The organism is Clostridioides sp. ES-S-0001-03 (assembly GCF_020676075.1).
GTDB lineage: Bacteria > Bacillota > Clostridia > Peptostreptococcales > Peptostreptococcaceae > Clostridioides.
Window position 1 is genome coordinate 57,672 of record NZ_JACVWJ010000002.1, and the last position, 115,343, is coordinate 173,014.

The following is a 115,343-nucleotide window of genomic DNA, read 5'->3' on the forward strand; positions in this document are numbered from 1 at the left end:
TTTAGACGTATTGATAAAGGAGGATTTAAAACTTATGATAAAACAATTTGTCAAATATTATAAACCATATAAGAAAATCTTTACATTAGACCTTATAGCTGCGTTCTTATTTTCTTTATGCGATTTAGTTTATCCTATGATAACTAGAAATATAATGGATGACATTGTTCCAAATAAAAATTTAAGAATGCTAGTAGTTTTTGCAGTTGTACTTATACTTATATTTATAGCAAAAGCAGGGCTTAATTATTTTATGCAATATTGGGGACATGTCATTGGTGTAGATATGCAAGCTGATATGAGAAATGAGGTATTTACACACTTACAGAGGCTTCCAAATACTTATTTTGATAATAATAAATCTGGTGTAACTATGTCTAGAATAGTAAATGATTTAATGGATATAACAGAACTTGCACATCATGGTCCTGAAGATTTATTCATTTCTATAGTAATGTTAGTTGGTTCATTCTTTATACTTATAGATATAAATATTCCTCTTACTCTTATAATTTTTGCTATATTGCCATTTATAATTTGGTTTGCTATAACAAAAAAAGATAAGATGAATATAGCCTTTATGAAAAGTAGAGTTACTATAGGTGATGTAAATGCAACTTTAGAAAATAGCATAGCTGGAATGAAAGTAACTAAGTCTTTTTGTACTGAAAAAGAAGAATTAAATAAGTTTGTAAGAAGTAATAAATTATTTAGGAGAGCACGACAAGATTCTTATAAAGTAATGGCAGAATATTATTCTGGTATGAATTTATATATGGATATTTTGGAATGGGTAGTTGTTATAGCTGGTGGATACTTTACTTATCTTGGGAAAATTACTTTAGGTGATTTTGCTGCATATATATTATATGTAAAGATGTTTATACAACCTATGAAGAAATTGATAAACTTTACAGAACAATATCAAAATGGTATGACAGGTTTTAAAAGATTCATAGAGATAATGGAACAGGACCATCAAAAAGAAGCTAAAAATCCTGTTGAACTTGAACATGTAAAAGGTAACATCGAGATAGAAAATATATCTTTTACATATGAAGATGATACCCAAGTATTAGATAATCTAAGTTTATCTATAGAAGCTGGTAAAACTATAGCTTTAGTAGGTCCTTCTGGTGGAGGAAAGACTACATTGTGTAATTTATTGCCAAGATTTTATGAGTTTGATAAAGGTGATATAAAAATTGATGGAAAAAGTATCAGGGATGTAAGTTTAAAATCTTTGCGAAAAAATATAGGTATAGTTCAACAAGATGTATTTTTATTTACAGGAACTATAAGAGATAATATTCTTTGTGGAAATCCTAGTGCTACAGATGAAGAGATGATTGAGGCTGCAAAAAAAGCTAGAATACACGATTTCGTAGAAACTTTGCCAGATGGATATGATACTTATATAGGAGAAAGAGGAGTAAAATTATCTGGGGGACAAAAACAAAGAATTTCAATCTCAAGAATCTTTTTAAAGAATCCTCCAATAATAATATTGGATGAAGCTACTTCCGCTTTAGATAATGTAACAGAAAGAGAAATTCAAGAGTCCTTAGAAGAGTTAAGTAAAGATAGAACAAATTTAGTTGTTGCACATAGGTTGACTACTATAAAAAATGCTGATGAAATCATAGTACTGACAGATAAAGGAATTGAAGAAAGAGGTACTCATGAAGAGTTAGTAAATAAAAATGGAGTATATAGTAGATTACACAATAACTAACATATACATTAAATTTATAAACATAGAATATATTAAGATTCATAAAGCAAATTCATTTTATATTAATGAGATGTTTTATGAAAAATGTATTCTATGTTTTATTTTTTGCAAATTATATTTAATTCTATTTATAAAAGTAGTGTTAAATAGCCAATTTACAGGATAACGTTTTTACAAAAAGAATAATTTAGAAAACTAACTTTAATTTATAGAATTTATAGAATTTTATGAAAAAAATCGAATTTTGACTTGAAATGTTTTTCAAAAGTAGTAAAATAATGGATAACTATACATACATTGTATACAAATATATTTATTTATGAGGGGGGATTTTGTATGGAGGCAATAACAGCTTTTTGTCTAGTTTTAGTATCACTGACGATAGGAGATGTAGTTTCAGCAAAAACTAAAGCTTTTGTTCCATCAGTTTTTGTATCAGCAATTATATTTATAGTAGGATTTTGGACTTTTTTCCCAGAAAATATCGTGGATTTAGCAGCTTTAGGGACACCATTAGCACAATTAGGCATGCTTTTATTAATAACTCATATGGGAACTATGATGAGTATTAAAGAGCTAGCAGGTCAATGGAAAACAATTGTAATAGCGTTAGCAGGAATAGTAGGAATATGTGTAGGAGCTTTGGCATTAGGAACTCTAGTGTTTGGATGGGATACAGCTGTAATCGCTACACCTCCTCTTACAGGAGGATTAGTTGCATCTATAATGATGGCAGATGCGGCTACAGCAAAAGGTCTTGCGAGTTTGGCAGTTTTAGCGATTTTAATGTATGTGGCACAAGGATTTGCAGGTTATCCTATCACAGCATTGATGCTTAAAAAAGAAGGAAAAAGACTTTTATCAGATTTTAGAAGTGGAAAAGTAACTGTAACTAAAGCTGAAGAAGAAACTGAAAAAGTACCTGAACAAAAGAGTAAGTTTAAGATAATTCCAGATTTACCTGAAAAGTACGACACAACATATATGATAATACTTAGATTAGGACTTGTAGCATGGTTAGCAGTACAATTTACAAATCTTACAAATGAAGTTGTATCAAGATATGTTATCTGTTTAATATTTGGTGTAATAGCATCAGAACTTGGAATAGTTGACAGAAAGCCACTTAATAAATCTGGTTCATTTGGATGGTTAATGACATCATTGATGGCTTTTATATTTGCAGGATTAGCAAAAGCTACACCAGCAATGCTTGCTGAAATGGCTGTTCCTCTTGTAGGAATTATAATATTTGGTGTAATAGGTATGGGAATATTCTCTATTATAGTAGGTAAATTTTTGGGTGAAAGTAAGGAAATGGCGTTTTCAGTTTCACTTACAGCACTTTATGGTTTCCCACCAAATTATATATTAACTGAAGAAGCAGTAAAGGCTCTAGCTGAAACTCCAGAAGAAAAAGAATTTCTGATGGATAAAATGCTTCCAAAGATGCTTGTTGGTGGATTTACTACAGTAACAATAGCTTCTGTAGTAATAGCAGGTATTTTTGTAAATCTTATATAAACTTTAATTAATAAATAAGGCATTTAAAAAATAAGAAGAATATGTTACACTTGGAGGTCTGGAATGAATATTAAAGAAATAACAAATGGATATAAAGATTATGTAATCAAACTTAGAAGGGAATTTCATGAAAATCCTGAAAAAAGTATGGAAGAATTTAGAACATCAAAGAGAATTAAAGAAGAACTTGATAAAATAGGAGTACCATATGTATCATCTGGAGGGACAGGTGTAGTCGCAACTATAAAAGGAAATAATCCAGGAAAAACTGTAGCACTTAGAGGAGATATGGATGCACTTCAAGTTGTTGAGTGTACAGAAGTAGAATACAAATCAAAAAATGAGGGGCTTATGCATGCTTGTGCACATGATGGTCACACATCAATGCTTTTAGGAGCAGCTAAGGTTTTGAATGATATTAAAGATGATATTAATGGAACTGTGAAATTATTTTTTCAACCAGGAGAAGAAGTAGGTAAAGGTGCAAGAGCTATGATTAAAGATGGCGCTATGGAAGGTGTAGATGGTGTATTTGGAATTCATCTTTGGAGTGATGTAGAGTGTGGGACTGTGTCAGTTGAAGAAGGTCCAAGAATGGCTTCTGCTGATTTCTTCAAAATTACTGTAAAAGGTAAGGGTGGTCATGGTTCACTTCCTCATCAAGGTGTTGATGCGGTACTTGCAAGTTCTGCATTAGTTATGAACTTACAATCCATGGTTAGTAGAGAAGTCAGTCCTTTAGAGCCGCTAGTTGTAAGTGTTGGAATTTTAAATTCTGGAACAAGATTTAATGTAATAGCAAGTGAAGCTGTTCTAGAAGGTACAATAAGATTATTTAATCCAGAACTTAGAAAACAAATTCCTACGATTTTAGAACGTATAGCAAAATCTACAGCAGAAGCATATAGAGCAGAGGCTGAGTTAGAGTATGGATATTTAACACCAGCTGTTATAAATGACAGGGAATGTTCAAAGATAGCTACAGAAGCAGTAATTAAGCTATTTGGAAAAGAAAGTATAGCACTATTTGAAAAAGTAACAGGAGCAGAGGATTTTGCTGAGTTTATGAATATTGCACCTGGTGCATTGGCATTTGTAGGGGCTAGAAATGAAGCTAAAGGAGCTTGTTATCCTCATCATCATGGGTGTTTTAATATAGATGAGGATGCTTTAGAGATTGGAACTGCCTTATATGTTCAATATGCAGTAGACTTTTTAAATAAATAAATTTAATATACTATAAAGAAAAAGCAGAGATTAAGTTTATACTCTGCTTTTTTATTGTCTATAATTACTATAAATATTGACTATAAAAAAAAGATATGATATTATAAAAGAAAATGATAATCAATATCAATTAATAAGAAGGTGATTTAATTGAGTAATATAATGTTTGCGTTTTTAATAACTTTGTTTGCAGGTTTGTCTACTGGAATAGGAAGTTGTATAGCGTTTTTTGCTAAAAAGACTAATACTAAATTTCTTTCTGTAAGTTTAGGATTTTCTGCTGGTGTTATGATTTATGTATCTATGATAGAAATATTTCCTAAGGCACAAGAAGCTCTAACAAAGTCTATGGGAGAAAAATTAGGAAGCTGGTCAACTGTAATAGCTTTTTTTGCAGGAATGGCTATCATTGCAATTATTGATAAGTTAATTCCTCAAGAAGAAAATCCTCATGAGATAAAGAAAATGGAAAATTTGGATGAAAAAAATATACAAAAAAATAAATCTCTCTTAAGAACTGGGATATTTACAGCAATGGCTATAGCAATTCATAATTTTCCAGAAGGGTTAGCTACATTTATATCGGCGCTTGATGATGCTACAATAGCGATACCAATAGCTATAGCAATAGCTATACACAATATACCAGAAGGAATATCTGTATCTGTACCAGTGTATTACGCTACAGGAGATAAAAAGAAAGCTTTCTATTATTCTTTTTTATCTGGAATGTCAGAACCTTTAGGGGCTATTATTGGGTATGCACTTCTTAGAAATTTTCTAAATGACACTACACTTGGAATTGTGTTTGCTCTTGTGGGAGGTATTATGGTATTTATATCACTTGATGAACTATTACCATCAGCTAGAGAATATGGTGAGCATCATCTATCAATTTACGGATTAATTGCAGGAATGGTTGTTATGGCTATTAGTTTATTGCTATTTAAATAGATTTTTAGATATCCAATTGTAACCTAAAATTAATATCAAAATGATATAATTATTAAGACAGATTATCATATGTCAAAAATATCATTTTGGAGGTGAATTTTATGGAAAAGAAAATGAAGTTTAAATTTGATTGGTATAGTTCACCTGATAGGATAGAAGAATGGTTAGAAGATATGGAAGAACAAGGATATAACTTATATAAGATAAGTAAATTTGGAGGAATATTTTATTTTTATAAAGGAACTCCAAGAAAAATAAAATATGCCATTGATTATTATTATGATGCTGAGGAAGATTATTTTAATAAACATAAGTATAGAGGGTGGAATCTTATATTTAGAAGCATTGGTAGTTTTATAGGTACATCTTCATGGTATGTATGGAGTAAAATATATGAAGATGTACCTCCTAAATTATATAGTGATTTGGATAAAAAAGATAAAGTAAAATCAATTTTATTCATGAATGTATTTTTATTTACTATTTTAGTAGTTATTTTTATATATTTATTGTTCACTGAAATAAGAAATTTATTTAATGGTTATGGAGTAGATATTTGTACTATCGCATTGCAAATTATGTTATTAATTTTGTATTTGGTACAATTATATAGAAGAATAATGTATTACTTAAGGATTAAAAAATTAACTAAATAAAGATGGAGAGTGTCTCAAAATGACTTTGAGACACTTTTTTTATCAATAAATGTTATTCTTTATATATATTTGTATCAGTTATAACCTTTTAGATTTTATTTAAATCTTGAGTATTGATAAGAATAATTTAAAAATGTTATTCTAAGGTATCGGATATTTAAAATCACATTTAAATATATCAATTAAAAAATTTCAATAGTGTGTAATAAGAAAGTGTATAAGGCGTTGTAATTAGAAAATAAAAATATATTTAAATATAATCAAATATAGTATAATACAATCACAGAAAAGTGTGATTGTATGAGTAAACACTATAAACATTTATACAAGGGTTTCAACTTCTAATCAAAAAGATGATTTAAAAACCAGGTTGAATTTCTCAGACAGTAATGCTAGTGCTAAAGGAATGATAATAGATGATTAGTTGTCGAATATATGGATTAAGAAAATACAAGAAAAAGATTAGAGAGGATGAGGAAGTTGAAAAGAAGTTAAAAAGAGAACTGATAAAACTTTCAAGGAAATATGAAAGTTTAAAAATAAGAAATAAAATAGAAGAAGGGAGAGCTACTAGTCAAAATATTCAAAAACAAGTAGTCAAAGTACAAAAACTTCATCAAAGATTAGCTAATATAAGAACTGATTATATAAATAAAACTATAAGCGAGATAGCGAAAAACAAGCCATCTTATATAGTAATTGAAGATTTAGCTGTTTCTAACTTGATGAAAAATAAGCATTTATCAAAAGCTATTGTGAGTCAAAAACTCTATGGATTTAGAACCAAACTAACATCTAAATGTAAGGATAATTGCATAGAACTTAGAGTTGCAGATAGATTTTATCCATCATCAAAGACTTGTAGTAAGTGTGGAGAGATTAAAAGAAACTTAAAACTCAAAGATAGAGTTTACAAATGTGAATGTGGATTATCTATAGATAGGGATTTAAATGCAAGTATTAATCTTAAAAATACTAAAAAATATAAGCTAGCTTAAAATCAAATTGATTCGCACACACGTGGTTCAAGAGTGCTTATATATGTACGGAGAGCTAACTTCGGAATTTAAGCCTTTGGAGAACTATACAAAATCGTAGTCGCTTAGGTAAGGAGAGGTTCAGTGAAGAAGGAAAAATCTCTATATGGATATATTTGACCATATTTTGAGTAGCAGGAACTTATGATTAGGATAGCAATTTGTGAAGATGAAAAAGAAACACAATGTTTAATAGAAGAATATCTTTATAATATATTAAAAATTATTAATGTAGAATATGAAATACAAAAATATAGTTCTGGAGAAGATTTACTCAAAGTGAGTTTAAAAGATATAGATATACTTCTTCTTGATATACTAATGGAGCAAATGAATGGAATGGATACTGCAAGAAAGATTAGAGAAGTAGATAATAAAATGGAGATAATATTTATAACCTCCTTAATAGATTATGTGCAAGAAGGATATGAAGTAAGAGCTTATAGATATTTGTTAAAACCCATAGAATTAGAAGAATTAAAAAAACATATATTAACTTGTATTAAAGATATTGAAACAAATAAAAGTAATTACATTGTAATAAAGAACAAGTCTAATACATACAAGATTTATTTAAATGAAATAAAATATATAGAAATTCAAAAAAAAGATATGTTAATACACACAATAAATAAGGGTTTTGGAGTAAAGTATAGTCTAGGAAAAATAGAAAAAGATTTAAAACTAGATAAATTTGTAAGATGTCATAAAAGCTTTATAGTTAATCTAAGTTATGTAGAAAATATAAAGCCCAATATTGCTATTTTAGAAAGTGGAGAAGAAGTACCTATTAGTAGATATAGATATAAAGAGGTTAAGGAAAAATTTTTGAAATTTCTTGGTGATACAATATGTTAAATTTTATGTCTGATTTATTATTAATTGTATCTATATGTGTACGATTTATTATTCTGAAAAGGATATTAATTTATAAAGAAGATAATAAAAAAGACAAACAAATAGTATTTTATACTTTATTGGGATTAATTTATATTATAGTTAAAATAACTAGATTATTTAATATAGAAGAAAATTATATTAATAATATGTACTATTTGATTGATGTTGTAGTATTTATTGTATGGGCGATATATTATAATTATTTTTACAACATAGGATATCTTAAATTTATAATTTTCTTTTTCCTATTTAATATTTATTATGATTGTTTTAAAGATGTTGTAGATAGAATTTTATTTTTTGTAGTTACAGGTAATTTTGTTTCATCTAAAGAGTGGCTTTTGGCATCTGATTCTGATAATATAAAGGTTTACATATACAGTAACCTACTTATTATATTTGTATATATGATACTTAGTTTTCTGTATAATCGATTTAAATTGCTTAGCCAAGATAAAAGGAATTATGTATATTTGTTATTTGCTCTAATGGCTAACACCATGAATATAATTGGAGTCTATATATCAAGAATATTAGAACGGTTTAGATGGTTACATTCAGAACCATATTATTTTGAGAATTTTGTAAATCCAAAGATAATAGGAGCTAGCACCATTGTTCTTATATTATTGTTTAGGCAAATAATAAAAGATAATAAATTAAAATCTCAGAATGAATTAATAAAAAATAAGTTAGATATGCAATATGCTCATTATTTAAGTATTCAAGAATCTCATATGAGGGTTAAGAAGCTTTATCATGACATAAACAATCATATTTGCTGTATAGATAATCTTAAAAATGATGGCAAAGAAATTAATGAATATATAAATAATTTAAAAGATGAAATTAGAGAGTTCAAATCTATTTATAATACAGGAAACATGATATTAGACATTATAATCAATGAGAAGAGTGAAATATCTGCAAAAAAGGGAATTAAATTTATTTGTGACATAAACTTTTCAAAAGTTGATTTTATAAAACCCATAGATGTGTCAAGCATATTTGCCAATATTTTAGATAATGCAATAGAAGCATGTGAGAAAATATCAGATGAAAATATTGATAGATATATTAGAATTAAAGGAACTATAACAAAATCATTTTTTGTACTTAAATGTGAGAATAGTAAAGCAAATAATATTATTTCTAATAAAAATATACTGTTAACAGATAAGATGGATAAATTTGTACATGGAATAGGAATTCAAAGTATTAAATCATCTTTACAAGAGTATAATGGAGAATTATTATTTGAAAATCAGAAAGACAAATTTATACTAAATATATGCATACCATTGAATCAAGATGCTGACAGTTGGGTCGATTAAGTTACTAGTTGGGTCATCTATATTGATACTTAAAAATAAGGATGTTATCTTTTTAATAATAAAAGATAACATCCTTATTTTTAAGCATAAAGAAATTTATAATTTTACTAATCTTAATTATAAGAATTAGTTACAAAGAAAGGTGATATATATTGAAAAACTAACCATAAAAATAATAAAAATACAAGATATTGTAATACAGGATGTAATTAATAAAAACTTGAAAAGTAGAAATACAATGGAGGAAAATATATATGAAGGCGAAAAAATATATTTTAGCTATGATAGTAATTTTAAGTATAAGTTCAAGCTTAATGGTAGGATGCACAACAACTGTATCCAATGAAGATTTAAATAACTCAGAGCAAGCTAGTGAAAATTCATCAAACAACTCAATTGAAGCTAAAAAAAATGACTCTATTAAATTATTTGAGGATTACTCAAAAAAAGCTAGTACTGTAGAAGGATTGGAAGAAGTTAAAAAAGATTTATCTCAAAAATTTTCAAAGGCTATAATGGATAGTGGTTATAAGGTAGTTAATTCAAATTCAGATGGAAGTTTTGTAGTTTCTATAAATGGATTTGAAAAGCCACCTGAAAAAGATATTAGAAGTTTATTTTACTCTATGTCTGAAGATAACAAAAAAGGAAAATCAGTAGTAGATATTCTCTGTGCTAAAGAATATCCTGAGAATAAAAAGTTAGCTGAAAGTGATAAATATATTAAATTTATGTACAACATATTTAAGTCATTAACTAATACTGATTTAACTGAGAAAGATTTTTCAAATAAAGTTATAAAAATATTTAATGAAGGTGTAGGCTCTGTAGAACTTCCCTATATGAATGATATACATGTTGAAGTTAACAAAGTTAAAAAATCTACTAAAGTACTAAAATTGAGTTTAGAATATGAATTTGATATTTCAAGTCATTAATGTAATAAATAAATTATGACAGGTTAGAAATAAATTATAAAATAAAATTCATATTTATCTTTAGTAATGTTTTTTATTAAAAAATATATTATTTGTGGTTGCCATTTTATGTTAAAGGACAGTATAATATAATTAAAGTATGTTATAACATACAAAAGTTAATATATATTATCCAAAGGGGGATTTTAAATGAGTCAAACTGATAGAATAGAAGCATTTAGACAAGAATACGTTAATTCTAAACCTATGATATGTTGTGAAAGGGCTAGAATTTTTACAGAATCACATAAAAAGACTGAGGGAGAAGCCATATGTATAAGAAGAGCGAAAGCCTTTTTAGATGCATGCAAAGAACTTCCTATAAAAATATTTGAGAATGAATTAATTGTAGGTACAGCTGGTAAATTTAGAAGAACAGGTATATTAACACCAGAATTTTCTTGGCAATGGGTAGATAAGGAAATGGATACTTTTGATGAAAGAACTCAAGACCCATATGTCATATCAAAAGAGCAAATAGAATTTATAAGAAAAGAGATATTTCCATATTGGAAGGGTAAATCTTTGGAAGAAGTTTTTTTAGCAAGAATTCCAGAAGATACAGCTAAGATATTGGTAGATACAGGAATAATAGATAATGATTCTAAGTGGAGACAGGCAGTAGGGGAAGTAACTCCAGATTATCAAGATATACTATTTGTAAAAGGATATAAGGGGATAAAGAAAGAAGCAGATAAGAAGATAAAAGAATTAGATATATCAATTTCAGAAAATATTGAAAAAATAGATTTCTATAAGTCTATTTCTATTGTTGCAGATGGTATCATGACATTGGCAAATAGATATTCAAAACTTGCAAAAGAAATGAGTGAATCAGAGAAAGATTCAAAAAGAAAGTTAGAACTTATAAAAATATCAGAAGTATGTGAGAATGTACCAGCAAATCCTCCAACTAGTTTTTATGAAGCGATACAATTTGTATGGTTTGTGCAATTAGGTGGTGTTTTATCTGAAAATCCATTAGCATTGAACTTAGGTAGATTTGACCAATATATGTATCCATATTATGAAAAAGATACTAAAAAAGGAAATATAACTAAATCAGAGGCTCAAGAGTTGATAGAGGCTCTATGGATTAAGCTATCAGAGTGGGTATGGACAATATCAGCAAATACAGCAAATTATTTTGCAGGATACAACCAATTTCAAAACCTTACTGTTGGTGGCAAAAAGAGAAATGGAACTGATGGAACGAATGATATTTCATATATGTGTTTAAAGGCAACAGAAAGTGTAAAAACTCATCAACCAGGTTTAAGTGTTAGAATAAGTCAGGGAGCACCAGATGATTTTGTTATGGCAGTTGCGAAATTAGTAAAACAAGGTACTGGTTTTCCTGCTATACACAGTGATAGTGCAGGGGCACAAATGTTACTTCAAGATGGATATGATGCAGAAGATGCAAGAGATTGGAGCAATTGTGGTTGTGTAGTTCCTCACTTTAGAAAGACAGGTCAATGGACTTCAGCAGTAAATATTAATTTTGCAGCAGCACTAGAATATGCTATGAATGAAGGGAAGAGTAGATTAACTGGAGAAAAAATGGGGTTAGATGTAAAAAATATCAATGAATTTGCATCTTTTGAAGAAGTTAAAGAAGAGTTTTTAAAGCAACTAGCATATCTTATCAAGAATTCTGTTATAGGAACTACTGTTGCTCAACAAATTCATAAAGAAATAGTACCAAGACCATTTTTATCTACCTGTGTAGATGGTTGTTTGGATAAAGGTATTGATTTAAGTAAAGGTGGGGCAAAATACAATATAGGACCTGTTTTAACAGGCATAGGTCTAGGTGTAGTTTCAAACTCATTGGCAGCTATAAAAAAATTAGTATTTGAAGATAAGGTGACTACATTAGAAGAGTTAACAAAAGCATTAAATAATGACTGGGAAGGCTATGAAGAATTAAGAAAACTTGCCTTAGATGTTCCTAAATATGGAAATGACAATGATTATGTAGATTCATTGGCTATTGAAGTTTCTGATTTTTATTACAGTGAAACTAGAAAATATAAGGATATTTTTGGTTCTAAATTTAATAGTGCATTTATGGGTATATCAAACTATGTTCCAACTGGAAAAATAGTAGGTGCAACTCCATGTGGAAGAAAAGCTACAAAACCTTTGACAGAAGGAGTTTCTCCATTTGTTGGAACTGATACAACAAGTCCATTGGCAGCTATGAAATCTGCATCAAAAATAAATCATGATGTTCACACTGGAGGAACACTTCTAAATTTGAGATTTAATCAAGATTTGGTTGAAACAGAAAGAGGGCTTAGAAATCTAACTTCTATGGTAAAATCATATTTTGCACTAGGTGGATTCCACGTACAATTTAATACAATATCAAATGATGTCTTATTAAAAGCTCAAGAAAATCCAGAAGAATATAAAGATTTATTAGTTAGAGTTGCTGGATATAGTACTCAATTTGTTAATTTATCAAGAGAGATGCAAGATGCTATAATAGCCAGAAACTCACACAGTAAATTTTAATTATGAGGTAGATTATGAGTAAAAAAGGTAAAGTTGTAAAGGTACAACATTTTTCAGTAAATGATGGTGATGGAATAAGGACTACTATATTTTTAGAAGGATGCAAATTAAAATGTAAGTGGTGTTCTAATCCAGATTCATGGAGCAATATAGTAAAGCTAGGAGTCATGAAGGATAAGTGTATATCTTGTAATAGGTGTACAGATGTTTGTCCTCAAAATATAAGTTCATTATTTGACAGAAGTCAAATAAATGATAAGTGTGATTTGTGTGGAAAATGTGTTAAAACATGTCTTAATGATGCTATCTGTATAATGACTGAAGAAATGACTGTTGAAGAGATTGTAAAGGAAGTTGAAAAAGATTTTATATTTTTCTTTGAGTCTAACGGAGGAGTAACTTTTTCTGGAGGAGAACCCACACTTCAAATTGAATTTTTAAGAGAATTAGTTGATGCTTTTTATAATAAAGGTATAAACATAGCAATTGAGACTTGTGGATATTTTGAGTGGGATAAAGTGAAGGATGTCTTTGAAAAAATAGACCATATATTTGTAGATATAAAATCTATGGATGATAATGTTCACAGAGCATATACAGGAGTAAGTAACGAGATAATATTAGAAAATATATGTAGACTTTCAAAATTAAACAAATCTATGGTTATAAGAGTACCAATTATTTCTGGAGTGAATGATAGTGAAGAAAATATAAGAAACACTGCATTATTTGTAAAGCAAAATGTTTTAGGTGGAAAGATGGAATTACTTCCATATCATAAATTTGGACTTGATAAATATAAAGCATTAGGGCTTGAAGATTATATGTATGAATTTGATGAAATTTGCAATAGCCATATGTTAAAATTAAAAGAGATAGTAGAGCTTACAGGAGTAAAAATCATAGAATACAAATAGGCTATCAGGAGGATTTTAACATGGATAATAAATTTCCTAATGTAGGAGAAAACTTAAGGTTATTAAGACAAGATATGGGTATAAGTTTAGATAAAGCTTCAAAGATGACAGGAGTTAGTAAAGCAATGCTGGGGCAGATTGAAAGAGGTGAATCTAGCCCCACTGTATCTACCTTATGGAAAATTTCATCTGGATTCAAAATAAACTTTACGACACTGTTAAATGAAAATACAAACACTTATGAGGTTATAAAAAAAGAGGATGTAGAACCTATTATTGAACAACAAGGCAATATGAAGTTGTATCCTATATATCCTTTTAGCCCTCAAAGGAGGTTTGAACTTTTTATAATTGAGCTTGAAGCAAATTGTACTCATGTTTCATCTACACATAGTCATGTTCTGGAAGAGTATGTACTTGTAATAGAAGGTAAACTTGAACTTAATGTAGATGGAAAAACTTATATTTTAGAGTCTGGACATTCAATTAGATTTGATGGAACACTAGAACATTTATATAAAAATTTAAATAACGGAAGAACTGTATTTCATAATATAGAAGTTTATAGATAATTTTATAGTTATCTATTTTGGGAATAAATATTTATTACCAAAATGGATAACTTATTTTTATAATGTCGAAAAGATTTGTATGCATGTACTAACATTATTGTTTTAAAATAAACATAAAAGCATTATAATAATATTAATAAAATATAATAAAAAGGAAGAATATATGATTATGAAAGTTATATTGACAGTATTAGTATTAGCAATCTTATATATTCTGTATAAGTATGAGACTCAACATATAGAAACAACAGAATATACCATATTTAATGAAAAAATTTCAAAAGAATTTAATGATTTTAAAATAGTTCAAGTAAGTGATTTACATAATAAGGTATTTGATAAAAATAATAATAAAACATTGATAGATAAAATTGAATCCTTAAATCCAGATGTTATATTTATAACAGGAGACTTAGTTGATGGAGAAAATAAAAATTTTCAAATTGCATTAGATTTAATTGATAATTTAGTAAAAAAATATGAAGTGTACCATATAATTGGAAATCATGAACAAAAATCTTTAATAAAAAAATACAAACATCTATATAGGGATTATTTTAAGGAATTGTATTCAAAAAAAATAATAAATATGGAAAATGAATCTGTAAGAATATATAAAGGAGATAGTTATATTAATCTATATGGTTTAATCATACCATTGGAATGCTATCCATATTTTTTTGCTAATAATAAAAAGTTAGAATTGCGTGACAGTTTTGTACAAGATAAGTTAGGTAAAATAAACGAAAATGAGTATAATATACTTTTAGCTCATACACCATTTTTCTTTGAAAAATATGTAAAATGGGGAGCTGATTTAGTTCTGGCTGGTCATGTTCATGGTGGTATAATAAGAATACCTTTTATTGGAGGTGTACTATCTCCAAATAGAGAGTTTTTTCCTAAGTATGATTGGGGAAAATATGAAAAAGGTAGTAGCACTATGGTTTTAAATAAAGGCTTAGGAGGTTCAAAAGTTCTCATTAGACTTAATTGTAAACCAGAAGTAGTAAGAATTACATTAAAGTCTAATTAATAAGGTTTTTTGTGTATATAAACATCAATGACATATATATAAAATTGGTGTAAAACCCTATTAAATAGATACAATTATTAATTTTTAATAATTATTTAATTAATGTAAATAAATTGTTATTTTTAGCATGTAATATTTAAAATATAGGGGGTAGTTAAAAATCATGGGTGATATAATTAGATTTTATGAATCTGTAAAAAACAAATATCCGAAATTAAAAGATGGAACTAGAGTTCATATGTGGCCAAAAGAAAATATCATAATTGGACCTATTTATGATGAGGCAAATGGATATGAAAAAAGTATAGGAAGTGTGGATAGTTTAAGTTGGAAGCAAGTTGTTGTACTAGCAGAATGTGATGGGAAAAATACTACTAAAGATATATTAGATATATTATCCAACAGATATAGAAATATCCCTGACATGAGAGATAAGGTTATGGAATTTTTTATGTTTTATGATAATGAATATTTAACCTTTGAAGATGAGGAACAAACATTATCAAGTGTTTTTGAGATAACAGGAAATAAAGTATATCTTACACCTTTATACTTTACAATAGAGATAGATGGTAATGACAATAGGGTTCAATATTTTTCTGAAGTTATAAGTTTATTAAAGTGTATGTATGAAAAAGGGTGTAGGTTTATAGAAGTTATTGGTGAAGGTATTCTAAAAAACAAAGATATGAAAGAAGTATTTCAATATATGTTAGACCATTTTGATTTAATTATAGTAACTAAAGATAGTTTTACTATTGAAAGAAGTTTGATAAGAGAATTAGATGATTATCGTCATAAAGTAATATGGAATGTATATTCAGAGAATGATAACATACATGTTAAATTAAAAGAAGATATAAAAATAACTAGTTTGATAAAAAGAGGGCATACAGTAGTAAGGGGAGCTAGAGGAAGAGCAATAAAAATAGAAGATATGAGGTTTAAAGATATAAGAGAAAGATTTTCAAAATATGGTGCAGAATGGAGCCATGTATATATTTCTTCTGATGGCAGTGTAAAATCTTATTCCATTCAAAAAGAAAAAAGAGTCTATTTAGGCAATATATTTGACAATTCAGTTGAAGAAATTTTATTAGAAATGCAAAATAAGATTGATAATCAAGAGATTGTATATCAATAATTATCAAAATTAAGTTTTAGGAATAATTTATGATTGATTGTTTAGTTTTGTGTTAATAATCGTTAATGAGGTGATGTAACTTGTTAAGATTATTGAACAAATTTTTTTATGATGTTTTACTTAAATGTTGGATTTTTATGATGTTATGGATTTTTAGAGAACTTTTTACAGATACAAAATTAGTCAAAAAATTTAAACTTCATAAAATATTTATGTAAAAATCATATAAAATTCATATAACAGATGTATTATATAGAGTATAGAAAGACTAGCTTAAAAACCATAATATAATACCCTATTGTAATGATAACCCTCCCTCACATCCTCAAATAGAGTTATCATTACAAGAATTAATCCATAAATTTAAAATTTATGGTTTTTTTTTATTTAATTTGTTTTATTATCTAGGAATATGATTTATTATAGAATATATAATAAGTAATATAAAATACATTTGATTAAGTTTTTGACATGTTTTTAACTATACTAATAAGGAGGAGTATTTATGAATGTAAATAATCGCAAGTGCCCAGAGTGTGGTGAACATAGTAAAAAATTTGAAGTAATAGAAGAGTGTGAGGAGTGTGTGACATTTGAATGTTACACTTGTGGAACTATATCTATATTAAAGTATTGCGACAACTGTAAAGAATTTGTATTTGTAAATATTCCAAATAATGTAGAGACCTATGAGTATTGTTGCAGTAGATGTAATAATAAGATTTAATATAATTAAAATATATAATTTCATATGTTGTTTATACAAATATCATATAAAATTCATATATGTAATGTATTATAGAAATATAGAAAGAACTAGCTTAAAACATAATATAATTACCCTAAATTTATAATGGCAACTCTCCCTCACATCCTCAAATATAGTTGTCATTATAAAATACTTTGGCTGTTTCAAAAATGTAAAATCATTTTAGAAGCAGTCTATTTTTTTATAAAAAATAAAGAAGGCAACGGGAAGCCTTCTTTCGTGTAAAAAAAGTTTAATTTTTTGTTAAGATTTGTTTGTTTATTTTATATTATCTTTATAATATGTTTTTATTTGAAGGTTGGCAATGGATTTTGCACAACTGGTCATTATGAATGTAAAAGTGGAATATTATTAATAAATAATAATTACAAAATTGTAATTATTATTTATTAAGCAAATGCGTAAAATATCACATTAATGGGTATATAATTAATAATATACTAGTTTGGGGAGGATAAAATTATGAATTATAAAACAATCATATTAAATAGAAAGTCTGTTAGAGAATATAAAAAGACAGATATTAAAAAAGAGTATCTTAGTGAGATTAAGAAATACTCAGAATCTTGTAAGAAACTAGTTCCAGAGATAGACGTTGATATAAGAGTAATGAATAGAAGTGAAGTTTTTGACAATTTAGATAAAATAGCAGGATATAAAGGAAACATGATAGATGCTCCAAGTTATATTATAATATTATCTGAAGTAAAAGATAATTACATCGAAAATTCAGGATACATAGGAGAAAATATAATTTTTAAGGTAACAGACCTTGGAATAGGTTCTTGTTGGGTTACTTTTGAGGATAGTAAAAAGGTATTAGATAAACTTGGAATTGACTCAGACAAAGAGGTAACAGGAATTATTGCCATTGGATATGGAGAAAATGCAAGCAATACTAAAGTACTAAATGCTACAAAGACTGGTGATAATTATTCAAAATCTGATATGCAAGTTGTTTCAGACAATAGTTCTTCTCGTTTAGGTGTAGAAGAAGTAGTTTATATGGATGAGTGGGGAAATAATGCAAATACAAATATATTAGAAGAGAGAGCGCTTCTTGATGCATTCCATTATGCAAGATTAGCTCCATCTACATTAAATAGACAACCATGGAGATTTATAGTTGATGGAGGAGTTGTAGTTTTAGCAGTTAGAAAAGATGGTCATACTAATTTGTATGAAGAAAAAATAGATGTTGGTATAGTTATGCTTTATTTTGCAACAATAATAAGTGCAACTATGTTTGAGTTAAAATGGAATTTAGGCACTCCAGACAAAGATTATAAAATACCAGAAGACTATAAAATAGTTGGATATTGTAATATATAAAACAGTTTAATATTTAATTTAGTTTTACTTAAATTAATTTCTATAAAGAGTTCAATGCATTATATGGAATAATGTCATTGAACTCTTTTGTTGTATAGTTGTATAATCTAATTTCAGCATTATTAGTTGATAAATTTTATGTAAAAGAGGATTATTAATGTAAATTATTGGACTTGATATAAAGCCAATATAAAATTGATAGCTAAATGAGTAAATGTTATACTTTAAACTGAATCTGTATCTATTGTTGAAATAGTATTTTAAATCTTACAATTTTGTGCATAGATTGAGAGGTATATTATTTTATTAAACTGTATAATTTGCTTGGAGGGAATGTTAAATGGAATGGATAAATAAATTAAATCAAGCTATTACTTATATTGAAGACAATCTTGAAAGTGGAGTGGATTATGCAGAAGCAGCAAAAATTGCATGTTGTTCAACCTTCCATTTTCAAAGAATGTTCTCATATATTGCAGAAGTACCTTTGTCTGAATATATTAGACGTAGACGTATGACTAAGGCAGCATTTGAACTACAAAATAGTAATATTAAAATTTTAGAGCTGTCTGAGAAATATGGTTATGATTCACCTACATCTTTTAATAGGGCTTTTCAAAACATACATAGTATTTCTCCGTCTGCTGCTAGAGCAAAAGGTGTTGTTTTAAAAGCATATCCTAGGATAACCTTAACTATTTATGTAAAGGGAAATGTAGAAATGCAATATCGTATTGTGGAAAAAAAGGGATTTCGTATTGTTGGAGTAAAAGAGCATATGAATATGATTGTAGAGGAATGTTTTGATAAGGTTCCAAAGTTATGGGCTAAATCTATACAAAGTGGAATGATTGAAAAACTTTTGGAATTAATAAATCATGAACCTCATGGATTACTTGGAGTAAGCACATGTATGAATGGAAAGGACTTAGACTATTATATTGCTGCACCAACAGATAGACATACTTTAGAAAATACTTATGAATATTTTATACCATCGGGTACATGGGCAGTATTTGAATGTGTTTCTCCCATGCCAAATGCTACTGCTATACAGGAATTGCAAAAAAGAATTATTACTGAATGGTTACCAAGTTCTGGGTATGAGTATGCTAGTTTACCAGATATGGAACTTTATCCTAAAGGTGATATTAATGCTCCTGATTATACAGTAGAAGTTTGGATTCCAATTAAGAAACAAATTCAAAACTAGAGAAATAAGATGAAATTTTGAAATAGCAGACTAAAAATAGTCTGTTATTTTTAGTGAAATATGGAAAGTAAGCTTTACATAAAACATATCTGGGTGTATAATTATGGAAAGCAAGCTTTACATAAAATGAAATGATTTAAGGAGAAAAATGTGAAAAATAGATTAGAAGAAATAAGAAAAAAGAAAGGGATAAAGCAGGAAGAGCTTGCCATTGCCTTACAAGTCTCAAGACAAACGATTGGTTCATTAGAAAATGGCAGATATAATCCATCAATTATTTTAGCATTTAAAATAGCAAGATATTTTGATATGAGTATTGAAGAAATATTTATTTATGAGGAGGAGTAAAAATGAAAAAGAATAGATTATATATGGGTATTGTTTATCTTGTTTTTGGAGTTTTATTTATTTTATTGGCTACATTAACAGAATTTTCATTTGAAGCTTTTATATGGGGGCTTGCTGGAGCATCTTTAGGACCTGGAATATGTATGATATGTCAATATATCTATTGGAGTAAGCCTGAAAAGGCTAAAGAGTATGAAAAAAAGCTAGAAAATCAAAAAATAGAGATGAATGATGAGAGAAGAATTATGTTACGTGATAAATCTGGACGTATTACTAACCAAATTATGTCTTATGTTTTAGTGATTATTATATTTATTGTATCTGCATTGAGTGTATTTTCAATAATGATACTAAGTAAATGGGTTTTAATTGGGCTTGGATTACTTCTTTTATTTCAATTTATTTGTATGGTAGTTGTATATAATAAGTTGGATAAAAAGTTGTAGTGAAAAAATTAAAATCACAATAAAAATATTAAGGTTTTAAGTTTTATATTCTTAAGAGAATTTTAGATGTTATCTTTAATATACAATTATATAAATTTATAAAAAGCCACAGTTGAAAGTAAAAGAAAAAGTGTTAGTGAATATTTAGGGAATGTGACAATAAAAAACTCTTTAGTTTAAACTAAAGAGTTTTAATTTATTGGTGCCGCTGATGGGACTCGAACCCATATGGTTTCCCGTACGATTTTGAGTCGTATGCGTCTGCCAGTTCCGCCACAGCGGCTTATATTTTAAATCCGAACTACTTGTATATCCTACCAGATTTTCCAAGAATATGCAAGAGGAATATTGAATACAAAGCACTCATCAAACTGTCAAAATATCATAAATACTAGCTTTTCCTCATGAAAATTTATGAATCAACACAGTTGATTTTGAGTTAATTGCATCTACCAATTCCACCACTCGGTCATGTCATGTTTATTATTATAGCAAAAAAATATATTGTTTGCAACATATTTAATTTTAATATACTATTATTATTATGGGAATATTAAATAATAGCATATTGGTATATAATATATATGTTACAAAAATAGAGAATCTTTAGGAGTGATATAATTTGGAAAAAAAATTAATTATAATAGATGGAAATTCAATAATAAATAGAGCATTTTACGCTTTGCCAGAAATGAATAATAAAGAAGGCTTAAAAACTAATGCTATATATGGATTTACGACAATGTTGTTTAAAATAATAGATATATATAAACCAACACATATAAGTGTAGCTTTTGATAGAAAAGCACCTACATTTAGACACTTAGAGTATAAAGATTATAAAGCAGGAAGAAAGGGAATGCCAGATGAATTAGCAGAGCAATTACAGCCACTAAAAGACCTTTTAGATAAATTTAAAATAAATAGATTAGAAATAGATGGTTATGAAGCAGATGATATTATAGGAACTGTTTCTAAAAAAGCAGAGGATAATGGATATAAAGTATACATAGTAACTGGAGACAAAGATGCCATTCAACTTGCTTCAGATAAGACGACTACTCTTATAACAAAAAAAGGTGTAGGAGAAGTTGAAGAATATGACTTTAACTCTGTAATTGAAAAATATGAAATGACTCCAACTCAGTTTATTGACTTAAAAGGACTTATGGGAGATAAATCAGACAACATACCAGGAGTACCTGGAATAGGGGAAAAAACAGGAATAAAACTTATAAAAGAGTTTTCTAGTATAGAGAATTTAATAGAAAATACAGATAAACTTAAAGGAAGCGTAAAAAAGAAGATAGAAGAAAATAAAGAAATAGCTATTCAAAGCAAAAGACTTGCAACAATTATAAGGGATGTACCAATTGAAGTAAATTTGGATAGTATGATTTTTGGCGATTATGATAAAGATGAACTTTTAGATAAGTTTAGATATTTTGGATTTACAAGCCTTTTATCAAGATTAGTTGACTTGGTTGACTCAGATGATACTGAACAAGTAGAAGAAAAAATAGAAATATTAAAATTAAAAGATATAGATAAATTTATAGATGAAGTAAATAAAAAAGGACAAGTTATTTTAAAAACTGTTAGAGGACAAGGTAATATACTTGAAAAAAATATAATATATATCTTTATAAGTGTAGATGGAGAAAAAATATATTATATAGATTCAGATGAAGTAACAAAATTAGATGGTATACTTTCAAATAAAGAAATCAAGAAGTTTGGATATAATTTAAAGGATGATTATATATCTTTAAAGCCATATAATATAAACTTAGAAAATATAAATTTTGATATAACAATAGCGGAGTATTTAATAGATTCTACCTCATCTACATCATATGACTGTAGTGCTATAGCTATGAAATACTTATCAAAAAAAGTTAAATCAAAAGAAGAATTACTAGGTAAAGGTGTTAAATCTAAGAACTACGAAGATTTAGAATTTGAAGATTTGGCAGAGTATATGGGGCAAATAATCTGCACAGTTAAAGAAACAATTCCTATGATGGAAAGAAGTTTAATCGATATGAGTATGGATGGTCTTTTTTACCATGTAGAGATGCCCTTGGTGGAAGTTTTAGGGCATATGGAATATGAAGGTATAAAAGTAGATAAGAGTATACTAGATGACCTAAGTATTGAGTTTAAAGAAATAATTTCTACACTAGAAAAGGAAATTTATGAATTATCAGGAGAGCCATTTAATATAAATTCACCAAAACAGTTAGGTGTTATATTGTTTGAAAAATTAGAACTTCCAATAATCAAAAAAACCAAGACTGGATACTCAACTAATGCAGATGTTTTAGAAAAATTAAGGGATAAACATCCAATAATAGACAAAATAACTGAGTATAGACAAATAGTAAAGCTGAATTCTACTTATGTTGAAGGTCTTCTAAACATAATAAATCCAGAAAGTAATAGAATTCATTCATCATTTAATCAAACTATAACAACTACTGGAAGGATTTCATCTACAGAACCAAATCTTCAAAATATACCTATAAAAATGGAAATGGGTAGAAAAATAAGAAAGGTGTTTATTGCAGATGAAAATTGTAAGCTAGTTGATGCCGATTACTCACAAGTAGAACTTAGAGTTCTTGCACATATGAGTCAAGATGAAAATATGATAGAAGCATTTAAACATAATGAAGATATTCATACTAAAACAGCTTCACAAGTTTTCAATGTTTCTATGGAAGATGTAACTAGTGAATTAAGAGGTGCAGCTAAGGCAGTAAACTTTGGTATTATATATGGTAAAAGTGATTTTGGATTGGCTGATGATTTAAATATACCTGTGCCAAAAGCAAAAGAGTATATAGAAAGTTATTTTGCTAAGTATCATAAGATAAAAGAGTTTATGGACACTACAGTAGAAAAGGCCAGTGAAGATGGTTATGCTGTGACTATCTTAAACAGAAGAAGATATATACCAGAAATAAAATCTAGCAATTTTATGGAGAGAAATAGAGGAAAGAGATTTGCAATGAATGCACCAATACAAGGAAGTGCAGCAGATATAATAAAGATTGCTATGATAAATGTTCACAAAAAGTTAGAAGAAAATGATTTGAAATCAAAGCTTATACTACAAGTTCATGATGAATTGATAGTTGAAGCAATTGACGATGAAATAGATATAGTTAAAAAGATTGTAAAAGATGAAATGGAAAATGCTGTAAATATGGATGTTCACTTAGATGTAGATTTAAATGTTGGTAGTTCTTGGTATGAGACAAAGTAGGTGATTTTATGTTGATATTAGGACTTACAGGAGGAATAGGCTGTGGAAAAAGCAGCCTATCGAATATATTTAGAAAATTTAACATTACTATAGTGGATGCAGATATTATATCTAGACAAATCTTTGAGGATGAGTTGTTATTAGAAAAAGTATTTAAACATTTTGGTCGAAATATAAAAAAGGATGATGGAACTTTAGATAGAAAAGCTCTTGGGAAAATAGTTTTTAATGATGAAGAAAAACTTAATGAGTTAAATAATCTGACACATCCAATAATAAGAGAAAAAATAATAAGTGATATAGAAGAAGCTAGAAAAAAAGACGAAAAGATAGTAATATTAGATGCAGCAATATTAGTAGAAAGTGGATTTTTGGAAATAGTAGATAAGCTATTAGTGGTTACTTGTAAACAAGAAGTACAAATTAGCCGAATACAAAAGAGAGATAATTGTAGTAAACAAGAAGCACTTAGCAGAATAAATTCACAAATGAGTCAGGAAGAAAAATCCAAATATGGTGATTATATAATAGATAATTCGGGAACAATAACTGAATTAGAGAATAAAGTATACAAATTTATTGAATACATGAAGGAGAATTGGCGTGAATAATAAGAAAGTATTGGTTCTATCTATTTTTATAATCTTATTTGGGGCACTATTAATGGAAAGCAAAATAATACATAAGTTTTTGTATCCTAAAAAATACTCAGAGTATGTAGAAAAATATTCTAAAGAATTTAATTTAGATGAAAATATAGTTTACAGTGTCATAAAAGCAGAAAGTAAGTTTAATAGCTCTGCTGTTTCAAAAAAAGAGGCCAAAGGGTTAATGCAAATATTAGACATAACTAGAGATTGGGGAGCGGAAGAACTGAATCTAGAAAATATTGATATTTTTGACCCAGAAACCAACATAAGAATTGGTTGTTGGTATTTAAATAAATTATATAAAGAATTTGGTTCATTGGATTTAGTAATAGCTGCATATAATGGTGGCTCAGGTAATGTAAAGAAATGGTTAGAAAATAATGAATATAGTAAAGATGGAAAGAATCTACATGATATACCCTTTGAACAAACTTCAAAGTATGTAGAAAAAGTAAAAAATAATTATAAAAATTATAATAAGATATATGGCGAGAAGGGGAAAAACTAATGAAGAAAATAAAAGTCTTAACAGTAATTTTAGCTATAACTCTTATGATAGTTGGTTGTAGTAATACTAAAACAAAAGAAAGTAGCAGTGAATCAGGTATTAAAAGTCAGAGCTCTATAGATGCCAAGTATATAAACTTAACGATGGTGACTCCTAAGACTATAAACCCTATAACAAATACTGATAAGTCTGTTGGCTACATAATGAACTTAATCTATGATGGCTTGTTTACAATAGATGAAAACTATAATGTAACTCCTCAATTAGTGAAGGAGTACAATATAGCTCAAGATGGAATGAGTATAGATATAAAATTAAACGATGCAAAATGGCATGATGGAAAAGAAGTTACTTCAAATGATGTAAATTATACAATTGGTTTAATTCAAAAAAGTGCAGAAAGTCCATATAATGAATTTACAAAAAATATAGCTTCTGTAAATATTAAATCAGATAAAGATTTTACAATAAAATTTAAAGCTAAGTATGCTTTTTCTATTGATAGTTTAATATTTCCAATAGTATCTCAAAATCATTTAGATTCAAAAGATGTAAATGACAAAAATAATAATATGATAGGAAATGGGAAATATAAAATAGAATCATATACAGAAAGAGAAGGAATGATTTTATCTGTGAATAAGGATTACTATGAAGAAGTTCCTAAAGCTATGAAAAATGTAAAAGTAGGAATGGTTCCTAACGAAGATGCTAGAACATCTATGGTTATGGCTCTTGATAGTGATATAACAAATGTTACGCTGAATGATTTGAGCAAATTTCAAGAAAAAGAGTTTAATATAACAAAATATCAAGGTAGAGATTATGAATGTGTATTATTTAATTACAATAATTCTTTTTTTAAGGATGTCAATTTTAGAAAAGCAATTGCACATTCTATAAATAAAAGTAGAATTATTAGTGAAGGTTATATGGATGATGCAACTCCTGTTAATTTTCCACTTAACTCAAAATCAAAATATTATAGCAGTGATGTGAAAGATTTAGAGTACAATAAAGATAAAGCGATTGAGTATCTTAATAAAGTAGAATATGCAAATATAAATGCAGTGAATCCAAAAAATGATAAGGTAGATAAAAAACAAAAAAAATCAACTAAAAAAAATACAAAGAAACTTACTGCAGAAGAACAAAAAAAGGCTGAACAAGAAGAAGCTGAGAGAGTAAAAAAAGAAGCTGAAGATAAAAAAAATAAAGAAAAAGAGGAAGTAAAGAAAAGACTTTCTGAAATGAATTTAAAAATAATAGTAAATAAAGATAATAGTGAGAGGTTAAAAACATCACATATAATAAGTGAAAACCTAAAAGCTATAGGAATAAACAATACGATAAATCAGTTATCCGACAAAGAAATGGAAAGTGCCCTTAATTCTAAAAATTACGATTTGGCATTGGTAGGATGGAAATTATCTATTGTACCAGATGTAAGTAGTATAATAGCAAGCAGCGGATATACTGATGATAAGTTAAATGGATACATGTCTGCACTGACAAGTTCTGCATCTGAAATTGAAACAAAGAAAGCTTATAAAGATGTACAAAAATATGTTGAGGATAATGCAACATTTATAAGTTTAGCTATTAGAAACAACTATATTGTAAGCAATAGTAGACTAAAAGGAAAGATTACTCCAAATGAATTTGATGTATATGAGGGAATCTCTAACTTAGATATAAGCTCAAATGAATCGAAATAAATTAAATGACTAATTTATATTTAAAAAATTTAAACTGTGTGATAAAATACCCCTATAGGGTATAAGGAGGTAATTGATATGAAAAAGAAACTATTAGTAGAAGGTATGAGTTGTGGACACTGTGTAAATCACCTTAAAACTGCATTAACAGAAGATATAGATGGTGTTGAAGTTTTAGATGTAGATTTGGAAAATAAATGTGCATCTGTAGATATGAAAGATGATGTATCAGTTGATAAGTTAAAAGAAGTAATAGCAGAGTTAGGTTTTGAATTAAAAGGAATTGAATAAAAAATAATAAAATAAAAAAAGACCTCTATTGGGGGAGTAATAGAGGTCTAAAAATGGGGGAGATTGAGTATGTTTGATTTTACATTACTATTATCTCCCCTTTTAAATTAATATATACATAAAAAGTAAAAAATTTCGAGAAAGATTCACATTTCGTAAACTTTTTGAATATACTATAAATAGCTAAGGGAGGGAGTATCATGGAGTCTAGAGGATATAAAGAAGATTTAAAAAAAATGATACTTGATATGGCCCACAAAGAACTTGAGAGTTATGTATCACAAAAAGGAGCAAAAAAATACTTTGAAGGTAATTTGGATAAAGTTATTAATAATAATATAAAAAAATTCAATCAAAGTATTGGTCTTAATAGAGTATATTTAAAAATGTTAAAAAAGTGTGCATATCAAGAAAGTGTAACTTCGATATCAAGAACTATCAAAAAAGAAACATTATTTAAATCAAAAAAAGAGCTATTTGCTTTTTCAGAGTACTTAAAGCTTAATGTTAATAAGCGACTTTCATATAATCAGATTTTAAGAAAAATATCAAGGTATATATACTATAATAGAAATTCATATGCTCAAAAATATGTTACTTTCAAAAGAGGAGATGAAGAATATCTTTTAGAACCTGAGAAAATAAAAGATGAACTGATATCAAGCTATAGGTCAAAAACTAGGGAAGATATGAAATCAATAGCAAAACTTTTAGATATAGAAATAGAGGATGATTATAGTGCTGAAGATATTAGAAAAAAAGTAATAAACTATATTATAAAAGAAAAAATTAAAAATTAAATATAAAAATTAAAAAAATAAGTTCTATTATTTTACACAATCAAGATAACTTGAGTACAATTTTTTCATGTGTTTAATAGAACTTATTCTTTTTTTGACATATTCTTTTAAATAATTTAATGCTACTTAAGTATTACGTAGTATTATTCAAATTTTTAACTTAATTTGATTTAAATAAAGTTATAATAATGATATAATATAAAAAAAGTAAAAATTGGAGAGTGATTTCAAAATGAAGTTTAGTTTTTGCCATAACAATTTTAATGTTACTAACTTAGAAAAAAGTTTGAATTTTTATGATAAAGCTTTAGGTCTAAAAGAAGTAAAGCGTAAAGAAGCAGAAGATGGAAGTTTTATACTAGTTTATTTAGGAGATGGGATTACTAGCCATACATTAGAGTTAACTTGGCTTAGAGATTGGGATAGACCATATAATTTAGGGGATAATGAGTTCCATTTGGCTTTAGAAGTTGAAGAGTTTGATGAGGCAAAAAAACTTCATAAAGACTTAGATTGTATATGTTTTGAAAATGAAAGTATGGGAATTTATTTTATAGCGGACCCAGATAATTATTGGATTGAAATACTTCCTAAGAATCATTAATTTTAATAATATAATTATAATTTCTTTACAATTAATAATAGAATAAGTTATCATTAAAATATAGTTGTTAAAAATGGATAATAGTGGTACAAATTTATGATTATAAAAATATGTTGGGGGGAGTGATAGTAGTGAAGAAAGCTATAACGGCTTTAGGGATTGGAGCAGTAGCAGTATCTGTTAGTTCCATACATGCAAGTGCTCTTGAAAAGGGAGTTGTGACAGCTAGTGCTTTAAATATAAGAAGCGGGCCAAGTGCTGATTGTGACAAAGTAGCAAAGTTATATAAGGGAAAAACTGTAGAAATTTTAGAAAAATCTAATGGTTGGTATAAAGTAAGAGTGTCAAGTTCTGTTGTTGGCTGGGGAAGTTCAAAATACATATCAACGAGTGGTTCATCTGGAAGTACTTCGAATCAAAATAATTCAACATCAAGTGGAACATCTATTAGTGGGAATGGAAAAGTAAATGTCAGTTCTAGATTAAATATAAGAAGTGGTGCAGGTACAAACTACTCATTAGTTGGTAAAGCAAATAATGGAGATGTAGTAAAGTTATTAGAACAAAGTAATGGATGGTATAAAATAAAGCTATCAAATGGAGTTACTGGATGGGCTAGTAGTCAGTATATCTCAAAAACATCAGAAGATGTTGGAACAAATGATTCTAATTCAAGTAATACTACTAATAATAACAACACTGATAAAAATCAATCTAGTGAAGTATCACTTGAAGGCAAGAAGGGAAAAGTAACATCTACTGTAAGTTTAAATGTAAGAAGTGGTCCTGGGACAAGCTATTCTGTAATCGGAAAATTAAATGGTGGAGATGTTGTTGAGTTAAAAGCTAAAAGTAATGGATGGTATAAAGTAAAATTATCAAATGGGACAACTGGATGGGTAAGTTCTAGTTATATTTCTGAGACTACTGAAGGATTAAAAGAAAACTCTAATTCATCATCTAATAATAATTCCCAATCTAATAGTAATTCAAATTCTTCATCTATTGGAAATTCAGATAAATCGACTGTAAATGGTTCAAAAGTAGTAGATTTTGCATATACACTTATTGGAATACCATATCAATGGGGAGCATCTGGTCCAGATAAGTTTGATTGTTCTGGATTTACACAGTATGTTTTTAAACACTCAGTTGGACTTTCTATACCAAGAGTTTCTAGAGAGCAAGCTCAATTTGGAAGTGCAGTTTCTATGGGTAACTATGCACCAGGAGATTTAGTTTACTTTGATACTGACGGAGATGGAGCAACGAACCATGTAGGTATATATGTAGGCAATAGTAAGTTTATACATTGTAGTGGAACTCAAACTAATCCTAATAAGGTTAAAGTAGACAATTTGACTACTTCATATTGGTCTAAAGCATTGCTTGGAGCAAGACGATTTGCTTAGTAGATATAATTTTTATTAAAAAATTAAAATAAATAAGTTTTCTATTCATAAATTGAGACTCTTAAAAATATACTTTATTAATAATATAATTTTGGGAGGGGACAAACTAATGAATAGAAGAAAGACGATATACAGAGGATTTAATAATAATAGACATAAGATAGATGTGCGTAAGTATATAATAACTATTGCTTGTTTATGTTTGATTGGCTATTATTCTTATACAAAAATAAAAGATAGCAAGATGTTAGAGTATATATCAGCTAAAATACCATTTCTAAATAGTTCATCAGATATAACTTATAAAGATATATCTGATGAACTAAATGCCATAAAAAATGGAAAAAAATCTAAATCACAAACCAATTCAAATAATAATCAAAATAGTAATTCAGAAAAAGCAGTAAATAATACCAAGGAACCAGAAGAAGTAAAATTAGCTACTATTGAAGGATGGGATATATATACTATCCAAGTTGCTGCAATAGATAATGATGACGATTTGAAAAAAATACAAACATCATTAGTTAGTAGTGATATACCTTTTTCAGTTATGGAGAAGGATGGAGTAAAAAAAATACAAACATACTCTTCTTTTGATGAAAATGAAGTTAGAAAACATATGAGTTCTATAAGAAAAGTATTTCCAGATGCGTTTTTATCTCATTTAGATGCACCTATGCTATCTTTAGAATATACAAGTAATTATGCTTATATAGATAGTATATCCAAAGAATTAAATAAATTAATAACAAACTTTAAAGAAGAATCAAGTTTTTGGTCGAATGATGAAAATAATGTAGATATGGAAAAATATAATACTATTTTGACAAATAGAAAGGCAATATCACAAAATATATCAAAAGAAGCTGAAAAGATTGATTATTCTGAAATGAGTTTATTTAAAGATAATTTGATTGACTATGTAAAGAACATAAACGAAAAAATTGATACTGCCTCAAAAGCAGCAAATGAAGAAAAATATAGTGTAAGTAAAAGTCTACTTTTATCATCTATGCAAGAGTATTCTTTGTTCATAAATTCCATAAAATAAAATACAGAAAATTTAGACTTTAGAAAGCTATAGGAAAAGGATTGTTTAATAAGACAATCCTTTTCCTCGTTTTAACTTAATAAAGAGGCGTTGATTTATAAAATAAATTATAAAAATAGGGATATTTTTTTAACAATTGTTAAGGTTTTTTAATATATATAGTATACTTATAGAAGGCAGAAAAAATGTTTTTTTATAGATAAGGGGGTAAAACAATGAAACTCTTAACTTTTAAGGGAGGGATACATCCTCCATATAGAAAAGAGTACTCTAACACAAAGGCACTTGAAAAAGCTCAAGCTCCAAAGATAGTTTACATTCCTCTTCAACAACATATAGGGGCACCAGCTAAACCTATTGTTGAAGTTGGTGATGAAGTAAAGTTTGGGCAAAAAATAGGTGAACAGCAAGGTTTCGTTTCATGTAACGTTCATTCTTCAGTATCAGGTAAAGTTATTGCTATTGAACAACATGAAGTACCAGGTGGTTCAGCTCAATGTGTAGTTATCGAAAATGACTTTAAGGAAGAATTACATGAAAGTGTTCAACCAAAAGGTCAGTTAGAGGATTTGAGCAAAGAAGATATAGTAGGTATCATAAAAGAGGCAGGAATAGTAGGTATGGGTGGAGCTACATTCCCTAACCATGTAAAAGTATCTCCTCCACCAGACAGTAAAGCAGAAGTAGTTATATTAAATGGGGCAGAATGTGAACCATATTTAACTGCAGACCACAGATTAATGGTGGAAAATCCAGAAGATGTTGTATTTGGTTTAAGAGCATTAATGAAAGTATTAGATGTTAAAAAAGGATTTATAGGAATTGAAACAAATAAACCAGATGCTATAGAAGCCATTCAAAATGTAGCTAAAGATTATAGTGAAATCGAAGTTGTTGGCCTTCAAGTGAAATATCCACAAGGAGCAGAAAAACAACTTATTTATGCGTGTACAGGTAAGGAAGTTCCATCAGGCGGATTGCCAATAGCAGCAGGTGCAGTTGTTGACAACGTTGCCACAGCAGCTCAAATAGCTAAATCTATTAAAACAGGTATGCCTTTGGTAGAAAGAATTACTACAATAACAGGTAGCTGTATCAAAGAACCTAAAAACCTAATAACAAAAGTTGGGACATTAGTCTCAGAAATAATAGACCAATGTGGTGGTTTTAAAGAAGATAAAAAAGTTGGTAAAGTGATAATGGGTGGACCTATGATGGGGATAGCTCAATATACTACTGAAATAGCAACTAATAAAGGTTCTTCAGGGATTTTATGTTTAGATGAAGAAGAATCACGTACACCAGATGTTCAAAATTGTTTAAGATGTGGAAGATGTACAGATGTATGTCCATCATTCTTACAACCACTTTTCATAAGTGCATATTCTTTGAAGGAAGATTATGACACAGCTGAATATCATAGAGCTATGGATTGTATAGAATGTGGGTCTTGTTCATTTATTTGTCCAGCAAGAAGACCATTACTTCAATCTATAAGATCAGCAAAAAGAGAAATAGGAGCAAAGAGAAGAAAGCAAGCTGCTCAGAAATAAAGAAAGTTAAGGGGGAAAAACGATGGAAAATAAGTTGATAGTATCATCTTCTCCTCATGTGAGAAGTAATGAAGATACTTCATATATAATGAAACAAGTTATTATAGCACTCCTTCCAGCAGCAGTAGCAGGAGTATACTTCTTTAGACTTAATGCATTGAGTGCTATGTTTTTTTGTATACTTGGTACAGTAGGTACTGAATTTTTATATCAAAAACTTATGAAGCATAAAAGTACTATAGGAGATTTTTCAGCTGTTGTAACAGGATTATTATTAGCATTTAACGTACCAGCATCACTTCCTTGGTGGATGTGTCTAGTAGGAGGAATATTTGCAATATTAGTAGTTAAAATGGTATTTGGTGGAATTGGATGTAACTTTGTCAATCCAGCACTTGCTGCAAGAGCATTTTTATTAGCATCATTTCCAGTAGCAATGACTGCTTGGACTCAACCAGGTGTTAACTGGATAGGTAAAAATTTAGATGCAGTTACTACTGCAACACCATTAAGCTTTTTGAAAAATGGAGCAGCAGGATTAGCAGACCTTTCTAGCAATGGAATTAGTCTCGCTGATATGATGATTGGTAATATTGGTGGATGTATAGGTGAGACATCAGCAATATTATTATTATTAGGTGGAGTATACCTAATGTATAAAGGCATAATAAATTATGTTATCCCAGTATTTTACATAGCAACTGTATTTATATTAACATTCCTTTTAGGTGGATTTAATATAAATTTTGCAATATATCAACTGTTTGCTGGAGGACTTATGTTAGGTGGATTCTTCATGCTTACGGATTATACAACTTCGCCTATGACTAAGAAAGGTCAAATAATATACGCTGTATTAGCTGGTCTTATAACAACTGTTATAAGAATGTATGGTGGATATCCAGAAGGTGTATCTTACTCAATACTACTAGTAAACTGTCTTGCACCACTTATAGATAAGTTTGTTAGAAACAGAGTGTTTGGGGAGGTGGCTAAATAATGAATAGTATGGTAAGACTAGGTGGAACTTTACTTGCTATAAGTGCAATAGCCTCATTAGCACTTGGAGCTACAAATCAAGTTACAGCTCCAGTAATAGAACAAAGAAATATACAAGCAAACAATGAACTTAGAAAAGCAGTACTTCCAGAAGCAAAAGAATTTAAAGAAATGAAGGAAAGTACTTATAAAGACCTTGGAGATGGTCTTATAGCTGAAGTATATGAAGGGCTAGATGGTTCTGAGGTAGTAGGATATACTTTAAAAGCTAAACCAAGTGGCTATGGTGGAGAAATTGAAGTTATGGTAGGTATATCAGCTGATGGCCAAGTTACAGGTGTTGATATTGGTAATATGTCAGAGACAGCAGGACTTGGAGCAAAAGCTAAAGATGATGCATTTAAAGGTCAATACAAAGGAAAAACTGCTGAACCTCTTGAAGTAGCAAAAGGAAGCACAACAGCAGAAAATCAAATATTAGCAATATCAGGTGCAACTATTACATCTACAGCAGTTACTACAGGAGTAAATGCTGCAATAGATGTCTTCAATAGTGCTCTTAATAAATAAGGAGGGTTAATTATGAATTTAGCTAAAGTATTTAAAAATGGGCTAATAGATGAGAACCCAACATTTGTGCAAGTTATAGGTATGTGTCCAACACTAGCCGTTACAACTTCAGCAATAAATGGAATCGGTATGGGTCTTTCAACAGCAGCAGTTTTAATATGTGCAAATTTAGTTATATCATTACTAAGAAAAATCACACCAGATAAGATAAGAATACCTATATTTGTAGTCATTATAGCTACATTTGTTACAATAGTAGGAATGGTTTTAAAAGCATATGTTCCTGCTCTTGATAAGGCTCTTGGTATATATATACCATTAATAGTTGTTAACTGTTTAATACTAGCTCGTGCAGAAAGTTTTGCTTTTAAAACTGGTCCACTAGCTTCAATTGTTGATGGTGTAGGTCAAGGTCTTGGATTTACTGTTGCTCTTACAGTAATAGGTGCAGTAAGAGAATTACTTGGAAATGGTAGTTTATTTGGAATGACACTATTTGGAGCATCTTTCCAACCAGTATTAATATTTATATTACCACCAGGTGCATTCTTAACATTAGGATTCTTATTTGCAGGATTTAATAAATTAAGAAGTAAAAAAGCGTAGTGGAGGTGTAATAAATGAATTTAATACTTTTATTTTTAAGTATCGTTCTTGTTAATAACGTTATAACATCTCAGTTCTTGGGTATATGTCCTTTCTTAGGAGTTTCTAAGAAAGTTGATACAGCAGTAGGGATGGGAGTTGCAGTTACATTCGTTCTAACTCTAGCTTCAATTATAACTTATTTTATACAAATTTTATTAGTAAAGACTGGAACTGAATTTTTACAAACAATAGCTTTTATATTGGTTATAGCTTCTATAGTTCAGTTCGTTGAAATGGTAATTCAAAAGATGAGTCCATCTTTATATCAAGCATTAGGAGTTTATCTACCTCTTATAACTACAAACTGTGCAGTTCTTGGTATAGCTCTAGTTAATGTTCAAAAAAGTTATAATTTAGTAGAAACAATAATAAACGGATTTGGAGCAGGAGCTGGATTTACTTTAGCAATAGTAATATTCGCAGGTATAAGAGAAAGACTAGAATTAGCTGATATACCAGAAGCGTTTAAAGGTTTCCCTATAACACTTATATCAGCAAGTTTAATGTCAATAGCTTTCTTAGGATTTACAGGACTTATAAAGCTATAAAAAAGAGGGGTGAAAATAGTGATACTTACAGCTGTATTAGTTTTAGGAGTTATGGGCTTAATCTTCGGGATAGTATTAGATTTTGCATCTAAAAAGTTTGCTGTAGAAGTAGACGAAAGAGTGGAAGCTATACTAGGAGTACTTCCAGGTGCTAACTGTGGTGGTTGTGGATTCCCAGGATGTGGAGGTCTTGCAAGTGCGATAGTTGAAGGAAAAGCACCAGTTAATGGTTGCCCTGTAGGTGGAGCAGATGTTGGTGCAAAAGTTGGAGAAATAATGGGCGTAAGTGCTGAAGCAGGTGAAAAACAAGTAGCAAAAGTTATTTGCAAAGGAACTTGCTCAAGTGCAAAAGATAAATATGAGTATGAAGGAATATCTGATTGTAGAGCAGCAAATGTTTTAAATTCAGGAGCTAAAATGTGTAAGTTTGGATGTTTAGGTCTTGGAACATGTAAGACTGTTTGTAAATTTGATGCTATTTCTATAGTTGATGGAGTAGCAGTAATAGATGAAGAAAAATGTGTTAACTGTGGAAAATGTAAAGAAGCATGCCCTAAGGGTATAATAATTACAAAACCAGAAAGCCAATCAATAGTTGTAGAATGTAATAGCAAAGAATTTGGTAAAGCTGTTAAAGAAAAATGTACTGCTGGATGTATTGGTTGTGGAATGTGTGTAAAAGCTTGTAAATTTGATGCAATAATATTTGAAAACAAAATAGCTAAAATAGACCCTAGTAAGTGTGTAGGTTGTATGCAATGTGTAGAAAAATGCCCTACAAAAGTAATATCAGGTGATATAGCTAAAAGAAAGAAAGTTACTATTGACCAAGAACTTTGTGTGGGATGTACAGTGTGCAAAAAACAATGTAAGTTTGATGCAATAGAAGGTGAATTAAAAGAAAAACATAAGGTAGATGCAGACAAATGTGTAGGATGCCATTTATGTATGGAAAAATGTCCAAAGAAAGCTATTAAAATTTTGTAATATGGACAAAATAAAGATATGGAATAATTTCCATATCTCTAATGAGTACATAAAACAGAGGTATGGAATAATTTCCATACCTCTATTTTATGTATATTTATTTTATTGGTAATAAATATAACAATAGTGTAACAAAAAAGGTTCGACATTTCTGTTGAATTTTTTACAATATAGTGATAGACTAAATAGGTACAAATTACGTACAAATGAGGTGAATAAATGAATATAATCTTGGCATCAGCCTCTCCAAGAAGGAAAGAAATTCTAGAGAATACAAATGTAAGATTTGATATAATTAAAAGTGAAATTGATGAGATTATATTGGAAGGTGAAGCACCAAAACATTTAGTTATGAGATTAGCTTTTGAAAAAAGTATGTTTGTAGCATCTAAACATAAGAAAGATGTTGTTATTGGAGCTGATACTGTTGTTGTTTTAGATAATGCTATTTTAGGAAAGCCTAAAGATGAGTCTTGTGCAAGAGACATGCTAAGTAGACTATCTGGAAGAGAGCATCAAGTCATAACAGGTATTAGCTTAATAAACTTGTGCAAAGATAAAAAAATAATTGACTATGTAATCAGCAATGTAAAATTTAAAACGTTATCAGAAAAAGATATTGAGGATTATCTGAAAACTAAAGAGTCATTTGACAAAGCAGGAGCTTATGGAATACAAGGATATGGAGCTTTGCTAGTTGAAGAGATTAGAGGCGATTATTTTAATATAGTTGGACTTCCAATTTCAAAGTTAGGTGACTTGTTAAAGGAACATTTTAATATAAATCTTTTTTATGGAGTGTGATTTATCTGAAAAAGTCATTTAATTCAACCATTAAGGTAAAAGAAATGGCACTAGAGGAAAGACCCAGAGAAAAGATGCTTGCTGAAGGAGTAGAAAGCTTATCAAATGCTGAATTGTTGGCTATACTTTTAAGAACTGGTAACAAACATAAAAATGCAATCGAGTTAGCCAACTATATAATAAATAAAGATATTCAGGGTATTAGACATTTAGAGGAAATGACAATAGAGGAGCTGTGTAATATAGATGGAATTGGATTGTCAAAATCAGCCCAAATTAAAGCAGCTTTAGAACTAGGCTTTAGAGTAGCTAGTTTTAAACCTATGAAGTATAAAATAAAAAATCCTTGGGATATACATAAATATTATATGAATAGTCTGAGGTATTTGAAAAAAGAGGTTTTTAAGGCAGTTCTTTTAAATACAAAAAATGAGATAATATCTGATGTAGATATATCTGTAGGGACTTTAAACTCATCATTAGTCCATCCTAGAGAAGTTTTTAAAGAAGCTATAAAGAGAAGTGCAAGTAAAATAATAGTGATGCATAATCACCCCTCAGGAAGTGTAGAACCATCAAAGGAAGATAAAAATATTACATCAAGACTTATTAAATGTGGAGAAATAATTGGGATTGAAATAATTGACCATATAATAATTGGAGATGGATTATACTTTAGCTTTAAAGAAAATATGATAATTTGACTTTATATGTGATAAAATAGTAGGAGAATGTTTTAAACATGATTCTTAATTAGTAGGAAGGAGTAAAATCATGGCTAAGGAAAAAAAGAAAGAAAAAAGAGGTTTTTTTAGTTTTAACAAGATGACAAAGGATATGGGAATAGATTTAGGGACTGCAAATACATTAGTTTACATAAAAGGACAAGGTATTGTTGTTAGAGAACCCTCAGTTGTTGCAATAAGAGATGACAGTAAAGAAGTTTTAGCAGTAGGTGAAGAAGCTAAAAAAATGATAGGTAGAACACCAGGAAATATAGTAGCTATAAGACCAATGAAAGATGGAGTAATAGCTGACTTTGATATAACTCAATCAATGATTAGTTACTTTATACAAAAAGCAGCTGATAAAAAAGGTGTTGTAAGTCCAAGAATAGCTATATGTGTTCCTTTTGGAGTTACAGAAGTTGAAAAGAGAGCTATAGAAGAGGCTGCAAGACAAGCTGGTGCTAAAGATGCATTTCTTATAGAGGAACCAATGGCAGCGGCTATAGGAGCTGGATTAAAGGTTGAAGAGCCAGAAGGTAATATGGTAGTTGATATCGGTGGAGGTACTTCAGAAATAGCTGTAATATCTCTAGGAGGAATTGTTACTGCTAAATCTATAAGAATTGGTGGAGACGAATTTGACGAGTCTATAGTTGCCTATGTAAAAAAAGAATATAATCTTATGATAGGTGAAAGAACTGCTGAAAATGTTAAAATTAGCATAGGTTCTACATTTAAAGATGATGAAGAAATAAATATGCAAATAAGAGGTAGAGATTTAATATCAGGGTTACCTAAAACAATAGAAATATGTTCTACAGAAGTTAGAGAAGCATTAAAAGAGCCTGTGAGTTCAATAGTAGATGCTATAAAATCTACATTAGAAAAGACTCCACCAGAATTAGCATCAGACATAATGGAAAACGGAATAATGCTAACAGGAGGAGGAGCTTTACTTAGAGGTCTTGATAAACTTATTACACAAGAAACAGGAATGTCTGTTCAAATAGCAGAAGCTCCTCTTGATTGTGTTGCACTTGGAACAGGAAAATCTGTTGAAGACCAAGAAATTTTTGAAAAAGTATTAATGATGAATGCTAAAAATTAGAAGTTGGTGATGGCCTTGAGATTTGACAAGAATAAAAATGAGAAAAAAAGGATTAATGTTAAAGTGATAGCAACGGGCGTAGTTGCTATCACTTTAATTGGAATTGTGGGTATATCAATTGGTAAGTTTTCAAGTGGAAGCCCAGTAAACTTAGGTGTAGCATCAGATGCTATTACAAGTGTAGGAAAAGGAATAAATGATGGATTTTCATTTATAAAAAATGGTTTTAAAGATATCTTAAATTATAGAGATAACTCTGAAAAGGTAAAAAAATTAGAATCAGAAAATGAAAAGCTTAAAAAAGATGTTATAGCTTTAAATACCAAATTAGACAAGACAGAATCATTAGAAGAATTAAAGAAGACACTTAGCTTTGTAGAAGAAAAATATAAAGCAACAAGTATTTCTACAAGTGTTGTAGGTAAAAATGATGGAAACTGGTATGAGAGTTTTATAATAGGTGCGGGAAAAAATTCAGGTGTAAAAAAAGAAAGTATAGTTATGAATGGCAGTGGTCTAGTTGGTATAGTTTATGAAGTTTCCAACGATTATAGTAAGGCAATTTCACTATTAGATTCTAAATCATCTGTAAGTTTTAAATTAGCAAAAAATGCTAGTGCTAAAGGAGCAATTACTCAAAATACTACTTTAGACAATAAGGATAGTTATAATAGTAAAGGTTATTTACAAGGTTATATGTTTGACTCATCATATAATGTAATTCAAGGAGATATAATAACAACATCTGGTCTTGGATTTTTCCCAGAAGGCATACCAATTGGTGAGGTTGAAAAGGTAATTGATGATAAAGATAAATCACTAAAATATGTAGTTGTAAAACCTTATGTTGATTTTAAGAATATAGATGACGTTGTAGTCATAGAACCAAGAAATATAGGATAAAGGGGATAAAAAACAATGAAAAAAGTTTTACTTTGTCTATTGGGTATTGTGGTTATGACTATAGAAAATAGTATAACAAATTATATAAATATTTTTGGAATAAGCTTTAACTTAGTTCTTATATATGTAACTATAATTTCTCTTTATTTGGATGAATTAGAAGGTGGGATTATAGCAGCCATAATAGGGCTTATTAAGGACATAACCATTGGTGGAATTCTTGGTGTAAATGCATTAGTTTTGTTTGTTATTGCATATGCGATTGGACACATGAGGGATCAACTATATAAAGGTAGCTATATTATTACTTTCGTTTTGGTTTTAATAGGAAGTTTAATTGATTCAATTGTCAATATAGGTACATCTAGTATAATCTATCAAAGCTATAGCATATCAACACTTTTAGTAAAGGGTCTACTAGTAGCACCAATAGTGAATAGTTTAATTGGTTTAATAATATATCGCTTGTCTAAAAGAGCAGTTTTAAAACTTAAAGAAGATTAGTTGGTGATTTCATGGAAGAAAATAAACAAGTTGATAGATTTAAAATAATGAAAATAGTCATAAGCGTGATATTTTTAGCTATTTTAGTAAAAATAGTCTACATGACTACATTTAAATATGAATACTACAATGAGTTAGCTGAAAATAAAACATATAAAAAATTGGCAATAGAGGCTCCAAGAGGAGAAATAAAAGATAGATATGGAAGATTGCTAGCAGGAAATAAAAATTTATTTACTGTTCAAGTTTCAGGTAACGATATTAATAAAAAAGATGCTAATAAGCGTTCAAGAGCAAATGAAATATCATTGAAGCTTATAAATTTACTTGAGAAAAATGGTGAAGAATATGTAGATGAATTTCCTATATATGTAGAAAATGGAAAGTACTATTATACATATGACAGAGAGATTAGAGAATATAAATCAGAAAATGGAATACCAAGTGATTATAATGCTAAAGAGAGTTTTTATTACTTGGTAGATAAACTTATATCAGCAGGAATCTTGTCTCAAGAAGATAAAAGGTTAGATGCAACAAAATTACAAGCAAAACTAAATGAAAATGGATACTATCCTCCTATTTTAGTTAGTAAATGGATGTTTACAGCAGAGAGAGATAAGAGAGATTGGTTGGCCAGTTATAAAATAAAAGAGACTAATTTAAGTGCTGAAAAAGCGTTTGAAAAAGTAAGAAATAGCGATGCATTTAAGATTGATAAAAGTTTAAGTAATGAAGATGCAAGAAAAATAATGGTTGTAAGAGATTTAATAAAATCAAAAGGATATTCTCAATATAATCCAGTAACAATTGCAAAAGATGTAGGAGAAACTACCATTGCACAGATTGAGGAAAGTGCTATGGACCTTGTTGGTGTTTCAGTAGCAGTTGAACCAGTGAGATATTATCCTAATGGAACTTTAGCTTCACATATGTTAGGATATGTAGGAAAAATGCCATCAACTCAAATAGAATCATATCTACAAAAAGGATATAAAACAGGAGATATGGTAGGTCTTGCAGGAGTAGAAAAAAGTAATGAAAGCAAGCTAAGAGGAACTGATGGTTATAAAATGGTTAAAGTTGATGCATTGGGTAGAATCAGTAAAGAAATTGAATCAAAAAAACCTAAATCAGGAGATACTGTATACCTTACATTAGATAAAGATTTACAAGAAGTTTCAGATAATGCATTAAAACAGATAATAGAAGTTGCTTCAAAAGGAGGTACTTTTAAAAGTAAGTTTGGGGATAAGCCAATTAGTGCATATGCAGGAAAGGCACAATCAGCAGCTCTTATAGCTATTGATGTTAAAAATGGAGAGGTTTTAGCTTCATCAAGTTATCCTGACTATGACCCAAATAAATTTGCAAAGGGTATTTCTACAGAAGACTATAAAGCACTACAACCAAAGAATCCAAATGACTTACTAGCAGGAAGTCCACTATTAAACTTAGTTACACAAGGGGAATTCCAGCCAGGTTCTTCATTTAAGATGGTAACCTCAATGGCAGCTTTAGAAAATGGTCTAAATCCAAATTTCACTATAAATGACCCTGGAGTTATTATGCTAGGGAAAAAATCATTTGGGGACTATGTGTGGAATCATGGTAGAGGAAATCATGGTATGACAAATTTATATAAAGCTATACAAGAGTCTTGTAACATATATATGGCAACTATTGGTACAGGTAAGACATGGCCAGATGGAAAAAGTATTGGTATAGATATGAATGCAAATAAGATACTTGAGTATGCAAAACTATTTGGATTAGATGAAAATACTGGGCTTGAAGACGAAGTAGAAGAAAGAGCAGGTAAGGTGCCTAGCACAGAGGATAAATTAAAATCAACACAAGCATTGTTAAAATCAGCTTTAGATAGAGAAATGGCCAATGACTTTGTTGATATAACTAGAGATAAAAATCCTAAAGAATACGAAAAAAGAATTGATGAAATTGTAAGTTGGGCAGCTGAAAAGAAAACTCCTGGTAGAGTAGAAACGATGAATAGATTGAAAAAATTGGATGTTAAAGAAAATAGAGTGGAAGATGTAGCGGATATGGCGGTATTTAGTTACTTTAACTTTGCAAAATGGAGTACTGCTGATACATTCAACTTAGCTATAGGGCAAGGTGAAAATGCCTATACACCAGCTCAAATATCAAGATACGTAGCTGCTATAGCAAATGAAGGTAATTTAGTAGAATTATCTGTAGTTGATAGAGCTGTTTCAAGTGACTATTCATCAGTAAAAATTAATGACCAAAAGAAAGTGGAAAAAATACCTTTCAAAAATCCAGACAATCTAAAGGAACTAACAAAAGGTATGAAATTGGTTGCTAGACAAGGTACAGCAAAAAGTGCTTTTGCTGATTTCCCAATAGATGTAGCAGCAAAGACTGGTACAGCTGAGAAAAGTGGTAAAATACCTACAGATAATGAATATGAATATTTAAAGAGTCATATGTCATCTTATAATGTTAATCTAAATGATGCAATTAAAATGGCTGATAAGATGAAGGCAGAAAAAGAAAAAGAACTTTCATTAGCTAAAGAAAAAGAAATAAAGAAAAAACTAGAAAATAAAGATTTAAAAGACGAAGAAAGAAAGAAATTAGAAGAAGAATTAGAAGATGGAGTAAAAGTTAAATTAGAGGATACTGATAAAGTGAATTCTTCATATTTAAGAAAAGCTATAAAAGAATTAAATCCAAAAATAACAGATGACCAAATAGATAAGTTTAAAGCAGATTATGGTTCTTTTACATGGACTGTTGCATTTGCACCAGCAGATGACCCAGAAATAGCTGTTGTATGTGTAATTCCTCAAGGTGATTCAAGTGTATTCTCACTTTTACCAACTAGAGAAGTTATTGGAACATATATGGGATTAGAGCCAACTAATGGCAAAAAAGACAACAAGACGGATGATGTTAATAATTCTTCTGACGAAAATATAAATTTCGAGTCACAAATCAATAGATAAGTTAAATCCATTTATAAACTTTAGCTTTATGTAGAAAAAATAAAAGGGTTTAAAGCGCATTTGAAGAATATAAATGATATATCACTCTGGAGGTTGTTATGTCTTTAAGAGAAATTTGTAGTCAAGAACTAGTAGAGTTCAAGGGTAATAAAAGAGGGATAATAGTAAATATAAAAAGAGAAGCTCCATTTGAAGAAATACAAGAAAATATAATAAACAAATTGGAAGCGTATGTTGGTTTTTTTAATGGTGCTAAAATTAGTAAAATTAACAGTGATTATTTAACTGACATGGAGATTCTAGAATTAAAAGAAGGAATTACTTCTAGATTTGATGTGGAATTTGTTGAAGATCAAAAAATTGAAGAAAATAATAATTTTCAAACAAAATATGTCAATACCCTAAGATCTGGCGAAAATATTGAATTTGAAGGTGATGTAGTCATATTAAATGATATGAGACCTGGTTCAAAGGTCATTTCAAAATCAAATACAGTTGTTATGGGAGATATAAATGCTGGCGCTAAGGTTGTAGCAGGAGGAAATGTTTTTGTAATGGGGAAAATAGAAGGTTTTGTGCATGCAGGTTCAGAGGGCAATGAGTTTGCCTATGTTGTTGCTGGAAATCTTAATCCAAAAATATTGCAAATAGCAGATAATATTGCAGAAGCTCCAGATGATGAAGAAAATTATGAAATTGAATCAGAAATTAGCCCAGAAATAGCCTTTGTGAGTAATGGAAGAATTGTAATCGAAAGCTATTTGTCAAAGTTGGACAAATAGAAAGAAAAATAGGGGGTAGTATTATGAGCGAAGTTATAGTTATAACATCCGGTAAAGGTGGAGTTGGAAAAACTACTACCGCAGCAAACTTAGGAACTGCGCTAAGCCTAGAAAATAAAAAAACTGTAGTTGTAGATGCAGATATTGGACTTAGAAATTTAGATGTAGTAATGGGTCTTGAAAATCGAATAGTTTATGACATAGTAGACGTTGTTGAAGGAACTTGTAGGCTTAAGCAAGCTCTAATAAAAGACAAAAGATTTGATAATCTATATTTATTACCAGCAGCACAAACTAGGGATAAAAACGCTGTATCAGTTGAGCAAATGGTTGACCTATGTGAAAAATTAAAAGAATCTTTCGAGTATGTAATAATAGACTGCCCAGCAGGTATTGAACAAGGATTTAAAAATGCAATAGCAGGTGCAGATAGAGCTATTGTGGTTACAAATCCAGAGATATCAGCAGTAAGAGATGCAGATAGAATAATAGGTCTATTAGAAGCAAATGAAATAAAAGAAATAAGATTAGTTATAAATAGAATTAGAAATGATATGGTTAAGCGTGGAGACATGATGGACAAACAAGATATAATAGAGATACTAGCAATAGATTTATTAGGTCTTGTTCCTGATGATGAAAGTATAATTATATCAACAAATAAAGGTGAACCAGCAATACTTGATTCAAAATCTCTTGCTGGTCAAGCATACAAAAATATCGCAAAAAGGATACTAAATGAAGAAGTTCCTCTACTTGAACTTGAAGTTGAAGATGGATTCTTTGGTAGACTAAAAAAAATGTTTAGCATGGCTAAGTAGCAAAGGAGGATACATCTGTGTTAGATTTATTTAGAGTTTTTTCTAACGAAGCTAAAACTAGTAAATCTGTTGCTAAAGAGAGGTTAAAACTAGTTTTAGTTCATGATAGAGTAGATTGTTCACCACAACTTTTAGAGATGATAAAAACAGATATTTTAAAAGTAATAGCCAACTATGCAGAAATAGAAGAAGATGGCCTTGAAATCAAAATGTCTAAATGCAGAGGTGAACATGATGACAAACCTGTATCTGCATTAGTTGCTAATATACCATTAAAGAATATTAAAGATAGATGTATGTAATTAGTGCTTAAAAGGGGGATATCCTTATTGGTATATGCCCCTTTTATTTAATTATATGTTTAAAGATAGAAAGACGGTGATTCTTTGAAAAAAATCAATATTAATTATAAGTCGACAATTAAGTTGATAAAACAGTTAGACTGGAAACTTATAGTTACAGTATTAGCTATCTTTATTTTTGGGCTTGTTATACTTAGTAGTGCAACACATGCTAATTCTACAGGTTCATATAATCAATTAGTTAAGCAAGGACTAGCTTTTGTGCTTGGAATAGGAATGATTATAGTAATACTATTTTTTGATTATAATCTTCTAGGAAGGTACTATAAGGCTCTTTATATAATAAGCCTTGTTTTATTAGCTGTAGTTTTATTACCTGGAATTGGTACTGAAAAAGGCGGTGCGAGGTCTTGGATTAACTTAGGTCCACTTGATTTGCAGACTTCTGAAATAGTAAAATTAACATTTATACTTAGTTATGCAAAGATACTTGAGACAAAGAAGGATAAATTAAATACATTAAAAGAGGTTATACCTGTTGTAGTTTATTCTCTCCCATTCATTGGATTACTACTTGCTCAACCAGACTTAGGAACAGGAATTGTATTTTGTTGTATGGTATTTGCAATGCTGTTTACAGCAGGTCTTAGTTCTAAGCTAATAAAAAGAGGAATAATAATACTCTTGGTATCAATGCCATTGATGTATTTAATGATGGCAGACCATCAAAAAGTAAGAATAGAAGCCTTCCTAAATCCAGAAGATGTAACCTTAAAAGGAAACTATCAGGTTATGCAATCTTTGATAGCAATAGGCTCTGGTGGTATGACTGGAAAAGGTCTGTATAATGGAAGTCAAAACCAAGAAGATTTCTTACCAGTACAAGATAGTGACTTTATATTTGCTGTTGTGGGTGAAGAACTTGGTGTAATAGGAATGACAGTGCTTATAATCTTATTTGCAATATTTTTATTACGGATTTTAGCAATTGCAAGAGATGCTAAGGATTTTTATGGGACCCTCATTGTAGTTGGTGTTATGGGTATGTTTGCTTACCAGATAATTCAAAATATTGCTATGACTGTTGCGTTAATTCCAGTAACAGGAGTAACATTACCTTTTGTAAGTTATGGAGGAAGTTCACTATTAACATCTTTAGCCAATCTAGGATTAGTACTAAATGTGTGTATGAGAAGAAAGAAAATAAATTTCTAAGTGTAAGAGTTCTAAACATAAATTGAGGAGATTGAGTATAATGAATATAGCATTAGTATCACATGACCAAATGAAAAATACCATAGTAGGATTTTGTATAGGTTATGAATCAATTTTAAAAAAATATGGACTATATGCAACTGGAACTACAGGAAAAAGAATAATGGATGAAACTGAATTAAAGATTACTAGATTGGCATCTGGACCTTTAGGTGGAGACCAGCAAATAGGTTCTTTAATCGTAACACAAGAAATAGATTTAGTTATCTTTTTAAGAGACCCACTTACATCTCAACCTCATGAGACAGATATACAAGCTTTGATAAGACTTTGTGATGTGTACCATGTTCCAATAGCTACAAATCTAGCTTCTGCAGAAATATTTATAAAAGCTCTTGATAGGGGAGAACTATCATGGAGAGAAGTTAGGAAGAGCAAAAGTCAACGTGTTTAATAAAAGTAAATAATATATAAAATTAAGAGGTAGCTAAAATAGCTACCTCATTTTAATTTGTTCTATAAGATAAAAACTCTAATGTGAGTTTTTTTATATAATTTAAATGATGGAATATAGATATATGTCATTTAAATAAAAATAACTATTTAACTAATTTTGCAAATTCTGCACCAAACTCCATACATTCTTTTAATGTTTCCTCACTAGGGAAGAATTTTTTCTTAAGAGATTCTACAGGCATTTTGAATGTCATAGCTTTAAGTAAAGTTTCAGCCATAGTTATACCTTCACCACTCCAACCAAATGAACCAAATACTCCTGCTATCTTACCTTGGTTAGCCATTGGGTCTATAACAGAGAATAAATCCCACATAGGTTTAACCATTGTTTTATTTATAGTTGGAGAACCTAATAGTATTACTTTTGATACTACTAATGTATCATGCATTTCTGTTAATGTCATATTTTCTAAATCATATAATTCAGCTTTTGCACCTTCTTTATCAAGTCCCTCTTTTATCTTTTTAGCCATTTCTAAAGTATTGCTATAAGCTGATAAGTAGAATATAGAAACTTGATTTTGATTAGTTGTATTAATAGCTTCTGTAGACCACTCAACATATCTCTTTACAGCAGCCATTGGGTCTTTAGTAAGCATTGGACCATGAGAAGTTAATATAGTATCAAATTCTAAGTTTAGCCCTACAACCTTGTCTACAGCACTCAACACGTGCTTAGCAAATGGCTTAACTATGCAATCATAGTAATGTTTAGCTGATTTTAGATAATCTTCACTGTTTACTACTTCTGAATCAACACTTGCAAAATGACAACCAAATGCGTCACAAGTTAAAAGAGTCTTGTCCTCTTCAATGTAAGTAAACATTGTATCAACCCAATGTAAGAATGGAGCAGTTATAAATTTAAGATTTCTCTTACCGATATTTAAAACTTCACCATCTTTTATTACATGACAATTAAAAGGTCTATTTATTTGACCATCTAAGTATAATTTAGCAGCTTTAGTACAATAAACTTCTATATTAGGATTTAAATCTAATAAGTATTTTAAACTACCAGCATGGTCTGGCTCTGTGTGATGGACTACAACATAGTCAATTTTAGCTATATCAGTAACTTCTGATAAATTACTTAAAAATTCATCCTTAAAATTTGCTTTTACTGTATCAAATAAAACCGTTTTTTCGTCCTTTATTAAGTAAGAATTATAAGTTGTCCCAAACTCTGTTTCCATTATTATGTCGAATACTTTTAAACCTTCATCTACTACGCCAGTAAAGTAGATATCTTTTTTTACTTCGAAAACTTTACTCATTTTTAACCCTCCTAAAAATTATCATTATATAAATAACATACCCCATTTTGAGGTCAGTGAAACAAAAGATGTCATTATAAGTCATCAAAAACATAGTTTTATGTTTATAATATATCATATTTGGTAAAAAATCTGTATTTTAATAAAAATTTAATAGAAAATATTTTTAGATATACTATTTTGTGAATAATATAGATTTTAAATTCAATATTTTAGTTATATTTTTGATAGAAAATATTTTATCGTGTATAATATTACTTATAAATAAGAATAAAAATAAAGAACTTGTTTGGAGGAATTTTAATAAATGAATAAAGTAGACTTGAAAAAAATCTTAAAAAAAGTAGAAAAGCCTGCTAGATATCTTGGGAATGAAATAAATTCAATTCATAAAGATACTAGCAATAGTGAATTGATAAGATATGCACATTGTTTTCCAGACCTGTATGAAGTTGGGATGAGTCACTTAGGAAGTCATATATTATACGATGTAATAAACAAAGATGAAGATGTATTTTGTGAGAGAGTATATTCTCCTGCTGTTGACATGGAAAATATAATGAGAGAAAAAAATATACCATTATTTGCATTAGAGTCAAGAGAGCCTATAACAAACTTTGATTTTGTTACTTTTACACTTCAATATGAACTTTCATACACTAATATCTTAAATATATTAGATTTAGCCAATATACCAATATTAAAAGAAGAAAGAAAATTGGAAGACCCATTTATAATGGTTGGAGGTCCTTGTGCTTATAATTCGGAACCTTTAGCAGATTTTGTAGATATAGTAATATTAGGTGAAGGTGAAGAAGTTAACTTAGAAGTAGTAAATGAGTATAAAGAGTGGAAGAAAAATAAAACAACTAGAGGTGATTTTTTATACAGAATATCAAGTATAGAAGGAGTATACATACCAAGTTTTTATGATGTTAAATACAATGAAGATGGTACAGTTCAAAGTGTAACTCCTAATAGAGAAGGGGTTACTAAGAGTCCTACTAAGAGGATAATAAAAAATGTTGAAACTGTAGATTATCCAGAAAAATTAATAGTACCTTATATAGATACTGTTCATGATAGAATAGTGTTAGAATTGTTTAGAGGCTGTACAAGAGGATGCAGATTTTGTCAAGCTGGTATGATATACAGACCAATAAGAGAAAAGAGTGTTGAAAGACTTAAAGAGATACTTGACAAATTAGTTAAGAATACTGGATATGATGAAATATCATTATCATCACTTAGTACAAGTGACTATAGTAAGTTGTCTGAGCTTACTGATTATTTAGTAGATGAATATGCATCTAATAATATAGGAATTTCACTTCCATCGCTTAGACTAGACAATTTCTCAATGGAGATTGCTGATAAAATACAACAAGTAAGAAAATCTGGACTTACTTTTGCCCCAGAGGCAGGAACTCAGAGACTTAGAGACGTTATAAATAAAGGTGTTACAGAAGAAGACTTAGAAAATGCAACAGAAAGAGCTTTCGAAATGGGATGGAATAGTGTTAAACTATACTTTATGATTGGTTTACCAACTGAAACTTATGATGATTTGGATGGAATAGCCAAATTAGCTTATAAAGTTATTGATATTTACAGAAAAGTAAATGGAGGTAAGCTAAAAAGAAGTTTTAGTGTTACAGTAAGTACATCTACATTTGTACCAAAACCATTTACACCGTTCCAATGGCATGGTCAAGATACAACAGAGGAAGTAGTTGATAAGCAAAGACATTTAGTCAATAAATTGAGAAATAACAATATAAAATATAACTATCATGATTCAAAGACTAGCTTGATGGAAGCTGTAGTAGCTAGAGGAGATAGAAAGATAGGAAAAGTTATATATGATGCATTTAAATTAGGTGCAAAATTTGATGGCTGGGCAGAACACTTCAGTTTAGATATATGGAAGGAAGCTATGGAAAAAAACAATCTTTCTATAGACTTCTATGCACATAGAAATAGAGGATATGAAGAGGTATTCCCTTGGGACCATATAGATGTAGGTGTAAGTAAAAAATTCTTGATTAGAGAAGATGAAAATGCTAAAAAAGAAAAAATCACTTCTGATTGCAGACATAATTGTAATGGTTGTGGAATAAATATACATGATATAGGAAGGGGGCTTTGTTAATATGAGTAAAATAATTAGAGTCAAATTTAAAAAAGAAGGTGATATGATATATATATCACATCTTGACCTTCAAAGATTATTACAAAGAGCATTTAGGAGAGCTGAAATAAATTTATCACATTCTCAAGGGTTTAACCCTCATCCTAAGATGAGTTATGGTAATGCTTTAGCATTAGGGACAGAAAGCCAAGGCGAGTATGTGGATATTGAGATAGAAGATGATTTATTGGTAGATGAGTTTTTAGATAAAGTGTCAGTTCAGCTTCCAGAGGGGATAGAATTTATTAAAGCAAAGGAAATTGATAGACAGACACCTTCTCTTTCTTCCGTAATAGATTATGGAGAGTATCTGTTTAATATAGATTTAAAAAGGTCTTTGACTAAAGAGTTTGTAAAAAGAAAAGTAATTGACTTTATGAATAATAAAGAGATAATCATAACAAAAAAGAATAAAAAAGGAAAATTGGTTGAAGTTGATATAAGACCCATGATAAGAACTTTTGATGTTTTAAATTTAGAAGATGAGCATATTACTCTTACTGCTACTATAGCTACAGGTTCAAAAACTAATTTAAATACTAATATACTTATTCCTAAAATGTTAGAGATGTTTGAACTGGATATTGACCCATTAGAAGTTGATATATTGAGAAGAGATTTATATGTATTAGAAGATGGGGAATTAGTGACTCCTATGTAAGTTCGTGAGAGGTGAAGTTGTGAAGAAGATAGTTATTGAGTCCTTAATAGGGTCTCAGAAAACAGCAGTGCTTGAAGATGGAAAGTTAGTAGAACTTTTTGTTGAAGATAACTTAAATAAAAAAACTGTATCCAATATATATCGTGGAATTGTAAAAAAAGTTATACCAGGAATAGAAGCATGTTTTGTAGATATTGGATTTAAGAAACTTGCTTATTTACAGTTAAAAAAAGAAAGTACCATAAAATCTGGGCAAGAGATTTTGGTTCAAGTAAATAAAGAAGAAATTGGTACTAAGGGTGCAAAATTAAATACTGAAATTAGTATATCTGGAAGGTATATTGTCTATATACCTTCCAACGACAGAACTACTATATCAAATAAGATTACTGATGAAAGAGAAAGATTTAGATTAAAAAAAATCACAAAAGCAGTGAATAAAGAAAACTTGGGATTAATAATAAGAACTGAAGCTCAAGGCTGTACTCATGATGAAATAAAAAAAGATATAGAAGAGTTAAAATTAAAGTATGATAATATTTTAAAAGAATATAAACTTGGTATGGGACCAAAGCTATTATATAAGTCCTTAGATTTTGCAACTAAATATGTAAAAGATAATGTAAATGATGAGATTGAGTCTATAATTATCAATAATTATGATAAATATCATGAATTAAAACCTATTTTGAAGCTTATAAATAATGATTATATTGATAAATTATACCTTGAAGAAAATAAAGATGTATTTGATTTATATAGAATAGAATCTCAAATAGAAAAATTATTAAATGAAAAAGTATGGTTAAAGAGTGGTGGTTATTTAATAATAGAAAAAACAGAAGCTCTTACTGTTATAGATGTAAATACAGGTAAGTTTGTTGGAACTGGTAAACTTGATGAGACTGTTTATAAAACAAATATTGAAGCTGCAAAGGAAATTGTGAGACAGCTTAGAATTAGAGATATAGCTGGAATAATAATAATTGATTTTATTGATATGTATAAAAAGAAATATCAAAATGAGGTATTACACATACTAGAGGAAGAGTTTAGTAAAGATAAGAGAAAAGCTGAAGTGTTAGGAATGACAAAACTTGGCTTAGTAGAAGTTGCAAGACGAAGAGAAAAAGAGTCTATTGATAAGTATTATTTAATGGCTTGCCCATGCTGTGATGGAACGAAAACTATAAAATCTATACATCATATAGTGGATAGTGTCGAAAAAGAAATTATGAGAATAAGTGAGCATACAGTTTATAAAAACGTAATAATAGAATTCAATGATTTTGTTTTTAAACAAATAAAAGAAGATTATATGGATATAATTGATAAAATTGGTGAAAAATATAATATGAAAATTTCTTTAAACGCAAACTGCGCATTAAAACACAACAAAACAAATGTTATTTTTGATAAAATAGTTGACAATAAAATGTAAATATTTTATAATTAATAATTGTAATGCCGCACAGTAAAGGTCTAAATCTTCTAATGAAGTACCTTGTACTGGCGAGTTTGAGACCGAGGAGGTGTATTTAATGTACGCTATAGTAAAGACTGGTGGAAAGCAATATAAAGTTTCTGAAGGTGATGTATTATTCGTTGAAAAGTTAGAAGCTAACGCAGGTGATGTTGTTACTTTAAACGAAGTATTAGCTTGCTCTAAAGATGGAGAATTAAAATTAGGTTCTCCAGTAGTAGAAGGAGCATCTGTTCAAGCAAAAGTTGTTGAACAAGGTAAAGCTAAGAAAGTTATAGTTTTCAAGTATAAAGCAAAAAAAGATTACAGAAGAAAACAAGGACATCGTCAATCATATACTAAGATAGTTGTAGAGAAAATCAACGCTTAATTATTGGACTAGTTATGATAAAGGTTAAATATTATTATAATGATGATTTCTTGTTGCAAGGTTTTTGTTTAAAGGGACATGCTGATTTTGCTGAAATAGGCTATGATATAGTTTGTTCTGCAGTTACGTCTAATGCTATTGCAGTTATAAACTCTTTAGACAAGTTACAAAAGATTGAATTTGAAAAGGTAGTAGGAGAAGAAGGGCATATAGAATGTATAGTTAAAGATGCATATCTAAAAGATGCACAGTTATTACTAAATCACTTTCAATTAGCGGTTGAAGAAATTAAACGGGAATACCCAAAAAATATAAAAATTTTAAAAAAGTAGGGGGTGACTCCATATGTTAAACATGAATTTACAATTATTAGCATCTAAAAAAGGGGTAGGTTCTTCTAAAAATGGTAGAGATTCTATATCTAAAAGATTAGGTGTTAAGAGATTCGATGGGCAATTAGTAACTGCTGGAAGTATAATAGTTAGACAAAGAGGAACTAAAATACATCCAGGAACTAATGTTGGAAAAGGTAGCGATGATACTTTATTTGCATTAGTTGATGGTACTGTTAAATTCGAAAGAAAAGACAAGAAGAGAAAAAAAGTTAGTATATATCCAGTAGCAATAGCTGAGTAATATACATAAAAGGAGTGTTGATGCACTCCTTTTTCTTATAATACTGATGAATTTATAATAGTATTTTTGGTAAAGCTAATTAAAAGTTTTTAATTAAGTAGGTGAAGAATTTGTTTATAGATAAAGCGAGAATATTTGTAAAAGCTGGAAATGGTGGAAATGGTTCGGTAGCATTTAGAAAAGAAAAATATGTTCCAGCTGGTGGGCCAGATGGTGGAGATGGTGGTCGTGGAGCGAGCATCATATTTGAAGTTGATTTAGGTCTTAGAACATTAATGGACTTTAAATACCAGAAAAAATATCAAGCTCAACACGGTGGCGACGGTAGCAAAGGTAAAAGGGCTGGTAAAAATGGAGAAAGCTTAATATTAAAAGTACCAGCAGGTACAGTAATAAGAGATGAAGCTACAGGTCTTGTACTAGCAGATTTAAAGAAAGAAGGAGATACAGCAGTAGTTGCAAAAGGTGGTATAGGTGGTAAAGGTAATCAACACTTTGCAAATGCAGTAAGACAAGCTCCAGCTTTTGCAAAGTCTGGTACAGATGGAGAAGAAAGATGGATAACTCTTGAACTTAAAATGATAGCAGATGTAGGTCTTTTAGGATTTCCAAATGTAGGTAAGTCAACATTTTTATCAGTTGTAACCAAAGCTAAGCCCAAAATTGCAAACTATCATTTTACAACATTGACACCAAATTTAGGTGTTGTTCAAACTAAGTTTGGAGATAGTTTTGTACTTGCTGATATACCTGGAATTATAGAGGGTGCTTCTGAAGGTATAGGATTAGGTCATGAATTCTTAAGACATGTTGAGAGAACTAAGGTATTGATACATATTGTAGATATATCTGGACTGGAAGGTAGAGACCCAATTGAGGATTTTGACAAAATAAATGATGAACTTAAATTATATAATGAGAAGCTTTCAACAAGACCTCAGGTTGTAGTTGCAAATAAATTTGATATATTGGAAGATGAAAGCCAATTTGAAAAATTTAAGGATGAATTAGAAGGTAGAGGATATACAGTATTTAAGATGTCTGCAGCAACTCGTCAAGGAATAGATGATGTAATTGCCTACGTTTCTAAAATGTTAAAAGAAGTAGAAGATGTGGAATTAGTTTCAGAAGAAGAAATGTATAGACCAGAACTTGATATTGGAACAGAAGAAGGATTGAACATAGATGTTGAAGATGGTGTATATGTAGTTACAGGTAAGGCACTTAGAAGAATAATGTATTCTGTAAATTTTGATGATATGGAATCACTTCAATATTTCCAAAAAGCTATGGAAAGTCAAGGTGTATTTGATAGGCTTAGAGAGATGGGAATTGAAGATGGGGATGTAGTTAGAATTTACGAATTGGAATTTGAATTTTACAATTAATTTTGATATAGAATTATAGAGGTGATAATATGTTAAAAGGAAAGCAAAGAGCATATTTAAGATCTTTAGCAAATACTTTAAAGCCTACTACACAAATTGGTAAGGAAGGCGTTACAGAAAGCTTTTTAGAGCAATTAGAGGATATGCTAAGAGTTAGAGAACTAGTAAAGGTTACTATACTAGAAAATGCAGGTCTTGATGCTAAAGAAACTGCTAATGCAGTATGTGAAGCTTTAAGAGCAGAGTTTGTTCAAGCTATTGGTTTTAAGTTTACTATTTACAAGAGAAATATTGATGAGCCCAAGATACTTTTTCCAGGTCATGAACAGGCAAAAGCTAAGGTAAAAAATAACAATGTTACAAAAAAAGGTAAACCAACTAAAAGAGCAGTTAGATAATTAATTAGATTATTTTAGAAGAAATAAGTTAAAAAATATAGTGACAATTGGGAAAAATTGTATTATACTATTAACAATAAATTTAAATTAGCAATCTTATCAAGAGAGGCAGAGGGACTGGCCCTATGAAGCCCGGCAACCAGTATATTTTAATATACATTGGTGCTAAATCCTGCAGCAATTACGCTGAAAGATGAGTATAAACCCGTCATATGGCTTGAGTTTATACTCAAGCTTTTTTAATTGGCATATTTATATATATAAATAAATTAATATAATCAAAAGTGATGGGGGTATGTAACAGTGAAGATAGGAATACTAGGGTATGGAACAGTAGGAAGTGGATTAATAGATTTAATAGAGAATAATACTTTAAAAAGAGAAATAGAAATAGCTGGAATTTTAGTTAAAAATAAAGAGAAGCATAAATCAAAGAGATATTTTGATAAGGTAACAACAGATATAGAAGATATATTTAACAAAGATGTTGATATATTAGTTGAAGTAATTGGAGGACTAAATCCAGCTCTTGATTATGTAACAAGAGCTCTAAATAAAAAAATACATGTAGTAACAGCAAATAAAGATTTATTAGCTGAAAGAGGTAGTGACCTTATAGAGCTGGCTAACTTAAATGATGTTAGCATTAAATTTGAAGCATCAGTAGCAGGTGGTATTCCAGTTTTAAAGCCATTAATAGAATCATTAGAAGGTAATAATATAAAAAGTATAAATGCTATTTTAAATGGAACATGCAACTTTATATTATCAAAGATGTATGATGAAAATTTACCATATGATGTAGCTTTAAAACAAGCACAAGAACTAGGATTTGCAGAAGTTAATCCAGATGCAGATGTATTAGGATATGATAGTGCTAGAAAACTATCTATATTATCTACTTTATCTTATGGGAAAATAGTGTATTGGAAAGATTTGTTATTAGAAGGAATAACTTCAATAGATGAAAAGGATATAGAATATGCTAAGAAATTAAATTGTAAGATAAAATTAGTTGCTAGAAGTAAATATGAATTGGGAGAAGTAAGTGGATTTGTTAGACCTGCATTGGTGGATAATGATAATATGCTGTCTAAAATAGATAATGAGTTTAATGTAGTAATTATAGTGGGAGATTCTGTAGGAGAACTTTCTTTTGTAGGTAAGGGTGCTGGAAGAGGTGCAACAGGAAGTGCTGTTTATGCTGATATCATAGATATAATAGATAATAGGAGTTCAAATATAAAGTCTTTTTCAAAAGGTAAATTGGATTTGAGTGGGCTTATAGAAGATGAATGTAGTGCAGTAGTTAGATTTAGTGAATATAATAAAGATGGAATTTTAAAATGTTTAGATAAATATGTAGATAGCTATAATATTATAGATGAAGAAGAATTTGCTATTTTTATAAATGCAAAATCAGAACATGAAATTGATAGGTTCTTAGAAGATGTAAAGAGAAATGAATATAGTAAGTCAGTTAAAAAACTATTAAAAGTAGATTAAAATATCTATGTAATGACTGTAAAAATTTAAAGGTGAAGAAAAACAAAAAGTTTATTTTGTTTTTCTTCACCTTTTTAACAGCTGGTGACTTAATAAGATAATAGAAAAATAGATAGATTATAACATTTTACTTATTCAATAAAAAAATTTTCACTCGCCTCGTTAATAGCTTGCTGAGTTACCCTTATATATCGCTGTGTAGTGGCTACAGAGCTATGGTTTAAGAGTTCCTTAACTAATTCTAAGTTATTGTTACTCTTTTCAAATTGAGTAGTAGCATAGAGCTTTCTAAAGCTATGTGTGCTTATGTTATACAAATTTAAGTATTTACAAATTATTCTCAATTGTTTCTGGATAGCTTTTGTCTTTATATTTACTAAGTAGTCATCTGATTTAAGATTATACTTTCTTGCATGTTCATTTATAGATTCAATTATATTTTTGTTAACAGGTCTATACTGTAGTTTACCTGTCTTTTTTTCATTTATTTCCAACATATTACCTTTAAAATTACCTATTTTTAATCTTAAAATATCTGATATTCTTAGACCTAAATTAGCTTCTAACATTAGTGCTAATGCAACCTTAGGATTCTTTCTAAATCTTTTTTCAACGCCATTTTCACTATAAATAAAGCCCGTATGTAGTAGTTCCATTATCTTTTTATATTCGTCTATTTCTATAGGTCTTGTTGCCATTTTCAACCACTCCTCTTAGTTTGATTTGATAAGTTTAGGTCGGTATTTATTATATAATATAAATGAAATATTATATATTGGAAAAATATACCAATTACTTTATATAAGTGTGCTATATGTGATTAAGGAGAATTTTTGAAAAATATTGTTATAAAAAATTATCAAAATTGTGATGAAATAACTATGCTGATAAAGTAATTAAAAAGGTTATTAAGATTATGACAAATATAATTAGAAAATGGAAGCATTTAGTTAATTTTTATACATTTTATTTTTTTCGAAATAAGTTTTTTATAAAAAAAGTATTTTTATATCTAATTAATTTTCCACTTGTAGATAAATTTCTCATGTGTTTTTTAGCAACAAATAAAGCTGAAATTAAGTAGATTATTATTACAATTTGAAGAATAGTGTCATAATAGCTAAGATAATAGAACCAAATTAAGTTATTATATATAACATTATATGTATCAGCAAAGCTAGAAACTAATACAGTAGAGTTTGCAATAGGATAAAGTATAAAAATAAATAAACCTGCTAAAAGTCCATGTGCAAACTTACTTAATATGTATAATTTTAAGTCTATATCTGTTTTTGATAAAAATGTACAACATTGAGCTAGTATGGACAATCCGCTAAATCCTATCAGAAAACTAGCCAAAGATGCTCTTAGGATTTCTGGGGCACTTGTTATACTAGATACCTTATTACAACCAATTGTGATTTCAAATAGACCGCTTACAAATGCTTGACAGAGTTCTTTATTGACACCTAAAAGTGAAAGTGGTAAATATATAACTGATGCTATTAAAGAGATTACATTAAATAGTGATAGTATTTTAAATACTACCGAAAAAACAATTACAAATCCACCAACTGTAAGTAATGTATTTACTCCATTAAAGACAGCATTTCCAAATAGAACAAAAAAACCATTACCACTAGAACTTCTAATATTAATTATGTTTTTTATGTTTGTTTTTAAATCTAATTTTGTCTTTGGAAGATTTTCATTTCCATAATTTCTGAAAAAAAGACCAACTAATATAGTTCCCAAGTAATGGCATAAAATCATCAAGTAACCTAAATTTGAATTTTGAAACATACCTGTACCAACTGAGCCTATTATAAATAAAGGTCCTGATGTAGAACAAAAAGATACCAGTCTTTGGGCTTCATGTTTAGAAATCTGTTTATTGCTTCTAAATTCAGAAGCTAGACTTGCTCCCACTGGATAACCAGATACTGCTGATATTGCAAAAGCTAAAGCACTTTTTCCTGATACATTAAACACAAGTCTAGTTATGGGATTAATAATAAACCCTATAATATCTACTATTTTTAAATCGACAATTAGGTTTGCACCAATTATAAAAGGGAGTAGCGATGGGACTAGAACATTAGACCATATGGAAAAACCCTCTCTTGCAGATTTTATAGCTTCATTTGGGTATAAGATAATGCCTAAAACTAGAACCCCAACTATGATAGCTGGAGCGAAAAAACCAATAATTTTATTTTTTTTCATAATATCACCTGTAAATTTGAGTTATAAGATATTATATTAAAAGTAACAAAAATATATGAATGTAATGGCTTAAGATATATAATAGATATATATTATAACAACGACTACTACATGGGAGGAAAAAATGTTTAATAGTATAGCTAGTAAAAAAGTTTATGAACAAGTAATTGAGCAAATTCAATATAAAATATTAAATGGAGAGTTAAAAAAGGGTGATAAACTACTATCTGAAAGAGAATTGTCTGAACAAATGAATGTAAGTAGAACCTCTATTAGAGAAGCTATCAGGGTTTTAGAAACTATGGGTGTGATAGAAAGCAGACAAGGTGAGGGTAATTTTATATGCACAAATATAGAAAAAACTTTAATAGAACCTTTATCTATGATTTTTAAACTGAATAATGGTACACTTGAAGACATACTAGAGCTTAGAATAATTTTAGAAATTGAGATTGCAAAACTTGCTTCAAAGAGAATAACTTCTTCTGAATCTATAGAATTAAAAAGTATAATAGATGAAATGAGAATAGAAACCAATAAAAAAGATAATAATCAAATTTTGGTTTTATTAGATCAAAAATTTCACAGCAAATTGGCTACAATAAGTAAAAATTATTTAATTCAAAGTCTTTTTATAACAGCCTCAAAATTGTTTGATGGATTTATAGAGGATGCAAGAGAGAAGATAATTGCAGAACCTTTAAATGAAACTATCTTGCTTAAGCAACATGAAGCTATATATAAGGCAGTTATAGAAAACAATACTGAACTTGCACATGAAAAAGCGAAAGAGCATATGAGATTTATAAGTAAAAACTACAGAAAAAATGAAAATTAAAAGTTTGTTATAAAATAAATTATTCTTGCAAATAGAAGATAATGGTACTATTATATAAATGTAAAACTGGTATGACCACATACCAATTTTATAGTTTATTATAATGGGAGATTAAAGATGGTAAAGTTAAAAGTACCTTATTCAAAGCAAGGAATGATTTTAGAAATACCTAACAAACGTTTTCTTGGTGTCTTGGAATCAAAATCGGATAATTATGTAGAACATAAGACACAAGAAGAAATAGTTGAAGAATCTATGAATAATCCAATAGGCTCTTTATCATTGGAAGAGTTAGTTAAAGGAAAAAAGAATGTAGTCATAATTACAAGTGACCATACAAGACCTGTTCCAAGTAAAGTAACTATGCCAATTCTTTTAAGAAGAATTAGGAAAGCTAATCCTAAAATTGATGTGAAGATTATAGTAGCAACTGGTTTTCATAGGCCAAGTACAAGAGAAGAATTAGTTTATAAGATGGGAGAAGAAATTGTAGATAATGAAGAAATAATCATGCATATATCTACTGATGATGAAGCTATGTGCAAGGTGGGTGTATTACCTTCAGGTGGGGATTTATATATAAATAAACTTGCATATGATGCAGAACTTTTAATCGCAGAAGGTTTTATAGAACCACACTTTTTTGCAGGTTTCTCAGGAGGAAGAAAAAGTGTACTTCCAGGAATAGCCTCTGCAAAGACTATAATGTATAACCATTGTAGTGATTTTATAGATAGTGACAATTCGAGAACTGGAAAATTAAAAAATAATCCTATTCATGAAGATATGGTATATGCAGCTAAGGTTGCCAAACTAGCATTTATATTGAATGTTGTAATAGATAAAGAGAAAAAAGTAATAGCATCATTTGCTGGTGATGTCGAAAAAGCACATACCCGAGGTTGTGAATTTGTAACAGAACTCTCAAAAGTAAATTCCATAAAGTCAGATATTGTAGTGAGTACAAATGGTGGATACCCATTAGACCAAAATATTTATCAAGCAGTTAAGGGGATGACAGCAGCAGAGGCTACCTGTAAAGAAGGTGGAGTAATAATAATGATTGCAGCATGTAATGATGGTCATGGAGGTCAATCCTTTTATGAAAATGTAGCAAATGCAGATTCTCCAAAACAACTTTTAGAAAAAATTAGAAGTGTTGACAGATGTGATACAATTCCAGACCAATGGGAATTTCAAATATTAGCAAGAATACTATCTAAGTATACTGTAATAATGGTAACAGATAAGTGTAGTCCTGAAATGATAAAGAAAATGCATATGAAACATGCATTTAATTTTAAGGATGCTTTAGAGATGGCTACTAATATAGTCGGTGAAGATAGTAAAGTTACAGTTATACCTGATGGAGTATCAGTGATAGTTAAATAAAAAAGGGGTGTAGTTTATGGAAATTTTGACATGTATTAAACAAGTACCTGGAACAACCACAGTAGAGGTTGATGAATCCACAGGTGTATTGAAAAGAGATGGAGTAGATTCAAAAATGAATCCTTATGATTTATATGCTTTAGAAACAGCACTTAGAATAAAAAACGACATAAAAGCTAATTTAAAAGTACTTACTATGGGTCCTCCGCAAGCAAAGAAGGTAATAGAAGAGAGTTTTATGATGGGGGCAGATGAAGGAGCTTTAATAAGCGATAGAAGATTTGGAGGGGCAGATGTCTTGGCAACTTCTTACACTATATCGCAAGGTATTAAAAAAATGGGTAGAGTAGACTTAATAATTTGTGGAAAACAAACTACTGATGGTGATACAGCGCAGGTTGGACCTGAAGTAGCCGAGTTTTTAGATATACCTCATGTAACTAATGTTACAAAATTAATTGAAATCAAAGAGAAAAGCATAGTTGTTGAAATAGATATGCCAAATGATTTACAAGTATGTGAAATTGAGTATCCTTGTTTGATAACAGTAGAAAAAGATATTTTTCAACCAAGATTGCCTTCATTTAAGTTAAAGTTAGAAACTAAAGAAAGAAAAATACCTGTGTACAGTTTAGATGATTTTGAAGATAAGGACGAAGATAATTATGGATTAAATGGTTCCCCTACTCAAGTTGTAAGAATATTTCCTCCTAAGCCAAATACAGATAAAAATATTATGAGAGGAAATCCAGAAGAGTTAAGTTCTGTGCTTATAAATAAATTAGAGGAATTAAAATTAGTCTAAGGGGGAAGAAGAAATGTCAAAAATAGTTGTAAATCAAGATAAAATAACTGATTTAAAAAGAGTACTAGAAATTTGTCCTTTTGGTGCTATAGAAGAAAAATCAGGTAAGGTAGAAATAAGTGCTGGCTGTAAGATGTGCAAATTGTGTGTCAAAAGTGGACCCAAAGGTGCATTTGAATTTATAGAAAGTAATAAAGCAAAAATAAATAAGGATGAATGGAAGGGAGTGGCAGTATATGTAGAACATCATAATGGAAATATACATCCTGTAACATATGAACTTATAGGAAAAGCTCGCAAAATGGCATCAAAAATAAAGCAACCTGTATATTGTGTATTTGTAGGAAAAGATATAAAAGATAAATGTAAGAATCTTATCTCCTATGGTATTGATGAAGTATTTGTATACGATGAAGATGAATTTAAAGAATTTAGGATAGAGCCATATGCAAAGGCAATAGAAAACTTTATAAATAAAATAAAACCAACAATAATGTTGGTTGGTGGAACTACATTAGGTAGGTCATTAGCTCCGAGGCTTGCTGCTAGATTTAAAACAGGGCTTACAGCAGATTGTACAATACTTGATGTGCAATCAAACACTGATTTAGACCAGATAAGACCAGCATTTGGTGGAAATATAATGGCTCACATAAATACACCCAATAATAGACCTCAATTTGCCACTGTAAGATATAAAATATTTTCAGCTCCAGAAAAGGTAGAAAATGCTACAGGAAAAATAACTTTATGTGAAATAGAAAAAAAAGAATTAAAATCTAAGATTAAAGTACTGAGTGTAAAAGAAAAAAATAAAGAAGTTGGTCTTGAAGAAGCAGAAGTAATAGTAGTTGCAAGTAGAGCAATAAAGAAACAGGAAGATATGGATATGATATATAAATTAGCTGACAAGTTAAATGCTCAAGTAGCAGGAACAAGACCGATTATAGAAGCAGGTTGGATAGATGCTAAAAAACAAATAGGTCTTAGTGGTAGAACTGTAAAGCCTAAATTAATAATAACTTGTGGTGTATCTGGAGCTGTTCAATTTGTTGCAGGAATGCAAGGAGCTGATTATATAGTAGCTATAAATAAAGATGATAAGGCACCTATACTTGATGTAGCACACTTAGCTTTAATAGGAGATATTTATGATATTATTCCTAAATTGATAAAAAAAATAGAAAATAAAAAAAATGATAAGCAAATATATGTGGCATCAGCAGCTGAATAGGGGGATAGAGATGTATAAATCAATTGATAAAAAAGATATAGATTTTTTAATAGATATTTGTGGAGATGAAAATGTAGTAGTTGGAAGTGATATAAATGAAGATTTTTCACATGATGAACTTGGAGGAATAGAAAAATATCCTGAGGTTTTAGTAAATGTGATTGAAACCGAGCAAGTATCTAAAATAATGAAATATGCATATGAAAACAATATACCAGTTACGCCAAGAGGACAAGGAACTGGTCTTGTAGGAGCTGCTGTTGCCATAAATGGTGGAATAATGATTAATCTATGTAAAATGAATAAAATACTTGAGGTTGATTATGAAAATCTAACATTGACAGTAGAACCAGGAGTTTTGCTTATGACAATAGGTCAATATGTTCAAGAGAGAGACTTATTTTATCCACCTGACCCAGGTGAGAAGAGTGCTACAATAGCAGGTAATATAAATACTAATGCAGGTGGAATGAGAGCAGTAAAATATGGTGTTACAAGAGATTATATTAGAGGTCTTGAAGTAGTATTACCAAATGGAGAAGTTATAAATATAGGGGGAAAAGTAGTTAAAAATAGTTCTGGATATAGTATAAAAGATTTATTAATAGGTTCAGAAGGAACTTTAGGAATAGTTACAAAAGCGATATTAAAATTGCTTCCTTTACCAAAGAAAAGTGTAAGTTTACTTATACCTTTTCCTAATTTATCAATGGCAATAGAGACTGTTCCTAAAATAATAAAATCGAAATCAATACCAACAGCCATAGAATTTATGGAGAGAGATGTAATATTGGCTGCGGAAGAATTTTTAGGTAAAAAGTTTCCAGATAATACATCAGATGCTTATCTTCTACTTACGTTTGATGGAAATAGTATTGAAGAAATTGAAAAAGAATATGAAAAAGTTGCTAATCTGTGTTTAGAAAATGGAGCATTAGATGTATTTATATCAGATACGCAAGAAAGAAATGATTCTATATGGTCAGCCAGAGGCGCTTTCTTAGAAGCTATAAAGGCATCTACAACAGAAATGGATGAATGTGATGTCGTTGTACCAAGAGACAAGGTAGCAGAGTTTATAAGATATACTCATGAGCTTCAAGATGAGTTAAAAATAAGAATAAAAAGTTTTGGTCATGCAGGTGATGGAAATCTACACATATATATATTAAAAGATAGTATGGATGAACATACTTGGAAAGTAAGATTAAAAGAAGCTTTTGACTGTATGTATAAAAAATCTAGAGAACTTAATGGTCAAGTCTCAGGTGAACATGGTATAGGATATGCAAAAAAAGAGTATTTACATGAATCAAAATCAGATGCCTATATGATGTTAATTAAAAATATAAAAATAGCTTTTGACCCTAAAAATATTTTAAATCCAGGAAAAATATATTAAATATATAAATGTTATTTTTAAACATAAAAGTTATAAAAAACAGGTTTAAATTTAATAACTTAAATTTACTTTTTAATGTTAATAGTATTTGTAAATATTAATATTATTTATAAAGATTTTAGGATGGCAATGTTTATTTAACTTTAGAAATATGAAATATTATTTAAGTTAAGTTGGTGTTACCATCCTAAAAATATGAATACACATGTGAAGCGTATTTTATTTATAAAAAATATTTGTAATTATAAATACATCTTATTAATTTAATGAGGTTATTTAAAATTTATAAGGTTATTTAAAAAACTTATTTTACATATATTGGACGAGTGTAAAAGTCCATAGGACCTTTTACTAAACCTTGATTATTTCTATAATATACTGAGTTGTATATATTTGTAGATTTTATATCATAACTTATAAGTGTTTCAAAAATAGCATCATCTAATGAAAATGATATATTTGAAAATTTATTTATTATGTCTATGTTAGATTTATTTTTTATCTCTTTTAGAACTTCTCTACCTTTGTCATTAAAAGCAAGTATTCTTATATAAGGAACAATATCTATATCTTTTACAAGGTGAATATCGCTTTTTTTTATGCCTAACAATATATTATTTAAAGTTCTCTTGATTTTAGTTAAAGTATATCTCTTAGATTTAATTGATAATTGTAATTCGTATAAAGAATTAGATGTAAAAATATCTTTGTAAATTTTATTTTCTATACCTTCATTTACTTCAAAATAATCCTTTAAATTGGATATGTCCCTAAGTATGATTGTCTTTAAAGTATCAAAAAATAATTCATCAAACATAGGAAAAAATTTGTTATCTATTTTTTCGTTTAATATACTATAAGTTTTTTCTGGAATAACTTTTTTTAATTGAGAGATATTACAATTTTCCTTAAGTGAAGTTCTTATAGCAGTAGCAGAGCAAATACTATTATTAATTTCTTTAGAGTTGTACTCTGACTGAACTCTGGAAATAGTAAATGGCTTTATATTGCTGTTTAAATTGATAAGATTTTTTATATATTCTATACCAAGTATATTATTTGATGAATTTAATATTTTTAATAATTGTTCTTTTGTAGTTTTTTGAGATAAGTCGTTGTTTTCATATTGGTGTATATAATCAAAAAGTGAATTAGCTCTAGCCACTGGAAATAACATACCATCATCTAAATATTTTTTTAAAAGTAATTTAAATTCTTTTGGCTCATTTGCTAAAATCTCTGCAATACTATAAAGAATATCTGTGTTTCCCTCTTCACTACCAAAACATACAGAACTTATGCAGTTTAGAGAATTTAAAATTGTTATGGCACCATGAGAAAAAATTTCGGCACTTTGGCAAGCAAACATAGTTGGTAATTCTATAACTAAGTCTACACCATTTTCGACAGCAATTTTTGCTCTAGTATATTTATCAAATAAAGCGGGCTCACCTCTTTGAAGAAAGTTTCCACTCATGATTGCCACTGTATGTGTTGCATTTGTTTTTTCTATAGATTTAGATAAATGATAGATATGTCCATTATGAAATGGGTTATATTCAACTATTAATCCAAGTATATTCATAAAATGCTCCTTTTTCCTTTGTTTATTTTATCTATATTGTAATTTATTATAATATGTATAAAATTTAAATTTTTAATTACCTAGCTAAAAAACATAAAAAAATTTGTTAAAATGTAGAAATACTACATAACAAGAAATCAGTTAAGTGTTATTAAAATAACTTTATTAAGCCTTTATATTATATTATTATAGCAAATGGGAAAGAATAATCTACATTAAGTTAATTTGTTAATAAATTGTTATTAAAACACACAATTTGCTGTAGTAGAAATATGATATAATATAAAAAAAAGTATATACTTTTATATTAAAAGGTGATATATTATTTATGAAAATCGTTTAATGTATACAATAATATATCTATGACAAAATAATAAAATATAAGTTTTTAGACATTTATTATGAATCAAAATTGATTACATATCATTTATAAAAATCTAAGGAGGAAATAATAATGAAAATATTAGTATTAAACTGTGGGAGTTCTTCATTAAAATATCAATTAATAGATATGAGTAATGAAGAAGTTTTATGTATAGGATTAGTTGAAAGAATAGGAATCGAAGGTTCTATACTTAAACATGAAAAAGCAGGAAGAGATGATAAATACATTGTTGAACAACCAATGAAAGACCATAAAGATGCAATAGCATTAGTATTAGAAGCTGTTGCTCATCCAGAATTTGGTGCAGTTAAAGAAATGAAAGAAATAGATGCAGTAGGGCATAGAGTTGTTCATGCTGGAGAAAAATTTGCAACTTCAGTAGTAATAACTCCAGAAGTAGAAGAAGCTTTAAAAGAATGTATAGATTTAGCTCCACTTCATAATCCAGCAAACATAATGGGAATTGATGCTTGTAAAGCTATACTTCCAGGTGTACCAATGGTAGGAGTATTTGATACTGCTTTCCATCAAACAATGCCTAAATCTTCATACTTATATGGTTTACCTCATGAATTATATACTAAATATGGAGTAAGAAGATATGGGTTCCATGGAACTTCTCATAACTATGTATCTCAAAAAGCAGCAGAGATGTTAGGAAAAGATATAAAAGACTTAAAAATAGTAACTTGTCACTTAGGAAATGGTGCTTCTATAGCTGCTGTTGATGGTGGAAGATGTATAGATACATCTATGGGATTCACTCCATTAGAAGGATTAATAATGGGAACTAGATGTGGAGATATAGACCCTGCTATACTACCTTTCTTAATGAGAAAAGAAGGTTTAGATGCTGATGGATTAGATAAATTAATGAACAAGGAATCTGGAGTATATGGAATGACTGGAATTTCTAGTGATTTCAGAGATATAGAAGATGCAGCTAAAAATGGAGATGAAAGAGCTCAAGCAACATTAGAAGCTTATGTTAAAAAAGTACAAAAGTATATAGGTGCTTATGCTGCTGAAATGAATGGATTAGATGTTGTAGTATTTACTGCTGGTGTAGGTGAAAATGGAAAGGCTATAAGAGCAGACATAGCTTCTAATATGGAGTTCTTAGGAATGAAACTAGATAAGGAAGCTAATGATGTTAGAGGAAAAGAAACAGTAATATCTACTGATGACTCTAAAGTAAAAATGCTTTTAATACCAACTAACGAAGAATTAATGATAGCTAGAGATACATTAAGATTAGTAAAATAATTTAATTAAACTTATGCCTATCAAGTAAAAATACTTGACAAACAAATGCTAGATTTGTATAATAAATTTGGTGATATGTTGAGGTGAACTTAATGAAAGTTAGCATAGAAAAAATAAATAGAAAAGAAACTGACAAAATAGACTTGAATTTTTGTGAAAAAATTGATACTATTAGTTATTGTGATGAGATTTACAAATTAGTATCACCTGTAAATTTAAAAGGTAAAGTATCAAAGACTAATAAAGGTTTGTATCTAGATATAGATGTTAATTTTACAATTGTTGACAATTGTTCAAGATGTCTTAAAGAAGTAGAAATACCATTAGAGTATTCTATACAAGGTTTTTTAGTAAAAGAAGAAGATTATGATGAAGATGAATTTGAGGAATTTGATCCTTTTATATTCGATGGTGAAGAAATCGACCTTATTGATATAATAGAACAGACATTAGATTTTAATGTGCCTCATAAAGTTCTTTGTAGTGAAAACTGTAAAGGTCTTTGTCAAGGATGCGGAGCAAACTTAAATGAAGGAGAATGTTCTTGCAGTGAAATTACAAACGATGAGGAATACATAGATCCTCGTTTTGCTAAATTAAAAGATTTATTTAATTAAATTTTGACTAAGGAGGTGGCGTAAATGGCAGTACCAAAGCGTAAAACGTCTAAATCAAACACAAAAATGAGAAGAGCAGCTAACTCAAAGATGGAAGCAACAGGATTTGTAAGTTGCCCACAATGTCATGAGCCAAAATTACCACATAGAGTGTGTCCAGACTGTGGATATTATAAAGGTAAAGAAGTTGTATCTAAGTAATAGCTTCTAAAAAACATGTAGAGTGTACTCTACATGTTTTTTTTGTACATATAAAAAAGATGATTTACTAGAGAAATAAATGGATTTTATGCATATTAAAAATTAGAAAAATAATAATATAAGTATTGAAAATTTTTGTGTGTTACTATATACTACTATTAGTAGCTGGTACTAATTACAGCTATAAAATTTGGAGGGAACATGAAAAAGAAGAGTAAAGCCCAAAGACAACAAGAGCTTATAGATATGCTAAAGACTGATCCTTTTTATACTGATGAAGAATTATCAAGTTTGTTTAATGTTAGTATACAGACAATAAGATTAGATAGAATGAGTCTAAACATACCAGAGCTAAGAGAAAGAGTCAAATCAATAGCAGAAACTCAGAGTTCAAAAGTAAAGACTTTAGGAGTAAAGGAAATTACAGGCGAAATCATTGATTTATCTGTAGGGCAATTAGGTATATCTATGTTAGAAGTTACAGAGGACATGATTTACTCTAAAACTAATACTTTGAAAGATACGTATATATTTTCTCTAGCAGATTCATTAGCAATGGCTATAATAGATGCACCTAAAGTTATTATGAGAGTTGCAAATGTAAAATGTTTTAAGTTGATAGAACAACAAGACAGACTTATAGCAAAAGCAGAAGTGTATAGAAATATAGACAAAAAGCATTATGTAAAAGTTGTTATCAACAATAAAGCCCAAGAGCAAATATTTAGAGGGAAGTTTATCTTTGAAGAGTTAGATTAGGAGGAAAATCATGAAAATAGTAATAGATGGAATGGGTGGAGATAATGCACCAAAATCTAATGTAGAAGGCGCAGTAAATGCTATAAAAGAATATCAAGTAGATTTAATAATCACAGGAGATAAAGATTTATTAGAAAAGGAATTTTCAAATTATGAATTTGATAAAAATAAACTAGAAATAGTTCATACTACTGAGATTATAGAAAATGAAGATAAACCAGTTAAGGCTATAAGAAGCAAAAAAGATTCATCTATGGTAGTAGCATTAAACCTCGTAAAAGAAGGTAAGGCAGATGCTATAATATCAGCTGGAAACACAGGAGCTTTACTTGCTGGTGGATTATTTGTAGTCGGTAGAATAAAAGGAATTGATAGACCTTGCTTATGCTCAGCAATACCAAATGTAAAGCGAGGAATGACACTTATAGCAGACTGTGGTGCGAATGCAGATTGTAAATCTAAGAATCTAGTTGAATTTGCAGCTATGAGTAATATTTACTCAAGAAAAGTGTTGGGACTTGAAAATCCTAAAGTGGCACTAGCAAATGTTGGACTAGAAGAAGGTAAAGGCAATGATTTAGTTAAAAAATCATATGAGGAAATTAAAAAATTAGATTTAAATTTTATAGGGAATGTAGAAGCTAGAGAGGTTATAAATGCATATACAGATATAATTATTTGTGATGGATTTACAGGTAATATATTACTTAAATCTGCTGAAGGGGTAGCCCTTTCAGTTATGAGTCTTATAAAGGAAACTTTTATGGCTAGTACAAAAAGCAAAATAGGAGCATTACTTATAAAAGATGATTTAAAAAAATTAAAGAGTTTTATAGATTATTCTGAGTATGGTGGAGCTCCACTTCTAGGATTAAATGGAGGAGTTATAAAGGCTCATGGTAGCTCTGATGCTAAAGCTATAAAAAATGCTATAAATCAAGGTATAAAATTTACAAAAGGAAAAGTTGTTGAGGATATCAATCAATTTATAAGTAAATATAATGAAGAAAATAAAAATAACGAAGATGAATAAACTCGTTTTGGAGGTTTAATATATAATGAATACAAAGGCTGGAATATTAGGTGTGGGAAGTTATCTACCTGAGAAATCATATGATAATTTTCACTTCGAAAAAATAATGGATACATCAGATGAGTGGATAAGCACTAGAACTGGTATTAAGGAAAGAAGATTTGTAGAAGATAATGAAGCAACTTCTGACCTAGCATCTAAGGCTGCTTTAAAAGCTATAGAGTGTGCAAAGTTAAATGTAGAGGACATAGAGTTGATTATTTTGGCAACAATTACTCCTGATATGTCTTTGCCTTCAACTGCATGTATAGTACAAGAAGCAATAGGAGCAGTGAATGCTACTGCATTTGATATATCAGCAGCTTGTTCTGGATTTGTATATGGAGTAACTATTGCAAAGCAATTTGTGGAAACTGGTTGTTATAAAAATGTACTTGTAATAGGAGCAGAAACTTGCTCAAAGTTTCTAAACTACAATGATAGGTCAACAGCAGTATTATTTGGAGATGGTGCTGGAGCAGCTGTTATTGGACCTGTAAGTGAAGGCGGAATCCTATCTACACATATGGGTTCTGATGGTAGGGGAAAAGATTGTTTAAAGATACCTGCTGGAGGTTCAAGACTTAGAGCAAGTAAAGATACTGTAGAAGCTAATCTACATACAATAGAGATGGCAGGTAGCGATGTATTTAAGTTTGCAGTTAGAAAGATGGCAGAAACATCTTTAACAGCTCTTGAAAAAGCAAATTTAAATACAACTGATATAGACTATCTAATACCACATCAAGCTAATATAAGAATAATACAAGCTTCTTCTAAGAGATTAGGGCTTGATATGAATAAGGTTTATGTAAATATAAATAAGTATGGAAATATGTCTGCTGCATCTATACCTGTTGCGCTAGATGAAGCATATAAAGAAGGAAAAATCAAAAAAGGTGATAATGTAGTTTTAGTTGGCTTTGGTGGAGGTTTAACTTGGGGAGCTTCAGTTGTTAAGTGGACTTTATAGTACAAAACATCTAAAATTCTTTAATTAACAAAATTAGCTTTATCTAAAAATTAAAGTTAATTTACAATAAAAAGTTTACTTTTGATTTTAAGTGAAGGAGAATGATATGAATAAAATTTGCAAACTGTTAAATATAAAATACCCAGTTATCCAAGGGGGAATGGCATGGGTAGCTACTGCATCATTAGCAAGTGCTGTATCTAATGCAGGTGGACTTGGAATAATAGCAGCAGGAAATGCACCAAAAGAAGCTATAAAGGAAGAAATTGTTAAATGTAAAGAATTAACAGATAAACCTTTTGGTGTAAATGTAATGCTTATGTCACCATTTGTAGATGATATAATAGATTTAATTATAGAAGAGAAGGTTCAAGTTATTACTACTGGCGCTGGAAATCCTGCAAAGTATATGGACAGATTAAAAGAAGCTGGAACAAAAGTTATACCTGTAGTACCAACAATAGCTTTAGCGCAAAGAATGGAAAAGTTAGGAGCTACAGCAGTAATAGCTGAAGGGACAGAAGGTGGAGGACACATAGGAGAGCTTACTACTATGGTTTTAGTTCCACAAGTTGCTGATGCTGTTAATATACCTGTAATAGCAGCAGGAGGTATTGTAGATGGTAGAGGTATTGTTGCTTCATTTGCACTGGGTGCGAATGCAGTTCAAGTAGGAACTAGATTTATTTGTAGTGAAGAGTGTTCTGTACATTTAAACTACAAAGAATTAGTGTTAAAAGCAAAAGATAGAGATGCAATTGTTACAGGAAGAAGCACAGGTCATCCAGTAAGAACATTAAAAAATAAATTATCAAAAGAATTCTTAAAGATGGAACAAAATGGAGCTACTCCTGAAGAATTAGACCAAAAAGGTACAGGTGCTTTAAGATTTGCAACAGTAGATGGAGATATAGAAAAAGGTTCATTTATGGCAGGTCAAAGTGCTGCTATGGTAAAAAAAATAACACCTTGTAAAGAAATTATAGAAACTATGGTAAATCAAGCAAAAGAGATTATGCCAGGCATAGAACTGTAAATCAGGAGGAGCATGATGGGAAAAGTTGCACTAGTATTTCCTGGTCAAGGAGCCCAGTATGTAGGGATGGCTAAGGATTTATATGAAAATAACGAGGTTGCCAAAAATGTGATAGACGAGGCTTGTAGTGCCTTAAATATAGATTTAAAAAAGCTTATGTTTGAGGGTAGTGAAGAAGAACTTTCTAAAACTGAAAATACTCAACCAGCTATGGTTACACATAGTGTAGCTGTACTAAAAGCGATACAATCAAAAATAGATTTAAAATATGATGCATGTTTAGGTTTATCTTTAGGAGAATATAGTGCATTAGTTGCAGCAGATGCAATTGATTTTAAAGATGCTGTATGCCTAGTTAAAAAAAGAGGTAAATTTATGCAGGAAACAGTCCCAACAGGGGTTGGAGCTATGGCAGCGATTTTAGGTTTAGATAGAGAAATATTAGGAAGTGTTGTAAAAGACATACAAGGAGGGATTGTAGAAGTAGCAAATTACAATTCTCCTGGTCAGGTAGTTATATCTGGTGAAAATGAAAAGATAGAAGAAGCAATGGTAAAATGTAAAGAGGCAGGAGCAAAAAGAGCTGTTAAATTAAATGTAAGTGGGCCTTTCCACTCATCAATGTTAAGAGAAGCTGGAGTAAAACTAGCTAGTGAATTAGACAAAGTTAATATGACTAAGCCTAAAGTTGATGTAGTAGCAAATGTAAATGCAGATTACTATGAAAATGAAGGTAAAGACTTGCTTATAAAACAAGTAAGTTCTTCTGTACTTTGGGAAGATTCTATAGAAAGATTATTAAATGATGGGTATGATACTTTTATAGAAATGGGACCAGGAAAAACTTTAAAAGCATTTATTAAGAAGATAGCCTCTAATAAAAAAGCAAGTGTGAATATTTACAATATAGATGGTATAGATTCTTTAAATGAATTTGTACAAGATTATGGAAATGGAGAGATATAATGATAAATCTTACAGGACAAGTAGCAATTGTTACTGGTGGCTCTAGAGGTATAGGGAGAGAAATAGCAAAGAAACTAGCATCTCTTGGAGCTGATATAGTAATCAATTATACTTCTAAAGAGGATGAAGCCCTAAAAACTAAAAGTGAAATAGAAGGTATGGGTGTAAAATGTACTTCTATAAAATGTGATGTATCTAAATCTGATGAAGTAAATCAAATGATGGACTCTATTATAAAAGAGTTTGGAAAAATTGATATATTAGTTAATAATGCAGGTATAACTAAAGATGCATTACTTATGAGAATGAAAGAAGAAGATTTTGATAGAGTTATAGATATAAATTTAAAAGGTGTATTTAATTGTACAAAAGCAGTTATTAAACCTATGATGAAAAAGAAATATGGTAGAATAATAAATATGACTTCAGTAGTTGGAATCATGGGAAATGCAGGTCAAACTAATTACTGTGCATCAAAAGCTGGCGTGATTGGATTTACAAAATCTTCTGCAAGAGAATTAGCATCAAGAAATATAAATATAAATGCAGTGGCACCAGGATTTATAGAAACAGATATGACTAAAGTACTAAGTGATGAGGTAAAAGAATCAACACTATCAAATATACCAAAAAAATCTTATGGTAAACCAGAAGATGTAGCCAATGCTGTAGCATTTTTAGTTAGTGATATGTCAAGTTATATAACAGGACAAGTGTTAAATGTAGATGGTGGAATGGTAATGCAATAATAAAAAATAATACTTTAAAAAGTAGAGAAATCTATTTAAAATAAAAATTAAAATAAAAAATCTTAGGAGGAACACAATGTTTAATAAAGTTGTAGAAATAATAATAGAACAATTAGGAGTAGAAGATAAAGAAATAACTATGGAAACATCATTAATGAAAGATTTAGAAGCAGATTCATTAGATGCAGTAGAAATAATAATGGCACTTGAAGATGAATTTGGTATAGAAATACCAGATACAGAAGCAGAAAACTTCAAATCTATAGGGGACATAGTTAACTATATAGAAGCTAACAAATAGTCGAGCTTTAAAAAAGTGGAGGTATCAGATGAATAAAAGAGTAGTAATAACGGGACTTGGATGTGTTACACCATTGGGAACAGGAAAAGAAGAGTTCTGGAACAATATAAAATCTGGAGTATCTGGTATAGATAAAATAACTAATTTTGATGCTAGCACATATCAAACTCAAATAGCAGGAGAAGTTAAGAATTTTCATCCAGAGGAATATATAAGCAAAAAAGAATTAAAGAGATTAGATAAATTTGCTCAATTTGCAATAGTTTCTGCAAAATTAGCAGTTGAAGATGCAAATCTTGATTTAGATAAAGTTGATAGAGAACGTGTTGGAGTTATAATAGGCTCTGGTATAGGTGGGGTTGAAGCAATAGAAACTCAACATAAAATTCTTTTAGAAAAAGGAAACAAAAGAGTAAGTTCACTATTTGTACCTATGATGATAGGAAACATGGCAGCAGGTCAAGTTTCAATATTTTTAGGAGCAAAAGGACCTAATACTAATGTATGTACAGCTTGTGCATCAGGAACTCATTCAATAGGTGATGCCTTTAAGGTTATACAAAGAGGAGATGCAGATATTATGGTAGCAGGAGGCTCTGAAGCTGCTGTAACAGGACTTGCATTTGCTGGATTCTGTAATATGAAGGCTATGTCAACTAGAAATGATGACCCTAAAACTGCATCACGCCCATTTGACAAGGACAGAGATGGATTTGTAATGGGAGAAGGAGCAGGTATTGTTATATTAGAAGACTTAGAACATGCTTTAGCAAGGGGTGCAAAAATATATGCAGAAGTAGTAGGATATGGTTTAACTGCTGATGCATATCATATGACAACTCCAGCTGAAAATGGAGAAGGAGCAGCTAGGTCTATGAATATGGCTTTAAAAGATGGAAATGTTCCACTAGAAGAAGTAGATTATATAAATGCTCATGGAACTTCAACTTATTATAATGACCTATATGAAACTATGGCTATAAAAACTGTATTTGGAGAAAATGCATATAATTTATGTGTATCATCGACAAAATCTATGACTGGTCATTTATTAGGAGCATCAGGTGCAATAGAAGCAGTTGTTTGTGCAATGAGTATAGAAGATAATTTTGTACCTCCAACTATAAATATACAAGAAGTTGGCGAAGATTTAGATTTAGATTATGTTCCAAATAAAGGTAAAGAAAAAGATATTAGATATGCACTATCAAATTCTTTAGGTTTTGGTGGGCATAATGCTACAATTGTACTAAAAAAATATGTATAAATAAATGACAAATATTAAAAATAACATTAAAAAACAAGCACTTGTTTTTGACCTTATAAATTTATATTAACTAAATTAAAAGTCCCCTAAATTAGAATAAATGTCTAATTTAGGGGACTTTTTTATTAAATTTTAATTCTAGCACATGTTGTAAATCATTTTGATATATTGTATCATAAATTATTGAGAGGTTATATATATGCAATTTTTCATTCTACAATATACAGAAGGAGGGCTAAAATTTTGAATTTTAGACTACCAAAGAAAAGTTTACCCAAAAAGATAATTTTTATAGCTATAATACTTATTAGTATTATTTTGTTTATAGGGTATGATCAAAATGGACTTAAAGAAAGAGAAATTATAAATAAAGGAAAATATATATCTGAAAGTCTTGTGTCAGATAAGAAGTATGATGAAGCAAAAAAAATGGTCAAAACTTCTTTTGAATCTATCCCAGAAAAAAAATACAATAAAGTATATAATGAAGTTTGGGATATGTTAAAGACTATTTCATATGTCCCAGATGGAACGAAGATAATTATTGATTCGTTAGAAAAGATGAGAACATCAGATGTAAAATTATCTGATGAATGTAGATTTAGTATAGAGAAAAGACTAGCATCAGTGTACATAATGGATAATAATTATTCTAGCGCAGTAGATTTAACTGTAAAGTCTATAAAATTAGCTGAGAAATTAGGGGATAATTATGAAAAAGCAAGACTAGATGTTGATTTGGCTAGCATACTTTTAAAGGTAGGTGGATATGAAACAGGAGAAAAATTAATAAAGGATTCTTTTAAGATAGATGTTGATGAAGATGAAAAAAATGGAATGGTTAGATTATATGCTCTTATAAATTTAGCAGAAATATATGTAGAGTTGGGAGAATATGATAAAGCCATTGAAACATGTAGCAATGTAAAAGACTATAAAAAGTTTGTAAACATAGATGATTACAATGATTTTGAAATAATGGCTTCTATAATGCAGGCAAATGCACATGTAGGAAAAAATGAGATATCAAAGGCAATGACTCTTTTAGAAAGAGCTGATTATCTTATAAAATATGATAAATCAATTCATATATTAGATAAAGGTATGTATTACTATATGGCAATGGGAAATTTGGAATATAAAAGTAAAAACTATGATTCTGCAATAGATAACTATAAAAAAAGCCTAGAGATATCTACTAAAAGAAAGTTAACTCAAGAGAAAATAAAAACCTTAAATGAAATATTGAATATATATGAGAAACAAGGGAATGTAAACTCTGTAAATAAGTACCAGAAGATATTAATAAATGAATATAAAGAGAGCAAAAGTATAAGAGATTCGGAAATTAGTTTTTATATAATTGATAAGGTATCACGTGAAAGTGAGTTTTTTGAAAAAAGTAAAAAAGAAATTAAGTCTTATAAAATATTATTTAGTGTAATTTTAATTATTACATTAGGTTCTACTTTTTTATATAATAGATTGAAGTACTTTAAAGCACAAAATTTACATGATGGACTTACAAATGTTTATAATAGGAAAAGTTTTGATATTATGTATAATAAGTACAGAGAAAAAGATGATAACTTTGCACTTGTAATGATAGATATAGATAATTTTAAACTTATAAATGATAATTATGGACATAAATTTGGAGACGTTGTCATAAAGGGCATAGTAAATACTATTTGTGTTATGCTTGAGCAAGAAGATAAAGTATTTAGATATGGTGGAGAAGAGTTTTCTGTATTGATAAGAGATAAATCTGGTGAAGAAGTGTTTGATATAATTAACAATATAAGAAATGCAATTGAAAATAAAAAATGGGGTGAAGATGTGACTGTGACTATAAGTGCAGGTATAGCCCATGTCTCTGATAGCAAAAACATATTAGAAGAAGCTGATAAAAATCTATATAAAGCAAAACAGCTTGGAAGAAATAAAGTAGTGTACAAATAATTGTATATTATATAGATATGAGGTATAAATATGAAGCAGTCAATAGCTATAGTAACAGATAAGATAACTAAACTATCATCTTTCTTGGAAGAAAATATACGATTAGTTTTAGAAAATTATCTTGATATAAATCATTATTATTTAGAAAATTTAAAAGATGATGATAAAATACAAGGTGATTTTGTTTTAGTAATGAATGATGACAGATTAAATAGCATGAGAAAGCATTTAGTACAAGATAGTAAAATTATAGTTGTGAGAAGAACTCTTAAAGAAAAAGAAATATATGGATTGTTTTCAATACCATATGGAACAGAAGTATTAGTTGTAAATGACACAAAAGAAACTACATTAGAAACAATAAGTCTGTTTTATAAGATAGGAGTAAAAAATTTAAAGCTTACTCCATATATTGAAGGACAAACCTATGAAAATATAGATATAGCCATAACACCTGGAGTAACCCAAAAAGTACCAAATTATATAAATAAGGTAATTGATTTAGGAAATAGATACATTGATATATCTACTTTTATAGAGATAATAAATGGGCTTAAAATTGATGTGAAGGAAATAAGAAAAAATCTGATGGTATATTCTGAACGTCTAATAAGCTTAGATAATGGTGTCAAAGACAATTATAGACAATTATTTCTAAAAATAGAAGAACAAGATGTTATATTAAATTTGTCAAAGGATGGAATAATATTTACTTCAATAGATGGTGTTGTAAATACATTTAATAAAGAAGTATTAAAAATTTTAGGTATAGACAGAAATATACGAGGAAAAAACATAAAAGATATTATCTCTAAAGATTTGGATATTTTACTTGAAGATAAAGAAATTGCTGATGAAGTTGTATTTACAAATAAGAAATATATAAATGTAAATAAAAAAAATATATTTTCTATGGGTAATAAAGCTGGTATATACTACAATTTACAAGAAATAACCTATATAAAAAAATTAGAACAAAATCTTACCAATAAATTAAGAGAGCAAGGTCAAATAGCAAAGTACACATTCAAAGATATAAAAACTAAGAATAAGAGGATGACAAAGTGTATAGAGTTAGCTAAAAAAATATCTAAATCAGACCTTTCTGTTTTAATAATAGGAGAGAGTGGAACTGGTAAAGAATTATTATCCCAATCAATTCACAATAACTCTAATAGAAGTAATCAGCCTTTTATAGCAGTTAATTGCGCTGCAGTTCCAGATAGCTTATTAGAAAGTCAGTTATTTGGCTATGAAAAAGGCTCTTTTACAGGAGCATTAAGAGAAGGGAAAAAAGGTCTATTTGAACTTGCAAACAATGGAACTATATTTTTAGATGAGATTGGAGATATGCCTCCATTATTACAGACAAAATTACTTAGAGTACTTCAAGAAAAACAAGTTATGCCTATAGGTTCCCACAATGTTATAAATATAGATGTTAGAATTATAGCTGCGACAAATAAAAATTTACCTAAAATGATTAGAGAAGGTAAATTTAGAGAAGATTTGTATTATAGATTGAATGTACTACCAATAGACATACCATCATTGAGGGAGAGAAAAGAAGATATAATAACTCTCATGAATTTCTTTTTGGAAAAGGATATAAAAATTTCTCCTGAAGTTGAGGTTATTTTAGAAAAATACAATTGGCCAGGAAATATAAGAGAGTTGCAAAATGTTGCTTCTTATGTAAGTTTAATGTGTGAAAGTATGGTTTTTAAAGATGACCTTCCACCTTATATAAAGACAGAATATATTAGTAGCTTTGATGATGGGGTTAGTTATACAAAAAAAGAATTTGAGTATATACTTAGAATACTATATGAAAGAAAAGATTTAACTTCTGGAGTTGGAAGAGGCTTTATAATAGAAAAACTTACAGAGGAGGGTATTGAAATATCTGAAAGTAAAGTAAGAAAAGTATTGTCTTATTTGAGTGAGTGTGGATACATATCATCTAAATCTGGAAGATGTGGAAGTCAAATAACACAAGAAGGTATAAAGTTTTACAATAATATAAATTAGGTATATTAAAGTAAAAGATTCTAAATAGAAATATCTTAGAACTTGGAAAGATATATATAAAAGTTAAACCATCTTATGCTCAAATTAACATTTAATACTATATATTAAAAGCATATAAAAATAAATTAAATATAAATAGGTTTAGATAATAGGTTTAGATAGGTAATAGGTTATAAGTAAATAACCCATTACCTATTTTTATTTGCAAAAAAATTTGTATTTATATCTAAAAATAAAAAAATATTTGATGGAAGCATTGTGAATACTTGATAAATAATAAATAAACGTAAAGTATAAATTTTGGCATATATATTGCTAACTATATAGATAAGACAACAAAATAATTGGGAGGTTTAATTATGAAATACAAAACAACAGGGACTTGTGCTACAGAAATTGAATTTGAGGTAAAAGATGACAAAGTTACAAATGTAAATTTTGTTGGTGGATGTGATGGAAATTTAAAAGGATTAAAAGTATTGGTTGAAGGTATGAATATAGAAAATGTAATTCAAAAACTAAAAGGAATAGAGTGTAAAACAAAACCAACATCTTGTCCAGACCAACTTTCTCTAGCATTAGAGAATTATATAAATAAAAAATAAGTACATAAAACAATCAACTAGTTAGGAGTTTAATTATGAAACCAATAATAGGTATTTTAGGAAATCTGATAATAATGGAAAATGGAATGTTTCCTGGGCTTGAAAGATCCTATGTAAATAATGATTATATAAACGCAGTATTAAAGGGAGGAGGTAGCCCAGTTATTATTCCAGTAAATACAGATAGAGAAGTTATAAAGAGACAGATTGAGATGGTTGATGGAGTTTTAATATCTGGAGGATGGGATGTTAATCCTCAATTATATGGTGAAGAAACAAGAGAAGAAACAACGTTTATATATCCCGAAGTAGATGAATTTGATTTAATTGCTATAAGTATAGCTTTAGAACTTAAAAAGCCAATACTAGGTATATGCAGAGGGCTACAAATACTAAATGTAAGCCTAGGTGGAACTTTATATCAAGATAATAGTCTTGTTAAAGGAAGTTACATAAAACATACACAATCTTCTAAAAGACATGTAGCTACTCATAAGGTAGATGTTCAAGACGGGAGTATTTTAGAAGGTATTTTAGGAAAACAATTACTTACAAATAGTTATCATCATCAAAGTATTAAACAACTTGGTGAAGGATTAAAAGCCATAGCATACTCAAAAGATGGTATAATAGAAGCTATTGAAAAAGAGGATGAAAATTTTGTAGTAGGAATACAGTGGCATCCAGAAATGATGGTAGATTATTGTAATAAAATGGAAAAGTTATTTAAATATTTCGTAAATATTTGTTCAACTTTATAATATACCTTGGGGGGATTAAACATGAACGAAAAAAATAAAATGGGATTAATAAGTATTATACTTTTAGGTATTAATGCGGTTGTAGGAGCAGGAGTTTTCCTATTACCAGGAAACGCAATGAAGGCATTTGGTGTTGCGAGTATATTTGTATATATGTTTGATATGCTATTAGTTTTATCTATGGCGTTTTGTTTTGCTGAAGTGGCAGGTAAATTTAATAAAAATGGTGCTGCATATGTGTACACCAAAGAAGCATTTGGAGATTTTTTTGGATTTGAAGTAGGTCTTATGAAATGGGTAATAGGATGTATTTCTTGGGGAGCGTTAATAGTAGGTTTTCCTACATCTTTATCAGCAGTATGGGCTCCTGCAGGTGACCCACATATACAAAAAATTATAATAGTAGCTATGATAGTTGGACTTACAATTATAAATTTATTAGGAGTATCTTTATCAAAAATTGTACAAAATGTTATAACAGTAGGTAAGCTAATTCCATTAGTATTATTTATAGTAATAGGTGTATTTTTTATAAAAGGAGCTAATTTTACTAATTCAACGATGGTACCACCAGGAGCAGGAGTTACAGAATTTGGAGCAGCAGCACTTTTAATGTTTTATTCATTTACAGGGTTTGAATCTATAGCAGTAGCAGCAGAAGATATGGAGAATCCTCAAAAAAATATACCTATAGCAATTATAAGTGTAATAGTAATTGCATCAATAATATATATATTAAATCAAGTTGTGTGTGTTGGTATTTTAGGAGATAAATTATCCAGTACAGCTACTCCTGTTGCAGATGCGGCGAGAATATGTTTTGGAAATATGGGTGCAGGATTAGTTACTTTTGGGACATTAGTTTCTGTTGGTGGAATTTGTATGTGTGGTGCTTTTGTAAATCCAAGAAGCTGTGTAGCTTTAGCTGATGACAAAATGTTACCAAGAATGTTTGCAAGGAAAGATAAAAATGGTACACCATATGTAGCAATAATAGCAACTATGATAATTACTATACCAATAGCTTTGTCTGGAAGTTTTGCTGAATTAGCAGCAATAAGTGCAGTTGCTAGATTTATACAATATATACCTACTTCTCTATCAGTGTTAGTATTTAGAAAGAAAAGACCAGAATTAGTAGGGACTTTTAGAACTCCATTTGGAGCAGTAATTCCTTTAATTGCAGTGTGTGTTGGTACATGGTTATTATTCCAGGCGTCTATGCACCAATTAGTTATGGGATTAGGAGCATTAGCAGTTGGAGTACCACTATACTTTATAATGAAGTCTTATAACAGAAAAGTTTATGGAGAAGATTTAAAGAAAGTTGTTTAAATTATATTGTAAATACTATTTAACTAGCAGAGGAATATTATCAAAAAATTGAATATAAATAAATATATATAAGGTTATATTAAAATATTATTAAATTTTTATTTTAGTATAACCTTATATTGTTATTAATACATGAAAAATATTGTAATAGATGTAAAATAATAGTATTATGTTTATTAGATAAAAAACTTGTTAGGAGGTAAATTTATGTCAGAAATAACTTTAAAGAATGGTATAGAAGTATCTATTAGAGAAGGCGTAAAAGAAGATGCCCAAGCTATTATAGATTTTTATAATGAAGTAGGTGGGGAAACTCATTTTCTTTCATTTGGGAAAGATGAATATAAAATATCTTTAGAAGACCAAGAAAATTCTATAGAGTCAGCAAAAGCATCTGATAACTCAATAAAATTAATTGCATTTATAGATAGAGAGATAGCTGGTATTGCTACAATTGATTCCAATCAAAAAGCAAAAGGAAAGCATGTTGGAGTTTTAGGAATTGTTGTTAAAGAAAAATACTGGGGAGCTGGATTAGGTAAAAGACTTATGTTAGACCTTATAGAATGGTGTAAATCAAATGGAATAACTAAGAAAATAACTCTTGTTACTAATGAAGAAAATCATAATGCTATAGAATTATACAAAAGAGTCGGATTTGAAGTAGAAAGTATATTAAAGAAAGAATGTTATTACAATGGTGTTTATACTGATTTGATAGGGATGTCACTTTTATTAGGAATATAATTAGTGTACATTTTATCTCGAAAAAATCATATTAAGTATGGTATAATTAAAAAAAGAATATAACTTAATATAATTTTGGAGGACGAATTATGAAAAATCTGTGTAAAATATCAGATGAATATTTAAATAGTAAACTTAAATATTTAAAGTTATTATCAAAACAATATCCAAGCATATCGAAAGCAAGTACAGAAATAATAAATTTAGAGGCTATATTAAATCTTCCAAAGGGAACTGAACATTTTATAACAGATGTACATGGCGAATATGAGCCATTTGTACATGTTTTAAAAAATGGTTCTGGTGTAATAAAGAGAAAAATAGAAGAATTATTTTCAAATACAATAAGAGATAGTGAAAAAAAGATGCTAGCAACTCTTGTATACTATCCTGAACAAAAACTAGACTTAATAATTAAACAAGAGGAAAATATAGATGATTTTTATAGAATAAATATCTATAGACTTATAGAACTTTGTAAGTATGCTTCCAGCAAATACACTAGGTCAAAAGTTAGAAAACTTTTACCAGAAAATTTTAAATACATAATAGAAGAACTTTTACATGAGCATATTAAAAGTGAACATAAAGAAGAATACTATAAAAGTATAGTTGAGACAATAGTTGATATAGGTATAGCTAAAGAGTTTATAATTGCAATTTCCACGGTTATACAAAAGTTAGTTGTTGACAGACTACATGTAATAGGTGATATTTATGATAGAGGTCCAAGACCAGATATAATTGTAGATAAGCTTATTGAACATCATTGTGTAGATATTCAATGGGGAAATCATGACATACTATGGATGGGTGCAGCATCAGGTGAAAAAACTTGTATAGCAAATGCACTTAGAATTTCGGCTAGATATGCAAACCTAGATATCGTAGAAGATATATATGGGATAAATCTATTACCTTTAGCTACTTTTGCAATAGAAATGTATAAAGATGACCCATGTAAAGAATTTATTCCTAAGATTAATGACCAAAGTGTGACAACAACAGAAAAGTCTTTAATGGCAAAAATGCATAAGGCAATAAGTATAATTCAATTTAAACTTGAAGGTGAAGTGATAAAGAGAAGACCTGAGTTTGAAATGGAGCATAGGCTTTTGCTTAACATGATAAATTATGAAGAGGGAACTATTACTTTAAAAGGAAAGACATATAAACTAAAAGATACTTATTTGCCTACAATAGACAAAAAAGACCCATATAAATTGAGTATTGAAGAAAAAAATGTTATTGAAAAATTAGTGTCTTCATTTAGAGGTAGCGAAAAATTACAAAAGCATGTTTCATTTTTATTTTCTAAAGGAAGTATATATTTAAAGGCAAACTCAAATTTATTAATTCATGGATGTGTCCCATTGAATGAAGATGGAAGCTTTATGTCTATGAATATAATGGGAAAAGAGTATAAAGGTAAAATCCTTATGGATAAGATGGAATCTCTAGCAAGAGAAGGTTTTTTCTTTAAAGATAAAGCAGAAGAAAAATTATATGGTATGGATATTATGTGGTATTTGTGGACTGGAAAATGTTCATCATTATTTGGAAAAGACGATATGACTACATTTGAAAGATATTTTATAGCAGAAAAAGAGACTCATAAAGAAAATAAGAATCCATATTTTAAGCTTAGAGAAAGTGATGTTGCTTGTGAAAGAATATTTGAAGAATTTGATTTAGAACTTGATGAATCACATATAATAAATGGGCATGTTCCTGTAGAAAGTAAAAATGGAGAGAGCCCAATAAAAGCCAATGGAAAAATTCTTGTTATAGATGGTGGTTTTTCTAGAGCCTATCAAAAAACTACTGGTATAGCTGGATACACTTTGATATATAATTCTAGAACTTTACAACTAGTATCACATGAACCATTTAATTCTGCTGAAGAGGCTATTGCAAATGAAAGCGATATCTTATCGACAACTGTTGTAGTAGAGCATAAGGCAAAGAGAAAAATGGTGAGAGATACTGATGAGGGTGTAAAAATACAAGAAGAAATAGAAGACTTAAAATTGCTTTTAATGGCCTATAAAAAAGGGCTAATAAAAGAAATGTAGATAATAAAAAACTAAGATAACTCTATGCTTGAGAGTGGTCTTAGTTTTTATTTTTATAATAATTTACTTATTAAGTGAATCCTAAACAATAGGGTTCATTTTTTTATAGATAAATATTATTAAAAAAATTATATAGGTTTTGGTAATATTCCTTGTCCTTTATAAATAGAATTATATAAACAAAGGAGGAGGACAAGAAATGAATAAACTTTCAGATGAAATAATAAACTCTCTTTCTACAAACATAAGAGAGAAGGTAGAAAAAATCTCAGACAATAATCTAAACATAGAAGAAATTAGATTACGTTCACAAAAACCATTGATACTAAATGCAAACTCTAAAGATTATTTTTATAATCAAAAAACTATGGAACTTGATTTAAATCAGCACAATTCATATATAGTGACAAGGGAAGATATAGAGCAAACTTTTCAAATAATATGTAAATACTCAATACATTCATTTATGGATGATATAAAAAAAGGGTTTATAACTTTGAGAGGAGGCCATAGAGTAGGGTTAGTTGGAAAAGTAATAGTAGAAGATGGACAAGTCAAAAATATAAAACACATATCATCTTTAAATATAAGAGTATCAAGAGAAGTCATAGGATGTTCAAATAAGATTTTAAGTCATATAATAAAAGGTAAAAATCAAATTAATAATACTTTGATAATATCGCCACCTCAATGTGGAAAGACAACTTTAATTAGAGATATAGTAAGAAATTTAAGTAATGGTAATGAAGAATATAGATTTAAAGGATTGAAGGTAGCACTAGTAGATGAACGTAATGAGATAGCAGGAGCTTACTTAGGTGCTCCACAGATGGATGTTGGAATAAGGACTGATATAATAGAAACTTGCCCAAAAGAGTTGGGTATTACGATGCTTTTAAGGTCAATGTCGCCAAATGTTATTGTGACAGATGAAATTGGAAGTGAGAAAGAAATAAAGGCATTATATACAGCATTAAATGGAGGTATTGGATTAATAACTACTGTACATGGAGATTCAATGGAAGATATACAAAATAGAAAAGAGTTAAACAGACTCTTAGACAAAGAATTGTTTAAAAAAGTTATAATTCTTTCTGCTAAGAAAGGTGCAGGGACAATTGAAAAAATTTATGATTTAGAAGAAAAGAGATGGTACTTTGCAAATTAAGATAATTATTATAGCACTCCTAATAGGAAGTAGTTATTTGATAGGTGAACATATATACAAAACCTATACACGAAGACACAAACAACTAAATGATTTAATAAGAGTTTTAGAAATATTAAGGATGGATTTATCTTTTGGGCTTTATACATTAGAAGAAATTTTTAGAAGGATAGGATGCAATAAAGACTTTTGTTTTTGGAGTTTTTTCTATCAAATTTCAGAAGAACTTCACAATGAACAAAGCAAAACTTTAGAAAAAATAATATCAGAGAATACTGAAATTTTAGTTAAAGAAACTTATCTTGGAAGTAAAGAAATTGAGGAATTAAAAAATCTAATTCTTACATTGGGAAAAAGTGATATAGAGTCCCAACAAAGAATGATAGATTTATCTATAGAAAATCTGAAAAAACAAACCTATGAAACAAAAGAAGACATAAGTAAAAAAGGGTTGCTATATAAAAAATTAGTAACCTTTATAGGCATAGGTATATGTATTATATTGATTTAATATGGGGAGGTTTATTATGGAGATATCATTGATATTAAAGGTTGCAGGTGTAGGTATTCTAATATCAGTATTAAATATGATATTGGAAAAAACAGACAGAAAAGATTGGGCAGGGCTTACTACTTTGGCAGGTGTAATAATCGTGTTGGGGATGGTAATAACAGAAATAAGTGATTTATTCAATACTGTAAGAACAATGTTTCAACTTTACTAAAGAGGAGGGAGTAATTTGGAAATAATGCAATTAATAGGAATTGCAATCATTTCAACTACACTCTGTTTAGTAATAAAAAAAGATAGACCAGAAATAGCAAATTTCATAGCAATAATAACTGGAGTAACAATATTATTATCAGTTATGTTTAAGCTAAATTTTATAATAGATAGTATACAAGATTTAGCTAATAAAGCTAATATTCCAACTATGTATATATCTTTAATAATAAAATTAATAGGAATAGCATATTTAATGGAATTTGCAATACAACTTTGTAAAGATTGTGGGGAAGGAAACATTGCTTCAAAACTAGAGTTTGGAGGAAAAATAATAGTTATGTCAATGTCTTTCCCTATACTTTTATCCATTGTAGAAATGGTGGTGAATATAATTCCATAGTTATTTATATTAAGGTAGATAGCTATAGATATATTAGTTGTTATTTAAAGGATATTTTGTTGTATTGAGGTTTATAGAGTGAAGAGAGGCATGGTTGCTTATGAAAAAAAGATTTTTACCAATGATTATGGGATTTGTATTGACTTTCTTTTTTGTAAATATCTTTGCCATTATAATATTTGCTAATGAGGTTCCAAGTAGCGAAGATAAAGAATATGGTGAAGCTAAGAGTAGCATAGATAAATATATTGATGGTCAGTTAGACAAGTTAGATATAAATGAAATTCAAGATTATATAAATAAAGAAATAGTTATTAATGATGTTAATTTAAAATCGTTTGTAAAAGACCTAATTAGTGGAGAAAAAAATATTTTAGATTTATTTAATAAAGATGGACTGAAGATATTGATGTTTGATGAGTTTAAAGCAAGTTTAAAGGTAGTAGCAGTAATTTTAGTATTAGCTTTACTGTCATCTATTTTAAAAAGTTTAGAGAATTCTTTTTCATCAGGTGCAGTTAGTCAAATAGCAACGTATATAATATTTATTACAATGGTATCGCTCACTTTAATTGGATTTAAAGATGTACTACAAATTTGTTATGATGCAATAGACCATACTGTAGGTCTTATGCAAGTTATAATGCCAATACTAATAACATTTTTACTTTTAATTGGATTTCCAATAACATCTACTACTTTAAATCCTATTTTTATAGGAGGAGTGACATTTATAAATGTATTTTTCAAGAAATTTTTATTTGTATCAGTAACTGTTGCATTTGGAATTCTAATAATAAACAATTTATCAAAAAACATAAGGCTAAAAAGATTTTTTTCTTTTGTCAAACAAATAAATTATGTTTCTATTGGGGCTATGTTTACCGTATATTTAGGACTTGTATCTATACAAGGCTTATATGTAACTAGTTTTGATAAATTCAGTGTAAAAACTGCGAAGTTTGCTATAGGTAACTTTATACCAGTTGTTGGTGGATTTGTATCAGATTCTGTGGATATTTTACTATCTTCATCTCAACTTATAAAAAATATATTTGGTGGAATAGGGCTTATCTTACTCATTGGGATTTGTTTGCTTCCAGTGATAAAGATTTTATCCGTCATAGTGGTATATAAATTGGCAGCAATAATTGTAGAGCCTGTGGGAGAAGATGGAATATCAAATTTTTTAAATGAAGTTGCAAATCTAATGATAATAATGTTAGCATCAGTAATTGCTATAACAATAATGTTCTTTGTGACTGTAGCTATTTTGACCTCGATAAGTGTTGTAAGTCAAGGATAATGTATAGATTAATAAAGAGTAATTACTTTTAATCTAAATATTTTAGAGAGGAGGATGCTATGTTAGAGGGCATAAAGGCATGGATAGTTAGTATTTTAATAGGAGCATTTATAGTAAATATAGTTGATATGATTTTACCTAGTTCCAAGATAAAGCCGTATGTGAACTTGGTGTTAAATTTTATATTCGTATTTATTGTAATAACTCCAGTGGTAGGATTTTTTTCAAAAGACATGAGCTTAGAAGATAGAATTTTAAAATCTATGGGAAATTACAATAAGGAATATGTAGATAGTACAAATGCTTTAGCAGAAGAGACTGGAAATACTAGCTTATCTAAGGGCTATGAAGATGGTTTGAAAGAAGTGCTTAAGCTAAAGCTTGATGAATATGGTTATGATTTAGAAGATATAGAGCTTAATGGTGCAAATATAAATAATATAAAAATAAAAGAAAAAAATAATATGTCAAAGAGCAATAGTGATGAAGAAAATGAAAATAATAGTACTAAAGGAGATGAAGATAGCATAAACTCTAATGACAAAGAAAATTCTAAACAAGTTTTTAAAAAAGGTACAGAGTATGGACTGAATCTAAATGAAGACAAACTAAAAAATGACCTAATAAAAGTGCTTGATGTTTCTATAGAAACTATACAAATTGATAAATAGGAGTTGGAAGAATGTTTAAAAACTTAAACGACAAAGATAAGAGAAAGGTATATTCACTAATAACTATAGCTGGAATATGTGTGGTATCATTAGTACTATTATCTTGTTTTCCAAGTAGCAAAACTGATGAAAAAGTTGGAAAAACAGATGCTGACAAAAAGACTGAAAAACAAGTTGCTAAGGAACATGAAAAAGACGATTTAGAATCAAAATTAACAACAATACTATCTAAAATTGATGGAGCAGGAGATGTTGATGTAATGATTACATTTGAGTCAAGTGAAGAAATACAACCTGCTTTTAACTCAAACCAAACAACAGAAACAACAGAGGAGAAAGATGCACAAGGTGGAGAAAGAACAGTTACAACTTCAAGTGAAAATAAAACAATGATAACTTCAAATTCAAGTGACCCTGTAGTTATAAAAACTACAGAGCCAAAGATAAAAGGAGTGATAGTAGTAGCAAGTGGAGCTAGTAATCCAAATGTCAAAGAAACACTTTATAGTGCAGTTCAAACATCATTACAAGTAGCAGGTCATCAAGTAGAAATATATTCTAAATAAATACATATAACCGGGGGGATAAATGAATGAAGTTTAATTATAAGGGAAGAGGATTTGTAATAATAACTTTAACTGCAATGTTAGTAATAGTAGGAACAGTAAATTATCAACTTAGTAAGAAATCTTTACTAGAAACATCAAAAGAATTTAAAGCATATGAAGAAGCTCAATTACAGAAGAATACTACTGATGATAGTGATAGTAGCAATAAAGAAGACTCAGATGCTACAGATAAACAAAATAGCAAAGAGAGTGCTGACATTGATATAGTTGATAGTAAGGCTAGTAAGGTTAAGGAAAAAGTAACTGAAACAAGTAAAGAAATAAAAGCTCAATTATCATCTGAAAAGAATATGAAAAAAGCATCTTATATTTTAGATATGAAAATGAATAGAGAAAAACAAAGAAATGAATTAGTTCAGGATTTAAATGAAATGATAAATAATCCATCTACAACAGAGGAATCTAGAAAAGAAGCTTCTAATATGAAATTAAATATAGTTAAAACTCAAGAAAAGGAGCTTCAAATAGAAAATCTTTTGAGTACAAAGGGATATGAAGAAGCATTAGTTTATATAAGTGATAGCAAAGTCAATGTTGTTGTAAATGAAGCTAAATTAGATAAGAAAGATGCAGCAAAAATATTTGATTTGGTTGCAGAACAGGCTAATGTAAAGTATGAAAATATTAAACTTACAAATAATAATACTAAGTAAAATATAAACCTCAGAATTAACTGAGGTTATTTTCTTGCAAAGTAGAGTTGTATTTGGTATTATTATACTTATAAAAATAGTTCCTTAAAATCAGGAGGTAAGTTTTAATATGGAAGATAATAAATTTGGACAAGTAAAAATATCTAATGATGTAATAGCTACAATAGCTGGTTTAGCAGCATTAGAAGTTGAGGGCATAGAAACTACAGCAACATTAACAGATAAGTTGTTAAAAAATAATGGAGTAAAGATACAAATAGAAGAAGAGGATGTTAATTTAGACGTAATGGTTATGATAAAATATGGCATGTCAATACCAGATACAGCTTTTAAAGTTCAAGAAAATGTAAAAAATACTGTTGAGACAATGACAGGACTGAAGGTTTCTCAAGTAAATATACACATTCAAGGAATCAGCTTTAAGAAAGATAAAGTTGATAAAGAAGAAGTAAAAGCAACTAAGAAAAATTAATATTAGCCCTCTGAAAAGTCAGAGGGTTTTTTGTTGGCATTTGATTTTATATAGATAATTAAACTTAAAGGAGAATTTTAATTGATGAAAAAAGATAGGGCACAAAAAAGTACAACAAGGGAATATATAATGAAACTTATATACCAAATAAATATTAATAAAGAGGAGTTTGAAGGTTTAGACTATAAAGTGGATTCTTTCTTAAAAGATAATTCAGAACATATTATAAATAGATATGAAGAACTTACACTTAAGTACTCAAATAATGCAAAATTAAAATTAGAAGATACTAAACTTGAAGATATAGTAGATAGAGAATATATAAATACAGTATGTAAAGCACTAAGAGAGAATCATGATGAGATAGATGAATTAATAAATAAGCATGCTAAAAATTGGACAGTAGATAGAATGCCAAAGGTAGATGTGTCTATACTTAGATTATCCGTGTGTGAAATAGTTTATTTAGACACTCCTAATAAAGTATCAATAAATGAAGCTGTGGAACTTGCAAAGATATATTGTGATGATAAATCTCCTAAATTTATAAATGGAATATTAGGAAGTGTTGTTGATGAAATTGAACAATAATATAATAATTGGAATTGATACTAGCTGCTATACTACTTCTATAGCAGCTATCTCTTTAGATAAAAAAGTTATTTTTAATGAAAAAATAATGCTAGAAGTAAAGGAAAATTCAAAAGGATTGAGACAAAGTGAAGCTGTGTTTCAACACATAAATAACTTAGGATTACTTAGTGATAGGATAAAATCATTTGGGGACAAATTTGTCATAGAGGGAGTTTGTTCATCTATTAAGCCTAGACCAGTTGAAAATTCATACATGCCTGTATTTAATGTTGGGTACAATTTTGGAAAGTTATTATCAAGTATACATGGATGTAAATTTTATGAAACGACTCATCAGGAAAATCATATTGAGGCTAGTTTATTAAATAGTAAATTAAAAAATAATAACAAATTTATTTCTGTTCATATGTCAGGTGGCACTACAGAGATACTTTTAATAACTAAGCATGATAATAATTATGATGCAAATAACAAAGATTTAGATGTAATAACTAAAATAAGCAATAAAAAAAACTTAGATGCAATAGCTAAAATAAATACTAAAAAAGATGATAAAAGTAAGTTATACAATAATTTTGGATATAATATAGATATAATTGGAGGAAGTAAAGATATTAGCTTTGGGCAACTTATAGATAGAATAGGTGTCAAGCTAGGATATAAATTTCCTTCAGGAAAATATCTAGATGAAAATGCTTTAAATTGTAATCTTAAAATAGAAAGTGGTCTAAAAACTTCTGTAAGAGAGGGATATATGAATTTATCTGGATTAGAAAATCAGGTGAATAAAATTATAGATAACAATATAGATAATATTAGTAAAAATAAAAAAGAATATATATCTAAATTAGTACTGGATTCAGTAGTTAGAAACATGTTTAAATCTTTAATATATTTATGTGAAGCTTATAATGTAGAAGAAGTAGTTTTTGCAGGTGGAGTTTCTGCAAGTAAGTATATCCTCAAAGAATTAAGTTTAAAACTAAGTAAAAATTGTATAAAAGCTCATTTTACAGAGCCACAATATTCAACTGATAATGCTGTTGGGTGTGCTATAATAGGATTGAATAACTTTTTAGGAGAAAAAATATGAAACTAAGAGCTTTAGATATAAGTGAAGCAAATTCATATATTAAAAGAATTTTAATAAATGACCCAATACTTTCTAATCTTAAAGTTAAGGGAGAAATTTCTAATTTTAAAATACATAGCAGTGGAAATGTTTATTTATCGTTAAAGGATGAAACTTCAAAGCTAAACTGTGTAATTTTTAAAAGTAATTTTAATCGTAATCTAAAATTAGACAATGGAGTAAAGGTTGTAGCTAGTGGATATATATCAGTTTATGAAAGAGATGGTGCATATCAATTATATATTAATGAAATTGAAATAGAGGGAATTGGGAATTTACACATAGAATTTAACAAATTAAAAGAAAAACTTAATAAAGAAGGTTTGTTTGATTCCAAATACAAAATACCTATCCCTAGAATGCCAAATTCAATTGGAGTTATAACATCTCCAACAGGAGCTGTTATAAGAGATATAATAAATGTAATAAAAAGAAGATATCCAAAGGTCAATATAAAGCTTTATCCAGTAACTGTTCAAGGAGATAGGTCAGCAGAAGAAATATGTGAAGCAATTAGATTTTTTAATCATATGAAGAATGTGGATACAATTATAGTTGGTAGAGGTGGGGGTTCAATAGAAGAACTTTGGTCTTTTAATGATGAAATGGTAGCAAGAGAAGTTTTTAACTCTCAAATTCCAATAATATCAGCAGTTGGTCATGAAACTGATTTTACTATTTGTGATTTTGTGTCTGATATGAGAGCACCAACACCATCAGCAGCAGCTGAGATTGCAACTCCATCATTAGATGACATAAAATATAAACTTGGGAATATAAAAAGCAGACTTAACAAGTCTCTTATAAACCAAGTTGAATTAGACCAATACAAGTTAGAATCAGTGTTTAATAAAATAAATAACTATTTAGATTCTTACACAATAAAAGATAAAGTTATACAATTGGATAAAATATATGATAAAATAATTTTTGGAATAGAAAATAATTTAAAATTAGAAGATGAAAAATTAATAAAGGTTGGAGCATTACTTCATAACCTAAGTCCATTAGCCACTATGGACAGAGGTTATAGTATAGTTCAAAAAAACGGAAAAGTAATAAATAGTATAAAAAGATTGAAAACTGAAGACAACATAGATATAGTATTAAAAGATGGAAATTTAGAATGTATAATAGATAAAATTGAAAATAAAGAGGTATAATATGAACTTAACCTATGAAGAAGCTTACAAAAGATTGGAGAGCATTTTAAATGAGTTAGAATCTAAAAATGCTAGCTTAGATGAATCTTTAAGCTTATATGAAGAAGGAATTAGTCTTTATAAACATTGTAATAAGCTTTTGGATGATGCAAAATTAAAAATAAGTAAATTTAATCAATTAGGAATAGAAGAGGATTTTAGAATAGAGGAGGAATAAAAGTGGAATTTAAACAACATTTAAAAGAAAAAGCAAGTTTTATAGAAGATATACTTAAAGAATATATGCCAAAAGAAGAAGGTTATCAAAAAACTGTTATTGAGGCTATGAACTACAGCTTGAGCGCTGGAGGTAAGAGATTAAGACCAATACTTACACTAGAAGCCTGTAAGGTAGTTGGAGGAAATGAAGAAGAAGCTATACCTTTTGCTATTGCAATTGAAATGATACATACATACTCACTTATACATGATGACTTACCAGCTCTTGACAATGATGATTTAAGAAGAGGAAGACCAACAAACCATAAAGTATATGGAGAAGCAATGGGAATTTTAGCAGGAGATGCTTTACTGAACTATGCTTTTGAAGTTATGCTTGCAGGTTCAATAAATAAAGAAAATCCAGAAAAATATCTAAAAGCTATAAATGAAATTGCTAAAGGTGCTGGAATATATGGAATGATAGGTGGGCAAGTGGTAGATGTAGAAAGTGAAAATAAACAAATTGAAAAAGAAAAATTAGATTATATACATATGAATAAAACTGCTGCAATGATGGTTGGATGTATGAGAGCAGGAGCAACTATAGGTGGAGCAAATTCAGAACAAATGGAAGAAATAACTAAATATGCAAAAAATATCGGATTATCATTCCAGATAGTAGATGATATACTAGATATAGTGGGAGATGAAATAAAATTAGGGAAAAAAGTTGGCAGTGATATAGAGAATCATAAATCAACATATCCATCTCTTTTAGGATTAGATAAATCTAAAGAAATTGCACATAATTTAATAGATGAGGCAAAGAAGAGTATAGAAAAATTATCTGACAATGTAGATTTTTTAAAGGGATTGGCTGAATATATAATAGATAGAGAATATTAAAATATACAGCTAAAATCGAGGAGGGAAAAATGAACTTTTTTTCGGAGATTTTTAACAATGGGGCTTTGGGAATAAGTCTTATTGCTTGTTTCTTAGCACAATTTATAAAGATATTTACTGGGAAGGGAAAGAGAATTGAGTTTTCAAGAATACTCATTTCAGGAGGTATGCCTAGTTCTCATAGTTCTTTTGTTACAAGTTTAGCTACAGTGGTAGGCATTGAAAAAGGGTTTAATTCTACTGATTTTGCTATAATTACTGTGCTTGCACTGATTATAATGTATGATGCAGCAGGTGTTAGACGTGCTGTTGGGAAACAAGCTACTATATTGAATCAGATGGTAGCAGACCTTCAACATGGAAAGCATATAGAGCAGAAGAAATTAAAAGAATTAATAGGTCACACACCACTAGAGGTTTGGTTTGGAGCTTTACTTGGTATAGTAACAGCTTTAATATTGATGTAAATTTAAAATTTACAAAATAAAAGGTGAGGATAATATGTATAAATATTTAGATAAAGTAAATTCTCCAAAAGATATAAAAAATATGAGCATAGAAGAAATGGATTTACTTGCAAAGGATATAAGAAAGTTTTTAGTAAAATCTGTTTCCAAGACAGGAGGACACTTAGCTTCTAACTTAGGTGTAGTTGAGTTAACATTAGCACTTCATAAAGTGTTTGACAGCCCTAAAGATAAATTTGTATGGGATGTAGGACATCAGTCTTATGTTCACAAAATGGTTACTGGAAGAAAAGATTGTTTTGTATCTTTAAGACAATTCAACGGACTAAGTGGTTTTCCAAAGGAGAGTGAAAGTCCTCATGATATTTTCGACACAGGACATAGCAGTACATCTATTTCTGTGGCAACAGGTATTGCCTGTGCTAGAGATATAAAAAAAGAAAGCTATAGTGTTATATCTGTAATTGGAGATGGTTCTATAACTGGAGGTATGGCACTTGAAGCTTTAAATCAATTGGGATATATAAATACTAATATGATAGTAATTCTTAATGATAATGAGATGTCTATAGATAAAAATGTTGGCGGAATGTCTAAATATCTATCAAGTATTATAAGAAATTCAACAGTTGTTAAAATGACAGATGAAGTTGATAAGATTTTAAATGTTACATCAACAGGTGAAATTTTATCTAAGACTGCACATAGATTTAAGGACAAATTAATATATAGTTTTTCTCCTCAAGATTGTTCATTTTTTGATTCATTAGGTATAAAATATTATGGTCCTATAGATGGTCATAATACTAAAGAATTAATAGAAACACTTAGAAAAGCTAAACATAAAAAAGGACCTGTGCTTTTACATGTTATTACAAAAAAAGGAAAAGGATATAAATTTGCAGAGGAACAACCTGATAAATATCATGGAGTATCAAAGTTTGATATAAAGACAGGTGTAACATCTCCTAAAGTTAAGTCTATGTCGGTTAGTGTTGGTGAAAAATTGGTTGAGATGGCTAGCAAAAACGAAGAAATAGTAGCTATAACAGCTGCAATGCCATCTGGAACAGGATTAAACTTATTTGAAAGTGCTTACCCAAAAAGATATTATGATGTTGGTATAGCTGAACAACATGCAACAGGGTTTGCGGCAGGTCTTGCAAAAAATGGTATGAAGCCTTATTTTGCTGTATATTCATCATTTTTACAAAGAGCATATGACCAAGTTATTCATGATGTATGTATAACAAAAAAACCAGTTACTTTTCTTATAGATAGAGCTGGTCTAGTTGGAAATGATGGTGAAACTCATCATGGTATGTTTGATTTAAGTTACTTAAATTCTATTCCAAATATTGTAGTGATGGCTCCAAAAGATACAAGAGAAATGGAACTTATGATGGATTTATCATTAAAATTGGATTCTCCATTGGCAATTAGATATCCAAGAGGAAATAGTTATTACCTAAATAAAGGAGAATACAAAGAAATTAAGTTAGGAAAATATGAGATATTAGATGATGGACAAGATACAGTCATACTTTCTATTGGGAATATGGTGAAACATGCTCTAGAAGCTAAAGAAATATTGTTAGAAGAAGGTATAAATCCAACAATAGTTAATGCTAGATTTTTAAAGCCTATGGATGAAGATATGTTGCATACTTTATTTAAGAATCATAAAAATGTAATTACAGTAGAAGATAATGTTATTACTGGCGGATTTGGAAGTAGAATAAGTAAATTTATTATAGATAATGGATATAAAGTAAATATACTTAATATAGCAATACCAGAAGAGTTTATAAAACATGGCAATGCAGATGAACTATATAATTTTGTAGGATTATCGCCAAAGTGCATTGCTGATAAAATAAGAGAGTTAATATAAATAATATGGATTAAATTTAATATAAAATTTAAAATTTGTCACTTAGAATAAATATCAAGTGTGTTACTTCAAGCTACTTTAGTCAATATTAAAGTAGCTTTTAACAGAAAGGTAATTTTATGAAGAAAAGAATAGATTTATTGTTAGTAGAGCAAGGGCATTTTGAAAGTAGAGAAAGAGCTAAAAAAGCAATAATGGCTGGATTAGTTTTTGTTGATAATCAAAGATGTGATAAGGCAGGTACAGAAGTAAAAGAGGATTGTGCTATAGAAGTAAAAGGAAACCCAATACCATATGTTAGTAGGGGTGGGTTAAAGCTTGAAAAAGCAATGAAGAACTTCGACTTAACTATTGATGGAAAAGTATGTATGGATATAGGAGCATCTACGGGTGGTTTTACAGACTGTATGCTAAAAAATGGAGCTATAAAAGTATTTTCCATAGATGTTGGTTATGGTCAGCTTGCGTGGAAATTGAGACAAGATGATAGAGTTGTGTGTATGGAAAGAACAAACATAAGGAATGTAACAATAGAAGATACAAAGCAATTTGCAGATTTTGCATCAATTGATGTATCTTTTATATCATTGAAACTAGTACTTCCAAAAGCAAAAGAATTAGTTATTAATAATGGAGAAATTGTAGCTTTGATAAAACCTCAATTTGAAGCAGGAAGAGAAAAGGTAGGTAAAAAAGGTGTAGTTAGAGAAAAATCTACACATATAGAAGTTATAAAAATGATTTCTGATTTTTCAGTACAAAATGGATTTGAAATTTTAGGATTAGATTTTTCTCCAATTAAGGGTCCAGAAGGAAATATAGAATATCTAATTCATTTAAAGAATGGAAATGAAGGATATGAATTTGATAGTGATATGTATGACAAAAAAATAGTGGAAGTCGTTGAGGCTTCTCATAATTTAGATAAATAGAATAAAAGGGGGCTTAGACTTGATCCTCGAATTATATATGAAAAATTGTGCCTTAGTTGAAGAACTAAGGCTGGGTATTGATAAAAACTTAAATATACTTACGGGAGAAACTGGTTCAGGAAAATCTATAATAATAGATGCGCTTGGACTTTGTCTAGGTGAGAAATATGACAGGTCTTTTCTAAGAAAAGGTACAGATAAGGGACTTGTTGAAGCTATATTTTTCTCAGATAACGTGTATCTAAAAAAGATATTAGATGAAAATGATATAAGTATAGAAGATGATAATTTATTGGTTATAACTAGATTGATATATTCAGATGGGAAAAGTACTGCTAGAGTAAATGGAAGGACTGTTAAAGTATCTTTTCTAAAGGAAATTGCATCTACACTTATAGATATACATGGTCAACATCAAAATCAAGCTTTATTCAATAAGGATACACACTTAAAATTTTTAGACTTATTTGGAGAAAATGAACTAGATAAGTTTAAAGATGATTATAGAAAAATTTATTACAAATACAGCGAAGTAAAGAGAGCTTTGAACTCTTTAACAGAAAATAAAGATGATATGCAGATTCAACGAGAAATAGATTTATTAAGGTTTCAAATAAATGAAATTGAGGCTGCAAATTTAAATAAAAATGAATATGAAGATTTATTAAAACAAAGAGATGTCTATAGAAATAGTGAAAAGATATATAATAATTTAAACTTAAGTTACAGTAAATTACATAATGGTGAATATAATGTTATTGACTTGATAGGTATTGCATCTAAAGAGCTTAATGATATATCTAAATATGACAGTATTTTAAGTGAATATAGTGAAACTATAGAAAGAATAATGTATGAACTACAAGATATATCTAGTGATATAAGAAATTACAAAGATAATATAGATTTTGAACCTTATGAATTAGAACAGATTGAACTTAGAATTGATGAGATTAATAACTTAAGAAGAAAATATGGAGATAGTATAGAAGCTATATTTGAATATTATGAAAAGACAAAAGATAGACTAGATGAGATATTAAATAGAGATGAAAGAGTTGAACAATTAAAAAATCAATTAATAAAAATAGAAGAAGAGCTAAAAGTAAAAGCTAGCAAACTGACTAAAGCAAGAAATAAAGTGGCAATTCAATTAGAGGAAGTACTTCTTGATGAATTAAAGAGTCTAAATATGAAAAATGTAATGTTCAAAGTCAATTTTGAAGAAAGTTCATTTACTTTAAATGGAATAGATGATATTGAATTTATGATATCTTTTAATTTAGGAGAAGATATCAAACCTATATATAAAGTTGCATCAGGTGGTGAAATGTCTAGATTTATGTTGGCATTTAAGACTATATTAGCTGATATAGATGATATAGATACTTTAGTATTTGATGAAATAGATACAGGGATAAGTGGCATAGCTGCACAAATTGTTGGTGAGAAATTGAGTGATATAGCAAAGAAAAAACAAATAATATGTATAACTCATTTACCTCAAATTGCTGCAAATGCAGATACCCATTATTGTATAGAAAAAGATACTTCAAATAATAGAACATTTACAAATGTTAAGAAATTAAATCAATCTCAAAGAAAAAATGAAATTGCAAGACTTATAGCAGGTAATAATATAACAGAAAAAACTATAGAACATGCAAGCGAAATTATTGAAATGGCTAAAAAGTGTTAGTGAAAGAGCTTATTTTAAATAGATGTAGAGAATATTTAATCTAGATACTTTACATCTATTTTTTATGATGAAAATATTTTAAAATATTTTATCTGGATATCAAAAATAAATAAAAATTATAATTTAAATAAATCTTGTATAGACTTGTAACTGTAAAAATTTTAAGTTTTTGAGTATAATATTATGTATTAAAGTAGTAGTGGGGGGGTATTAAATGAATAAAAAAAATACTATGTACTTAATTTTTATAATCATAGTTATTATAGTATTAGGGTATATTTTATTAACTATTAATAGTATCAAGAATAATCTTGACACTTCTAATGATAAATTAGATTATTTATCACAAGAAATTATGAATACTAAGTCAGATATTAGCAATATAATTAATGAAGAAATGTCAAAAAGTTATATAACAAAAAGTATTGATTTAAAAGTTAAAAAATTAGAAAAAGACGAATGTGTAATTGATGTAGATACACAATTGAGCAAACTTGGCAAGGATGGAAAAGTAATCTTTATGTATAAAGCAGATAGTGATAAATGGAATGAGATTGAGATGACAAAGCATGGGGAATTATCATATACTTGTGAAATAAAAATAACTACAGGTAGTGAATATGATTATAAAGTAGTTACAAGTGGTACAATATCTGAAAGTTCAGATGTTCAAAAATTGACTAAGTCTGATTATATGCCTGAACCACCTGTATTTAATTATGGAATAAGGGACAATAAGGAATACTTTATTGAAATATTGGAAAACAGCAATTTATTTAATCATGAAAGTGAAAAATCAAAAAATAAAGTTTATGATGATATAAAGTTAGAAAATGTAGATATTATTGTAAATGAAGGTAAAGGTGATACTGTATATAAAGCTAAGTCTGCTAAATTATCAAATGGTAGTAAAGATGATAATATAGATAGAGAGCAAGTAAATTATGAGGCTAATTTTCCTAAAAAGGATATTAATGATATAATTTATATCAAAGCAAAGCTTACATACAATAATGGAATAGAATATATAAAAGATATAACTGAAGATATAAGTGTTGGTTTGGAAGATTTAGAGAAATAAATATATTTAAAATAATTTAATCAATAAAATAGAGTATAAATAAAACATCTATAATTTTATTTATACTCTATTTTTTTATTTATAATTTTAGCTCCATATATCTAGCCCCTTCAATTGGATTATAAGTATAAGGATTTATATCATAAAAACCAATTTTTTCGTATAAACCTTGAGCGCTTTTCATGCTTGGAAGAGTATCTAGTCTCATATATGTATATCCAATCTTTTTGGCTTCTTTTACGATTTCTTCTAATAATATTTTTCCTATTTTAAGTCCTCTAAATTTATCTCTTACATATAACCTTTTTAATTCACATACATCATCTTCAAGTTTTTTTAATGCAACACAACCTGCTAAATTTTCATCAACAAATGCTAGTATTAATGAGCCTGAAGGTTTTTTATACTTTCCTGGAAGTGTTTTTAATTCATTATTAAAGTCCTGGAAACACAAATCTATATTCAATGAATTTGAGTATTCAGTAAATAAAATCTTTACATTTTCAAGATTTTCTAAATCATTTGCTTCAACAAATTTTAAAATTACATTTTGAGTCATTTTATTTATCATTATATAAATATATTTATATAATGATTTCACCTCCTTGATAGATATATATTTTTATTAATATCAATTAGATTTTAATACCATGACCTTTTCTCCACCATAGTCAAGTTCTCCATTAAACTCAAATCCAAAGCTTTTGTAAAGTCCAATAGCCATTTTGTTGTTATCGAATATACTAAGGTATAACTCATTGCAATTATATTCATTTTTAAGATGATTTATAAGGAAATCTAAGGATGCTTTTCCATATCCTTTACCTTGATACTTTGAGTCAATCATGAATCTATCAAGCCAAACTCTGTCATCTTCTAGGCGACCGTACATAGCAAATCCTATCAGTATATTGTCATCATATATTCCAACAGGTATCCAAGCTGTTATAAACTTAGACTCAGCAATAGAAAGTGCATTGCTTTCTATATAATCTAATTGATTCTTATCTACAGACAAATTAACTAAATCATGCCAATTATTTATATCTGCAATTCTTACATTTAATTTCAAAATATTACCGCCCTTCAAACTTTTTACCACAATATAATACTACCATATTATAGGATAAAAAGCACTTAGTAAGATATACAACGAGGTTTTTAAATGAATAAATTTTTACGAAAAAGGAATTATAAATACATAATAATACAGCATAGGAGTAGATGAATATATGAACAAAATAAATAAGAATTTCAAAAATATTTGGATAATATTAGGAGCTGTATCGATTTTTATGATGGTTATAATTTTTCAAAATAAAAATTGTAATACGAATAAGGAGACCCCAATAGAAACTTTTACAATTAAGAATCATGATAAAAAATATGTATATCCACTTGGAAATATAATTGGAGTGAAAGCAAATACAGATGGTGTATTGGTTTTAGGATATGAGGAAGAGGATGTAGATTATATTGGAGGCATACAGATTGGCGACAATATAGTAAAAATAGATAATAAAAAAATAAAAGATAGTCAGGATGTATCAAAGATTTTAAATGAAGCTAAAAAAAGTAAAGTAGAAGTGACTTTTGAAAGAAAAAATAAATATAAAACAGAGACAATAGAAACTAAAAAAGAAAATGGTAATTATAAACTTGGATTATGGGTGAGAGATAAGATATCTGGAATTGGAACTATGACTTTTTATGACCCTAATATGGAAAAATTTAAAGCAATTGGTCATGCTATAAAAGATTCGGACACTAATGAACTATTAAAGATTAAGCAAGGGTATATATATAAACCAGAAAAACTAAAAATATTAAAAGCTAGTAATGAAAAAGTAGGCAGAATAAAAGGTGATTTTAATGATAGTAATCTGATGGGAAATTTTTCAAATAACTCAAAATTAGGTATAAGTGGTAATATTACAGAAAAACAAAATAAAGAATTTAATTTAGCAAATAAAGAATTACAATTAATCGAAGTTGGAAGACCTCAAGATGTAAAAATAGGGGATGCAATAATTCTTTTTGAAGACAAAAACAAAAATATAACAAGCTATGATATAAAAATAGAAAGTATAGTATATGATAAAGGAAATTATAGAGATATGGTAATAAAAGTTGTAGATGATAAGTTATTGGAATACACAGGGGGGATTGTACAAGGGATGAGTGGGGCTCCAATAATACAAAATAATAAAATTATTGGTGCAATAACTCATGTTTTTAGAGATAATCCGAAAAAAGGATATGGTATTTTTATAGATGAAATGATAAAATTGTAGGTGAGGCATTAAAAAAATTTATTATTTTATCACTTATCTAGGAGGAATATAATTTTGAAGTGTCGAATATGCTTTAGAGTAGATAATTAGGAACAATTTGTGTAAAAAGTTTAGTTTTCTGTAATAAGAAGATGTTTTTTAATGGGGGGATTTTTAGTGGAAAAAATCAAAATAGTTTTAGCAGACGACAATAAGGATTTTTGTCAGGTATTAAAAGAGTATTTGTCTAATGAGGATGATATCGATATATTAGGCATAGCTAAAGATGGGATTGAAGCATTAGATTTAGTAAAAAAGACACAACCAGATTTATTAATATTAGACGTAATAATGCCACATCTGGATGGATTAGGTGTAATTGAAAAATTAAATACTATGGATATACCTAAAATGCCAAAAATAATAGTACTATCAGCAGTAGGTCAAGATAAGATAACTCAAAGCGCAATAAATCTAGGAGCAGATTACTACATAGTAAAGCCGTTTGATTTTGTTGTGTTTATAAACAGAATTAGAGAACTAGTTTCTAATAGAGTTACTCAAGTAGAGCCAAAGCCTAGACCAGTTCAAGAAACTCAAATGACAAGAAGTGATTTCGTTAAAAATGTAGGTAATATAGAAACAGAAATCACAAATATAATACACGAAATAGGAGTACCAGCTCATATAAAAGGGTATTTATATCTAAGAGAAGCTATAAAAATGGTCATTGATAATGTTGAACTTTTAGGTGCAGTAACAAAAGAGTTATATCCAAGTATAGCTAAAAAATTCAATACAACACCAAGTAGAGTTGAGAGAGCAATAAGACATGCCATAGAAGTTGCATGGAGTAGAGGCAAAGTTGACACAATAAATCAATTATTTGGATATACGGTACACAATACTAAAGGAAAACCAACTAATTCAGAATTTATAGCAATGATTGCTGATAAATTAAGATTAGAACATAGTATGGTTAAATAAATAGACAGAAAAAGTAAGACCTTTTAATGAAGGTATTGGCAATAAATATGCATTACAAACAGCAAAACGGTATAACCAATAGGGTTATACCGTTTTGCTGTTTTAATATATAATAAAAGCTTTATTTTTTCTTTATTATTTATTTAATATAATTTTATTATAATATGGCCATATTATGTACCTTTGTCAGTTGTAGATTAATGTTGATTTGTTTTTTAATATAAAAATATACTTTAACAAGTCGAAACATTAATTTTTAAAGTATATTACAAAAAGTATTAAATAAAAAAATCATAAAATATAGTGTTATAATGATTAAAGATGTAAGACCAACTTAAAACATTTATTTTATTCTTAAGTAATGCTATAATATAATGTGATTTTAATAATGATAGTGGAGGTTTAAAAATGAGAGTCGAGGCCCCTATAAAAGTAGATCGAAAAACTAAAAAGCTTGCTAAAAGAGTTGAAAGTGGGGAAATAGCAGTTATAAATCATATAGACATAGATGAAGTTGCTGCAAACTCTTTGGTAGAAGCCAAAATAAAACTTGTCATAAATGCGGCTCCTTCTATAAGTGGTAGATATCCTAATAAAGGTCCAGGAATATTGACTGAGAATAATATCTTGATAATTGATAATATTGGAGAAGAATTATTTGAAGAATTAAAAGAAGGACAGACTATAGAAGTTATAGATGGAAAGATATATAGAGAAGGAGAATTTTTAGGTGCAGGTGAAGTTTTAGATAAGTATGAAGTTTCATATCAAATAAAGGCTGCTTATGAAAACTTAGCCGTAGAATTAGATAGATTTATAGACAATACTATAGATTATGCTAAAAAAGAAAAAGGATTTATACTTGGTGAAGTAGAAATTCCAAAAGTACAAACTAATTATGCAAATAAGCATGTATTAATAGTTGTAAGAGGTCAGGACTATAAAGAGGATTTAAGTACAATGCTTTCATACATAGAAGAGGTAAAACCTGTTCTAGTTGGTGTTGATGGAGGCGCAGATGCTTTAATTGAGTTTGGATATACTCCAGATGTAATTGTGGGAGATATGGATAGTGTAAGCGATGAAGCTTTAAAAAAAGCTAGTGAAATAGTAGTACATGCTTATACAGATGGTAGAGCACCAGGTCTTAAGAGAGTTCAAGAACTAGGTTTGGATGCAGTTGTATTTCCTGCACCAGGAACTAGTGAAGATATAGCTATGCTTATTGCGTATGAGTATAAAGCAGAGTTAATAGTAGCAGTGGGGACACATTCAAATATGATTGATTTCCTTGAAAAAGGAAGAAAGGGAATGGCAAGTACTTTTTTAGTTAGACTAAAGATAGGTTCTAAGCTTATAGATGCTAAAGGAGTTAACTTGTTATATAGAAGTAAGCTAAAGATAAAGTACATATGGGCATTAATAGCAACAGCATTATTTCCTGTGTTGGTAGTTGCATCATTGTCACCAGGAGTTCAACAATTTATACAGTTAATGCAATTGAAATTTAAGGTATTATTACAGATGTAAATTTTAGGAGGATAAATATGCATATTAATATGAAATATTATATAGTCACTATTGGGGCTATATTTATAGCTTTGGGTATAGGCATGTTAGTAGGATTTAATTTAAATAATAATCAACAATTAAGCGAGCAGCAAGCAAATATAATAAATGACTTGGATGATAAATTTAATATTTTAAAAGAAAAAAATGATAAACTTGATGTAGATTTAGCAAAGGTAAATAAAGATTATGAAGAAGCAATTAATTTTATAAATAAAAATGTGGACAAGGTTTTAATTGGTTCATTAAGTGGAAAAAGTATAGGAATAATATCAGCTAATGAAAATGATGATTATACAAAAAATATAGAAGATATAATAAACAAATCTAATGGTAGTGTTGCATTTAACATAGTGTTAAAAGAAAATATAACAAATCCAGAAAAATTAAAAGAAATCTCAAGTAAATTAGGTACAGAAATTAAAAATACAAATGATGCAGTTAATTATATAATTGATACCTTGAAAAAGGAAGATGCAAGTGACATTTTGACATATCTTCAAGAACTAGATGTAATAAAATTTAACTCTATTGGTGACACATATCTAAAATATGAATCTGTTGTAATAGCTGGTGGAAATGATGCAAAAGATAATACAAAACAATTTGACAAAATAGAAAAATTTGTAGTTTCAAAAATAAAATCAGAAAATAAATATTTAGTAGAAGTTCAAAATACAGGAGTTAAAACTTCTTATGTAGAATTATATTCTAAAAATAAAGTTGCAACTATAGATAATATTGATGAAGGTGTAGGAAGTGTATCTCTAGCTATGCTTTTACAACAAGGTAATATAGTTGGTAATTTTGGTAGATTAGATACTGCAACTTCATTGTTGCCATCTATAAAATAGAAATAATTTTAAGGAGAGAAAAAATGGATTCTTATATAAGTATAATAATACCAGCTTATAATGAAGAAAGTAGAATAAACTATACATTAGAAAGTATAGTTGGAATTAAAGAAATAAATGAAATAGTAGTTGTAGATGATGGTTCAACAGATAATACTGCTAAGGTTGTATCTGAATTAAAGAATGAAAAAATTAAATTTTTTAAGTTAGATAAAAACAGAGGTAAAGGATATGCTTTAAACTATGGGCTTAAAGTATCAATGAAAAGCGCAAATATTATAGGATTTTTGGATGGAGATCTAGGTAATTCAGCTAAAGAAATTGAAAAATTAATTGTACCAATATTAAATGGTGAAGCTGATGTTACTATAGCAAAGTTTCCTCCTGCAAAGAAAAAAGGAGGTCTGGGATTTGTAAAAGGTTTAGCTAAAAATTCTGTTTTTGAGATGACAGGAGTTGAACTAGATGCAACTCTGTCAGGTCAAAGAATATTTAAAAGAGAAGTTTTAGAAAAATTTGATGAAATACCTTTTGGATATGGTGTTGAAGTTGGAATGACGATTGATATACTAAAGTATGGTTTTAAAATTAAAGAAGTATTAGTAAACATGACTCATAATGAAACTGGCAGAAATTTAAAAGGATTTATTCATAGAGGCAAGCAGTATTATCATATAAAAAAGGTTTTAGGACAAAAAAAGAAAGAATGGAGGTAGTATCTTAGTGAAAGATTATATACTTTATACCATTTTATTATTAACAGGATTATTTGGAACCTATGCTGCAATACCACTATTTAAAAATTTATTGATAAATGGAAATATACTTAGACCAAACTACAAAAAAGATATGATACCAGTAAGTATGGGAATTGTATTTTTACCTATGCTTGTGATTAATGGAATAATACTTGCATTTTTTACTACAGAATATAGAGATTTAGCATATATATTTATGTTTATGTTTGGTATGATATCCATGTTTTTTGCAGGAATACTAGACGATATTATTGGAAATAGAAATGTAAGTGGTCTAAAAGGTCACTTTAAAAGTTTATTTAAAGGAAGTCTTACAACTGGAGGCTTTAAGGCGTTGTTTGGTGGATTTGTAGGACTTATAGTTTCTGTGTCTATATCAAAAGACATAATAGATATAATAGTAAATACATTAATAATAGCTCTATCAACCAATTTAATGAATCTTTTAGATTTAAGACCAGGAAGAGCAATAAAAGCATATTTATTTATAATGGTGATTGTATTTTTAACATTGACAGGATTTGTTCAAGTTCTTCCACTGCTTATAGTTCCAAATGTACTTGCATACTTTAATTATGATTTAAAGGCAAGAGCAATGATGGGAGATACTGGTTCAAATGTTCTTGGAATGTCTATTGGAATTCTAATTTCTTTTGGATATCCATTTAATATCAGACTGGGATGGTTAATATTTGTAGTTATTATGCATATATTTACCGAAAAATACTCATTGACTAAAATAATAGAAAAAAATAAATTATTAAATTTTATAGATAAGTTGGGAAGGTAGCATTATGATAAGCAAAAGAGTGGGGATTGTTGAGTCAATTGTAAGTCAAACTGAAACGTTGGATGATATAAGAGTAAATATAAATGGAGAAATACAAAGAGCATACAATTATCCAAAACTGTCTGGAGTAGTAGATATAGGGGATGAAGTAGTTTTAAATACAACAGCAGTAGAACTAAGTCTAGGAACTGGTGGATACCATTTTGTAATAACTAATTTAAACAATTTGGAATCTAGTTTAATTGAAGGTGGTCATATAATGAAACTTAGATATACACCACTTCAAATAAAGGTAGACGCTGTTGAGGAACAAGAAAGCATTTATCATGATAAATTTGATGATTTTACAGAGTTAGAAGGCCTTCCTGTTGTAGTAGGAACTCTTCATAGTATGTTAACTCCATTTGTAGCTTCATTTAAAAGAAATAACCCTAATAAGAAACTAGTATATATAATGACTGATGGAGCATCTCTTCCAATTTATTTAAGTAAAAATGTAGATACTTTAAAAGAAAAAAAATTAATAGATAGTACAATAACTATAGGAAATGCATTTGGGGGAGACTATGAGTGTATAAATATATACACTGCATTGATTACAGCAAAAGAAATATTAAAAGCCGATGTAGTATTTGTAAGTATGGGACCAGGAATTGCTGGTACAGGTACTAAATATGGATTTACAGGAATTGAACAAGGTCCAATTCTTGATGCTGTAATAAAGCTTGGAGGACAAGCAATAGCAATTCCAAGAATTAGTTTTGCTGACAAACGAGAAAGGCATCAAGGTATTTCACATCACAGTATGACTGTATTTGAAGAAATTGTAAATGTAAATATAGATATACCAATAACTATATATGATGATGAAAAATTAAAATTTATAAAAGAACAAGTTAAAACTAGTGGTTTAGATAAAAAGCATAATATAATTTATATAGATAATAATAAAACGAAAGAGGATTTAGACTATTTTAATCTAAAAGTAAAAAGTATGGGAAGAAATTATGAGCAAGATGAGGCATTTTTCAAAGCTGCAAGTACAGCAGCATATTACTTAATGGAGGTTTAAGATGGTATTAGAAGAAAAAACTATTAGTAGTGATAGAGTTTATACAGGTAAGGTAATTACTTTAAAGGTCGATACTGTTGAAATTCCAGGACAAGGATATCAAAAGAGGGAATTAGTAGAAGTTGGTGGTGCAGTAGGAATAGTTGCAATTACAGATGATAATAAAGTTGTATTAGTGAAGCAATTTAGAAAACCTATAGAAAAACCAATTTTTGAAATTCCAGCTGGTAAGCTAGAAAAAAATGAAAGTCCTAAAGAATGTGCTGAGAGGGAGCTAAAAGAAGAAACTGGTTATAGTGCAAAAAATATTAAGCTAATACATAAATTTTTCACTTCAGCAGGTTTTTCTAATGAGATAATGTTTGTATATTTGGCAACAGGTCTTACTCCAGGAGAAAATAATCTAGATGCAGATGAATTTTTAGATGTTTACGAAGTTGAACTTGAAGAAGCCTATAATATGGTATTAAAAAATGATGTTGAAGATGCAAAAACTTCTATTGGATTATTATTAGTAAAAGATATGTTTAAAAATTAATATTTATAAAAATGAATAACCCCTTGTCCTACAGCATATTATTTTATAAAGGACAAGGGGGAATAAAATTGAGAAAAACATATAGAAAAAATGATTTTAGAGAATTAAATAGACAAATAATTATTATAGGATTGTTGTTTATGATGTCTATTGTTATTGGGTCCTATATAAATAAAATATTACCAGGTTCTAATGATAATATATTAAACAATATAAATCCTGCTGTAGAGTATTATAATCTGAATATAAATGTAAAAGATACCGTTCTACAAAATTTAAAGTCAGATACAATCTTTATGGGCTCGATAGCTCTATTAAGTCTATTTGTAGTAACAATTCCAGCAGTATTAGTAATTTTTGTATTAAAGGGAATGTCAATTGGATATACAATAAATAGTTTTATATTGGCATTAAAATTTAAGAGTGCAAAAATGATTTTGATAATATTATTTAAAAATTTGATTATTATTCCATGTGCAATCATATTAACATTAATTAGTTTAAGCTATTTTAAAGAGATGGTTTATGAATTTAAAAAGAAAAATAGAAGAAATATGCAGTTTTTAATTAAGAGGTACATACTAAATATTATAATTATAATAGCACTATCATTGGGGTTGCAATTAATATTAAATACTGTAAGTATTGGTATTATTAAGTTCCTAGTTAAATAAAGGAGTTTATAATGGATATTATAGAGGGATATATAGATTACATAAAAGATAAAAAAAAATTATCAGAGAACACAGTGGCATCATACTTTATGGATATAAAAAAATATATGGAATATATAAATCAAAAAAGCATTAAACTAGTAGATATAGTAGAAAATGATATTATAAGTTATTTAATAAAGTTGGAAAAAGATAATGTATCAATAGCTACAATAGCAAGGATGATATCATCTATAAAATCTTTTCATGATTATTTATTTTTAAATCATGTATGTACAAATAATCCTGCAAAGGATATAAAAAAACCTAAGGTAAAAAAAGAAAATATAAATATACTTACAGAAGAAGAAATTGAAAGATTATTAAATTTTCCTAAGTTAACAACACCTAAATTAATTAGGGACAAGGCTATTTTTGAAGTATTATATGGTACAGGTATAAAAGTATCAGAGCTAGTAGATATGAATGTAGACGATGTTGACTTGGATATTGACTATATATATTGTAGTTCATGCTGTAAAAGCCAAAGAGTGATACCTCTTTGTGATATTACAAAACTTTATTTAGAGAAATATTTAAAAGAAGCAAGACCTAAAATAGCTGTAGAAGGTGAAAAGTCATTATTTGTAAGTTCATTAGGACAAAGATTTACACGACAAGGTCTTTGGAAAGTTATAAAAAAATATTCTAATTTAGCTAATATAGATAAAAACATAAATCCTACAATGCTTAGACATTCATTTGCTATTCATCTTTTGAATGAAGGTGCTAACATTGCTGTTGTAAGTAAAATCTTAGGAAATGTTAATTTGTCTAGTTTACAAGTATATTTAAACCACATAGATAAAAACGTGAGAAGAGAAATAAAAGAAAAACATCCTAGAAATGATATTGATATAGAGTTACAAAAAGTAGAAGCTAAATAGACTCTATAGCAAATTTTATAATTTAAAAGGAGCATATTTATATGAGCAGAGTAATTTGGATTGTAATTGATAGTGTTGGAATAGGAGCATTACCTGATGCTGAAAATTTTGGAGACAGTAAGGATGTAAGTACTCTTGGAAATATATTTAAAGAATATCCAGAAATACAAATTCCTAATATGAGAAAATTAGGTATAGGAAATATAGATGGTGTAGATTTTTTTGAAGATGAAAAAGAGCCAATAGGATGCTTTGGAAAATGTAAGGAAATGTCTCAAGGAAAAGATACTACTACTGGTCACTGGGAAATGACTGGGATAATAGTTGATAAACCTTTTAAAACATTTGAACATGGATTTTCAAAAGAAATTATAGAAGAGTTTGAGAAAAAAACTGGAAGAAAAGTAGTAGGAAATAAGCCAGCTTCAGGGACTGTGATAATTGATGAATATGGAGAACATCAAATAAAAACTGGAGATGTAATAGTATATACTTCAGCTGATAGTGTATTTCAAATAGCAGCTAATGAAGAGGTGATTCCACTAGAAGAGTTGTATAGTATGTGTAAAATAGCTAGAGAAATAATGATGGGTGATAATGCAGTGGCTAGAGTAATTGCTAGACCATTTATAGGTAAAAAAACAGGTGAATTTGTTAGAACTTCAAATAGAAGAGATTATTCACTGGACCCATTTGAACCAACTGTACTTGATAATATAAAAGAATCAGGTCTTGAAGTATTAGCTGTTGGAAAAATAGAAGATATTTTTAATGGTAAAGGAATTACAGAAGCTATTCATACTAAAAGTAATATGGATGGAGTAGATGAAACTTTAAAGTATATGAAACAAGATAATAAAGGCTTGATATATTCAAACCTTGTTGATTTTGACTCAAAATATGGTCATAGAAGAGACCCAGAAGGATATAAGAAAGCACTTGAAGAGTTTGATAATAGACTTCCTGAGATAATGAGCAATATGAGAGAAGACGATATTCTTATAATTAATGCAGACCATGGAAATGACCCAACATATAAAGGTACAGACCATACAAGAGAATATATTCCAGTAATGATTTATGGTAGTAAGATTAAAAAAGGATTTAATTTAGGAATAAAAGATACTTTTGCTGATATTGGAGCAACTGTTGCAGATATATTGGATGTAAAACTGCCTAAACATGGAACGAGTTTTAAAAAAGATTTATTTTAAATATTAAATAGAAGATAAATATATAAGCTAATAAAAATTATCTTAATAGAATGAATGGAGGGATTGGAATGTTTGAAAAGATAGAACAAAGTAGTAAATTTATAAATTCTAAAATTAATATAAAGCCTAAAGTTGGTCTAATATTAGGTTCTGGGCTTGGTGATTTAGCAAATGATATAGAAGATTCTGTCATAATTAAATATAGCGAAATTCCAAATTTCCCTGTTTCAACAGTAGAAGGACATGCTGGGCAACTTGTTATTGGAAAGCTTGCAGGAAAAGAAGTAATTGCTATGCAAGGAAGATTTCATTACTATGAAGGTTATTCTCAAAAAGAAGCCACTTTTCCAGTTAGAGTTATGAAAGCTCTTGGAGTCGAAATTATTGTAGTAACTAATGCTGCTGGTGGTGTAAATAAGCAATTTAAACCAGGGGATTTGATGATTATAAGAGACCATATAAATTTTAGTGGTAGTAATCCATTAGTAGGAAAAAATGATGATAGACTTGGAGATAGATTTCCAGATATGTCAGATGCATATTCATGTAAATATATAGATATAGTTAAAAAGTGTGCTAAAGAATACAATATAGATGTAAAAGAAGGTGTATATATGTTCTTTAGTGGACCCAATTATGAAACACCAGCAGAAGTAAGAATGGCTCAAATATTGGGGGCTGATGCAGTTGGAATGTCAACAGTTCCAGAAGTTATAGTAGCAGCACATTCTAATATTGATGTTATTGGTATATCTTGTATAACTAATATGGCTGCTGGTATCTTAAATCAACCATTAAGTCATGAAGAAGTTATACAAACTACTCAAAAAGTCAAATCAGAGTTTTTGAACTTAGTTAAGAGTACAGTTAAGAATTTATAGAGGATTTAAGTAAATTTATTATAAAATAGATAATGTACAATTTGAAAATAATTAATAAGGAGCTGTCTTGATATAGAAAAGTATTTCTAATAAGAGACAGTTTTTTATAATATTATAATATATAAATATGTTTATAAATTTATTTACATTATTACAGGTTAGAATGGAGATTTCAAGTATGAGAATGTATGATATTATAAAAAAAAAGAGAGATAATTTAGAACTTAGCAAAGAAGAGATAAATTACTTTATAGAAAACTATTCTAAAGGAGATATACCTGACTATCAAGCTTCTGCACTATTAATGTCTATTTATTTAAATAAGATGAATAGACAAGAAACTGTATATCTTACAGAGGCAATGATGCACTCTGGTGATATGATAGAGCTTTCAGATATCGAGGGTATAAAAGTAGATAAACACAGTACAGGTGGTGTCGGAGATAAGACTACAATAGCTCTTATTCCTTTAGTTGCTTCATGTGGAGCACCAGTTGCAAAAATGTCTGGAAGAGGTCTCGGACATACTGGAGGAACTATTGATAAATTGGAAGCTATACCAGGTTTTTCTACAGAAATGGATATAAATAAATTTATTGATTCTGTAAACAAGCATAAAATAGCAGTTTGTGGTCAAAGTGCAAAGGTAGCAATTGCAGATAAAAAAATCTATGCTCTTAGGGATGTTACAGCAACTGTAGACAATATATCATTGATAGCATCTAGTGTAATGTCTAAAAAGCTAGCTTCCGGAGCTGATGCAATCGTATTAGATGTGAAAACTGGAAATGGGGCATTTATGAAGACTTTAGAGGAGTCTTTTGAATTGGCAAAAGCTATGGTTGATATAGGTGTTGGTATGAATAAAGATACCATAGGAATTGTGACAGATATGGATGAACCTCTAGGCTTTGCTGTTGGGAACTCTTTAGAGGTTATAGAAGCAATTGAAACCTTAAAAGGAAATGGACCAAAAGACCTTGTTGAATTATGTGAAGTTTTAGGAGCATATATGCTGGTTTTAGCAAAAGTTGCATGTAACTTTAATGATGGTATTGAAAAGATACAAGAATCAATAAAATCTGGTAGAGCTATAGATAAACTTAAAGAGTTCATAGAAAATCAAGGTGGAAATAAAGATATAGTTGATGATTATTCTCTATTTAAAGAATCAAAGTATAAGTATCCAATCAAATCAGATAAATCTGGGTATATAAGTAAGATTAAGGCAGAGGATATAGGCATATCAGCTATGATTCTTGGAGCTGGTAGAGAAACTAAA

Annotated in this window: 115 protein-coding genes, 1 tRNA gene and 1 riboswitch (1 of these 117 only partly in view); of the genes, 109 read left to right on the plus strand and 7 right to left on the minus strand. The window is 28.8% G+C overall.

Features of this window, described 5'->3' with window-relative positions; all coding sequences use genetic code 11:
- Positions 1–34 precede the first annotated feature (34 nt).
- From IC174_RS03410 to IC174_RS03500, 19 genes are all read left to right on the plus strand, one after another.
- Positions 35–1,735, plus strand: coding sequence for an ABC transporter ATP-binding protein (locus IC174_RS03410; protein WP_227434043.1), 1,701 nt, complete (start codon positions 35–37; stop codon positions 1,733–1,735).
- 336 nt (positions 1,736–2,071) lie between these two features.
- The gene (locus IC174_RS03415) at positions 2,072–3,259 is read left to right on the plus strand and encodes a hypothetical protein (RefSeq protein ID WP_227434044.1); all 1,188 of its coding nucleotides are present in this window, start codon (positions 2,072–2,074) and stop codon (positions 3,257–3,259) included.
- A gap of 63 nt (positions 3,260–3,322) precedes the next feature.
- Positions 3,323–4,486 carry a M20 family metallopeptidase gene (locus IC174_RS03420; RefSeq protein WP_227434045.1) on the plus strand — a complete coding sequence of 388 codons (1,164 nt, stop codon included), beginning with the start codon at positions 3,323–3,325 and terminating at the stop codon, positions 4,484–4,486.
- Between the two features lie 162 nt (positions 4,487–4,648).
- Positions 4,649–5,440: a zinc transporter ZupT gene (gene zupT / locus IC174_RS03425; protein ID WP_413927182.1), complete on the plus strand. Its 792-nt coding sequence runs from the start codon at positions 4,649–4,651 to the stop codon at positions 5,438–5,440.
- A 101-nt stretch (positions 5,441–5,541) separates the two neighbouring features.
- Positions 5,542–6,096 carry a DUF2812 domain-containing protein gene (locus IC174_RS03430; RefSeq protein ID WP_227482173.1) on the plus strand — a complete coding sequence of 185 codons (555 nt, stop codon included), beginning with the start codon at positions 5,542–5,544 and terminating at the stop codon, positions 6,094–6,096.
- Positions 6,097–6,512: 416 nt separating this feature from the next.
- Positions 6,513–7,094 carry an RNA-guided endonuclease InsQ/TnpB family protein gene (locus IC174_RS03435; protein ID WP_413927176.1) on the plus strand — a complete coding sequence of 194 codons (582 nt, stop codon included), beginning with the start codon at positions 6,513–6,515 and terminating at the stop codon, positions 7,092–7,094.
- A 183-nt stretch (positions 7,095–7,277) separates the two neighbouring features.
- On the plus strand, positions 7,278–7,991 hold the full coding sequence (locus tag IC174_RS03440; protein WP_227434048.1) for a LytR/AlgR family response regulator transcription factor: 714 nt from the start codon (positions 7,278–7,280) through the stop codon (positions 7,989–7,991).
- On the plus strand, positions 7,985–9,367 hold the full coding sequence (locus tag IC174_RS03445; RefSeq protein WP_227482174.1) for a sensor histidine kinase: 1,383 nt from the start codon (positions 7,985–7,987) through the stop codon (positions 9,365–9,367). The genes IC174_RS03440 and IC174_RS03445 overlap by 7 nt, the downstream gene beginning before the upstream one ends.
- Before the next feature lie 254 nt (positions 9,368–9,621).
- Positions 9,622–10,305 (plus strand): hypothetical protein, encoded by a 684-nt coding sequence (locus IC174_RS03450; protein WP_227482175.1) that lies wholly within the window; start codon positions 9,622–9,624, stop codon positions 10,303–10,305.
- A 189-nt stretch (positions 10,306–10,494) separates the two neighbouring features.
- On the plus strand, positions 10,495–12,867 hold the full coding sequence (locus IC174_RS03455) for a glycyl radical protein (RefSeq protein ID WP_227434051.1): 2,373 nt from the start codon (positions 10,495–10,497) through the stop codon (positions 12,865–12,867).
- Positions 12,868–12,881: 14 nt separating this feature from the next.
- Positions 12,882–13,784 carry a glycyl-radical enzyme activating protein gene (locus IC174_RS03460; RefSeq protein ID WP_227434052.1) on the plus strand — a complete coding sequence of 301 codons (903 nt, stop codon included), beginning with the start codon at positions 12,882–12,884 and terminating at the stop codon, positions 13,782–13,784.
- Positions 13,785–13,804: 20 nt separating this feature from the next.
- The gene (locus tag IC174_RS03465) at positions 13,805–14,356 is read left to right on the plus strand and encodes a helix-turn-helix domain-containing protein (protein WP_227434053.1); all 552 of its coding nucleotides are present in this window, start codon (positions 13,805–13,807) and stop codon (positions 14,354–14,356) included.
- A gap of 163 nt (positions 14,357–14,519) precedes the next feature.
- A complete protein-coding gene (locus IC174_RS03470) occupies positions 14,520–15,392 on the plus strand; it encodes a metallophosphoesterase (RefSeq protein WP_227482176.1) in 873 nt (290 codons plus the stop codon).
- 163 nt (positions 15,393–15,555) lie between these two features.
- Entirely contained in the window at positions 15,556–16,536 is a 981-nt protein-coding gene (locus tag IC174_RS03475) for an SPASM domain-containing protein (RefSeq protein ID WP_227482177.1), read from the plus strand.
- Positions 16,537–17,041: 505 nt separating this feature from the next.
- Positions 17,042–17,263 (plus strand): hypothetical protein, encoded by a 222-nt coding sequence (locus IC174_RS03480; protein ID WP_227482178.1) that lies wholly within the window; start codon positions 17,042–17,044, stop codon positions 17,261–17,263.
- Positions 17,264–17,767: 504 nt separating this feature from the next.
- Entirely contained in the window at positions 17,768–18,637 is an 870-nt protein-coding gene (locus IC174_RS03485; protein WP_227434057.1) for a nitroreductase family protein, read from the plus strand.
- A gap of 340 nt (positions 18,638–18,977) precedes the next feature.
- On the plus strand, positions 18,978–19,850 hold the full coding sequence (locus IC174_RS03490) for an AraC family transcriptional regulator (protein WP_227482179.1): 873 nt from the start codon (positions 18,978–18,980) through the stop codon (positions 19,848–19,850).
- Positions 19,851–20,000: 150 nt separating this feature from the next.
- Positions 20,001–20,198, plus strand: coding sequence for a helix-turn-helix transcriptional regulator (locus tag IC174_RS03495; RefSeq protein ID WP_227434059.1), 198 nt, complete (start codon positions 20,001–20,003; stop codon positions 20,196–20,198).
- A gap of 2 nt (positions 20,199–20,200) precedes the next feature.
- The gene (locus IC174_RS03500; protein ID WP_227482180.1) at positions 20,201–20,644 is read left to right on the plus strand and encodes a hypothetical protein; all 444 of its coding nucleotides are present in this window, start codon (positions 20,201–20,203) and stop codon (positions 20,642–20,644) included.
- A gap of 200 nt (positions 20,645–20,844) precedes the next feature.
- Here the strand turns inward: IC174_RS03500 and IC174_RS03505 are convergent.
- Positions 20,845–20,927 (minus strand) — tRNA-Leu (locus IC174_RS03505).
- A gap of 339 nt (positions 20,928–21,266) precedes the next feature.
- Between IC174_RS03505 and polA the strand changes: the two genes are divergently transcribed.
- The 26 genes from polA to IC174_RS03635 all read left to right on the plus strand — a co-directional run bounded on the left by polA (position 21,267) and on the right by IC174_RS03635 (position 46,868).
- Positions 21,267–23,915, plus strand: a complete 2,649-nt coding sequence (gene polA, locus IC174_RS03510; RefSeq protein ID WP_227482181.1) for a DNA polymerase I — start codon at positions 21,267–21,269, stop codon at positions 23,913–23,915.
- Between the two features lie 8 nt (positions 23,916–23,923).
- A complete protein-coding gene (gene coaE / locus IC174_RS03515) occupies positions 23,924–24,526 on the plus strand; it encodes a dephospho-CoA kinase (protein ID WP_227434062.1) in 603 nt (200 codons plus the stop codon).
- On the plus strand, positions 24,519–25,073 hold the full coding sequence (locus IC174_RS03520; protein ID WP_227434063.1) for a lytic transglycosylase domain-containing protein: 555 nt from the start codon (positions 24,519–24,521) through the stop codon (positions 25,071–25,073). The genes coaE and IC174_RS03520 overlap by 8 nt, the downstream gene beginning before the upstream one ends.
- Positions 25,073–26,791: an ABC transporter substrate-binding protein gene (locus IC174_RS03525; protein ID WP_227434064.1), complete on the plus strand. Its 1,719-nt coding sequence runs from the start codon at positions 25,073–25,075 to the stop codon at positions 26,789–26,791. Before IC174_RS03520 ends, IC174_RS03525 begins: the two co-directional genes overlap by 1 nt.
- Before the next feature lie 78 nt (positions 26,792–26,869).
- Positions 26,870–27,082 carry a heavy-metal-associated domain-containing protein gene (locus tag IC174_RS03530; RefSeq protein WP_227434065.1) on the plus strand — a complete coding sequence of 71 codons (213 nt, stop codon included), beginning with the start codon at positions 26,870–26,872 and terminating at the stop codon, positions 27,080–27,082.
- Between the two features lie 200 nt (positions 27,083–27,282).
- On the plus strand, positions 27,283–27,882 hold the full coding sequence (locus IC174_RS03535) for a hypothetical protein (RefSeq protein ID WP_227434066.1): 600 nt from the start codon (positions 27,283–27,285) through the stop codon (positions 27,880–27,882).
- Between the two features lie 232 nt (positions 27,883–28,114).
- Positions 28,115–28,486 (plus strand): VOC family protein, encoded by a 372-nt coding sequence (locus IC174_RS03540; RefSeq protein WP_227434067.1) that lies wholly within the window; start codon positions 28,115–28,117, stop codon positions 28,484–28,486.
- 131 nt (positions 28,487–28,617) lie between these two features.
- On the plus strand, positions 28,618–29,898 hold the full coding sequence (locus IC174_RS03545) for a C40 family peptidase (RefSeq protein WP_227482182.1): 1,281 nt from the start codon (positions 28,618–28,620) through the stop codon (positions 29,896–29,898).
- A 109-nt stretch (positions 29,899–30,007) separates the two neighbouring features.
- Positions 30,008–30,952, plus strand: coding sequence for a hypothetical protein (locus IC174_RS03550; RefSeq protein ID WP_227482183.1), 945 nt, complete (start codon positions 30,008–30,010; stop codon positions 30,950–30,952).
- A 215-nt stretch (positions 30,953–31,167) separates the two neighbouring features.
- Positions 31,168–32,505 carry an electron transport complex subunit RsxC gene (gene rsxC, locus IC174_RS03555; protein WP_227434070.1) on the plus strand — a complete coding sequence of 446 codons (1,338 nt, stop codon included), beginning with the start codon at positions 31,168–31,170 and terminating at the stop codon, positions 32,503–32,505.
- Positions 32,506–32,527: 22 nt separating this feature from the next.
- Positions 32,528–33,505 (plus strand): RnfABCDGE type electron transport complex subunit D, encoded by a 978-nt coding sequence (locus IC174_RS03560; protein ID WP_227434071.1) that lies wholly within the window; start codon positions 32,528–32,530, stop codon positions 33,503–33,505.
- Positions 33,505–34,074 carry an RnfABCDGE type electron transport complex subunit G gene (locus tag IC174_RS03565; protein WP_227434072.1) on the plus strand — a complete coding sequence of 190 codons (570 nt, stop codon included), beginning with the start codon at positions 33,505–33,507 and terminating at the stop codon, positions 34,072–34,074. Before IC174_RS03560 ends, IC174_RS03565 begins: the two co-directional genes overlap by 1 nt.
- A gap of 12 nt (positions 34,075–34,086) precedes the next feature.
- Positions 34,087–34,680 carry an electron transport complex subunit RsxE gene (gene rsxE, locus IC174_RS03570; protein ID WP_227434073.1) on the plus strand — a complete coding sequence of 198 codons (594 nt, stop codon included), beginning with the start codon at positions 34,087–34,089 and terminating at the stop codon, positions 34,678–34,680.
- Between the two features lie 14 nt (positions 34,681–34,694).
- Complete coding sequence (rsxA, locus tag IC174_RS03575; RefSeq protein ID WP_054269663.1) at positions 34,695–35,270, plus strand: electron transport complex subunit RsxA; 576 nt, start codon at positions 34,695–34,697, stop codon at positions 35,268–35,270.
- A gap of 15 nt (positions 35,271–35,285) precedes the next feature.
- Positions 35,286–36,257 carry an RnfABCDGE type electron transport complex subunit B gene (locus IC174_RS03580; RefSeq protein ID WP_227434326.1) on the plus strand — a complete coding sequence of 324 codons (972 nt, stop codon included), beginning with the start codon at positions 35,286–35,288 and terminating at the stop codon, positions 36,255–36,257.
- A gap of 219 nt (positions 36,258–36,476) precedes the next feature.
- Positions 36,477–37,061 (plus strand): Maf family protein, encoded by a 585-nt coding sequence (locus tag IC174_RS03585; protein ID WP_227434074.1) that lies wholly within the window; start codon positions 36,477–36,479, stop codon positions 37,059–37,061.
- A 44-nt stretch (positions 37,062–37,105) separates the two neighbouring features.
- The gene (radC, locus tag IC174_RS03590; protein WP_227434327.1) at positions 37,106–37,765 is read left to right on the plus strand and encodes a RadC family protein; all 660 of its coding nucleotides are present in this window, start codon (positions 37,106–37,108) and stop codon (positions 37,763–37,765) included.
- 70 nt (positions 37,766–37,835) lie between these two features.
- Positions 37,836–38,897, plus strand: coding sequence for a rod shape-determining protein (locus tag IC174_RS03595; RefSeq protein ID WP_269469188.1), 1,062 nt, complete (start codon positions 37,836–37,838; stop codon positions 38,895–38,897).
- A 9-nt stretch (positions 38,898–38,906) separates the two neighbouring features.
- Positions 38,907–39,800 carry a rod shape-determining protein MreC gene (gene mreC / locus IC174_RS03600; protein ID WP_227434075.1) on the plus strand — a complete coding sequence of 298 codons (894 nt, stop codon included), beginning with the start codon at positions 38,907–38,909 and terminating at the stop codon, positions 39,798–39,800.
- Between the two features lie 15 nt (positions 39,801–39,815).
- Entirely contained in the window at positions 39,816–40,304 is a 489-nt protein-coding gene (gene mreD, locus IC174_RS03605; RefSeq protein WP_227434076.1) for a rod shape-determining protein MreD, read from the plus strand.
- An 11-nt stretch (positions 40,305–40,315) separates the two neighbouring features.
- Positions 40,316–43,294, plus strand: a complete 2,979-nt coding sequence (locus tag IC174_RS03610; RefSeq protein ID WP_227482184.1) for a penicillin-binding transpeptidase domain-containing protein — start codon at positions 40,316–40,318, stop codon at positions 43,292–43,294.
- A 98-nt stretch (positions 43,295–43,392) separates the two neighbouring features.
- Positions 43,393–44,076, plus strand: coding sequence for a septum site-determining protein MinC (minC, locus tag IC174_RS03615; RefSeq protein WP_227434078.1), 684 nt, complete (start codon positions 43,393–43,395; stop codon positions 44,074–44,076).
- A 23-nt stretch (positions 44,077–44,099) separates the two neighbouring features.
- The gene (gene minD / locus IC174_RS03620) at positions 44,100–44,897 is read left to right on the plus strand and encodes a septum site-determining protein MinD (protein WP_227434079.1); all 798 of its coding nucleotides are present in this window, start codon (positions 44,100–44,102) and stop codon (positions 44,895–44,897) included.
- A gap of 17 nt (positions 44,898–44,914) precedes the next feature.
- Positions 44,915–45,199 carry a cell division topological specificity factor MinE gene (gene minE, locus IC174_RS03625; protein WP_054273171.1) on the plus strand — a complete coding sequence of 95 codons (285 nt, stop codon included), beginning with the start codon at positions 44,915–44,917 and terminating at the stop codon, positions 45,197–45,199.
- An 84-nt stretch (positions 45,200–45,283) separates the two neighbouring features.
- Positions 45,284–46,414 (plus strand): rod shape-determining protein RodA, encoded by a 1,131-nt coding sequence (gene rodA, locus IC174_RS03630; RefSeq protein WP_227434080.1) that lies wholly within the window; start codon positions 45,284–45,286, stop codon positions 46,412–46,414.
- Between the two features lie 40 nt (positions 46,415–46,454).
- Positions 46,455–46,868 carry a methylglyoxal synthase gene (locus tag IC174_RS03635; protein WP_227482185.1) on the plus strand — a complete coding sequence of 138 codons (414 nt, stop codon included), beginning with the start codon at positions 46,455–46,457 and terminating at the stop codon, positions 46,866–46,868.
- A 145-nt stretch (positions 46,869–47,013) separates the two neighbouring features.
- On the opposite strand, the gene IC174_RS03640 is transcribed toward IC174_RS03635, so the two are convergent.
- Positions 47,014–48,207, minus strand: coding sequence for an FprA family A-type flavoprotein (locus IC174_RS03640; protein WP_227434082.1), 1,194 nt, complete (start codon positions 48,205–48,207; stop codon positions 47,014–47,016).
- 307 nt (positions 48,208–48,514) lie between these two features.
- On the opposite strand from IC174_RS03640, the gene IC174_RS03645 reads away from it, so the two are divergent.
- The 9 genes from IC174_RS03645 (at position 48,515) to IC174_RS03685 (ending at position 56,840) form a co-directional block, all read left to right on the plus strand.
- Entirely contained in the window at positions 48,515–50,359 is a 1,845-nt protein-coding gene (locus tag IC174_RS03645; protein ID WP_227482186.1) for a TIGR03960 family B12-binding radical SAM protein, read from the plus strand.
- 1 nt (position 50,360) lies between these two features.
- Entirely contained in the window at positions 50,361–51,059 is a 699-nt protein-coding gene (locus IC174_RS03650) for a TIGR03936 family radical SAM-associated protein (protein ID WP_227482187.1), read from the plus strand.
- A 19-nt stretch (positions 51,060–51,078) separates the two neighbouring features.
- Positions 51,079–52,500 (plus strand): Rne/Rng family ribonuclease, encoded by a 1,422-nt coding sequence (locus tag IC174_RS03655; RefSeq protein WP_227482188.1) that lies wholly within the window; start codon positions 51,079–51,081, stop codon positions 52,498–52,500.
- Between the two features lie 100 nt (positions 52,501–52,600).
- Positions 52,601–52,912, plus strand: coding sequence for a 50S ribosomal protein L21 (gene rplU, locus IC174_RS03660; protein WP_003419082.1), 312 nt, complete (start codon positions 52,601–52,603; stop codon positions 52,910–52,912).
- A gap of 14 nt (positions 52,913–52,926) precedes the next feature.
- On the plus strand, positions 52,927–53,244 hold the full coding sequence (locus IC174_RS03665; RefSeq protein ID WP_227434086.1) for a ribosomal-processing cysteine protease Prp: 318 nt from the start codon (positions 52,927–52,929) through the stop codon (positions 53,242–53,244).
- A gap of 13 nt (positions 53,245–53,257) precedes the next feature.
- Positions 53,258–53,548, plus strand: a complete 291-nt coding sequence (gene rpmA / locus IC174_RS03670; protein ID WP_003419086.1) for a 50S ribosomal protein L27 — start codon at positions 53,258–53,260, stop codon at positions 53,546–53,548.
- 110 nt (positions 53,549–53,658) lie between these two features.
- A complete protein-coding gene (gene obgE, locus IC174_RS03675; protein WP_227434087.1) occupies positions 53,659–54,936 on the plus strand; it encodes a GTPase ObgE in 1,278 nt (425 codons plus the stop codon).
- Positions 54,937–54,965: 29 nt separating this feature from the next.
- Positions 54,966–55,334 (plus strand): YhbY family RNA-binding protein, encoded by a 369-nt coding sequence (locus tag IC174_RS03680; protein ID WP_227434088.1) that lies wholly within the window; start codon positions 54,966–54,968, stop codon positions 55,332–55,334.
- Between the two features lie 93 nt (positions 55,335–55,427).
- Positions 55,428–55,534: riboswitch (SAM riboswitch) on the plus strand.
- 103 nt (positions 55,535–55,637) lie between these two features.
- Positions 55,638–56,840, plus strand: a complete 1,203-nt coding sequence (locus IC174_RS03685; RefSeq protein WP_227434089.1) for a homoserine dehydrogenase — start codon at positions 55,638–55,640, stop codon at positions 56,838–56,840.
- A gap of 131 nt (positions 56,841–56,971) precedes the next feature.
- Here the strand turns inward: IC174_RS03685 and IC174_RS03690 are convergent, their stop codons facing one another.
- Together IC174_RS03690 and IC174_RS03695 are read right to left on the minus strand one after the other, a co-directional pair.
- Complete coding sequence (locus IC174_RS03690; RefSeq protein WP_227434090.1) at positions 56,972–57,538, minus strand: tyrosine-type recombinase/integrase; 567 nt, start codon at positions 57,536–57,538, stop codon at positions 56,972–56,974.
- A 268-nt stretch (positions 57,539–57,806) separates the two neighbouring features.
- The gene (locus IC174_RS03695; RefSeq protein ID WP_227434091.1) at positions 57,807–59,066 is read right to left on the minus strand and encodes a sporulation integral membrane protein YlbJ; all 1,260 of its coding nucleotides are present in this window, start codon (positions 59,064–59,066) and stop codon (positions 57,807–57,809) included.
- A 124-nt stretch (positions 59,067–59,190) separates the two neighbouring features.
- Between IC174_RS03695 and IC174_RS03700 the strand changes: the two genes are divergently transcribed.
- The 5 genes from IC174_RS03700 to IC174_RS03720 all read left to right on the plus strand — a co-directional run bounded on the left by IC174_RS03700 (position 59,191) and on the right by IC174_RS03720 (position 64,737).
- Positions 59,191–59,904, plus strand: a complete 714-nt coding sequence (locus tag IC174_RS03700; RefSeq protein WP_227482189.1) for a FadR/GntR family transcriptional regulator — start codon at positions 59,191–59,193, stop codon at positions 59,902–59,904.
- A 117-nt stretch (positions 59,905–60,021) separates the two neighbouring features.
- The gene (gene larA / locus IC174_RS03705) at positions 60,022–61,296 is read left to right on the plus strand and encodes a nickel-dependent lactate racemase (RefSeq protein WP_227482190.1); all 1,275 of its coding nucleotides are present in this window, start codon (positions 60,022–60,024) and stop codon (positions 61,294–61,296) included.
- Between the two features lie 16 nt (positions 61,297–61,312).
- Positions 61,313–62,101 (plus strand): electron transfer flavoprotein subunit beta/FixA family protein, encoded by a 789-nt coding sequence (locus IC174_RS03710; protein ID WP_227434094.1) that lies wholly within the window; start codon positions 61,313–61,315, stop codon positions 62,099–62,101.
- A 13-nt stretch (positions 62,102–62,114) separates the two neighbouring features.
- Positions 62,115–63,335 carry an FAD-binding protein gene (locus IC174_RS03715; RefSeq protein ID WP_227434095.1) on the plus strand — a complete coding sequence of 407 codons (1,221 nt, stop codon included), beginning with the start codon at positions 62,115–62,117 and terminating at the stop codon, positions 63,333–63,335.
- Positions 63,336–63,345: 10 nt separating this feature from the next.
- A complete protein-coding gene (locus IC174_RS03720) occupies positions 63,346–64,737 on the plus strand; it encodes an FAD-binding oxidoreductase (protein ID WP_227482191.1) in 1,392 nt (463 codons plus the stop codon).
- A 304-nt stretch (positions 64,738–65,041) separates the two neighbouring features.
- On the opposite strand, the gene IC174_RS03725 is transcribed toward IC174_RS03720, so the two are convergent.
- The gene (locus IC174_RS03725; protein ID WP_227482192.1) at positions 65,042–66,322 is read right to left on the minus strand and encodes a nucleotidyltransferase; all 1,281 of its coding nucleotides are present in this window, start codon (positions 66,320–66,322) and stop codon (positions 65,042–65,044) included.
- Positions 66,323–66,776: 454 nt separating this feature from the next.
- Here IC174_RS03725 and IC174_RS03730 point away from each other — a divergent pair, with 454 nt between their 5' ends.
- The 37 genes from IC174_RS03730 (at position 66,777) to IC174_RS03910 (ending at position 101,525) form a co-directional block, all read left to right on the plus strand.
- A complete protein-coding gene (locus tag IC174_RS03730) occupies positions 66,777–67,973 on the plus strand; it encodes an acetate/propionate family kinase (protein ID WP_227434098.1) in 1,197 nt (398 codons plus the stop codon).
- A gap of 92 nt (positions 67,974–68,065) precedes the next feature.
- A complete protein-coding gene (locus tag IC174_RS03735) occupies positions 68,066–68,590 on the plus strand; it encodes a YceD family protein (protein WP_227482193.1) in 525 nt (174 codons plus the stop codon).
- A 24-nt stretch (positions 68,591–68,614) separates the two neighbouring features.
- Positions 68,615–68,791, plus strand: coding sequence for a 50S ribosomal protein L32 (gene rpmF, locus IC174_RS03740; protein WP_003419113.1), 177 nt, complete (start codon positions 68,615–68,617; stop codon positions 68,789–68,791).
- A gap of 201 nt (positions 68,792–68,992) precedes the next feature.
- Positions 68,993–69,550 carry a transcription factor FapR gene (gene fapR, locus IC174_RS03745; RefSeq protein WP_227434100.1) on the plus strand — a complete coding sequence of 186 codons (558 nt, stop codon included), beginning with the start codon at positions 68,993–68,995 and terminating at the stop codon, positions 69,548–69,550.
- A 10-nt stretch (positions 69,551–69,560) separates the two neighbouring features.
- Positions 69,561–70,583 carry a phosphate acyltransferase PlsX gene (gene plsX, locus IC174_RS03750; RefSeq protein WP_227482194.1) on the plus strand — a complete coding sequence of 341 codons (1,023 nt, stop codon included), beginning with the start codon at positions 69,561–69,563 and terminating at the stop codon, positions 70,581–70,583.
- 25 nt (positions 70,584–70,608) lie between these two features.
- Positions 70,609–71,595: a beta-ketoacyl-ACP synthase III gene (locus tag IC174_RS03755; RefSeq protein ID WP_227434102.1), complete on the plus strand. Its 987-nt coding sequence runs from the start codon at positions 70,609–70,611 to the stop codon at positions 71,593–71,595.
- Positions 71,596–71,701: 106 nt separating this feature from the next.
- The gene (gene fabK, locus IC174_RS03760; protein ID WP_227434103.1) at positions 71,702–72,631 is read left to right on the plus strand and encodes an enoyl-[acyl-carrier-protein] reductase FabK; all 930 of its coding nucleotides are present in this window, start codon (positions 71,702–71,704) and stop codon (positions 72,629–72,631) included.
- Between the two features lie 15 nt (positions 72,632–72,646).
- Positions 72,647–73,597 carry an ACP S-malonyltransferase gene (fabD, locus tag IC174_RS03765; RefSeq protein ID WP_227482195.1) on the plus strand — a complete coding sequence of 317 codons (951 nt, stop codon included), beginning with the start codon at positions 72,647–72,649 and terminating at the stop codon, positions 73,595–73,597.
- The gene (gene fabG, locus IC174_RS03770; RefSeq protein ID WP_227434105.1) at positions 73,597–74,346 is read left to right on the plus strand and encodes a 3-oxoacyl-[acyl-carrier-protein] reductase; all 750 of its coding nucleotides are present in this window, start codon (positions 73,597–73,599) and stop codon (positions 74,344–74,346) included. Before fabD ends, fabG begins: the two co-directional genes overlap by 1 nt.
- Positions 74,347–74,422: 76 nt before the next feature.
- Positions 74,423–74,647 carry an acyl carrier protein gene (acpP, locus tag IC174_RS03775; protein WP_227434106.1) on the plus strand — a complete coding sequence of 75 codons (225 nt, stop codon included), beginning with the start codon at positions 74,423–74,425 and terminating at the stop codon, positions 74,645–74,647.
- 28 nt (positions 74,648–74,675) lie between these two features.
- Positions 74,676–75,914: a beta-ketoacyl-ACP synthase II gene (gene fabF / locus IC174_RS03780; RefSeq protein ID WP_227434107.1), complete on the plus strand. Its 1,239-nt coding sequence runs from the start codon at positions 74,676–74,678 to the stop codon at positions 75,912–75,914.
- 243 nt (positions 75,915–76,157) lie between these two features.
- Complete coding sequence (locus IC174_RS03785; RefSeq protein WP_227482196.1) at positions 76,158–77,876, plus strand: diguanylate cyclase; 1,719 nt, start codon at positions 76,158–76,160, stop codon at positions 77,874–77,876.
- Positions 77,877–77,906: 30 nt separating this feature from the next.
- Positions 77,907–79,907: a sigma 54-interacting transcriptional regulator gene (locus IC174_RS03790; protein ID WP_227482197.1), complete on the plus strand. Its 2,001-nt coding sequence runs from the start codon at positions 77,907–77,909 to the stop codon at positions 79,905–79,907.
- 359 nt (positions 79,908–80,266) lie between these two features.
- Entirely contained in the window at positions 80,267–80,512 is a 246-nt protein-coding gene (locus IC174_RS03795; protein WP_227434110.1) for a TIGR03905 family TSCPD domain-containing protein, read from the plus strand.
- A gap of 35 nt (positions 80,513–80,547) precedes the next feature.
- Entirely contained in the window at positions 80,548–81,273 is a 726-nt protein-coding gene (locus IC174_RS03800; protein ID WP_227434111.1) for a gamma-glutamyl-gamma-aminobutyrate hydrolase family protein, read from the plus strand.
- A 21-nt stretch (positions 81,274–81,294) separates the two neighbouring features.
- Entirely contained in the window at positions 81,295–82,608 is a 1,314-nt protein-coding gene (locus IC174_RS03805; protein WP_227434112.1) for an APC family permease, read from the plus strand.
- Between the two features lie 207 nt (positions 82,609–82,815).
- Positions 82,816–83,355 carry a GNAT family N-acetyltransferase gene (locus IC174_RS03810; RefSeq protein WP_227434113.1) on the plus strand — a complete coding sequence of 180 codons (540 nt, stop codon included), beginning with the start codon at positions 82,816–82,818 and terminating at the stop codon, positions 83,353–83,355.
- An 89-nt stretch (positions 83,356–83,444) separates the two neighbouring features.
- On the plus strand, positions 83,445–85,430 hold the full coding sequence (locus tag IC174_RS03815) for a fructose-1,6-bisphosphatase (RefSeq protein WP_227482198.1): 1,986 nt from the start codon (positions 83,445–83,447) through the stop codon (positions 85,428–85,430).
- 199 nt (positions 85,431–85,629) lie between these two features.
- Positions 85,630–86,598, plus strand: a complete 969-nt coding sequence (gene spoIIIAA / locus IC174_RS03820; RefSeq protein WP_227482199.1) for a stage III sporulation protein AA — start codon at positions 85,630–85,632, stop codon at positions 86,596–86,598.
- Positions 86,588–87,109, plus strand: coding sequence for a stage III sporulation protein AB (locus IC174_RS03825; RefSeq protein WP_227482200.1), 522 nt, complete (start codon positions 86,588–86,590; stop codon positions 87,107–87,109). Before spoIIIAA ends, IC174_RS03825 begins: the two co-directional genes overlap by 11 nt.
- 16 nt (positions 87,110–87,125) lie before the next feature.
- Positions 87,126–87,323, plus strand: coding sequence for a stage III sporulation protein AC (gene spoIIIAC / locus IC174_RS03830; RefSeq protein WP_009888937.1), 198 nt, complete (start codon positions 87,126–87,128; stop codon positions 87,321–87,323).
- 24 nt (positions 87,324–87,347) lie between these two features.
- The gene (gene spoIIIAD, locus IC174_RS03835) at positions 87,348–87,725 is read left to right on the plus strand and encodes a stage III sporulation protein AD (RefSeq protein WP_227434329.1); all 378 of its coding nucleotides are present in this window, start codon (positions 87,348–87,350) and stop codon (positions 87,723–87,725) included.
- Positions 87,726–87,825: 100 nt separating this feature from the next.
- Positions 87,826–89,031: a stage III sporulation protein AE gene (gene spoIIIAE, locus IC174_RS03840; RefSeq protein WP_227434117.1), complete on the plus strand. Its 1,206-nt coding sequence runs from the start codon at positions 87,826–87,828 to the stop codon at positions 89,029–89,031.
- Positions 89,032–89,090: 59 nt separating this feature from the next.
- A complete protein-coding gene (locus IC174_RS03845; RefSeq protein ID WP_227434118.1) occupies positions 89,091–89,702 on the plus strand; it encodes a stage III sporulation protein AF in 612 nt (203 codons plus the stop codon).
- An 11-nt stretch (positions 89,703–89,713) separates the two neighbouring features.
- Positions 89,714–90,268 (plus strand): stage III sporulation protein AG, encoded by a 555-nt coding sequence (locus tag IC174_RS03850; RefSeq protein ID WP_227434119.1) that lies wholly within the window; start codon positions 89,714–89,716, stop codon positions 90,266–90,268.
- 26 nt (positions 90,269–90,294) lie between these two features.
- Positions 90,295–90,984, plus strand: a complete 690-nt coding sequence (locus tag IC174_RS03855) for a SpoIIIAH-like family protein (protein WP_227434120.1) — start codon at positions 90,295–90,297, stop codon at positions 90,982–90,984.
- 109 nt (positions 90,985–91,093) lie between these two features.
- Complete coding sequence (locus IC174_RS03860; protein ID WP_227434121.1) at positions 91,094–91,456, plus strand: Asp23/Gls24 family envelope stress response protein; 363 nt, start codon at positions 91,094–91,096, stop codon at positions 91,454–91,456.
- An 84-nt stretch (positions 91,457–91,540) separates the two neighbouring features.
- Positions 91,541–92,047, plus strand: coding sequence for a transcription antitermination factor NusB (gene nusB / locus IC174_RS03865; protein ID WP_227482201.1), 507 nt, complete (start codon positions 91,541–91,543; stop codon positions 92,045–92,047).
- Entirely contained in the window at positions 92,031–93,143 is a 1,113-nt protein-coding gene (locus IC174_RS03870) for an O-sialoglycoprotein endopeptidase (protein ID WP_227482202.1), read from the plus strand. The genes nusB and IC174_RS03870 overlap by 17 nt, the downstream gene beginning before the upstream one ends.
- Positions 93,140–94,345 (plus strand): exodeoxyribonuclease VII large subunit, encoded by a 1,206-nt coding sequence (xseA, locus tag IC174_RS03875; protein WP_227482203.1) that lies wholly within the window; start codon positions 93,140–93,142, stop codon positions 94,343–94,345. The genes IC174_RS03870 and xseA overlap by 4 nt, the downstream gene beginning before the upstream one ends.
- A gap of 1 nt (position 94,346) precedes the next feature.
- Entirely contained in the window at positions 94,347–94,562 is a 216-nt protein-coding gene (xseB, locus tag IC174_RS03880; protein WP_227434125.1) for an exodeoxyribonuclease VII small subunit, read from the plus strand.
- Between the two features lie 2 nt (positions 94,563–94,564).
- A complete protein-coding gene (locus tag IC174_RS03885) occupies positions 94,565–95,452 on the plus strand; it encodes a polyprenyl synthetase family protein (protein WP_227434126.1) in 888 nt (295 codons plus the stop codon).
- 29 nt (positions 95,453–95,481) lie between these two features.
- Positions 95,482–95,919: a divergent PAP2 family protein gene (locus IC174_RS03890; RefSeq protein ID WP_227434127.1), complete on the plus strand. Its 438-nt coding sequence runs from the start codon at positions 95,482–95,484 to the stop codon at positions 95,917–95,919.
- A 34-nt stretch (positions 95,920–95,953) separates the two neighbouring features.
- On the plus strand, positions 95,954–97,813 hold the full coding sequence (gene dxs, locus IC174_RS03895) for a 1-deoxy-D-xylulose-5-phosphate synthase (RefSeq protein WP_227482204.1): 1,860 nt from the start codon (positions 95,954–95,956) through the stop codon (positions 97,811–97,813).
- A gap of 119 nt (positions 97,814–97,932) precedes the next feature.
- Positions 97,933–98,745 (plus strand): TlyA family RNA methyltransferase, encoded by an 813-nt coding sequence (locus IC174_RS03900; RefSeq protein ID WP_227434129.1) that lies wholly within the window; start codon positions 97,933–97,935, stop codon positions 98,743–98,745.
- Between the two features lie 19 nt (positions 98,746–98,764).
- Positions 98,765–100,444 (plus strand): DNA repair protein RecN, encoded by a 1,680-nt coding sequence (recN, locus tag IC174_RS03905; protein WP_227482205.1) that lies wholly within the window; start codon positions 98,765–98,767, stop codon positions 100,442–100,444.
- Between the two features lie 214 nt (positions 100,445–100,658).
- Positions 100,659–101,525 (plus strand): hypothetical protein, encoded by an 867-nt coding sequence (locus IC174_RS03910; protein WP_227482206.1) that lies wholly within the window; start codon positions 100,659–100,661, stop codon positions 101,523–101,525.
- Between the two features lie 79 nt (positions 101,526–101,604).
- Here IC174_RS03910 and IC174_RS03915 read toward each other — a convergent pair whose 3' ends face one another.
- A complete protein-coding gene (locus tag IC174_RS03915) occupies positions 101,605–102,084 on the minus strand; it encodes a GNAT family N-acetyltransferase (RefSeq protein ID WP_227434132.1) in 480 nt (159 codons plus the stop codon).
- A gap of 72 nt (positions 102,085–102,156) precedes the next feature.
- A complete protein-coding gene (locus IC174_RS03920; protein WP_227434133.1) occupies positions 102,157–102,597 on the minus strand; it encodes a GNAT family N-acetyltransferase in 441 nt (146 codons plus the stop codon).
- Positions 102,598–102,757: 160 nt separating this feature from the next.
- On the opposite strand from IC174_RS03920, the gene IC174_RS03925 reads away from it, so the two are divergent.
- The 13 genes from IC174_RS03925 to IC174_RS03985 all read left to right on the plus strand — a co-directional run.
- Entirely contained in the window at positions 102,758–103,819 is a 1,062-nt protein-coding gene (locus IC174_RS03925) for a SpoIVB peptidase S55 domain-containing protein (RefSeq protein WP_227482207.1), read from the plus strand.
- A gap of 141 nt (positions 103,820–103,960) precedes the next feature.
- Positions 103,961–104,785, plus strand: a complete 825-nt coding sequence (gene spo0A, locus IC174_RS03930; protein ID WP_003424711.1) for a sporulation transcription factor Spo0A — start codon at positions 103,961–103,963, stop codon at positions 104,783–104,785.
- A gap of 408 nt (positions 104,786–105,193) precedes the next feature.
- The gene (steA, locus tag IC174_RS03935; protein ID WP_227434135.1) at positions 105,194–106,315 is read left to right on the plus strand and encodes a putative cytokinetic ring protein SteA; all 1,122 of its coding nucleotides are present in this window, start codon (positions 105,194–105,196) and stop codon (positions 106,313–106,315) included.
- 17 nt (positions 106,316–106,332) lie between these two features.
- A complete protein-coding gene (locus IC174_RS03940) occupies positions 106,333–107,208 on the plus strand; it encodes a copper transporter (RefSeq protein ID WP_227434136.1) in 876 nt (291 codons plus the stop codon).
- Between the two features lie 23 nt (positions 107,209–107,231).
- Positions 107,232–107,924 (plus strand): glycosyltransferase family 2 protein, encoded by a 693-nt coding sequence (locus IC174_RS03945; RefSeq protein ID WP_227482208.1) that lies wholly within the window; start codon positions 107,232–107,234, stop codon positions 107,922–107,924.
- A gap of 7 nt (positions 107,925–107,931) precedes the next feature.
- Positions 107,932–108,756 carry a glycosyl transferase gene (locus tag IC174_RS03950; protein ID WP_227434138.1) on the plus strand — a complete coding sequence of 275 codons (825 nt, stop codon included), beginning with the start codon at positions 107,932–107,934 and terminating at the stop codon, positions 108,754–108,756.
- Between the two features lie 4 nt (positions 108,757–108,760).
- The gene (locus IC174_RS03955) at positions 108,761–109,828 is read left to right on the plus strand and encodes a DUF3866 family protein (protein ID WP_227434139.1); all 1,068 of its coding nucleotides are present in this window, start codon (positions 108,761–108,763) and stop codon (positions 109,826–109,828) included.
- A 1-nt stretch (position 109,829) separates the two neighbouring features.
- On the plus strand, positions 109,830–110,366 hold the full coding sequence (locus IC174_RS03960; protein WP_227434140.1) for an NUDIX hydrolase: 537 nt from the start codon (positions 109,830–109,832) through the stop codon (positions 110,364–110,366).
- Positions 110,367–110,434: 68 nt separating this feature from the next.
- Positions 110,435–111,040, plus strand: a complete 606-nt coding sequence (locus IC174_RS03965) for a stage II sporulation protein M (protein ID WP_227434141.1) — start codon at positions 110,435–110,437, stop codon at positions 111,038–111,040.
- An 11-nt stretch (positions 111,041–111,051) separates the two neighbouring features.
- Positions 111,052–111,966, plus strand: coding sequence for a tyrosine-type recombinase/integrase (locus IC174_RS03970; protein ID WP_227434142.1), 915 nt, complete (start codon positions 111,052–111,054; stop codon positions 111,964–111,966).
- A 41-nt stretch (positions 111,967–112,007) separates the two neighbouring features.
- A complete protein-coding gene (locus tag IC174_RS03975; protein ID WP_227434143.1) occupies positions 112,008–113,180 on the plus strand; it encodes a phosphopentomutase in 1,173 nt (390 codons plus the stop codon).
- A 68-nt stretch (positions 113,181–113,248) separates the two neighbouring features.
- Positions 113,249–114,061 carry a purine-nucleoside phosphorylase gene (locus tag IC174_RS03980; protein WP_227482209.1) on the plus strand — a complete coding sequence of 271 codons (813 nt, stop codon included), beginning with the start codon at positions 113,249–113,251 and terminating at the stop codon, positions 114,059–114,061.
- Between the two features lie 178 nt (positions 114,062–114,239).
- Positions 114,240–115,343 carry the 5' portion of a pyrimidine-nucleoside phosphorylase gene (locus tag IC174_RS03985; RefSeq protein WP_227482210.1) on the plus strand. The gene runs 222 nt beyond the window's last position, so the window shows 1,104 of its 1,326 coding nt (coding positions 1–1,104); its start codon is at positions 114,240–114,242; its stop codon lies beyond the right edge, outside the window.

Bases quoted from the DNA above. Each gene is read 5' to 3' on its own strand.
- IC174_RS03595 (WP_269469188.1), top strand. From the start codon at position 37,836: ATGGCTAAGGAAAAAAAGAAAGAAAAAAGAGGTTTTTTTAGTTTTAAC.
- zupT (WP_413927182.1), top strand. From the start codon at position 4,649: ATGTTTGCGTTTTTAATAACTTTGTTTGCAGGTTTGTCTACTGGAATA.
- IC174_RS03645 (WP_227482186.1), top strand. From the start codon at position 48,515: ATGAATAAAGTAGACTTGAAAAAAATCTTAAAAAAAGTAGAAAAGCCT.
- spoIIIAD (WP_227434329.1), top strand. From the start codon at position 87,348: ATGCAATTAATAGGAATTGCAATCATTTCAACTACACTCTGTTTAGTA.
- IC174_RS03665 (WP_227434086.1), top strand. From the start codon at position 52,927: ATGATAAAGGTTAAATATTATTATAATGATGATTTCTTGTTGCAAGGT.
- IC174_RS03440 (WP_227434048.1), top strand. From the start codon at position 7,278: ATGATTAGGATAGCAATTTGTGAAGATGAAAAAGAAACACAATGTTTA.
- IC174_RS03460 (WP_227434052.1), top strand. From the start codon at position 12,882: ATGAGTAAAAAAGGTAAAGTTGTAAAGGTACAACATTTTTCAGTAAAT.
- IC174_RS03845 (WP_227434118.1), top strand. From the start codon at position 89,091: ATGTTAGAGGGCATAAAGGCATGGATAGTTAGTATTTTAATAGGAGCA.
- steA (WP_227434135.1), top strand. From the start codon at position 105,194: ATGAGAGTCGAGGCCCCTATAAAAGTAGATCGAAAAACTAAAAAGCTT.
- fabD (WP_227482195.1), top strand. From the start codon at position 72,647: ATGGGAAAAGTTGCACTAGTATTTCCTGGTCAAGGAGCCCAGTATGTA.
- IC174_RS03410 (WP_227434043.1), top strand. From the start codon at position 35: ATGATAAAACAATTTGTCAAATATTATAAACCATATAAGAAAATCTTT.
- IC174_RS03435 (WP_413927176.1), top strand. From the start codon at position 6,513: ATGATTAGTTGTCGAATATATGGATTAAGAAAATACAAGAAAAAGATT.
- fabK (WP_227434103.1), top strand. From the start codon at position 71,702: ATGAATAAAATTTGCAAACTGTTAAATATAAAATACCCAGTTATCCAA.
- IC174_RS03970 (WP_227434142.1), top strand. From the start codon at position 111,052: ATGGATATTATAGAGGGATATATAGATTACATAAAAGATAAAAAAAAA.
- IC174_RS03475 (WP_227482177.1), top strand. From the start codon at position 15,556: ATGGGTGATATAATTAGATTTTATGAATCTGTAAAAAACAAATATCCG.
- IC174_RS03725 (WP_227482192.1), bottom strand. From the start codon at position 66,322: ATGAATATACTTGGATTAATAGTTGAATATAACCCATTTCATAATGGA.
- mreC (WP_227434075.1), top strand. From the start codon at position 38,907: ATGGCCTTGAGATTTGACAAGAATAAAAATGAGAAAAAAAGGATTAAT.
- IC174_RS03650 (WP_227482187.1), top strand. From the start codon at position 50,361: ATGAGTAAAATAATTAGAGTCAAATTTAAAAAAGAAGGTGATATGATA.
- rsxE (WP_227434073.1), top strand. From the start codon at position 34,087: ATGAATTTAGCTAAAGTATTTAAAAATGGGCTAATAGATGAGAACCCA.
- IC174_RS03810 (WP_227434113.1), top strand. From the start codon at position 82,816: ATGTCAGAAATAACTTTAAAGAATGGTATAGAAGTATCTATTAGAGAA.
- IC174_RS03720 (WP_227482191.1), top strand. From the start codon at position 63,346: ATGTATAAATCAATTGATAAAAAAGATATAGATTTTTTAATAGATATT.
- IC174_RS03925 (WP_227482207.1), top strand. From the start codon at position 102,758: ATGAACAAAATAAATAAGAATTTCAAAAATATTTGGATAATATTAGGA.
- IC174_RS03490 (WP_227482179.1), top strand. From the start codon at position 18,978: ATGGAATGGATAAATAAATTAAATCAAGCTATTACTTATATTGAAGAC.
- IC174_RS03715 (WP_227434095.1), top strand. From the start codon at position 62,115: ATGTCAAAAATAGTTGTAAATCAAGATAAAATAACTGATTTAAAAAGA.
- IC174_RS03730 (WP_227434098.1), top strand. From the start codon at position 66,777: ATGAAAATATTAGTATTAAACTGTGGGAGTTCTTCATTAAAATATCAA.
- rplU (WP_003419082.1), top strand. From the start codon at position 52,601: ATGTACGCTATAGTAAAGACTGGTGGAAAGCAATATAAAGTTTCTGAA.
- minD (WP_227434079.1), top strand. From the start codon at position 44,100: ATGAGCGAAGTTATAGTTATAACATCCGGTAAAGGTGGAGTTGGAAAA.
- rsxC (WP_227434070.1), top strand. From the start codon at position 31,168: ATGAAACTCTTAACTTTTAAGGGAGGGATACATCCTCCATATAGAAAA.
- IC174_RS03975 (WP_227434143.1), top strand. From the start codon at position 112,008: ATGAGCAGAGTAATTTGGATTGTAATTGATAGTGTTGGAATAGGAGCA.
- IC174_RS03540 (WP_227434067.1), top strand. From the start codon at position 28,115: ATGAAGTTTAGTTTTTGCCATAACAATTTTAATGTTACTAACTTAGAA.
- IC174_RS03485 (WP_227434057.1), top strand. From the start codon at position 17,768: ATGAATTATAAAACAATCATATTAAATAGAAAGTCTGTTAGAGAATAT.
- IC174_RS03755 (WP_227434102.1), top strand. From the start codon at position 70,609: ATGAATACAAAGGCTGGAATATTAGGTGTGGGAAGTTATCTACCTGAG.
- IC174_RS03710 (WP_227434094.1), top strand. From the start codon at position 61,313: ATGGAAATTTTGACATGTATTAAACAAGTACCTGGAACAACCACAGTA.
- IC174_RS03910 (WP_227482206.1), top strand. From the start codon at position 100,659: ATGAATAAAAAAAATACTATGTACTTAATTTTTATAATCATAGTTATT.
- IC174_RS03560 (WP_227434071.1), top strand. From the start codon at position 32,528: ATGGAAAATAAGTTGATAGTATCATCTTCTCCTCATGTGAGAAGTAAT.
- rsxA (WP_054269663.1), top strand. From the start codon at position 34,695: ATGAATTTAATACTTTTATTTTTAAGTATCGTTCTTGTTAATAACGTT.
- IC174_RS03565 (WP_227434072.1), top strand. From the start codon at position 33,505: ATGAATAGTATGGTAAGACTAGGTGGAACTTTACTTGCTATAAGTGCA.
- plsX (WP_227482194.1), top strand. From the start codon at position 69,561: ATGAAAATAGTAATAGATGGAATGGGTGGAGATAATGCACCAAAATCT.
- rpmF (WP_003419113.1), top strand. From the start codon at position 68,615: ATGGCAGTACCAAAGCGTAAAACGTCTAAATCAAACACAAAAATGAGA.
- IC174_RS03980 (WP_227482209.1), top strand. From the start codon at position 113,249: ATGTTTGAAAAGATAGAACAAAGTAGTAAATTTATAAATTCTAAAATT.
- IC174_RS03550 (WP_227482183.1), top strand. From the start codon at position 30,008: ATGAATAGAAGAAAGACGATATACAGAGGATTTAATAATAATAGACAT.
- IC174_RS03465 (WP_227434053.1), top strand. From the start codon at position 13,805: ATGGATAATAAATTTCCTAATGTAGGAGAAAACTTAAGGTTATTAAGA.
- IC174_RS03800 (WP_227434111.1), top strand. From the start codon at position 80,548: ATGAAACCAATAATAGGTATTTTAGGAAATCTGATAATAATGGAAAAT.
- IC174_RS03525 (WP_227434064.1), top strand. From the start codon at position 25,073: ATGAAGAAAATAAAAGTCTTAACAGTAATTTTAGCTATAACTCTTATG.
- IC174_RS03850 (WP_227434119.1), top strand. From the start codon at position 89,714: ATGTTTAAAAACTTAAACGACAAAGATAAGAGAAAGGTATATTCACTA.
- IC174_RS03900 (WP_227434129.1), top strand. From the start codon at position 97,933: ATGAAGAAAAGAATAGATTTATTGTTAGTAGAGCAAGGGCATTTTGAA.
- spoIIIAE (WP_227434117.1), top strand. From the start codon at position 87,826: ATGAAAAAAAGATTTTTACCAATGATTATGGGATTTGTATTGACTTTC.
- minC (WP_227434078.1), top strand. From the start codon at position 43,393: ATGTCTTTAAGAGAAATTTGTAGTCAAGAACTAGTAGAGTTCAAGGGT.
- spoIIIAC (WP_009888937.1), top strand. From the start codon at position 87,126: ATGGAGATATCATTGATATTAAAGGTTGCAGGTGTAGGTATTCTAATA.
- IC174_RS03860 (WP_227434121.1), top strand. From the start codon at position 91,094: ATGGAAGATAATAAATTTGGACAAGTAAAAATATCTAATGATGTAATA.
- IC174_RS03960 (WP_227434140.1), top strand. From the start codon at position 109,830: ATGGTATTAGAAGAAAAAACTATTAGTAGTGATAGAGTTTATACAGGT.
- spo0A (WP_003424711.1), top strand. From the start codon at position 103,961: ATGGGGGGATTTTTAGTGGAAAAAATCAAAATAGTTTTAGCAGACGAC.
- IC174_RS03955 (WP_227434139.1), top strand. From the start codon at position 108,761: ATGATAAGCAAAAGAGTGGGGATTGTTGAGTCAATTGTAAGTCAAACT.
- IC174_RS03815 (WP_227482198.1), top strand. From the start codon at position 83,445: ATGAAAAATCTGTGTAAAATATCAGATGAATATTTAAATAGTAAACTT.
- IC174_RS03940 (WP_227434136.1), top strand. From the start codon at position 106,333: ATGCATATTAATATGAAATATTATATAGTCACTATTGGGGCTATATTT.
- IC174_RS03695 (WP_227434091.1), bottom strand. From the start codon at position 59,066: ATGAAAAAAAATAAAATTATTGGTTTTTTCGCTCCAGCTATCATAGTT.
- IC174_RS03805 (WP_227434112.1), top strand. From the start codon at position 81,295: ATGAACGAAAAAAATAAAATGGGATTAATAAGTATTATACTTTTAGGT.
- IC174_RS03585 (WP_227434074.1), top strand. From the start codon at position 36,477: ATGAATATAATCTTGGCATCAGCCTCTCCAAGAAGGAAAGAAATTCTA.
- dxs (WP_227482204.1), top strand. From the start codon at position 95,954: ATGTATAAATATTTAGATAAAGTAAATTCTCCAAAAGATATAAAAAAT.
- IC174_RS03430 (WP_227482173.1), top strand. From the start codon at position 5,542: ATGGAAAAGAAAATGAAGTTTAAATTTGATTGGTATAGTTCACCTGAT.
- IC174_RS03635 (WP_227482185.1), top strand. From the start codon at position 46,455: ATGAATATAGCATTAGTATCACATGACCAAATGAAAAATACCATAGTA.
- fabF (WP_227434107.1), top strand. From the start codon at position 74,676: ATGAATAAAAGAGTAGTAATAACGGGACTTGGATGTGTTACACCATTG.
- IC174_RS03610 (WP_227482184.1), top strand. From the start codon at position 40,316: ATGGAAGAAAATAAACAAGTTGATAGATTTAAAATAATGAAAATAGTC.
- IC174_RS03690 (WP_227434090.1), bottom strand. From the start codon at position 57,538: ATGGCAACAAGACCTATAGAAATAGACGAATATAAAAAGATAATGGAA.
- IC174_RS03870 (WP_227482202.1), top strand. From the start codon at position 92,031: ATGAAATTGAACAATAATATAATAATTGGAATTGATACTAGCTGCTAT.
- IC174_RS03945 (WP_227482208.1), top strand. From the start codon at position 107,232: ATGGATTCTTATATAAGTATAATAATACCAGCTTATAATGAAGAAAGT.
- IC174_RS03420 (WP_227434045.1), top strand. From the start codon at position 3,323: ATGAATATTAAAGAAATAACAAATGGATATAAAGATTATGTAATCAAA.
- IC174_RS03790 (WP_227482197.1), top strand. From the start codon at position 77,907: ATGAAGCAGTCAATAGCTATAGTAACAGATAAGATAACTAAACTATCA.
- IC174_RS03735 (WP_227482193.1), top strand. From the start codon at position 68,066: ATGAAAGTTAGCATAGAAAAAATAAATAGAAAAGAAACTGACAAAATA.
- IC174_RS03530 (WP_227434065.1), top strand. From the start codon at position 26,870: ATGAAAAAGAAACTATTAGTAGAAGGTATGAGTTGTGGACACTGTGTA.
- IC174_RS03855 (WP_227434120.1), top strand. From the start codon at position 90,295: ATGAAGTTTAATTATAAGGGAAGAGGATTTGTAATAATAACTTTAACT.
- radC (WP_227434327.1), top strand. From the start codon at position 37,106: ATGGCACTAGAGGAAAGACCCAGAGAAAAGATGCTTGCTGAAGGAGTA.
- coaE (WP_227434062.1), top strand. From the start codon at position 23,924: ATGTTGATATTAGGACTTACAGGAGGAATAGGCTGTGGAAAAAGCAGC.
- IC174_RS03500 (WP_227482180.1), top strand. From the start codon at position 20,201: ATGAAAAAGAATAGATTATATATGGGTATTGTTTATCTTGTTTTTGGA.
- fabG (WP_227434105.1), top strand. From the start codon at position 73,597: ATGATAAATCTTACAGGACAAGTAGCAATTGTTACTGGTGGCTCTAGA.
- IC174_RS03445 (WP_227482174.1), top strand. From the start codon at position 7,985: ATGTTAAATTTTATGTCTGATTTATTATTAATTGTATCTATATGTGTA.
- xseA (WP_227482203.1), top strand. From the start codon at position 93,140: ATGAAACTAAGAGCTTTAGATATAAGTGAAGCAAATTCATATATTAAA.
- IC174_RS03480 (WP_227482178.1), top strand. From the start codon at position 17,042: ATGAATGTAAATAATCGCAAGTGCCCAGAGTGTGGTGAACATAGTAAA.
- IC174_RS03680 (WP_227434088.1), top strand. From the start codon at position 54,966: ATGTTAAAAGGAAAGCAAAGAGCATATTTAAGATCTTTAGCAAATACT.
- IC174_RS03455 (WP_227434051.1), top strand. From the start codon at position 10,495: ATGAGTCAAACTGATAGAATAGAAGCATTTAGACAAGAATACGTTAAT.
- IC174_RS03795 (WP_227434110.1), top strand. From the start codon at position 80,267: ATGAAATACAAAACAACAGGGACTTGTGCTACAGAAATTGAATTTGAG.
- nusB (WP_227482201.1), top strand. From the start codon at position 91,541: ATGAAAAAAGATAGGGCACAAAAAAGTACAACAAGGGAATATATAATG.
- IC174_RS03915 (WP_227434132.1), bottom strand. From the start codon at position 102,084: ATGACTCAAAATGTAATTTTAAAATTTGTTGAAGCAAATGATTTAGAA.
- fapR (WP_227434100.1), top strand. From the start codon at position 68,993: ATGAAAAAGAAGAGTAAAGCCCAAAGACAACAAGAGCTTATAGATATG.
- IC174_RS03640 (WP_227434082.1), bottom strand. From the start codon at position 48,207: ATGAGTAAAGTTTTCGAAGTAAAAAAAGATATCTACTTTACTGGCGTA.
- spoIIIAA (WP_227482199.1), top strand. From the start codon at position 85,630: ATGAATAAACTTTCAGATGAAATAATAAACTCTCTTTCTACAAACATA.
- IC174_RS03470 (WP_227482176.1), top strand. From the start codon at position 14,520: ATGATTATGAAAGTTATATTGACAGTATTAGTATTAGCAATCTTATAT.
- rpmA (WP_003419086.1), top strand. From the start codon at position 53,258: ATGTTAAACATGAATTTACAATTATTAGCATCTAAAAAAGGGGTAGGT.
- IC174_RS03700 (WP_227482189.1), top strand. From the start codon at position 59,191: ATGTTTAATAGTATAGCTAGTAAAAAAGTTTATGAACAAGTAATTGAG.
- acpP (WP_227434106.1), top strand. From the start codon at position 74,423: ATGTTTAATAAAGTTGTAGAAATAATAATAGAACAATTAGGAGTAGAA.
- IC174_RS03415 (WP_227434044.1), top strand. From the start codon at position 2,072: ATGGAGGCAATAACAGCTTTTTGTCTAGTTTTAGTATCACTGACGATA.
- xseB (WP_227434125.1), top strand. From the start codon at position 94,347: ATGAACTTAACCTATGAAGAAGCTTACAAAAGATTGGAGAGCATTTTA.
- IC174_RS03450 (WP_227482175.1), top strand. From the start codon at position 9,622: ATGAAGGCGAAAAAATATATTTTAGCTATGATAGTAATTTTAAGTATA.
- larA (WP_227482190.1), top strand. From the start codon at position 60,022: ATGGTAAAGTTAAAAGTACCTTATTCAAAGCAAGGAATGATTTTAGAA.
- IC174_RS03890 (WP_227434127.1), top strand. From the start codon at position 95,482: ATGAACTTTTTTTCGGAGATTTTTAACAATGGGGCTTTGGGAATAAGT.
- mreD (WP_227434076.1), top strand. From the start codon at position 39,816: ATGAAAAAAGTTTTACTTTGTCTATTGGGTATTGTGGTTATGACTATA.
- IC174_RS03535 (WP_227434066.1), top strand. From the start codon at position 27,283: ATGGAGTCTAGAGGATATAAAGAAGATTTAAAAAAAATGATACTTGAT.